Consider the following 115,343-nt stretch of genomic DNA (forward strand, 5'->3'; position numbering starts at 1 on the left):
TGGAAACGAAGAAGCCAAATTTGAAGAACACTTTGAGCAAAGTGTTCTTCATCGGGATGTCACTGGCAAACAGCCACGCCCCCATCTGAATTGTTCTGCTGTCTATGCATTTTCATTAGTCCTTTCAGGTTGATCAATAGCATCGGCAGTACAATCAGTGCGAAGGTGATGTTGGAAAGAGGAACGGCTAACCAAACACCATCAATGCCTAGGTATTTCGGCAAGATGAATAGGAATGGAAACTGTATCAACATGTTACCTACGGAGACAAACAGGGCTTGCCCGCTTTTACCGACGGCAACAAAGTAGATGGACGCCATAAATAAAAAGCCGTCTAAAAACAGTGCCATTAAGTGTAGGCGAATGCCATTTTTACTTGCTTCAAGTAATGCATCGTTGCCTGTGGTAAAGATGCTAATAAAGAGCTCAGGAACAATGTTAAACAGTATAACCAAAGCGATGCCGGATCCAACGGTAACAGAAAAAGCCAGTTTTACGGTTTCGATAATGCGCTTGTATTGCTTGGCGCCTAGGTAATAACTCACCGGTGGCTGCAAGCCGCTGACTAAGCCTTCAGCGAAGAAGTAGTAACAGCTCGCTAAGTAGCCAACAATCGCGAAAGCGGCTAATTGCGTGGTTTCTCCGTAGGCCATAAATTGCATATTATGGAACGCCATGACGAAGCTGAAGTAGATAAACATCACTAAGTTTGACGCACCCAATTGCACGATACGAATGGCGATGGTTTTATCAAGTTGCTTAATAGTCAGCTTGGTTTTGGCTTTTGCCGACGTAAAATAACGTAGACACAATACACAAGTCGCCAGTTGAGCTATTAGGGTGGCAATGGCTGCACCTTTTAACCCCATGTCAAGATGGCCTAAGAAAACATAGTCCAAGACAATGTTGGTCAAGGCGCCAACGATGATGAATACCGTCGCAAGATTTGGGCTGTCGTCATTTCGGACCAACATCGGCATGGCACTCGCACCAATCGAAATAAGCGCACCAAACGACATTACCTGCACATAACTCCAGCTCATTTCTAGGATGACGCCCGTCGCGCCTTGAATATTGAGCAAACTTTTACCAAAAGCAATAAACACGATAGTTGCCAATAAGCCAATCAAAATGATCACAAAAAGCGCCGTGACGAGTGTTGCTTGAGTGGCTGCGAGGTTTTTCTCGCCACGATATTTAGATAATACACTGCCGCCGCCCATACCCACAAGCAAGCCAAAACCCATGATTAAACCAAGCAATGGAATGGCCATGTTGATGCTTGCGAGTCCGTGTGCACCAACAAAGTGACCAACGAAGAAGCCATCAACAATCTGATATAGACCACTGACTAACATAGCGACTATGGAAGGAATGGCAAAACGCCAAAATGTGCTTGCCACGGATTGTGACGGTTGAACAGGTGTAGCGGCTTGCATAACTTAAATATCCAGAAAGTAAGAATGCAGGCATAATATATATAATTGAGATATAAGAAAGTTAGTTACCATCCGTTTATAGGATGGATTAAGCAATAATCTATGCCGCGAGAGTAACCATTTTATGAGCAAAGAAATGAATTGGACACTGGATCAGTTACTGGCTTTTGTTACCGCCGCAGAGTTGGGTTCTTTTTCGGCAGCAGCAAGGCAATTACAAAAGGCACAATCGCGTATCAGTAGTGCCATCGCCAATTTAGAATTGGATTTAGGGTTTGAGTTATTTGATCGCAGCTCTAAATTCCCCGCATTAACGCCTCTGGGTAAAGAAATGCTCCCCGAAGCGCGAGCCGTGCTTAATCAGTGCTTACGTCTAGACTCACGTGCTTTATCAGCAGCGAACAAAGAACCCATTTCATTACGCATCGCGCTAGATGAAGCCTTGCCATTGGAAACCATCCACTCTATTTTTTCTCAAGTTGGCGATTTATTTCCTAACACGCATTTAGTTATTACCAATGGGTCACAAGACGATATCGCCATAGCCATTGCTAATCAAAAAGCTGACATTGGTTTTATGATTAGCAACAGTGCTTTGCCACCAAAGTTAACTTTGCAGTCTTTGGGATATTTTAAAAAAATCCTGATTGTCGGTAAAAAGCACCCTCTTGCTAAAGAAAATATATTGAGTCTTGCGCAACTACAGCAATACCGTCAATTCGTACTATGCAATCGTTCAGGAGAAAACCGCGAAAATGCCCTAAGCCCAGATCATTGGGATTTAGACAGTTATTATCTGATTTGTGAATTGGTAACGCAGAATCAAGGTTGGGCCATCGTACCTGAGCATATTGCCAAGGCACATTGGTTTTTTGAGCAAATAAAAATCGCCAAAAGTGACTTTTTAACGAATCAATTAATTGAAATAGGTATAGTGAAACGACTCGACAGCCCAAGTAATAAATTGACAGATTGGATCACTGAACAGATGCGCCACTTAACGGATAATCACTCTATTTAGATAATAAAAGCTTTTCAGCCAAGGTGTCTGGCAGCCCCCAGCTGTAGATGAATTCTTTTGTTTGGTTGCCACAAGGTGTATGCCAATAAGAAGAGCCGATATTTTTAGCGCCAAGGGCTTCATAGAATCCAATGGCTTTGGCATTAGACTCTAAAACTTCTAAATATAAGTCTGTGTTTTTATAATGAGCCGTAGCCCAAGATGCCACAGCGGCGAGTAATTGACGGCCAGTACCTTTGCCTTTATTACCCGATTTTACATGTAGGTTATCGATGATAGTGCCGAAAGTTGGATGATTATCGCCAAACGCACAAATGAAGCCGCATATATGGTCATCTATCTCAGCGACTAACACCAACTGGTTGGTTAAAGGGTTGTTTAGTCGAGATGTCCATACTGCTTGCCTATCAGTAAATACAAATTTTTCAAGGTACTCTTCAGACAAGACATCACGGTAATTGTCACGCCAACTTTGGGCATGTAGGTTTGCAATACTGGACAGATCGTCTAAACACGCTTTTCGAATGATCATATTTTCATTCAGTTCCTATCAATCGTACTGATATTGATCACTAGAAAAACTCTCTTCCAAGAATAAACACGTCTTCTTTAATCTGTTCATTCTGAGCAATATTCGGCAGCAGTCCCCATTGATCAAATCCTTGGCGTTTGAAGAAGCCTTGGCTTTCGAGGTTGCTGGCATAGATGTAGGCAACGAGATGGGTGAAACCAAGTTCTGGTCGGTTCGTTTCTAGGTATTGAAATAACTGTGTGCCAATGCCTTTCCCCTGCCTGTTTGGTAATACATAGAAGCTGACCTCACAAGCAGTATCAAAAGCGGGTAAGCCATAAAAAGGTTCAACGGAGCACCAAGCAATCACATTGCCCTGTTCTTCTAGGACTAACATGGGATGGTTATCAGTGACGCTTTCTAGCCAGTCCATGACATCGATCAAACCAATATGATCTTGTCGATGGCCTGTGCTGGCAAAAAGGTCGCAGTGCTGAAAGATGTCTAATATCGCAGGGGCATCGTCTAATACCGCTAGACGAATTTCCCTGCTGTGACTAAGTGGCATTGCCGCGTTAGCCTTGTTCAAGCAAACGACGTAGGTCGATAATCGCGGTATTTGCACGTGCGATATAAGAAGCCATAACCAAGGAATGGTTCGCCAATACGCCGAAGCCACTGCCGTTTAAGATAAAGGGCGACCAGACATTGGCTTGGGTTGCTTCTAGTTCACGGATAATTTGACGCAAGCTAACCAGTGCGTTTTTGTCCTGTAAAGTGAAGATGAAATCTACTTCTACAGCACGCAACATGTGGATCAGTGCCCAGCTTGTGCCACGAGCTTCATAAAAAACATCATCTACTTTAGACCAAGGCGTACGCACGTAACGGGTATTTTCGTCTGATTCCAACTGTGGTTTGTCTTCTATTACACTTGCAGATAAACGCTGAGACAAGCTACCAAGACGAGTACTGACGTCTGATAACCAGTCCGAAAGGTTATCGGCACGAGCATAGAATTGGGCTTTGTTGTTTGATTGGCCAGCCAAACGATCAAGATACTCCATTAGCTCTTTATTACCACGACGATATTCGCTTTCACTAGATGGCAAGGCCCAGCTTTTGTTGTCGAAGTTGAATTGTGGCTCGGCTATTTTTAAGTTTACATCTTCTGTGGACTGGGACTGAGAGCGGCTAAACTCTTTACGGAACGCTCTAGCCAAATCGCGAGACTGAACCAACACACCAAATTCCCATGCTGGCATGTTGTCCATAAACACACCTGGCGGCAGTATGTCATTGCTAATAAAACCGCCTGGTTTGTCCAGTAATGTTTCCATGATGGTGTGCAGTGTGCTTGCTGTTGTGTAGCCAACAACGAGCTTTTTACTATTGTTTAAATAACCACGCTCGGTAGCCTTTTCTTTTGCTGTAGCAACGACATCAAATTGATCTGGTTCTCTACTCCAATACATACCTAAAAAGCTCAACAATACAGCAGCAATGAGCACAGCAGATATGGCGACTTTCCCCACACTCGAGAAATTAATACTTGGCTTTAAACCTTGTAACTTATTCGCTAACCACGACATTCTTGACCTACCTTAATCTTGTTGTAATTCGACCATGTAATCAGCACGATGATATGTCATCGCACGAACACGAAATTCGGGAACACGGCTATTAATGATTTGATAAATCAAACGTGCTTCTTTGTCATTTGGCCAGTAAATAGCGATGGGACGATCCGCTGTTGCCACTTCATCTATAATAGGCTGAATCTTTGCGATTATCTCTTCTTCACTCAAACTAAAAAGTGTTTCGGGCAATAAAAACTGTCCCTCTTTTAGAGCTTTCGGTTCTTTCGACTCTGGCTTTGTTTTTGAAATCTTAGCAGCCTGCTCTCGTTTCGCTTTCAAATCACTAACACGCGACGTCATTTCTATGATGGCAGGATCTTCTGGATTAACGGAGCGTGCAGAATCTAAATATTTTGCAGCCTTCTTATAATCACCGTTTCTAGCCGCTTGCCATGCCCATTGCGTATAAACATCCACAATGGCAGTAATGCCTTGAATTGCACGGAAATTACCAGGATCACGTCCTAGCGCAGCCTGAAAGTACAAGTTAGCATTGTCGTCTACTGGCGTTAAAAATCGCTCTGCAGCTAAAGCTATTTCGCCCTGTTCTATCAATCGCTGCGTCAATCGTTCAAAAGCCGTTGGGACTTTGGCAGCTTTAGGTTGCTGTGTTTTTATCGCCGTTGGCTTTTCAATATTGACTGATTTATTAACAGAAGCCTTAGCTACTACAGCTTGGGTGACTTCCACTTCTTGTAGTGGCTGGCTTTTCTCTGTTGACTTCACATTTTCCTGACAGCCTGTCAGGAAAACTACAACAATTAGAAAAGAAACTAGGTTTTTACTCAATTTGCCCCCTTGCGATTGGCAACTTAAAGGTGGATTGGTAGTCTACACCTTCTATCTAGCGTGATGAAATATGGATTTACAATTTACACAATACGCTCAATTTGATTGAAGATATTTATGCGCCTACTTGTTCTACTGTTTTTACTGATATTTCAAAGCGTTTCTCACGCCTTCACTTTCGGCCCCACATCAAGACTTGCAGAACCAGAATTTTTAACTGTAGACCAAGCTTTCCAACTATCCGTCTCGGCTCCTAAAGACGGAAAATTAATGGCAACATGGAAGATTCATGATGGCTACTATTTATATCAAGAACAATTCGCCTTGTCTGGTGATGCTGCAGATAAATTGCATTTTTCGCCTTTTCCTGCCGGCGAAATCAAACAAGATCCTTATTATGGTGAAGTAACGGTTTATCGCGAGCAATTAACTCTGCCCATTTATTACGACATCAAACTGACAGCAGGCACTAAAGTTAATGCCGTACTATCTTATCAAGGCTGTGCCGATAAAGGCTTATGTTACGCGCCACAAAAAATGCCGATTCAATTTACGGTTCCCGCACTATTATCATCAACAGAAAAACTGGCATCGACAGAAAAACATCTAACAGCATCTCAACCTGGAGCAGAAAACCCTCAACCTTCCAACACAATACTTGTACCTTCCGAAGCGCAATCAGTAAGTCAGTTGCTCAGCAATAACAATACTTGGGTAACTCTCATTGCTATCTTTAGCTTAGGGTTACTTTTATCACTAACGCCTTGCGTACTTCCTATGGTGCCTATTGTCAGTGCGATTGTCATTGGCACTCGTAATTCAAAATTAGGCGCATTTTATTACAGCTTTATTTATGTACTAGCCATGGCATTGACCTATGCGGCCATTGGTGGATTGGTCGGTGTTTTTGGTACCCAGCTCAATCTACAGGCCCAGCTACAAAACCCTATTTTATTAATTAGCAGTGCAATCATCTTTGTATTACTGGCCCTAGCAATGTTCGGTGTCTATGAAATAAGACTGCCAAGCTCATGGCAACAGCGCCTTCAAGTGTCGACCAAATCAACAAGTTCTACTTGGAAATCAACCGCGAGTATTTTTATCGCTGGGGTTTTATCTACGCTAATAGTCTCACCATGCGTCTCTGCACCACTTGCTGGTGCCTTACTATATATAAGCAGCCATGGTAATGCGTGGTATGGCGCGACGATGCTGTTTGTCATGGCGCTAGGCATGGGGGTTCCACTATTACTAGTCGGCCTTTTTGGGCCTAAAGTATTACCCAAAAGCGGAGAGTGGTTGCACGATATTAAGGTACTCATGGGCTTTGGTTTACTCGCTATGGCAGTCTGGATGATTACTCGTTGGTTACCAATGAACAGCCACTTGTATCTATGGAGCATTCTTGCATTGGCAATAAGCGGCTACTTCATTCATCGAGCTTATAAAGTAACCTCGCACCCTATTCGCTGGTTTTTTGCCTTAGCCTTTTTCCTTATCGGCAGTGTTGAGTTTATTGGCGGCGCAACAGGAAGCAGCAGTCCACTGCAACCCTTGAAAAAATTATCCTCACCCTCAACAACACTAGAGGAGAAAGTAATATTTGACGCCACAATTACGAACTTAGGCGAACTTGATGGAATTATAGCAAATCAAGACTCTCGCCCTATCATTTTAGATCTTTATGCAGATTGGTGTATCAGCTGCAAAATATTAGAAGACATGTTTGCTTCATCTGACGTGTTACCACTGCTCGATAAGGTTCAATTAGTTCGAGTTGATGTCACGGAAAATTCAGCGAAGAACCAAGCATTAATGCAGAAGTTCAACTTATTTGGGCCGCCATCACTGGTATTTTTAGATAGTAAAGGCGAAGAGCGTAAAGCATTAACTTTGATGGGCGAACCGACAAAATCCTTACTAATTGATCGCTTAAATCACGCTATCGACTAATAACTTTTATAAAAAAGCACGGCAGTTTACTTTTGACTAAAAATAAACCAGCAAGAACATTTTTCGGTTTTTTTAACGCAAAACTGGACAATATCCCGCTTTTTATCGATAATTTCGCGTTACAAGCTTTTACAATTCGTTTTTTTATAAAAGCCCTGTTTGTTGGATAACACAAGCAGTACACAGATTTTATAATAGTCAGTGGATAACATAACCACTGAAACACCAACACAGACAGAAGAGAGTATTTATGGACATTCGTAAAATCAAAAAGCTAATCGAACTTTTAGAAGAATCTAACGTCTATGAGATTGAAATCAAAGAAGGCGAAGAAGCTGTTCGTATTAGCCGTGGTGGTGCTCCAGTTCAAGCACCTATGATGGCCGCTCCAATGATGGCTGCACCTGCTGCTGCACCAGTTGCTTCTACTGCTGCACCTGAAGCACCAGCTGCTTTCGCCGGTCACTCTGTAAATTCTCCAATGGTCGGTACTTACTACAAGTCTTCTGCACCAGGTGCTAAGCCTTTCATCGAAGTAGGTCAAAAAGTTAACGCTGGCGATACTATCTGTATCGTTGAAGCAATGAAAATGATGAACCAAATTGAAGCAGATAAATCTGGTACAATTGGCGCTATCCTTGTTGAAGACGGCGAGCCAGTTGAATTTGACCAGCCTCTTATTACTATCATTTAATCCAACGCAAAGGTTTCATCATGCTCGATAAGGTATTGATTGCTAACCGAGGCGAAATCGCGCTACGTATTTTACGTGCGTGTAAAGAACTCGGTATCAAAACCGTTGCGGTTCACTCTAAGATTGACCGTGACTTGTTACATGTGCGCCTTGCAGACGAATCTATCTGCATAGGGCCAAATCCATCAGCTCAGAGTTATTTGAATATTCCAGCTATCATCAGTGCTGCAGAATTGACAGACACTTCAGCTATCCACCCAGGCTATGGATTCCTTGCTGAAAATGCGGATTTCGCAGAGCAAGTTGAGCGTTCTGGTTTTACCTTCATCGGTCCTAAGGCCGAAACGATTCGCCTAATGGGTGACAAAGTTTCCGCGATTAAGGCAATGAAAGCAGCTGGTGTTCCGACTGTTCCAGGTTCAAACGGCCCAGTACCTACAGATCCTGAAGAATGCATCCGTGTTGCTAATGAAATCGGCTTTCCGGTTATCGTTAAAGCAGCGGCAGGCGGTGGTGGCCGTGGTATGCGCGTTGTTCACAACGAGGGCAGCCTACTAAAATCTATCAGCATTACACAATCTGAAGCAGGTTCTTACTTCGGTGATAGCACGGTTTATATGGAAAAATTCCTACAAAACCCGCGTCACGTCGAAGTTCAAGTATTGGCTGATGGTCAAGGCAATGCCGTTCACCTATACGACCGTGATTGCTCTTTGCAACGTCGCCATCAAAAAGTGCTGGAAGAAGCGCCAGCACCGATGCTGAACGAAGAATCTCGCCAAGCTTGTTTAAAAGCGTGTGTTGATGCTTGTATCAAGATCAACTACCGTGGTGCGGGTACTTTCGAATTCCTATACGAAGACGGCAACTTCTACTTCATCGAGATGAACACGCGTGTGCAAGTAGAACATCCTGTTACAGAAATGGTAACTGGCGTAGATATCGTTAAAGAACAACTTCGTATTGCTAGCGGCTTGCCATTGTCTTTTAAACAAGAAGATATCAAGTTAAATGGCCACGCTGTTGAATCTCGAATCAACGCAGAAGACGCTAAAACCTTCATGCCTTGCCCAGGTAAAGTGGAATACTTCCACGCTCCAGGCGGTATGGGTGTTCGTGTTGACTCTCACTTATACAGTGGCTACACAGTACCACCTACGTATGATTCTATGATTGCTAAAATTATTTGTCATGCACCAGATCGTACTGCTGCACTAAAACGCCTTTCTGGCGCTCTAGATGAAACATTCATCGATGGTATTAAAACCAATATAGAGCTACAAAAAGACCTAGTAAATGATGCTAATTTCATTGCTGGTGGCGTTAATATCCATTATTTGGAGAAAAAACTCGGTCTATAAAGACTGCAGTTTTGCCCCTAGTGACTACATAAATCACTAGGGGCAATCATTTTCCTCTCGCCTCTCGCTCTAAGCTTCGCTATTCTATTCCTGTTTGTTTTACTGTTGGACTTCACTTTATGCCTTGGCTTCAAATACGTATCAATACCACGCCCGATCACGTCCCAGCTTTCGAAGATACTCTTCTTGACTGTGGCGCCATGGTTGTCACCTTTGAAGACGTCCATGACGATCCTGTATACGAACCAGACCTAAACACTACACCTCTATGGAAAAACACTAAGGTGACTGGCCTGTTTGAAGCAGACGCCGATATTGAACACATTCGTCCAGTAATTGAACATAAAGCCGAGTCCCTTGGTGAAACTGATATCGATATGAAAATAGAGATAGTCGAAGACAAAGATTGGGAAAGAGAATGGATGGACAACTACCATCCAATCCAATTTGGTGAACGTCTTTGGGTTTGCCCTAGCTGGCGTGAAGTACCAGATCCAAACGCAGTTACACTGATGCTAGATCCAGGCTTAGCATTTGGTACAGGCACTCACCCCACTACCGCATTGTGCCTACAATGGCTAGATAGCATTGATTGCAAAGATAAAACCATCATAGATTACGGTTGCGGCTCAGGTATTCTTGGCATTGCGGGCTTACTACTTGGTGCAAACAACATGGTTGGTATCGATATCGACCCACAAGCTGTGCAAGCAACAGAAGCTAACGCTGAACGCAACAAGATCGACCCAAGCCGCTTAGAAGTAAAACTGCCTCCGTACGAATCTGACCTACAAGCCGATATCGTAGTTGCAAATATTCTTGCAGGCCCTCTTGCTCACCTTGCGCCGACTATTTCCGCTCTGGTTAAAAATCAAGGTCAATTAGCCCTTTCTGGCATCCTTGCCAACCAGGCCCAGGAAGTGATTGAGGCGTATAAAGAGTGGTTTACAATTGACTCCATTACCGAAAAGGAAGAATGGATTCGTATTGTAGGTACTAAGCACGCATAATAGCCGTTTTACTCAGCACAGTTTTAGACAGGAAGATTACACCCTATGGCCAATAGCCTAATAACACGTTGCCCAAAATGTTCAACCGCATTTCGAGTAAGCGATGAAGTATTAAGCATGGCCAAGGGCAAAGTCAGATGCGGCCAATGCTTCCATATTTTTAATGCCAACGATGCGGCAAACAACAAGACTAATCCTGCCAATACAAGAGAACAGTCACTACAAGAAAACAATGATCCAGCAATAGAAACGGTCGCGCCCAAAAAACAAGCACAAGCTGATTTGACTCGCCAGCCGACAGATCAAAACAACATAGCTCAAAACACTATAGTTCAAAACAACACCCCTCCAAGCAATGAAGCTCACGCAAACTTAAAAGCATCTATTGATAATAGGCTCGCTCCTGCAGAAGAAATTGTTAATCCAGATTGGCTACACACGCTATTTGATGACGAGGACCTGCAACCACAGAGTGAAGATACAACAAGTTCAAAAATCAGCAGCATACTAGAAGAAGACGAAGCCTTCGAAGCAAACAATGCTTACCAAGAGTCCGTTCACAAACAAGAACAAGCCAAAAGAGCAGCTGCAGAAACAAAAAGACAAGATGAGCCAGCACCATGGGAGTTAGAGCTTGCTGAAGTAGAAGCCGCACTTAAGGCCACACCACAGCAACCCTTTACAGCAAATAAACCCGCAGCCAATCCAACAAAGCCAGCCGCGACTGAAGCCTCTGTAGCAGCCAATCCTGAGCCAGACTATATGGTTGCCCTGCATTCCTTAGCGCAAACTGCTGCGGAACAAACACGCCCATCCGACATAAAAAATCAACACACCATCCTTGAGCAACTATCCGCTCAACAAAGCTTAGCGCCATTAATGGGCGAGAGCGAATCATTCACAAGCAAGAAAAAAGGACACCCTTGGCTATGGTTTTTTGCTTCGTTATTAGGAATCGCCTTATTGACTGCACAAGTGGCTACGCATTTTTTTGAAGAAGGCAGTCGCTCCTCTAATTTTAGAGCCATCTACAAAACGATTTGCTCTTACTCTGGCTGTGCACTACCAAGATTCGAAGACATCAGCGCCATCACCATTCAACATGTTCGCATCCAAAGCCACCCGTCCATACCGAATACACTTTTAGTAAACGCCATTATCACCAACACCAGTGATTTCTCTCAGCCAATGCCAAAAATTGCCTTAGAGTTTTTTGACTTAAACGGTCTACCAGTGGCAGCAAGACTCTTTTCGCCAAACGATTATCTGCACAAAGACTTTCTCGATATCACCTATATGCCACCAAATACCCCGATCCACTTGGTCATTCCGATACAAGATCCAGGCGCTCGAGCGGTCACTCATCAGCTTAGAGCCTTCCCAACAGACACTCGCTCTTACTAGTTTTTCACTGTTTTAGTACTAAGGTTAAAAAAAGAACAAAAAATAGTCAGTTTTTAGCCTGTCAAGACTTCAAAAACAACGATTGCATAGGTATTATTCACGCCCGCTCGACGCTGTCGACGATCTTTAACATTCAATCCAGTATTCAGGAACATCATGGCATTTGCTATTGGCCCATATTGCGTTGACAAGCCCGTTATTCTTGCCCCTATGGCAGGCGTAACAGATTTGCCTTTTCGCCGCCTTTGCCATGACCAAGGTGCAGGCTTAGTAGTATCAGAAATGGTCACTTCTGATGTTCGCCTGTGGAACTCGACAAAAAGCCGCCATCGTTTAATTCACGACGCGGAAGTCTCGCCGAGATCCGTTCAAATTGCTGGCGGTGACCCTCAAATGATGGCTGAAGCCGCTCAACAAAATGTTGAGCTAGGCGCACAAATCATTGATATAAACATGGGTTGCCCCGCTAAAAAAGTATGCAATAAAGCGGCAGGCTCTGCATTACTTAAAGACGAAGCACTTGTTCGAGAAATACTGGAGTCTGTTGTAAATAGTGTTTCTGTTCCAGTCACTCTAAAAATCCGTACTGGATGGAGTCTTGATCAGAAAAACGGTCTTGCGATTGCGAAAATGGCAGAGGATATTGGCATTCAAGCATTAGCGATTCACGGACGAACACGGGAATGTAAATTCCAAGGACAAGTTGAATACGACACGATTGCAGAGATTAAGCATCATTTAAACATCCCTATTTTTGCTAATGGGGATATTAAAGACGCGCAATCCGCAAAATTCGTGAAAGATTACACCCAAGCGGATGGCATAATGATTGGTCGAGCCGCCCAAGGAAGACCGTGGATTTTTCGCGAAATAAACCACTATTTAGAAACAAACGAATTGTTAGCGCCTCCTTCTTTATCTGAGGTGAGACAGCTTGTTATCAACCATGTGAACGCCTTACACCAATTTTATGGTGATTATTTAGGCGTGCGTATTGCTCGCAAGCACGTTGGTTGGTACCTGCAGACGTTAGCGGATAAAACACAATTTCGCAGTCTGTTTAACCGTATTGATAATACGCAAGAACAGCTTGATAAATTGGAAGAGTTCTTTGTTTGCCAATAGGCAAACGAACCTTACACTTAATGTACTGAAAATCAAAAAAGAAGACCTAGATCACCCTTCTCAATGACGATCAACGTGCATTAATAAATGGTTAGCTTTAAAAATAGAAGGTCATTCTGTGGTAGAACAAACTCATACTCATACGTTTCAAGCCGCTTCTTCAGAGCAGTCACAAACCCTACGTGACAATGTTGAAAAAGCCCTACAAAACTATTTCGCTCATCTTGATGGGCAGCCAATAACAGACTTATATCAGTTAGTCTTAGCAGAGGTTGAGGCGCCTTTGCTGGAGTCTGTCATGAGCTACACAAAGGATAACCAAACAAAAGCATCCACCATCCTTGGTTTAAACCGAGGTACACTTCGCAAGAAGCTGAAGCAATACGGTATGCTATAAGCACAAAGAAAAAAGGGCGAATTCGCCCTTTTTTTCGTCTTACCTTCCCCTTGTTTATTTAGTGTTAAATTAATTGCGAGAACCATGATGGCAAATCAAAATACAGTAACTCCAATCAAACGAGCGTTAATCAGTGTTTCCGACAAAACAGGCATTGTCGAATTCGCACGCGAACTGACCGCTCAAGGTGTTGAAATTCTTTCAACTGGTGGTACTTACCGTCTTTTATTGGACAGCAACGTTAAAGCAACTGAAGTTTCTGACTACACAGGCTTTCCAGAAATGATGGATGGCCGCGTAAAAACTCTACACCCAAAAGTGCACGGTGGCATTCTTGGTCGTCGTGACATCGATGGCGCCATCATGAAAGAACACGGTATCGAAGAAATCGATATGGTGGTTGTAAACCTTTACCCATTCGAAGCGACCATCGAACGTCCTGATTGCGATTTACCAATGGCGATCGAAAATATCGACATCGGTGGACCAACTATGGTTCGCTCTGCAGCGAAAAACCATAAAGACGTTGCTATCGTAGTTTCCCCTTCTAACTACGAAGACATCTTGGCATCTATTAAAGCAGATGGTGGTTTGACTTTCGAACAGCGTTTCGACCTTGCTGTTAAAGCATTCGAACATACTTCTCACTACGATGGCGCTATTGCTAACTTCCTAGGTAAAAAAGTAGAAGGCGGCAGCGAAGACTTCGCTCGTACCTTCAACCTACAATTCCACAAAAAAGAAGAAATGCGCTACGGTGAGAATCCACACCAGAAAGCCGCTTTCTATGTTGAAGCAAATCCTAAAGAAGCGTCCATCAGCACTGCTAAACAAATCCAAGGTAAGGCACTGTCTTATAACAACATCGCAGACACCGATGCGGCTCTTGAGTGCGTAAAAAGCTTCGATAAACCAGCATGCGTTATCGTTAAACACGCTAACCCTTGTGGCGTAGCAACAGCAGCGTCCCAATTTGAAGCCTACGATCTTGCTTTCCAAACAGACCCAACGTCTGCATTTGGCGGCATCATTGCTTTTAACCAAGAGCTAGATGCTAAAACAGCTCAAGCGATTGTTGATCGTCAATTCGTTGAAGTTATCATTGCACCAAGCGTAAGCAAAGAAGCCGCCGATATCGTTGCTGCGAAGCAGAATGTTCGAGTACTTGAATGCGGACAATGGTCAAAAGACAAGCCAGCAGCACTAGATTACAAGCGTGTTAACGGCGGCTTATTGATTCAAGACCGTGACGATGGTGTGATTACTTTAGACGATCTTAAAATCGTCTCTAAACGCCAACCTAGCGAAGAAGAACTAAAAGACCTATTGTTTGCTTGGAAAGTGGCTAAATTTGTTAAATCCAATGCGATTGTTTATGCAAAAGCGGAACAAACTATTGGTGTAGGTGCAGGCCAGATGAGCCGTGTTTACAGCGCTAAAATCGCAGGTATTAAAGCAGCTGATGAGAACTTGGAAGTAGTTGGCTCTGTTATGGCATCTGATGCATTTTTCCCATTCCGTGATGGTATCGATGCTGCAGCACAAGCTGGTATTACGGCTGTTATCCAACCTGGCGGTTCTATGCGTGACGAAGAAGTCATCGCTGCTGCTGACGAAGCAGGCATGGCAATGGTCTTCACTGGCATGCGTCATTTCCGTCATTAAGAACGCGTCATTAAAAGCGCGTCATTGAGAGCACACCGCTAAGAAGCCGTATTGATGGAAATAACCATTAATACATCAAAACTTTTTAGTTAGTCGCCAGAGACCTAGGTCTCTGGCTAGCAATACGAAGGATTAGATAATGAAAGTTCTTATTATTGGTAACGGCGGACGTGAACATGCTCTAGCATGGAAAACCGCAGAATCTAGCCATGTCGAAAAAGTTTTCGTTGCTCCAGGCAACGCAGGCTCAGCAACAGAAAACAAAGTCGAAAACGTTAACATTGGTGTCACTGATATTGCAGATCTTGTTGCTTTTGCAAAAAAAGAAAACATCGACCTAACAATTGTTGGTCCAGAAGCGCCATTGGTTATTGGTGTAGTAGACGCGTTTGAAAAAGAAGGCCTAGCTATCTTCGGCCCAACGGCAGCAGCAGCACAATTAGAAGGCTCTAAAGCCTTCACTAAAGATTTCTTAGCTCGCCACAATATCCCAACTGCGGCTTACGGTAACTTCACTGAGATCGAACCTGCTATTGCTTACATCAAGCAGCACGGCGCTCCAATCGTTGTTAAAGCCGACGGCTTAGCAGCAGGCAAAGGCGTTATTTTGGCGCAAACAGAAGCCGAAGCTATTGAAGCTGTTGAAGACATGCTACAAGGCAACGCTTTTGGTGATGCAGGTAGTCGTGTTGTTATCGAAGAATTCTTGGTTGGCGAAGAAGCTAGCTTCATCTGCATGGTTGATGGCGAGACCGTTTTACCAATGGCGACAAGCCAAGACCACAAAGCACGTGATAATGGTGACAAAGGCCCTAACACTGGCGGCATGGGCGCTTACTCTCCAGCACCTGTTGTTACACCAGAAATCCATGATCGCATTATGAACGAAGTCATCATGCCAACGGTCAAAGGCATGAACGCTGAAGGTAATCGCTACCGCGGTTTCTTATACGCTGGCGTGATGATCGCACCAGATGGCACACCAAAAACGCTCGAATACAACTGCCGTTTTGGTGATCCAGAAACACAACCAATCATGATGCGCTTGCGTTCTGATTTGGCACAAATGTGTTTGGCTGCAATCAATGGCAAGCTAGATACAATCGAAGCTGATTGGGATCCTCGCGCAAGCTTAGGCGTGGTTCTTGCTGCTGGCGGCTACCCTGCAGATTACCCTAAAGGCGATGTAATTTCTGGTTTAGACACAGTACTTCCTGCAGGCCAGAAAGTATTTCAAGCTGGCACAACATTAAAAGATGGCCAGGTGGTTACCAATGGCGGCCGTGTTCTTTGTGCCGTTGCTCTTGGCGATACGGTTGCAGAAGCACAAGCGTCTGCTTACGATGTGGTTAAGACACTGTCTTGGGACAAAGTTTATTTCCGCACCGACATCGGCCATCGTGCAATTGCTCGTGAGCAAAAGTAATCTGCAGTCAACTTAAAGTGTAAATACGTTATTTATTAACAAAAAAGGCCTCAATTGAGGCCTTTTTCACATATTAAAATTGATCCAGACTTATGACTTATTTTTCAGCTGAGACTCTTTTTTGTCTAACCAAGCCTTAAACAAGCGCCCTACTTCCAGCACCAATAAACCAAAAATAATGCCAGCGACCCAATCTAAACCAAGCACAAAACCTAGCGCTGCAACCATTCCATAGCCGTACATTAGATTAGTTCGGGTTGTCGGTTTTGCTTGCCTAGCAAACCAAGTTACACCCAACAAGAGTATGCTAAACCAAACATAATACTCCACCAAAATTGGATATAGCATTTGATCCCCTATCTAGTTAATAATGATAGCCTTTATACAATATAATTAGGCTAGCGTTTTGCTTTATCGATTTATTTTACTGTTTTTACTTAGCATCTCCAACACCGCGTGGAGCACAAACACTATTGCCATCATTGATGATACGAATAGTACGTTCAATATTAGCAAAAGCGGCTCTTATTTTATCGATGAAGATCAAGCCCTCCCATTTAGCACTATTGCGTCTGACGAATATGCAAAGAGATTTCGTCCAATTAACCGTGAATACTTACAATTGGGATTGGTAAAAGGCAACATATGGATTCGCACCGATGTAGCAATACGAACTACCAACAGTACGCCTATTTTACTAGAAATAGATTCGCCTAGACTACAATATCTAGACATCTACCTACCTAATTTATACGAAAATCAGATCCAGGCAGAGCTCGGTGGTGCGCGCCCTTATAACAACAAAGAAATCAAAGCACCAAACTATATTTTTTCAATTCCAGCCAACTCGCCCCCCGTGTTCACCTTGTACATTAAGCTATCATCTCACTTACCAATTAATGCACAAATCGAGCTTAAAACCCTTTCTCAACTAAGCCAAGACACTCAAAAAAGCCTAACTTTCACCGGGGTTCTCATTGGCATATTGTTGGCTCTACTGGTTTGTAATGCCTTCTTTTTTGTCAAAACATCACACCCTATGTATTTAATCTACTGCATCTTGCTCATTGGCATAGCAGTTCTACATCTCGCACTTCACGATCAGATTTCTCAGCTGTTTCCAAACCAGATCAATATTCAAGAACGAATATACAATCTAGCCGCATTATCTTGTTTATGCGCCATTGTATTTTTCTCCCGTCTCTATCTTGATACCAAAGAACATCTGCCTAAATTAGACAAGCTATTAATTGCAGTCGGTTCTATTAACGCGTTATTTGCCATCATTTTCACTATTTCACCAGAAAAAATAAACATAGCGGCTCTTTCTTTCATAGTGGTTGGCACTCTTATTATATTAACCGTGCATGCTGTCATCGCCTTTATGAAAAATATACCGTTTTCTGGGTACTACCTGGTTGCTCGACTAACATTACTTTGCGGCCACTTTGCTTGGCTTATGTCAGCCTATGGCGTTATTCCAAGCGCGTTATTGTTTGAGTGGGGGTTAACCATCACTATAATCATCGAAGCAATGATTCATTTCACTGGTATGATTGCGCAAACAACGCCACTACTACAAAGGCATTCGAAAAAGAGCAAACAAGCTCAAACAGAAATAACAGACCTTTTATCCGACATTTCCAACAGGCTTCGCCGTCAAATCAATATTCTTGGAGGTACGCTCTCCCACCTTGAACAAGCTGCTACATCAAATGATACCAAGCTGTTTTTAACCAGCAGCCTGACTGCTAACAACAATCTAAAAAATCTGATTGAGCGAATTGACCTAATTAGTGATATTAAAGAACATACGCCACCAGATCAGCCGTACCCGCTATCACTTAATCAATTAATAGATAATGCTTACAATAACGTTCAACGCTTAGATCAAGATAACACGCAGATTGAGCTGAATACTTACAAGACAGATCAAGTTGAAATCTTACAGAATGCATCTATTTTGCAGCACCTTATAGAAAGCCTAGCGCAAGAATTCAAGCACTTCACAGATCAAATATTAACCATCAACATTACCCGCCATGAAATAAACAGAGAAGGTGTAACTTTACTAGAGCTCAGCTGCTTTCCGCTGCCGACACAAGTTCGCACTACTGCAACCAGTTTTGATCTTGGAATGCATTACATATCACTTCTCACCCAACACTTAGAAGGTGAGATACAAATATCTGAAAATGCTCGTATGCGAAGCGTTAACATCCAGCTCCCTATACGTGCGCACATACGCCCTTTAAATAACGATATCAGCCAACAACATCACTTTGACATCATATTATTTGGCCAAGAAGACAGCGACCTACAAAAAGCACTAACGATCTTGCAAAGTCATACCAATAAAATAGAGCACTTCACCACTCTAGAAAGTTTATTGGATTATTTAGAGCTGCCTGCAAAAAGAGAATCAGGCTCTGTTATTTTAGTATTTGATAACGGCGGGCACATTCCCCACATTACACAGCAAAGATTACTTCCTTTAATGCGCCATGAAGATCAGTGCTTACTCATCAGCAACAATGTTAAAATGTCGCTAGATTATGCAAAAAAGCTGGGATTTGATGAATTACTAGCCTGCTCTGAGTTAGAAAACCATCTAGAGCAAAGGATATCGCGCCTTATACAAAAAGGGGACAGACTAAAGAACACATCTTTGTCACGGATCAACCCTTTGCGCAAAACGCCTTGAAGCAAAACCACTAACCTTGAATAATACAAACGAAAGGAGATGATATGGACTGTTTATTTTGCAAGATAGTAAAGGGTGACATTCCGGCAAACATTTTATTTGAAGACGATGACGTTATTGCTTTTGAAGATATTATGCCTAAAGCACCAACCCATTTTCTTGTCATCCCGAAGCGTCACATTAGTACGCTGAATGACCTTACAGATGAAGATGCTCCAGTGGTTGGTAAACTACAAATTACCGCAGCGAAAATAGCAAAACAGAAAGGCATCAGCGACGCAGGCTATCGCGTTGTCATGAACTGCAACGAAATGGGTGGGCAAACCGTTTACCACATTCATATGCATGTATTGGGTGGCCGCGCGATGACATGGCCTCCAGGTTAACAAGAGGAAATATGATGATCTCTTTTCTAGATAAAGCCGTATTACAGTTTGACCGCGCTTTACAAACGCTTGTCCCTCACGCAGCGAAAGCAAATCGATCTTCCCCTGCTGATAAACTAGAAGAAGCAGAATTGGATCAAAGCGAGCGTAAGCATTCATCAGGCCTAATGCGTATTAACCATACTGGAGAGGTATGCGCACAAGCCCTTTACGCGGGCCAAGCTACTACCGCAAAACTAGCTACAGTTCGCCAAGAAATGGAGCATGCCGCAGACGAAGAAATAGATCATCTAGTCTGGTGCGAACAGCGTCTTTATGACCTAGGCAGCAAGCCGAGCATTTTGAACCCATTATTTTATGGTGCGTCATTTATGATAGGAGCTGGAGCTGGCCTTATTAGTGATAAATTAAGCTTAGGCTTTGTTGCAGCAACAGAAGATCAGGTTTGCATTCATCTTCAAAAACACATGGCGACCCTGCCAATACAAGATGCAAAAAGCAAAGCTGTATTAACGCAAATGCACATAGATGAAGCCAGACACAAAGCAATGGCGTTAGAAGCAGGCGGATACGAGTTTCCACAACCTATTATGGCCATCATGACCCAAGTATCCAAAGTCATGACCACAACTACTTACCGGATTTAATCATGAACAGAGATCTTCATTCTATTCGTCGTGACTACCAATTCGACGATCTTTTGGAAGAACAGGCTGGTAACAACCCACTTGCTTTATTTGACACTTGGCTCGAAAAGGCTATCGAATCTTGCCCCGATGATCCAACAGCAATGGTATTAAGCACTATTGGACTAGATGGTTGGCCTCATTCACGCGTGGTGCTATTAAAACAACGTAACGATGCTGGATTTTCATTTTTCACCAACTATGACAGTGAGAAAGGCCAGCAGCTCGCGCAAAACAATAAAGCTAGCATGACCTTCTTTTGGCCTGCGCTGTCTCGTCAAGTTCGTGTAGAGGGCATTATAGAGAAAGTATCCCGCAAGACTTCAGAGACGTATTTTGCAACTCGCCCACGCGGTAGCCAGCTAGCAGCAAGAACATCAAAACAAAGTACTGTAATTGCTAGCCGTGACGCACTGCAAAAAGCCTTTAACGCAGAAGAACAAGCTTTTAATGATTTAGAAGTACCTTGCCCAGAAAACTGGGGTGGCTATGTGCTAAAGCCTAGTTTCATTGAATTCTGGCAAGGACGACCAAGCCGACTTCATGATCGCATTTGCTACACACTCAAAGACAACGATTGGCTAAGAACACGCAAAGCGCCTTAATTATTAGACGCTACCAAAGAAGTATTAAAGTAAGTAGATAAGGATCAAAGCAGGAGGCGAAACGTTAAGCTTATTCGCTCCTCTTTGATTCGCTTTCTTACTGGTAAAGAATGCTGCCACAATACTTGCGTTGAAGCAGACATAACCAACCAGCTTGCGTCTTCTAATTCCACACTGTGTTTAATTTGATGATTCGCTTTAAGGCGAAATAGAAATGGCCGACTCGCTCCGAGGCTTAACATAGCAACGACTGGCGCAGGCCCTAATGATTTTTCATCATCGGCATGCCAGCCCATATATTCATCACCATCTTGGTACCAATTCAATAACACCGCATTAAAAGGCTGCTCTGCAAGGTGTTCTGCCTCTTCTTTGATAGGCAATAGCCAATCAGGCCAACCAGCACCATGATGATCTTTACCTGAATAGCGATAACAAATACCAAAATCCGCAATAAACGCAACTTTTCTTGGCACCGATATATCGCGGCCAAACATGAGCAAATTTTCTCTTTCCCACAGTAAATTCAACTTAAGCTGTGGCATAAGCTGCTGCAAGCTTGAGCTAGAAATTGAGTATCGGTATGATGGCCGAGCTTCCATTTAATTATTCACCTTGGACTTCAATGCAAACCTCTTCCGTTTTCGAACCCACCAAACGCAGTGCATTTTTAGACGTTTATCGCGGTACCGCCGTACTACTGATGATGATATTCCATTTCTGCTGGGATTTGCGGAATTTTGGCTTTATGGAGTTTTCCATTTACGACCCTTTTTGGGTCTATTTTCGCAGCCTAATTCTAACCTTGTTTCTATCTGCAATTGGCTGGTCAACCTATCTAGCATTAGAAAGGGCTAGCAGTCAGTCGTTTTGGAAACGTGATATAAAACTATTTATTTCCGCCGCGGCTATTTCTTTTGCTACTTACCTAGCAGTTCCTGAGCAGTGGATATATTTTGGCATTTTGCATTTTATATTTATCGCATCGTTAATCATTAGACCCATTGCGAAATGGCCAATTCTTTCAGCGTTATTCGGTGCCATAATTATAATCATCTATCACACAACTAAATGGCTACACTTCCCTAACGCCTTCTCGACCATCACTTCCTACATAGCTCTGCCACAAAGAACCTTGGATATCGTGTTTCCATTCCCATGGATTGGTGTTGTTTTAATTGGCCCTCTTCTTGGATACCTAAATTGGCATAAGTGCCCCATACCAAACAACCTAATAATACATATTTTGGCATTTATGGGACGTTATGCACTACCAATATACCTTACCCACCAAGTAATTTTATTTGTACTGGTTGCGGCGTTCAAAATGGTGCTTACCCTCATTTCTTGATCACTTTTCGTGCGTTCAGGCAGGTGAGTTTTTTTCAGCAAAAAATAGATAAAAATAGCCCTTATGGTATTGCCAATTGCTAACTTTACGCTTTTTCAGGCAAGTAAAGTAAGTGACCACTTAGCTATTATTCAATTATCATTTTAGAGTTTTTTTCAAGCCTTGATTTTCACCTAAATGAGCACTATTGTTCGCTACAGATTAACAACGAAACACTACATATAGTGTGTTAGCTAAAAAATACACACTACATAGAGTAAATATCCTTTTTTATATTGCGCTAATGGGAAGTCATTGAATGAGCACTCTCACAGTTACTAAACGTAACGGGACGACAGAAAACATCAACCTAGAAAAGATTCATAAAGTCATCGCATGGGCTGCCGAAGGGTTAGACAATGTTTCTGTTTCCCAAGTAGAGCTAAAAGCACGAATTCAGTTCTTTGAGGGTATTCGTACTACAGACATCCACGAAACACTTATTAAGTCTGCTGCAGATTTAATCTCCGAAAGCACTCCAGACTATCAATATCTAGCAGCTCGTTTAGCTATCTTTCACCTACGTAAAAAAGCCTTTGGTGATTTCGAGCCACCACACCTTTACAAACACGTAAAAAGTCTTGTTGAGCAAAAGCGTTATGATGCACAGTTGCTTGAAAAGTACACAGAAGAAGATTTTAACGAGCTAAATACATTCATTGACCACTCTCGTGATATGGATTTTTCGTATGCTGCGGTGAAACAGCTTGAAGGTAAGTACTTGGTACAAAACCGAGTAACTGGTGCAATATACGAAAGCCCTCAGTTTATCTACATACTTGTCGCTGCTTGTTTATTTGCTGAATACGACAAAAAAGAGCGTTTAAACTTAATCCGCCGCTTCTATGACGCAGTATCTAAATTCAAAATTTCATTACCAACACCTATTATGTCTGGTATTCGCACACCTACTCGTCAGTTCAGTAGCTGCGTATTGATTGAATGTGGTGACTCTTTAGATTCTATCAACGCCACATCAAGTGCTATCGTTAAATACGTTAGCCAGCGCGCTGGTATTGGTGTAAACGCCGGTGCAATTCGTGCTCTAGGTAGCCCTATCCGTGGTGGCGAAGCCTTCCACACAGGCTGTATTCCATTCTACAAACACTTCCAAACAGCGGTAAAAAGCTGTTCTCAAGGTGGTGTTCGTGGCGGCGCAGCTACCGTTTTCTACCCAATTTGGCACTTAGAAGTCGAAAGCCTATTGGTACTGAAAAACAACCGTGGTGTAGAAGAAAACCGTGTTCGTCATTTGGATTACGGCGTACAGTTTAACCGCCTGATGTACCAACGTTTGATTAAAGGCGGCAATATCACTTTGTTTAGCCCATCTGACGTACCAGGTCTATACGATGCTTTCTTTGCTGACCAAGAAGAATTTGATCGCTTGTATACTATGTATGAGCAAGATGTTTCTATCCGTAAACAAACGATTAAAGCAACGGAACTATTCACTCTATTTGCTTCTGAACGTGCAAGTACTGGTCGTATATATCTACAAAACGTGGATCACTGTAATACTCACAGCCCATTCGATCCTAAAGTTGCTCCAGTCAAGCAAAGTAACTTGTGTTTGGAAATCGCCCTTCCAACCAAGCCACTGAATAGCATTGATGACAAAGAAGGCGAAATTGCCCTTTGTACTTTGTCTGCATTCAACCTAGGTGCACTTGAAAGTCTAGATGAGCTAGAAGAGCTAGCAGAGCTTATTGTTCGCGCTTTAGACAGTTTGTTGGATTACCAAAATTACCCAATCCCAGCAGCACAACGTGCTACTGAATTGCGTCGTACTTTAGGTGTGGGCGTTATTAACTACGCGTACTACTTAGCGAAAAATGGCGTTAAATACTCTGACGGCAGTGCAAACGAACTAACTCACAAAACATTTGAAGCGATTCAGTATTTCCTACTAAAAGCTTCTAACAAGTTAGCGAAAGAGTTTGGTCCATGCTTGGCATTCAACGAAACGACTTACTCTAAAGGTATTTTGCCAATCGATTCCTACAAAAAAGAAATCGATAACATCGTTTCTAACGAATTGTTCTACGATTGGGAAACCTTGCGTACTGAGATCGTTACTCACGGTCTACGTAACTCAACACTAACTGCATTGATGCCATCTGAAACCTCTTCTCAGATCAGTAACGCGACTAACGGCATCGAGCCACCTCGTGGTTTCGTATCTGTTAAAGCAAGTAAAGACGGTATTTTGAAGCAAGTCGTACCTGAGTTTGAACGCCTAAAAGATAGCTATGAATTGTTGTGGACCATTCCATCAAATGATGGCTACCTACAATTAGTTGGCATCATGCAGAAATTTGTCGACCAAGCGATCTCTGCCAATACAAACTATGATCCACAGAAATTTGAATCTCAAAAAGTACCGATGAAGGTGATTTTGAAAGATCTACTTACCGCTTATAAACTTGGTGTGAAAACACTGTACTATCACAATACTCGTGATGGTGCTGATGATAAACAAGAAGACATGGATGATTGTGCTGGCGGTGCTTGCAAAATCTAACCTGTCAGCCATCGTACAAAGATCTTTTGCATGATCTGACAAGCAAAGCCTCATAACAATGAGGCTTTGCTACGTTTATCGCTTTAACGAAATACTAAAATCTATTAATAACTAAGGCATCTTCTCATTGAATGTGCCTTACGCTTTTGAGGAATACCCTGAGACATGAGTTACTCGACTTTCAACCGTAAGCACTTCGATAGTACAAAAGAACCTATGTTCTTTGGTGAAAATGTCAACGTTGCTCGCTATGATCAGCAAAAGCATCCTATCTTTGAAAAATTAATCGAAAAGCAATTATCTTTCTTTTGGCGCCCGGAAGAAGTCGACCTTTCTACAGATCGTAAAGATTTTCAAAGATTAGAAGAACACGAACAACATATCTTCTTGAGCAACCTAAAGTATCAAACCCTGCTCGACAGCGTGCAAGGCCGTTCGCCAAACGTTGCATTATTACCAATCGTTTCTCTACCTGAATTAGAAACTTGGATCGAAACTTGGTCATTCAGCGAAACCATTCACAGCCGCTCTTACACACATATTATTCGTAACATCGTTAATGATCCGACCAAAATTTTTGATGATATCGTGACGAACGAAGAAATCACTAAACGTGCTGATAGTGTTTCTAAATACTATGACCGTCTAATCGAAATGGTCAATTTGTATAACACCATGGGCATGGGAACCTTTGATGTTCCAGGCAAGGGCCCAATTGAAATTTCTATGCCTAAGCTTAAAAAGGCACTTTACCTAACAATTGCATCCGTCAACGTATTAGAAGCGATTCGTTTCTATGTGAGTTTTGCTTGTAGCTTCGCCTTTGCTGAACGCACGCTGATGGAAGGTAACGCTAAGATCATCAAATTAATCGCTCGTGATGAGGCTTTGCACTTAACAGGCACTCAACACATGCTGAACTTGATGGCTTCCGGTAAAGATGACCCAGAGATGGCCGTCATTGCTGCAGAATGCCAAGACGAAGTTCGCCAGATTTTCATTGAAGCAGCAGAGCAAGAAAAAGAATGGGCAACTTACCTATTCAAAGACGGCTCGATGATTGGCCTTAACGCTCAAATTCTAGGCCAGTATGTTGAATACATTACCAATGTACGTATGCAAGCCGTTGGATTTGAAACTTGCTTTACAACTAAGCATAACCCAATCCCTTGGATTAATGCTTGGTTGGTGAGTGACAATGTTCAAGTTGCCCCACAAGAGGCAGAAATCAGTTCTTACCTAGTGGGTCAAACTGACAATAGCTTAGATGATTCAGACTTCGATGACTTCGACCTCTAAACCAAAAGCACCCGAGAAAAAAGAACAAGTGCATCGTGTACTGCTAGGGAAAAAACAAATTCTCGTCACCGAAGATGAGCCCTTGCTAGTACAACTTGAGAGAGCTGGTATTCACGTTGAATACCAGTGTCGTGAAGGATATTGCTCTTCTTGCTCAATCAAGCTCTTGTGGGGAAATGTAATTTACCCATTTGAGCCCCTTGCATGGGTGCAAAGCGGTTATTTATTAGCATGCTGCGCTATTGTCAAAAGCGACATTGAAATCGCTTTTTTCGACTAATTTTTGTTTACTAATTACTGCCTAACGTAACGTACGGTAGCCCGCGTAAATTCGAGTTGTCGTCGTTACCCAACATATCACACCAAACAAATACGCCATGACGGCAAAGTAGTCAGGCAATAAACAAATCAATACCAGAAACACAATAGTTTCTGTACCCTCAGCCAATCCCCCTAAAAAATACAGAGATTTACGACCATACTCTAAACGTTCAATGTTTCGCTTCTCGGCCATAATGGCAAACGCTAAAAAACTACTGCCCGTGCCCATAAAAGAAAAAATCAAAAAGCTCGCCGCTAACGCATTGTCCACTGGATTCATCAAGGCAAAACCGAAAATCACCGCCGAATAAAAAATGAAATCTAAGGTGATATCTAAATACCCCCCCAAATCTGTGGGGCCTTGTATCCTAGCCACCGCGCCATCTAAGCCATCCATCACCCTGTTTATAATCACCAACACCAACGCTAAAGAGGTGTTTCCAAAGTACAAAGCTGACAATACCATCATGCCAATCAAAAAACCAAGCAAGGTAATCCAATTGGCTTTTACTCCTAACTTATCAATCACTAAAGCCGTTAAACGCAACGGGTGTTTGAGGGCTTTAATAAAAAATGTATCTAACATTCAAACAACTACCTTGATTCTATAGGGACGAAATATTCCAAGACTTGATACAATGTAAGCATACTAGTGTTAACTAATACCATTCATCTACTTAGCAGAATAATAAGGTTTTTATGATACACGCAAAACAATATGGCTCATCAGGCCCAAATCTTATTGTCATACACGGTTTATTTGGCAATGCTGACAACTGGCATTCAATTGCACAATCTTTAGCTGAGCACTTCACTGTTTACTGCATCGATCTTCCGAACCATGGTAAATCAGACAGCATGCCAGACGCCAGCTACCCAAAAATGGCAGAAGCGATACTTAACTGGGCTGAGCTCAATAAAATCGACTCTTTCTACCTACTCGGTCACTCTATGGGTGGGAAAGTCGCCATGCAAATGGCGGCAATGGCAACAGCGGGACAAATTGAAAAACTTATTGTCGTCGACATTGCTCCAGTCGATTACCAGCCTAGCCATACTCGGATCTTAGAAGGCTTAAAGGCGATTGATGAATCACTACCCTCTTCAAGAAAAGAAGCAGACGCGCTATTAAGTAAATACGAGTCAAACTTGGCCGTCAGACAATTCTTATTGAAAAACCTAGCAAGAAGCGAAGAAGGCTTCACACTAGAGCTCTCTGTGAACAATATAGCCGATAGCTATTCTACTATCCTGAAAAAACCAGTGATTAAAAGTGCGGTAAGTATTCCAACGCTATTTATCAAAGGTGAAAACTCAGACTATATCTTGGCAGAGTATCAGGAAGCTATTTTGGCATTCTTTCCAAACGCCAGCTTTAAGATAATATCTGGTGCTGGTCATTGGTTACATGCTGAAAAACCATTACCCTTTACCAGTCTAGTGAAACGCTTTCTACAGTAACCTCTAACACCCAGTTTCGGAGCAAAGACCATACTTATCTTTCAAGTAAGACGGAGACGGCAACACGACACCGTGTGATTTAATCAGATAGGGGTTAAAACTCACTCTCAGCTTATCGGGGTACACAGCGTCCAGCAGTACCCCTTTTGTTTGCCACATGCTGATATGATTAGCCAAAATATCTAGTTTCGTATCAGTATCAGAATAAATTGCAAACAATGAACCTGCTCGAACAAAAGCAAAAGAAGGTCCTATCATCACCCGTTGTTTATGAAATAGTAATTTCAGTATGTCCTGTGCTATACCATTTTTATATAGCTCAGTATCAACTAATGAAAAAACCACAGCTGAGCCATCTAAGACGAAATTAACCGACTTCAACACAGACAGTCGGTCCACCTCTGTTTTAATAAACTGAAACTCAAAGCCATGCTGCGCGGCCTGTTCCTGCATATTTTGCACATCGATCAAAAGATTATCACTATAAAGTACAGCCAGAGGTTTACGATCAAACCAAATAGCCTCAAGCAAGGCCAAGCGCTTATCCAAAGGCGCCCCAGAAAACACAGCACTATTAGGAAGCCCACACTGCGGCCGTGCTTTAAGATACTCTTCTTTACCAATAAAAATAGCCATAACAGCCCCTTCTGAGACCGATGAACACACCTGACGAAAGCTTTCAGAACCAATTGCAACCGTCACATCTTCGCTTTTCAAAAAAGAAGCGTTTTGTATAAACAAAGAACGACGCACTGGGATCAGTTGCGTATTGGCTGGCAATAATTTAGAAAGCTGGAATGCCAAAGAGCGTGCTGAACTCTCTTCTATATCATGGACAACATAAATAGCCGCAGACACATTTATGGATGTCAGCGACAAAATAATAAAAATAAAAATCCTTTTCACGTTTCTATTTATCCACATTAGAAAGTGATATTGGTGAAAACATAAGCAAACGTATTTTCCGTCAAATTATTATGTTTCGAAACAAGTGAGTTATCATCTAAACGCGTTTCCACACCAGCTCCCATTGTAGCCTTAGAGTACCCTCCGAAGGTCAATTCGTATGACAACCATGTATTAAGTAATTCATAATCTTTACCGCCTAACTCTTTTCCATACCAATAATAGCTTTGAATAGCCCAGCGATCTGTTAGAGGCAAGCTACCAAAGAAAGAGACCATAACAGGTGTTGTAGCCTTCAGAAGAGTAGCGTTGTCTGTTTGAGTATCTTGATAAGCATAGGTGAAACGAGTAATAGCACCAGAACGAAAGCGCCAATCAAATTCTAGTTCAATTCCATTGATATCAACATCTTCCGTTATGCCCTCTTCGACTTGAGCATCTCCAGTATAGGATGTGAATTTTTTCTGACTTAAGACCATGTCCTTAACTTCATCATGATAAAACTTTATATCAAACGATAAACCGCGACTCGGCCAATAATGATAATAGCCCACTTCATAAGAAGTAATTTTTTCCTCTTTTTCTCCATTCACCGCATACGAGGTTGGAGAGCTATCCCCATTAGCTAAAACATAATGCCACTTAAAATATTGATCTGATAAATCAGGAGTTCTTACCGCTTTGGATATATTAAATCGCATAGACTCTTGCTCGGATAACTTATAAGTCATACCGAATTTAGGCGATAAAAACGCCCCTCCCATTTGACTGCGCTCAAACATAGCCCCAGCATTTATTATCCAACTCTCGCTAGCTCTGTACTCTATGTTAGAAGAAAGGCGAAACACCTCATCACTCGCTTTTCCTGATAAATAATGCTCAGAATCCGCTTCATCCCAACGATAGCCCACAGCAGAAATCAAACGCAGTCTATTGGATGCTTCCCATGTGCTTTGTAGCTCAATATCTTGACGAGTTTCCAGTAGATCAACAATTGTGGACTCATACACTGGAACAGTACTAGAACCATCAAATAACGCGTTATAAAATCCAGAGCTGAGTATAGCTTCATGATATTCATTCAGATCAGATTGATCATAATAATACTGTATTTTCACCTCATGACTCGGTGATACTTGTTTGCTATAGCTTAACTTAATATGTTCACGATCAATCAAGCGCATTGGCTTATTAATATCATAAGAACCTTTGTCATATTCCACCGGATCAATCTTATCTTTAAGGCTATTGGCCCCCATATCTAGATTAAAGGTGCTGCTTGCAGTCTCCTTTTGAATAAGCACATTGCCCATTTGGGTTCGATGCCCATCATGACGTTCATATCCATCAGCATTTTTATCAAAGCCACTTACATTATTTGTAGAGGCCGATGCTCGATAGCTCCAATCACCATTTAAACCACTGTGCTGTCCATATAATCGATAATCACCATTCGACCCTGAATAAGCGCTAATACTGTCGCCCAACGTTTCTAAAGGAGATCTGGTAATAATATTCACCACAGCAAAAAACGAATTAATACCATAGCTTGCGGCATTCGGTCCTCGGTTAACTTCCACACGAGCGACGTCTTCAATACTTAATGGTAACGTTGCCCATTCAACTCGCGCCAACCCTACACTGTAAACAGAACGACCATTAACCAACACCTGAATACGGCGATATTGATCCAACTGAGTACCGTGATAAGAGGACTCTTTTTGGCTGGATGACTTATAAGGTGCAACTGAAAAGCCGGGTACAAACTGCAAAAGATCTTCCACATATTGCATATTAATACGTCGGATAAATTCACCGTCTAATACAGATAACGTAGAAGACACGTCGACTCTAGGCTGAGGCATTTTAGACGGCGTAACAACCACAGAAATATGATCGAAAAAGCCATCATACGAACCTAGATCAGAAAAATCTCCTCTAGCAGAAGACAAATCTTCCATTTCAGCCCAAGCATTGAAACTAAAAAACAGATAAAAACTAACGCACAAAAAACGAGTTATCATTGCTACTTCGACCTATAATCATCCGCTAAATAGGTTCCTAACATTCGGACTTCTTCAGAGAAAAAGCGCAACTCTTCTAATGCAGCCTGCATAGAGGAAGATTGAAAATGCGCTTCAACATCTACATAGAACTGGGTCGCGGTGAAGTTACCATTCACCATATAGCTTTCTAATTTCAACATGTTAATCCCTTGAGTAGCAAAACCACCCATCGCTTTATAAAGGGCTGCAGGGATATTTCGTACACGAAACATAAAAGAAGTAATATACGTTAAGCCATCTTCATAAATAGGCATTTTTTGCTGACGAGAAAAAACCAAAAAACGAGTTGTATTGCCTATAGTGTCGTTAAAAAAAGTTTTAAGCACATTTAGACCATACAATTCTGCAGCCAATTCAGATGAAATAACCGCTAATCCAGGCTCATCAAACTCAGCAATATGCTTAGCAGCACCTGCGGTGTCATACATGGCCTGACTTTTCGCACCTAACGCCTTAATATTAGCATCACATTGCGCCAACGCTTGAGGGTGACTGCCAATGCGGGTAACTTGATCTAATGTCATAGAATGACGAGCAATTAAACAATGATTTACTGGCTCAAAATGCTCTTTCACTACATACAGCTGGGTGCGTTTTAATTCTCGATAAATCTCTTCCACTCTACCAGCAGTAGAGTTTTCAACGGGGATCATGGCGTAATAAGCATCACCTCGCTCCACCATCTGCAAAGCATCAACAAAGGTCGCACAATGAATGCTGGTCCAATCAGGAAAGGTATGTTTGCAAGCAAGATGCGAATAGGCTCCAGGCTCGCCTTGATAAGCAACGACTTGCATTGCATCAAGAGTAAGATGTTGATCTGGCATAGTAGAATCGATTCTGTGATATATTTCCGCTACAGTAACAAATAGACGTTACTATTTACACAAAAATGACATAACGCGATAGTCATCCAATCATTCACTAGACAAGTGGCGCATGAAAAGAATCTTCATATTAATAGTAAAAGGCTATCAATTTTTAATTAGTCCGTTATTGGGTAATAACTGTCGCTTTTATCCTAGCTGTTCACATTATATGATCCAAGCTATTGAGCGTTTTGGAATTTTTAAGGGTATGTACCTTGGTTTGAAAAGATTATCTAAATGTCATCCATGGCACGAAGGTGGCATGGATCCGGTTCCCGGTTCATGCCACTGCAAGGACGAAAAAAATGGAAAAGATCAGGCTAAAAGAGAGAAAGAAAAGAATTAACTTTATACGGTAGTCATTTGTAGCTTCAAGTCACTAGCAACCAATACTGCTTGCGTCCTATTATTGATTTCCAGCTTACGAAAAATCGCCGTAATATGTGCCTTTACTGTTGCTTCAGAAATAGATAATTCATAAGCAATTTGTTTATTCAGCAGACCTTCATGCAGATAACACAAAACTTTATATTGCTGAGGTGTCAGTTCTGTTACTTTGTGCTGCATAGATAAATCTGGTTTAGGTTGATTGGCAACCTCTTGTCTAAGACCATCTGGGAGCCAAATATCACCCGCCAAAATGGCATGAATGGCCTGTACATAAGTGGCAGGCTCGCTAGTTTTGGGAATAAAGCCCAAAGCGCCAGCATCAATCACTTTAGCAACCATTGCACTGTCCTCACTGCCGGAAATAACCGCCACAGGCACATCAGGAAAGTCTTTACGAATTCGAATTAGCCCATACAAGTCACCACTACCAGGCATATTTAAATCTAGTAGCAGTAAATCAAGATCATTTACGTTCGCTAAACATTGTAATGTCGAATCTAAGTCATGTGATTCGACAATTACAATTCCCTCAATTTCTGCCCGTAGTGCACCACATAGCGCACTACGGAACAAAGGGTGATCATCCGCGATAACAAGTGAAATCACTGTGTATCCTTTTTAAATGTGTAAACGTTCACACATTTAAACGGTTTTCGATTAAATCATCAACCACACTTGGATCAGCTAATGTACTTGTATCACCAAGTTGATCATGTTCGTTCGCGGCAATCTTCCTTAAAATTCGACGCATAATTTTACCTGATCGCGTTTTCGGCAAACCTTTACTTGTCCATTGAATAAGGTCAGGCGTTGCAATAGGACCAATTTCTTGTCGAACAAATAGCTTTAATGACTTAGTCAATTCTTCATCTGGAATCACACCAGCAATCGCACTGACATAAACATAAATGCCTTGCCCTTTAATATCATGAGGGTACCCCACGATAGCGGCTTCAGCGACAGAAGGATGAGCTACTAATGCACTTTCGATTTCAGCGGTTCCCAAGCGGTGCCCTGAAACGTTCAATACATCATCCATACGCCCAGTAATCCAATAATGACCATCTGCATCGCGAGATGCGCCGTCACCAGTGAAGTACATACCGTCGAAAGTACTGAAGTAAGTTTGCTCGAAACGCTCATGATCGCCATAAACAGTTCGTGCCTGACCAGGCCAAGAATCCGTAATAACCAAACCACCTTCCACTAACACGCCCTGCTCTTCTTGTAAGACGCCTTGCGCGTCTACCAACGCAGGTTGCACACCATACAAAGGACCAGTACATGAACCAGGTTTTACATCACCTTGAACAATACGTGGCGTCATCATCATGCCACCAGTTTCAGTTTGCCACCACGTATCAACGATAGGGCAAGAGGAATTACCAATTTCACTGTAATACCAAGACCAGGCTTCTGGGTTGATAGGCTCACCCACACTGCCCAATACTCGTAAGGAATCTCGCTTACTTGAACGCGTCGCCTCATCACCTTTCGCCATCAAAGCACGAATGGCCGTTGGTGCAGTGTACAAAATGGTCACGTCAAATTTATCAACCACACGACCAATTCGACCTGAATCAGGATACGTTGGCACCCCTTCAAATAAGATGCTTGTTGCGCCATTAGCAAGCGGCCCGTAAACCATATAGCTATGGCCTGTGATCCAGCCCACATCAGCGGCACACCAATAAATATCATCTGGCTTAAGATCAAACACCAATTCATGAGTTAACGAGGCATATACTAAATATCCGCCTGTTGTGTGCACCACACCTTTTGGCTTACCGGTTGAACCAGAGGTATAAAGAATAAACAACGGGTCTTCCGCGTTCATACGTTCTGCTGGACATTCAGTACTTTCGTTTTCTACTTCAACCACCCAATCTAAATCACGGCCTTCAAACCAAGGCACGTCTTTTTCTGTGTAACGGTAGACAATAACATTTTCAACAGTTGGACAAGCATTGTTGTCCAACGCCATATCAACATTGTGCTTAAGAGGAATAGTGTTACCAGCACGACGACCTTCGTCTGCGGTAATAACAAGCTTTACTTCACAATCGTTTAAACGATCGGCGATAGCATGAGCTGAAAAACCACCGAAAATAACAGAGTGAATCGCACCAATTCGAGCACACGCCAACATGGCGTAGACGGCTTGCGGAATCATTGGCATGTAAATAGCAACGCGGTCGCCTTTTTTAACGCCCTGACGTTTTAACAGATTGGCTAAACGTCCAACCTCATCGTGTAATGTTTGGTAGGTAATTGCGACTTTTTCATCGCTTTCTTTATCACCTTCACAGTAGTAAGCGACTTTATTTGCAGATTTAGCTAAGTGACGATCAATGCAGTTATAAGCCACATTTAACTCACCATCTTCAAACCACTTAATGTTAACTTCGCCTCGTTTAAAAGAGGTGTTTTTAACTTTTGTATAAGGTTTAAACCAGTCTATACGCTTCCCTTCTCGACCCCAAAACTCATCTGGATTTTCAATCGATTCTTGATAGCGTTTTTCAAATTCTGCTTGACTAACATTGGCATTTTTTGCTGCCTCATTTGAGGTTGCGCTATATAATGACTTCATAACCCGCTCCATTGTTAAATTTGTTATTCGGATGCTGAACTACTATAACTCGCTAGAGGTTCCAATCTATTCCACTTTAGTCTTATTGCAAAAGCAAGCCTAAGCGAAACGCCCTGCTTTTACGAAGAATGGCAGGTGTATCTCTTGCTTTTTTGTCGGCTCCGACCAAGCCTCACGAATAATAGGTGAAGCATTTAATAAAAAGTCATCTCCCTGTTCTTGTATACGCAACTGAGATGCAGACCAAGTACGAATAAAATCCAGCGTTTGCGCCACAGACCAATGACAATTTAACTCAAATTTTGGGACGTCTATTAATTCAAAAGGAAACTTAATATCACGATATTGATTCCACAATAAACGGCTTTCTGCAGGCCAATAAGTTTCAAGATGAGGCAGCACAGACTCTGCTATCGCTTTATCCTCCGTCTCGCCTACCTGTAACCAGTTATATCCCCAGCAAATAAACATGCCACCAGGTTTTAATACTCGCTTTAATTCTTTCCAAAACGCGTCTAAATTAAACCAATGCAGTGCATGAGCAACACATACAACATCAAAATAATGGTCAGGATAGAGCGTCTTTTCAGCAGGAAAAACCTGATAATTCACCTTCCGGTGAGGTGTCGCAGCAGTTACTTGAGATTCACTAATATCAGACGCTTCTACGCGATCAAAGTACGCAGCAAGATCAACCGAAGCTTGGCCAGTACCGCACGCACAATCCCATACAACACTTGATGCAGGTACTTGTTGGGATAGCCAATAATAAAGCTCAGCCGGATACATAGGCCGAGTACGTGAATAGCTAGTAGAAGATTGTCCATCAAACGTACGCATAGAAACCTCTAAACCTAATGGTGTTTAACCTCAACTGCTTAATTTAAGGCTTCAAGCAATTCTAGTACTGTTGTCTCAGCCTATAATTTAGCTAGACAACACCCCATGTTGATGAAGCACGACACGTGCTTCATCAACCCCCTTGACTCGAAACGCTTTCATCCCTAGAGCATTGGCAGTATCAATATTGACCTGATTATCATCAATAAAAAGAATCTGCTCGGGAGCAACCTGTAAATTGCGAATAACATGCTGGTAAATAGCTTCATCCGGTTTTACGAAACCTACCATATGAGAAGCATAATAACTGTGAAATTTACCTGCCAGCGCCATTTCATCCATTAGTCGCGGCCAATGAGCGGCATTAGTATTGGATAAAATAGCACGATGATATTCAGGCTTCACCGCTTCAACCAACTCAAGTGCCCCCGCAAACAAGCCTCTTGGCCATGCTTTAAAAGACGCCTTGAATATTTCTTTATCTATATTACTGCCAACTTCTTTTAGTAATCTATCAGCAAATTGATCAAAAGTAATTTTCCCAGAGTCAAATGCAGCCACTGTCGGTGATCTTAGCCACTTCAACCAGACTGCAGACTCCTCACCTTGCGTATTCAACATAGCATGCATTTCAGAAATATCGCCTAAGTCGACTAAGACATTTCCCAAATCAAACAATACAACACGAATATTATGATCTTTCATTAATTTCTCACTTTGAACTCATCGGCAATATTTTGCTCATCACATAAACCCCTATGACATAAAATAGCATGTTAACAGCGGTTTTTACTCACTTACACCGTAAGCAATTTATTGCCGATACTGAAACGTCAACGATAAGCAATAAATAGCCCATATGTGTATAAAAAAAGAAAGGAAATACCAAGGATAAAATAAAAACCATATATATCAATGATATATATATTTGGCATGATAATCGCTATAGATTACGTAACCATCCCATCAATAGGAGAAAAATAATATGAAATTGGGCTTTGTTACTAAAACTATTCTTACTAGTGCAACCGCTGCTGCGATTGCTTTATCAGCATCCGGTGTATCTGCTGCAGATAACCGCAATTACATTTTAGCTACCGCATCGACAGGGGGAACTTATTACCCAGTTGGTGTAGCTATTGCCACTTTGAGCAAAGTAAAACTAGAACCTAAGTTTGGCCTATCAGTTTCTGCTATCAGCTCAGCTGGCTCAGGTGAAAACATCAAACTTCTACGTGAAAACCAAGCGCAATTCGCCATTCTACAAGGTCTTTACGGTGCATGGGCTTGGGACGGTGAAGGCCCATTTGCAAGCTCAGGCAAACAAACCGAGTTACGCTCTGTTTCTATGCTTTGGCAAAACGTAGAGCATTTTGTACTAAAAACAGACCTAACTAAAACCGGCACTATGTCGGATCTAAAAGCTCTTGAAGGAACAAATAATAAATTTTCCATCGGCACTAAAAACTCTGGAACCGAAGGTTCTGGCCGTCAGCAACTAAAAGGTCTAAATATTGACCCAGACAAATTTGCCCTTGCTTATATGGGCTACGGTGCAAGTGCCGACGCAATGCAAAATGGCAATATCGATGGCATGAACACTCCTGCAGGCGTTCCTGTCAGTGCGGTAACTAGACTTTATGCTTCAATGGGCGACAAGGTCAAAGTATTAGACTTTACTGACGAGCAAATTAAAGAAGCAAACGGTAACTACGAGTTGTGGACCCGCTACGTCATTCCAGCTAACACTTACCCAGGCCAAACAAAAGACATAAACACAGTTGCTCAGCCTAACTTCCTTGCAACACGCGCTGACTTATCAGAAGACGATGTCTATGAGCTAACCAAATCACTTTATGAAAACTTAGCGTATTTAAGTGCCATTCATAAAGCGACATCAGTGATGTCTCTTGAGAAAGCCATTGCAGGTCTTCCTGTTCCGCTACATCCAGGTGCCGCTCGTTACTACCGTGAACGCGGTATTAATATCCCAGCTCGCCTGATCGCAAAATAACATCATTCACTATTGTTCTAGCGCCGTACACTAGTGCGGCGCACCTTTTACGTCTTTGCTCAATCCGTTTTTTGCACACATAAAGGTAGCTTGTCTATGACTGCTTCATCGCAACCAACCGCACCTCAAGACATCAATCTTGAAGATTTTGAAACCAAACATCGCTCTGGCCCTTGGCTAAACCGTTTTGTATTTGCCCTTTCGGTTTTCTTGGCAGTTGCACACATTTACATCAACACAATAGCAACACTTCCAGAACTTTGGGTATCTGCTTTTCATTTTGCAGGCTTCGGTATTTTGTGTGCCTTACTGATACCAGCAAACCCTAAATGGCAAGACAGCAAAGTCGCTCTATTTTTTGATGGTGCTATTGTGCTCGCCCTTATAGGTATGGTGCTTTACATCATTTTCTTTGAAGACGCACTCTATGCTAGAGGCGTAACCTTCAACACCTCAGACTGGATAGTATCCAGCGTTGCTGTTTTACTATCTCTTGAACTGATTCGTCGCACCAGTGGCTGGTTCATTCCATTTCTAATTATCGTCGCTCTAACCTACGTTGTACTTTGGGGAAGCTGGCTTGGTGGCATGTTTAACTTCCCCGGACTTAGCCTTGAAACCCTTTTGTATCGCAGCTTTTTTAGTACCGATGGCATGTTTGGTTCTATCTCACGAATCTCATGGAGCTTTGTCTTCATGTTTATTTTATTCGGCGCCTTTTTAGTAAAATCCGGTGCAGGTGATTTTATTATTGATCTATCACGCTCGCTTGCTAGCAAAATGATAGGTGGCCCCGGTTTTGTGGCGGTATTAGGTTCTGGTTTGATGGGTTCTGTTTCTGGCTCTTCTGTGGCCAACACAGTATCGACTGGCGTCATCACCATTCCACTAATGCGCAGAGCTGGCTTTCCAGCACGTTTTGCTGCTGGCGTCGAAGCTGCAGCGTCTACCGGTGGACAATTGATGCCGCCAGTTATGGGTGCTGGAGCTTTTATTATGGCTTCTTATACACAAGTGTCTTATGTCACCATCATCAGCGTGGCAGCCATTCCGGCGTTATTGTATTTCCTTTCTGTTGGTTTCTTTGTTCGTGTCGAAGCAAAACGCAGTAAAGTAATTGCAACAGAAAGCGATGATGCGGTCGATATTTCACAAGTCCTCAAAGACGGCTGGCATCATATTGTACCACTTGGCGTTTTAGTCACCTTGTTGGTACAAGGCTTTACACCAACGTACGCTGCGGGGATCAGTATTTTGGCAGTTATTGCCGCATCCTTCCTTTCCAGCAAGCATAGAATGGGGCCGGCTGCGGTTATCGATGCGATGGCTCAAGGCGCGAAGAACATGTCTACCACTGCAGTTTTACTGGTAGGTATTGGCTTAGTGGTTAACGTAATTAGCACCACTGGCGTTGGTAATACTTTCTCTTTGTTAATAACCAATTGGGCTGGTGGTAGTCTGTTCTTTACCATTATTTTAGTTGCAATTGCGTCTTTGATTTTAGGTATGGGCTTGCCAGTAACGGCGTCTTACATCGTGTTAGGAACGCTATCGGCTCCAGCTCTATTTAATCTCATCGCAGAAAGCCAGCTATTGGATATGATGTCTTCTGGTAGTTTGCCTGAAGCCGCAAGTGCTGTTTTCATGCTGGTAGACCCTTCAGCTATTGCTTCTTTAGCGCAAGGCATGCCGATGGAGCAAGCACAAGCATTGTTGGCTCAAGTGCCTAACGATTTCAAAAGCATGTTGATGGATCAAGCCCTAGGTGCTCAGAGTGTCGCGATGATTTTGGTAACAGCACACATGATTATCTTTTGGCTTTCACAAGACAGTAACGTAACACCACCGGTATGTTTAACCGCTTTCGCTGCAGCTGCTATTGCTAAAACGCCGCCGATGCTAACGGGTCTGACTGCATGGAAACTAGCAAAAGGCTTATACATTGTCCCGCTATTAATGGCTTATACTCCATTAATTGGCGGTGATACCGAAACACTATTGCGTCTGTCTTTCTTTGCCATCTTTGGCATGTATGCCTTAGTTGGAGCTATGGAAGGTTACTTAGAAGATAAGCTGTCGATCTTTTCACGATTCATTGCTTTAGTCGCTTCTTTGATGATGTTATGGCCACATCTAGCGCTTTGGATTAATTGTATTGGCCTCGTGATTTTCTTGGTACTTTTCGTAATAGGCAATAAGTCTTATAAGAAAAGTATGTGAGTGATAATACATCACAATATTGAAATAATAGTTAATCTCTAACTGTAATAATAACTAAACGAAAAAGGCGTCTCTTCATAAGAAGAGACGCCTTTTTTATGTTTCATCAGTCTTTTTAAAATCGATATTTAATTTGCCGCGGCATCCAATTCGGACGCTGGTTCAGACTCTGATTCAACGTCTGTATTCTTAGCTGAATCTGCTGCCTGAGCACTCGCCATCATGGCTACCCAGCGCTTAACATTACTGGCATATTCTTTTTTATCACCTTTAGGTATGGATTGGGTGGTCGGAATATCCGTCGTCATTGGATTAACTGGGCGGCCTCTTATATGCAATTCATAATGTAAATGAGCGCCAGTTGTTCGGCCCGTATTACCAGACAAAGCAATTACTTGACCACGTTTAACCTTCTGGCCTTGTTTCACTAATATTTTACTTAAGTGTAGAAAACGCGAGCTGTAAGGACCCGTATAATCAACCACAACATACTTACCTGCATACTTATGCGTTGCGATTCGAGTAACAACACCATCACCTGTAGCAAGAACTTCTGTCCCTGAAGGAGTTGCTAAATCAACACCATTGTGTGGTGCTGGGCGACCCGTAATAGGATGTAATCGATTGGCATTAAAAGGTGAACTAATTCGATACTGCTTACGTGTTGGCCAACGTAATAAGGCAGGTGTTAAGCTGTTGCCATCGAGATCATAAAAACGTCCATCTGAATGTAAGAAAGCACTGTATTTCTGACCTCTTACCGTTATTTCCAGGGCTTCTAGTTGATTTCCCCCTACCTTCACACCACCAATATTGCCTTTTTTGACAATGACATTAAAGTCATCGCCTGCTCTAAGATCTTTGCGGAAATTCACTCGACCTTTCAGTAAATCGTTAATAATTAAAATGTTCGTATCCGACAAACCTACTTTTTTAGCTGATAGATAAAAATTTCCGCTTATTTTACTGTGCATAGCTTCTTGCGTGTAAGTGATGGGATTAACCTTTTCTTCGTAGCTAAAACCACCACCATCATGCTGCACATAGGATACACTTTTACTAATATCTATACGGCGAGTCATCCTAAGTAGGTCACCGTTTTCATCCAACTTAAACGTGAATTTATCATCCGGCATCAAAGGCTCAAGAACTAAAAATTCCTGGTCCGCTTCCAATACAGAATACAAGGATTCTCGAGATAACCCCAAGCGCGCAAATATGCGAGCCAAGGTATCACCAGGCTTGATGACGTATTCTATTGAAGGAATAGAGGCTGTAACCTTCTCTACATTTTGCAGAGGGTCGGTCGTAACCAGCGAATCGTAATTATTATCTTCATCAGTATTCGAACTGGCTTGTGGAGGCGCTATGCTTTTATTGTCACTGCTCTTAGCAGTATCACTCTTAGCAGTATCACTCTTAGTGGTACTAGGTAACGTGTAGTCTTTAGGATTATTTGTTGGTGATACAAGAGACTTATATACAAACAACAAAGCGATAAAAGCAACAAAAATGATAGATAACCAAGCTCGCGGGCCAGATAAAGCCCAACGCGAGAGGCGATTAATAAACTGCATAAATAAAAAACTCATTAAACAAAAAGTGGCTCACGGAGAACCTGGCTATGTGCTAACACCTAGGTCACACACGTTCTCGATATATGACAAAAACAGAACCACACTTTGTAGCATGTGCTTTTTCCTTGCCACTGTTGGAGTGCAAATAATCACAGTCCATACCCTTTTAACCTATAGTTTTACAAAACCAATACGGATGAGGGTTTTTGAAGCTTAATTTTTCGGGGTAGGATACGGCATTTTAGGATCTAAAGAAATACTTAGGCCTTTGAAACACGGTCGCATATCGCCTCTTTTTTAAACAAACAATATCTATTCAAAATTCATGTCGTTTTCATGCTCTTTCTTAGCGCAAAAGCATTGGACGCTCCTGTTCTCTCTCCGTACTATAAGTACATCTTCTTAATTAACTGATTTCAATATCATGCAACATTCGCCTATTTCTTTTATCAGCCACAGGTGCCAAAAATTTGGCCGCTGCGACGCTTTACAGGACAAGACTGCGCAGCAAGGCATTCAGCTAGAACAAGAACCATTAGAAGCGACAGAGCTCGTTGAAGAAATGCCATTAGCCATCAGTATCAACGATATTTCTTATGCCGTTATGATGGTCACACCAGTTAACTTAGAAGCCTTTGTTATCGGTTTTGCTCGCAGTGAAGGCATTATTGAACATATTAACGACATCCGAGACATTGCAGTCCAACTCACGCAGACTCCACCAGACATCGACTGCATTGCGATCAATTTAGAGCTTAGCCCACGCCGATTTGCTCAATTCAAAAAAAGAAGACAAACACATCTTGGCGCGACCGGTTGTGGTTTATGCGGAATAGAATCTTTAACTCAAGCCATTCCAATACTGCCAAAACTACAGCCTAGCCAAGCGATAAAAGAAGCCAGTTTAATCGCATTAAGGCCACGCTTAGGCGAATACCAAATCTTGGGTAACAAAACTGGGGCAGTTCATGCGGCCTTGCTAATATCCCCCGAAGGCGAACCCATTTTATGTATGGAAGACATAGGCAGACATAACGCCCTCGATAAGGTGATTGGCTATGCGCTCCAACAGAATATAAACTTGCATAATTACAGTGTTTTAATGTCGAGTCGTTGCAGCACTGAATTGATTCAGAAAGCCGTACGAGTCGGACTTTCTAGACTAATACACCTAGCGTCGCCAAGTACACTCGCAGTCAAATTAGCTCAACATTACGGATTAACATTAATTCATTTACCCAAGCAAGATGCGCCACGACTGTTCGCATCTTCAGCCAAGCCAGAAGGAACAGACGATGAGCAAAAAAAATGATTTTTACACGCCATACAAGGGACCGGCTGGCGGCTGGGGAGCACTACAAAGCACCACAAAACATTGGCTAAAAAGTGAAAATGCTGTCCGTAACATTAACACCTTATTAAAAACTAACCAGCCTCATGGTTTTGACTGCCCGGGCTGCGCTTGGGGTGAAAAACACGATCCAGCCAAGATTCGTTTCTGTGAAAATGGCGCTAAAGCGGTGAACTGGGAAGCGACGTCTCGAAAAGTAGATGCCGCTTTCATGGCGGAACACAGTGTGACTTGGCTAAACACACAAAGTGACTACTTCCTTGAATACCAAGGTCGACTCACAGAGCCAATGCGTTACAACCGCGAAACAGATCACTACGAAGCGATTTCTTGGGAACAAGCTTATAAACAAATCGCTAACACACTAAAAGAACAAACCAATCCAGATAATGTGGCCTTTTATACCTCTGGGCGAGCAAGCAACGAAGCGGCTTTCCTATACCAACTTCTTGCTCGTGCTTATGGCACAAATAACTTCCCAGACTGCTCAAACATGTGTCATGAAGCCAGCGGTTATGCACTGACCAGCAGCATTGGTATCGGCAAAGGCACGGTTGAAATTGACGATTTTGAACGCGCAGATGCCGTTTTGGTTTTTGGCCAAAATCCGGGGACAAACCATCCTCGTATGCTAGAAACCTTAAAAGAAGTAGTGCAACGTGGCGCCCAACTACTCATCTTCAATACACTGCGCGAGCGGGGTTTAGAACGTTTCCAAAACCCTCAAAGTCCAGTGGAAATGCTCACCAACGGTTCTAAACCAACCAATACCGGCTACTTTTGCCCTAAAATCGGCGGAGATATGGCGGTAGTGCGCGGCATGGTCAAAGTGCTTATCGATTTAGAAGAAAAAGCTCAGCAACAAGGCAAAGCCGTTTTTGATCACGACTTTATTAAAGAACACACTCAGGGTTTAGATGCCTACCTAGAGCAAGTTAAACAGACATCTTGGCAAGACATTATTGATCAATCAGGTCTAACAAAAGAAGAAATAACTCACGCAGCCAACGTCTATGCCGAAGCCAATAGCACCATTCTCACATGGGCAATGGGCATTACTCAGCACCATCATTCGGTGGCCATGATCCATGAAATGGTCAATTTGCTCGCGCTTAAAGGTAACATTGGCAGACCTGGCGCTGGCGCTTGCCCAGTTCGTGGTCACAGTAATGTACAAGGCGATAGAACCATGGGCATTAATGAGCGCCCTTCTCAGGCCTTTCTTGATGCATTGGAAAAACGCTTCAACTTCACGCCACCACAAGAACACGGTTTGGCTGTTGTTGATACCATTCGAGCCATGCGTGATGGAAAAGTCGGCGTGTTTATCGCCCTAGGCGGTAACTTCGCTGCAGCGACGCCAGATACACAAGCCACAGAGGACGCGTTAAAGCAATGTCAGCTCACAGTGCAAATAAGTACTAAGCTAAACCGCTCTCACCTTATTACTGGCACTGAGGCGATTATATTGCCTTGCCTTGGTCGTACCGACATAGACCATCAAGCGAAAGGTCAGCAAAAAGTCACTGTAGAAGACTCTTTCAGTATGATTCATGCTTCTGGTGGCGTATTAGAACCATTGAGTAAAGAACAAAAATCTGAGCCTGCCATCGTCGCAGGAATCGCAGCTGCGACTCTAGGCAATTTCCCAATTGATTGGAACGAAGTAGTCAGTGACTACGATCTTATTCGTGAACACATTGCCGCCGTTGTTCCGGGGTTTAATGACTTCAACCAGCGCATTTTACAAGATGGTGGTTTCTACCTAGGTAACAGCGCACGAGAAAGAAACTGGAAAACACCGGCCGGCAAAGCCATTTGCCATACTCATGTATTGCCTGAATCTATTCTGCCGAAGCGCGCCCAAGATTTGCTGTCAGACAAGACGCTCATCATGCAAACGCTGCGTTCTCATGACCAATACAACACCACGATTTATGGCATGAACGATAGATATCGTGGCATTAAAGGCGAACGCAAAGTGGTGTTTATCAACCCTGCGGATATACAACGTCTCGGCTTCGAAGAAGGTCAAAGCGTTACACTGCGTTCAATTTGGGATGATGGTGTGGAGCGAAAAGTTAGCGGTTTCAAGTTAGTTCCTTATAGTATTCCAGCAGGCAACATTGCCGCTTACTACCCAGAGACTAACCCATTAGTACCGCTAGACAGCCATGGTGAATTCAGCAATACACCAACCTCAAAAAGTATTGCTATAGAACTAGAAGCATACGAAGAAGAAAACAATGGCATCGCGGTTGCCGCCGTTTAACCTTCTCTTTAAATAATACGCTCTTTAATGTGGTAATTAAAAAGGTGCAGATATCGATGAGATATCCGCCCTTTTTTTTGCTCTTACTATTTATCAAAACGATCAAATGCTTATTAATGACGCCACATTACGGGGAAGAAAAGCACCAGCACAGTAAAGTATTCCAAACGCCCCAAGATCATCGCAAAACTCATCAACCAAGTACCTGTGTCGCTTAGTGGTGAAAAGTTACTGCCAAGCTCAGCAAAACCCGGTCCCAGCACGTTCAAGCAAGCAGCCGTGGCGCTCAAGGATGCCATAAAGCTCATGCCTGTCATCATCAGCAAAATCGTAAAGAACACGGTAACCATAGCAGCAAGACACATAAAGCCCATCACAGAATGACGAACATCTGCACTGATCGTTCGCCCCTGAAACTTCATCGCAAAGACACCATTTGGATGCACCAAACGCTTTAATTCCAAAGAAATAGATTTCAAAGAAATAATATTCCGAATCACTTTATTACCGCCCGCTGTAGATCCTGCACAGCCGCCAATATAACCAACAAAAATCAATACTATTGAGGTCACTGCAGGCCAAGCACCAAAGTCGGTTGCGGCAAATCCGGTGCTGGTAATAAACGAAATAACATGAAAGAACGACTGCGTAATAGATACCCAAAGCCCGTCTTCTGAACCTGTCTGGAAAAGAAACAAAGCCAATAATAACGCCACAAAAGTAATGATTTTAAGAAAGCCACGCGTCTCTTCGTCTTTCCAATACAGTCTAATGCTACGGGCAATATAAATACGATAATGCAAAGCAAAGTTGACCGCGCCTAGCACCATGAAAAGATTACAAATCCACAAGATTAACGGGCTTTTAAAATAGCCCATGCTGGCATCATGAGTTGAAAAACCGCCAGTGGATACCGTGGTAAAACTGTGGCCAATGGCATCAAACGCCGACATACCAGCAAAGTAGTAACTCAGTGCACACAAGCCGGTAATAGCCAAATACACCATCCATAAATAATGGGTTGTACTAGATACACGAGGAGAAAGCTTATCGTCTTTAATCGGCCCCGGCGTTTCCGCTTTTAACAAACGCATGCCACCGATGTTTAACATAGGAAGAATCGCCACCACAAAGATCACCACACCAAGACCGCCCATCCATTGCAAAAACTGGCGATACATCAAAAAGGTCGGCGGCATATCATCCAAACCAGACAACACAGTAGCGCCCGTAGTCGTCAAAGCACTAATGGATTCAAACACGCCATCGGTAAAGGAAATATGCGTAACCGATATGATAGGAATCGCACCCAATACACCAACAGCTAACCAAGTTAACGTGGCAAACAGCATGGCTTCACGAGTATTTACGGAGGGTAAAGGGTATTTTTTAAAGCCCAATAAAAGAACCAAAGATATGGTAAACGTAATCAAGGCTGGCGTCGCAAAAGCACGCCCAACATCATCTTTAAATAACATAAAGGACAATTCACCGAATACAAACTGCACCACACTCATCCATAAACACGGCATAGTCAGCAAACGCATAATCAACAATGGGCGAATCATGAGTCGTCACGACTCCTATAAACAATCTGCACGGTATAAAAACATCTTTTATAGAGGGAATATTTCAACAGAGCTATAGGACCGAGGCACGCTATTGATCCTGATGCACACTATAAGTCAATAAAGCTAAATTCAAAACTTTTCATTACCGCAAACAAACATTTTAAGAAAGCCTATTTCGCAAATAGTATGGACGAATTATGAAACCTGTGCTTTTATTAAATAAAATAACAATGAATAAAAGCGCCAACAAAAGGAACGATCTATGGAAAACATGCTACTCGTTGATTTTTTTCACCTTTCAGCTCTTGCCACCACAGTTTGCTGTTTTTTAGTTATCAGCGGCAAACGCGTCATTGAACTTTGCTCGCAAACCAATTCAAGCAAATAAAAAAACCGAGCCTAAGCTCGGTTAAAGTCACCAAATTCACAACAGACTGCCTAACTTAATGCTAGGCGGTCATATTATCTATACTCTAATACAATTCTAAAGTTTGCTTGTCATTTCAGGAAGCACATCAAAAAGGTCGCCGACCAAACCATAATCTGCAACTTGGAAAATAGGCGCGTCTTCGTCTTTGTTTACCGCCACAATCACTTTTGAATCCTTCATGCCAGCCAAATGCTGAATGGCGCCAGAAATACCAAACGCCATATACAAATCTGGCGCAACAATTTTACCCGTCTGCCCGACCTGAAGATCATTCGATACAAAACCCGCATCAACTGCTGCACGAGAAGCACCAACCGCTGCGCCTAGTTTATCAGCTAAGGCTTCAACCAGCGCAAAGTTATCGCCACTACCAACACCACGACCACCAGATACAATACGGCTAGCACTAGCAAGATCAGGTCGCGCCGACTCGGTAATGTCATCTGATTGCCAACTAGACAAATTACTATCAGCAATAAAATCTACCACTTCAACAACACAGGCTTGATCATTCTGTTGAGTACTTTTATCAAATGAAGATGCTCGCACTGTAATGACTTTTTTGTCGTCTAACAGGGTTACCGTCGCAATGGCATTACCGGCATAAATTGGACGTTTAAACTGATCTGTGCTCAATACAGCGGAAATATCAGACACTTGACCAACATCTAATAAAGCGGCCACTCTTGGCATAAAGTCTTTCGATTCAGAATTAGACGGCGCGACAATATGCGAATAACTCGCAGATAAATGCACGACTAAATCGCCCATTGGCTCAGCCAATGCGTATTCATAGGTATCAGCATTTGCGCAAAGGACCTTAGTGACGCCAGACAAACGAGCTGCTGCATCCGCGACCGATTCAATGTTTTTACCTGCCACCAGCACATGAATCTCATTACCAATGGCTTGAGCTGCTGTCAACGCAGATAAAGTAGAAGACGAAAGTACGCTTGAATTATGTTCTGCAATTAATAAAGTCGTCATTAGATCACCTTCGCTTCGTCTTTTAATTTACTGATCAATTCATCCACCGACGCCACTTTAATACCGGCACTACGAGTTGCAGGCGCTTCAACCTTATCTATTCGGCAATGCGCCTTTGATGTCACGCCTAAATCTACCAAAGATAGAGTCTCTAGTGGTTTACGCTTGGCTTTCATAATATCAGGCAATTTAGCGTAACGCGGTTCATTAAGGCGTAAATCTGTCGTAACTATCGCAGGCAATGTAAGTGCAATAGTACGTAAGCCGCCATCAATTTCACGAGTAACGAGTGCTTTATCACCGTCAATAACCAACTTAGAAGCAAAGGTTCCCTGTGGACGTTTTGTCAAAGCCGCCAACATTTGTCCCATTTGATTATTGTCTGAATCAATCGATTGCTTGCCAAGAATAACTAATCCAGGTTGCTCTTTTTCAACCACGGCAGCAAAGGCTTTGGCGACATTTAAAGGCTCAACGTCGCTTTCAGCTTCAACCAAGATGGCACGATCGGCACCTAACGCCATGGCGTTGCGAAGTTGCTCTTGGCTTTGTGTTGTTCCAACACTCATCACGATGACTTCTGACGCAACACCTGCTTCTTTAAGGCGAACCGCTTCTTCAACAGCGATTTCACAAAATGGGTTCATCGCCATTTTGACATTGGTTAAATCCACATTGCTTTGATCTGCTTTAACACGAACCTTGACGTTGTAATCAATGACTCGTTTAACACCCACTAAAATTTTCATTCTTTCACTGACCTTTCTGTTTAACCATGACTCAACATTTTGGCTCTGATGTCATCTGGGATTGGTTTGGCTTTAAGAACACCTTCTGCATTATGACAAGCCCAGACACGTTTTTCCGTGCATTCGACCGCTAAGTTACCATCATTAAAAAGCTGATGACGAATCCCAAAGCTAGCACGACCGACTTCAGTAATTTCGCTTTTGATAACCACCTTATCACCGAACTTAGAAGGCTTAAAAAACTGCGAGCGAGTATCGACCATTGGAAAGCCAACATCCTTTAACTCGTCTCGAATATGTCGAAGCGTATAACCCATCGCTTCAAACAAGGCGCCAGTTGATGCATCAAAGAATGCAAAATAACGCGGATAAAAAACAATATCGGCAGGGTCACAGTCGCCCCACTCGATTTGTAATTGACGCTCATTTTTAAACATGATGCTGCCTCTTTAAAATTATGGTTCTTCTTAAAGACTGATAACTAAGTCTGATAAGGGTTCTTGGTACAAAAGCTCAATTTGATCTTCTCGATGAGCTTGTACCGCACGCTGATTCAACGAACCTTTATCAGTAACTTCATGGGCATCAATACTGGGTGGAATCGCCTGCAACAGAATGCGTTGTACGACTGTTGAACTGCCCGTACTGTTATTCGAAAACTCAACCAACTTTTGTTTGAAAGCTTCACGAACTGCAAAATGTGCGATGATTTCTTCATTTGTCTCCATCAAATCATGAGGAAGAATCGCCTGACAATGAGCCCAATCGGGGAAAATTAACGCGCTAATATAACCACGGTTGGTGCCACACAAAACAACATCCTGTACAAATGGCGCAAACGCGCTGATGAACTTGGCACGCAATGTCCCAGCACTTACCCAAGTACCGCTATCTAGTTTAAAATCTTCCGACACACGGCCATCAAAACGGAAGCCGCGCTGTGGTTCGTTTTCATCAAGATAAGCGAAAGCATCGCCTAGACAGTAATAACCATCTTCATCAAACGCCTTTGCGGTCAACTCAGGTTGACGCCAATAACCTGGCATCACGGTTTCGGCTTTGACACGTGCTTCTAATTTGCCCTCGTTTGGAACAAGCTTGATAGACACACCCGGTGCTGGTACACCGATAACGCCTGAAGCGGATTCCTCAACCGAAGCAAATGTCGCTGACGGTGCAGTTTCAGTACAGCCTAAGCCGGTTACCATGGGGATTTTCTTGCCAGTATACTTAATCGCCAAGGCATCCAAATCGTCCCAAATATGCTGAGCCAAGCCTGCTGCGGCAAAAAATGTAAACTGCAAGCGTGAAAAAAACTTCTCAGCCAAATCATTATCGGCTTTTAAATTTTTCACTAATAACTCAAAGCCTTTTGGCACATTGAAATAAACAGTTGGAGAAACCTCAGCCAAATTCTTTAAGGTCTTAGCAAACAATTTTTCGGTTGGTTTGCCATCATCAAGATACAAACTACCGCCATTGTACAAAGCAATACCGATATTATGATTGCCGCCAAAGGTATGATTCCAAGGAAGCCAATCCACCATAATAGGCGGCTGATCTTTAAAGAACTGCATAACCTGATGAATCATCACTTGGTTGGCGCAAATCATTCGCTGAGTATTGATAACGCCTTTTGGCATACCCGTTGTGCCAGAAGTGAAAAGCACTTTAGCAATGGTATCGCCATTCACTTGAGCGTTCTTTTCATTTATCGAGTCAGATTCAGGAAAATCCCAAAATGACTGAAATGAGAGCGTTGGATTTTTAATTTTTTGCGGAGTAATGTCGCCTTTGATAACAGCAACTGGCGTATCCAGATCTTTGCAAACCGCTTGGATAGCATTTTCATAAGGTGCAAGTTCATCCACCACAATTAAACCAGGCGTCAATATATCGAAGATATGCTGTAACTTGCTGTAGTCTGTAGCAACCAAAGAGTACGCTGGAGACACAGGGGCATGGGCAATTCCCACATACATACCAGCCAGCGCCAACATCAAATGTTCTAGACTGTTGCCACATAGAAACACGATAGGACGCTCAACAGAAACTGGCTGAGTAATTAACCAAGATGCAATTTTACGCACTCGGGTTACTGCTTGTGCGTAGGTCACTTTTTGCCATTCACCTTGATCATCACGTTCTGCAACAAACATTTGATCAGGTGTTTTTGCCGCCCAATATTCAAGCTGATCTGTCCAACAACGTGCATACTCATCCAGCGCTTTTTGGCTATTGATGATTTGCACTCCGCCTTCGCGATTTTCAATGTGGATAGGATGCGCTACGACCTTAATAGGATGAAATTCACCGTTCATTTTTTGCTCCCACTCTCATCTTTTGCCCTTAAAAGGCACTTTGATTATTTTTATGGCTAGAGTTTTAGGGAGTGGTTTATAAACCACTGCCGAATTGTTATTGTTTTCTCGACTTCAGACCTAAACAGTCTGTTTAAAATTCGTACTCGCTGACACCCGCACCAGCGTTTTCAACGACCTTCAAAGCAGCCATCGCAGAAGGCAAACGATAAGCACCATAGAATGCTGCCAATGCTCTAAGATTCTGCATATAGGACTCGTCAGTGTTCTCTTGTACTTGCTGATAAGCCAACACATTTAATAACTGCCAAGTGCAACATAAGATGCCCATCGCTTCTAAAAAAGGCACCGACACAGCATGTAAAGACGTTGCATCGCTATTACTGGTATTCCCCTGAGAGTTAAGCAAGTGAGAGTCCAACAAAGATGTCACTTTAGTAACCACTTGCTGGGTTTCTTTTGCCATGGCAGCGAACACTTGATCAGATTCAAATGAGCTCGCCAACTGAGTAATATCTGCAAGTAACTCAGTCAAGGCTTTGCCCTGATCACCACGGACTTTTCTAAACATCAAGTCACGGGCTTGAATGCCGGTTGTGCCCTCATATATCGTCGTGATTCGAGCATCCCGCATGATTTGCGCAACACCAGTTTCCTCAACAAAGCCCATACCGCCAAAAACTTGAATCACCTGTCCCGCCATGACATTGACACGCTCTGTCGCAAAGGCTTTAAAAATCGGAGTAAGTAAAGCGACTCTGTCTTTTTTGATTTGATTGCTTTCCGTTTTATCAACAGCTGATTCAGTAGCATCAATTTGTGCTGCAATCTGATAACCCAATGCACGCAATGCAAAAGTTTCTGAACGCATTTCTAACAACATACGTTTCACATCAGCATGTTCAACAATGGCCACTTTTTCGCCTTGGCTATTTGTACCCTGAGTTCTTTCTTTGGCATATTCCAATGCCCGTTGATACCCCAACTCACCTAACGCTACACCTTGTAAACCACAACTTAAACGAGCTTCGTTCATCAGTACGAACATAGCCATTAAGCCTTGATTCAATTCGCCAACCAATTCACCGACACAGTCGTCTTGATCGCCATAACTAATGGAGCAAGTTGGGCTGCCATGAAGTCCCATTTTGTGCTCAATGCCAGTACAGTGAACATCGTTAAACTCACCCAAAGAGCCATCTTCAGAAACACGATATTTAGGTACGATAAAAAGCGAAATACCACGGCTACCCGTTGGCGCATCAGGCGTTCTCGCGAGCACCAAATGGGCAATATTATCGGTAAGATCATGATCACCATAGGTAATGTAAATCTTCTGGCCTTTGATTTTATAAGTGCCATCTTGTTGTGGAATAGCCTTAGTATTCAATGCGCCTAAATCAGAGCCAGCATTGGGTTCTGTCAACGCCATGGCGACGGTCCATTCACCGCTAACAATCTTTGGCAAATAGCGCTTTTGAATAGATTCGTTGGCAAAGGCCAATAAAATTTCAGAGCCACCTTGTGCCAAGGCATGAAACATCACAAAGGCCAAATTCGCCGACAACCACATTTCGTTCACAGGTTGAGCTATGTACTTTGGCAGACCTTGACCACCAAACTCCTCGGGCAACGCCAAGCCAATCCAGCCCGATTCAGCAAATTGCTGATACGCATCTTGCCATCCATCTGGTGTGATCACATTGCCGTCCTGAAAGCGGCAACCTTGCATATCACCAACTGAGTTCAGTGGTGCAAGCACTCCAGCAGCAAATTTCGCCGCTTCTTCCATCACAGCATTGGCAAGCTCTGGATCAAAACCATCCAATGATTCGAGAGCATCCAAGCCTTGTTGCTGATAAGCTTGCGCCACCAGCAACTGCATGTCTTTATAAGGCGCTTGATAAGTCATCATCGGCTCCGTATCACTTCGCGGCCATACGAATGGCGCCGTCAAGACGAATCACTTCGCCATTCAACATGCTGTTTTCGATGATATGTTGAGCCAAAGAAGCGTATTCATCAGGTTCACCAAGACGTGGCGGAAATGGTACAGATTCACCTAAAGACTTTTGTACTTCTTCTGGAAGCACATCCATCATTGGTGTTTTAAATAGACCCGGCGCGATAGTCATCACACGAATACCGAAGCGCGCTAGTTCACGGGCAATCGGTAACGTCATGGCGCAAACACCACCTTTGGAAGCCGCGTAGCCTGCTTGACCAATCTGACCATCAAATGCCGCTACAGATGCGGTATTAATAATCACGCCACGCTCTAAATTGGCTTCTTGTTCGTTGTGCTGCATTTTGTCTGCAACCAAACGAATCATGTTAAAAGTACCAATTAAATTAACCGATACCGCACGCTGAAATGATGCTAAACGATGTGGACCTTCACGGCCGACGATACGTTCTGCGCCTGGAATACCAGCGCAGTTCACCAAACCACTAATAGGACCAAACGCTTCTACGGCTTTATCGACCGCATTTTGTACCGATTCTTCGCTGACGATATCTGTCACGCAACCTTGTACACGTTCACCTAAAGAGGCTTTCACACGTGCTAAACCTTCTTCATTTACATCCGCTAGAGTGACTTTTGCCCCTAGACCATGTAAACGACGCGCAACCGCTTCACCAATACCAGAAGCAGAACCTGTAACCACAAAATGTTTGCCTTGAATTTGCATAAAATACACCTTTAATTTGCTTTGTTATTTTTAGAGCAACATCATTTACAAAAGAAAAATCTCTTACAGAAAAAAGCGCCTAGGATTTTTTACGATTCAAAAAAGCATCAATACGAGCTTTTACTTCGTCGCTGGTTTGCGTAATACCGCAGATCAATGACTCGGTGTACAAACCTTCTTGCGCAGACATATTGCTAATACGGCTAAGCCCTGTTGTCATTGCCCAGTTAGAATATTTAGAGTTTTTACCAATGCCTTCTGCGATCTCAAACGCCTTCGCCAACGCTTCACCATTACCAACAACATAATGTGCTAAACCAATACGCAAGCCTTCGTCAGATCTTACGTCTCGCCCTGTTAGCATCATTTCTGTCATACGGCTTGCTCCAATAACACTAGCCACGTTTACAGAAGCACCACCACCGACAAAAATGCCGTGCTTGCCTTCAGGTAAACGGTAAAAAGTATTTTCTTCGGTGACTCGAACATGAGCACAAATAGCCAACTCCAAACCACCACCAATAACCGCACCATGCATCGCTGCCACAACAGGAATACCAGAATCACGGATATGACCAAAGACGCGATGCCACATATTGGAATGCTTAACCACCTCGAAAGGCTCGCGGGCTTTATGCTCTTGCAAATCAAGGCCAGAGCAGAACTCAGGACCATTTCCGGAAAAAACAATGACATTTACGTCATCGGTTAAATTCAAAAAAACGTGTTCAATCTCAAGACATAAGCTGTCATTGATGGCATTTTTCTTTTCTGGGCGATTAAGCTGCAAATGCGCCACGCCATTCTCTACGGAATAATTAATAAATTGATAAGTCATCTTGGATTACCTTTAATCTTATAATTAGCGATCTGAAACCTTGATTACTACGGCCATTCCAGTGTCCCCAGCAGCACACCCAGTGAACAAACCATAACCGCCGCCGTTGATAACCAGCTCTTCAATCAACTCAATAATGGCGCGCATACCGGTTGGTCCTTGAGGATGCCCCCAAATCAAAGAACAGCCGTAGTTGTTCATTGTCATCACATCAATGCCCATGGCTTTTGCAAAGGCCACATCGTTAACCGCAAATGGATTGTGTGTTTTGATGGCTTTGACTTGTTTAATATCGATACCCGCAACCGCTAGCGCACGTTTCGCAGCTTCTATTGGTGCAGCTGGCATGAAAGCAAGATCATCACGTGCTTGACCAAAACCTAGTACTTCAATCTTGATTTCAGGACGAGAAGTAAGAGAAGCCACTTCTTCAGATCGGCAAAGAATCGCAGAAGCATTACCATCAGCAGGATGAGTTTGATTACCGAACGTAATTACTCCGCCTTCTTGAATCGGTTTAAGCTTCTGCAAACCTTCTAGTGTGGTTGGAAAAACTCCTTCATCACCCGTGATCACGGTCTCTTCTTTTTTGAAGTTAGCCGTTGGAACAGATAAAGGCAGCGTCATGTAACGCTTTTGAAAAGCTTGATCATCTTTTAATGCATCTTGGTACTGTTCGTAACGACGATAAGTGACTGTGTCTAATTCTTCACGAGTGATATCAAAACGCTTGGCAACGTTTTCACCAGTTTGCATCATCGAATGACCGCCAATACAATCGTTCATCATGTTGTAGGTCACTTGATCTTCTGAAGATCCAGCTGGGCCTTTCGCATTCGGGTAATAAATATGCGGACCATTTGAACAACGGTCTGCTGTCATCAAAAATGAGACATTCGCCATACCGCACACAATCTCTGATGCGGCAGCAAACAAACCACGCGCACTGGTCGCACATACCTGATTGACCGCATGACCCGCTGTATTCACAGCACCAATTTCATATAAAGGCCAAGGTGCGCCGTTAAAAGATTGATATTGGTTGATCGTCATGCCCAATACGCCAGAATCAAATACCAGCGGATCAATATTGCGTTTTGCCAATTCGGCTTTTGCCACATGAGCAGCAAACTTCATCGAGTGCAAATGCTGCAATGAACCTTGCCACTTGGTAAACGGAGTACTCCAATAAGCACCGTAAGGGATTTCTACATTCTTGATCGACATAAAATTTTCTCGCTTATTTATTCTTGTTGTTTTTACAGACCAGCCGCAGCCATCATGTCACCCAAACCGCCCCACTGCTCAGCAAAGATAGCTGCTGGCATGGTTTTAAGATCGTCAGCTATGATCGGACGAAACGCCATCACACTTAGTACATCTTTTTCTAAATCTAATCCCGGTGCAATTTCGGTTAATACCATGCCTTCTTGGCGCAGCTCTAACACGCAGCGTTCAGTTACAAACACCACTGGCTTATGGTTTTCTCGCGCTACAGCACCACTGAAAGTAATGTGATCAACGGCTTCGACAAATTTCTGCACATTGCCTTCTTCTAATACTTTCATCTTGCCGTTTTCAAAGCCTAGTTTGGCGCCATTCACTAAAGTGCCGCAGAACACGACTTTTTTAGCGCTCTGAGAAATATTGATAAAACCACCCGGCCCGACTACTTTTGGACCAAATTTACTAACGTTTAAATTGCCTTCTTTATCTGCTTGCGCCAGTCCCAAGAACGCAATATCCAAACCGCCACCGTCATAAAAATCGAACTGAGCTTCATGTTCAATAATGGCATCTGCGTTCCACGCAGCACCAAAATCACCACCAGATGCAGGAATACCGCCGTAAGTACCAAGTTCGGTCGTTAAGGTAAATAAATGAGAGACTTTTTCTTCCGCAGCGATGGCCGCTACGCCATCAGGCATACCAATACCAAGGTTCACCATAACGTTGGCTTTTAGTTCCATTGCAGCACGACGGGCAATCACTTTACGGTCGCTGAACGGCATTGGTGGTAAGGCATTTAGCGGCACTCGGGAATTACCCGCTAAACCTGGGTTGTAGATTGTTGTGATGGTTTGTTTGTGATCTTCGGCTGGGGCAACGGTGATGTAATCCACCAACACACCAGGAACTTTAACTTCTTTTGGATGAATAGAATGGCGTTCGGCAATGTATTTCACTTGCGCAATAACAATACCGCCACTGTTTTTAGCGGCTTGAGCCATAGGCAAAATTTCCGCCAACATGGCCTCTTCTTCTACTGATAAATTTCCGTCTTCGTCGGCAGTAGTCGCACGAATCACTACGACATCTAATGGGAATTTTTTATAAAGCAGCCATTCTTCATCTTCAATTTCAATGCGTTTAACCAGATCTTCTGTAGTTAAAGACGTAACTTTACCGCCGCTAATCAAAGGATCAACATAGGTTCCCATGCCAATTTTAGTAATCACACCTGGTTTATTTCCCGCAATTTGACGCCACATGGTGGTCAATACACCTTGTGGCAGTAAATAAGCTTCAATGGCATTATCCGTGATCATCTGCGCCATTTTGGGCGCTTGGCCTGTGTGACCAGAGATCAAACGTTTAACTAGATTTGGATGCGCCATGTGCGACATGCCAGCGTCTTTTCCATCACCACAACCGCAGTCATGAATAAGTGTTAACTGCTGCGGATGGCCTGTTTCTTTAAAACGTTGCTCAACCGCTTTGGCTACAGCTTCGGCAAAATAAGACATGCCCACTGTTGACCAAGCAACGTTGGCACCATCAGAAATCAAGTTAGCGGCTTGCGCTAGGGAAATAACCTTACTCATTTTTACCCTCACATCTCTTTTATTTATTTGGTTAATCGGGCTTTAGTTTGTCGACTTTATTTTGTCAGGAATAATTCTGTTGTACACCACAACTATTTTTTTTACAAACATTTTGTCTGGGTGTTACTTTTTTTGAATACCTTGGGTGAAAATTAAATAAATACAAATGTTGAAAACAACAACAATTTATGTGAAAAACAAACTATGGTTTAGAGGGTAACAAGAAAAGCGGCCAGATAACGACTATGGCTGACTGTGCTAAAAGCTCACTGAACGACTGAATGAATGAAAATAGCGCTATAAATAACAATAAAATCAAAGGTGAAAAAATGAAAAAAATCCAACTAGCAGGCTTGGCGTTAATGGCTGGCTCAATGATATCTATGAATTCATTAGCTGCGGAGCCAGAGTATAGCCTCAAGCTACATCACTTCCTTCCGCCGATGTCTATGGCTCATACCCAATTTCTTGAGCCTTGGGCTAAAAAAGTAGAAGTCGAGTCAAATGGTCGAATTAAAATAGATGTCTATCCTGCAATGCAGTTGGGCGGTAAAGCGCCACAATTGTTTGATCAAGTGAGAAAAGGCATTGTCGATATTTCTTGGACTGTGGCTGGCTACACTCCTGGCCGTTTTCCTAAAATGACGTCATTTGAACTGCCATTTATTCCAGGCACAGCCAAAGCTACCAGCATGGCATTGCAAGAATACGCAGAAACAGAAATGCAAGATGAACTAAAAGATGTGCATTTAATTGCAGCTCATACTCATGCTCCCGGATCTTTTCATTCTAGAGACAAAGCCATTAAAACATTAGAAGATATAGAAGGGCTAAAAGTACGAGCGCCAAACAAAGTCATGTCAGATGCATTTAAAACTATTGGTACAAACACAATATTTCTACCGGTGACTGAAATGCCAAGCGCACTATCAAAAGGCGTAATTGATGTCGCTGTATTACCATTCGAAGTCGTTCTACCAACAAAAATTTATGAGCTAGTTAAACACCACACCGAATTTAAAGGGGCTGGCTTATATGCCAACACCTTCATATTCTCTATGAACAAAGATATCTATGACAGTATGCCAGCAGATTTACAGAAGGTTATCGATGACAATTCAGGTATTACGTTAGCCGGACATATTGGTGATTTGTTTGATAATTATGAAGTTTTTGCTCGTAAATACGCAGTTGACCAAGGCAACAGCTTCGATTATATCGAAGGGGCTGAACACCAACGCTGGGAAAAGGCTATGGCTCCTGTGACAGAGCAGTGGCTTCAAGATATGAACAAGGATGGCTATGACGCTCAGCGCCTTTTAGACAAAACCAAATCTCTTATCAAAAAATATAATGACTTTTAAGCGATAGGTTTATTGCAATAAAAAAGCAACTACCGACATGAAGCGCTCTTTTCTAGAGCGCTTTTTAGCTTTTTTAAGAAGAATGTTTTTTTTGAATACCTTGAGTAAAAATTCTATAAACATGATTGTTGAAAAGCACAACAATTTATGTCACAAAGGATATAATTCTTAAGCATAAGCTAGAAAAGAAACAAAAATGACATTGTATTCAGCGATTATGGAAGGTTGTGAAATGTCATTAGAAATAGCAAAAAACACTTAATAACAAAAACCACTTAATAAAAAAAATAAAGGTGATAAAAAATGAAAAAGTTCAAACTACAAAGCTTGGCGTTAATTGCTGGCTCTATAATGTCAATCAATGCCATCGCTGCAGAGCCTGAATACACCTTCAAGCTTCACCATATGCTTCCTCCTGTGTCTAATGCACACACAAATATTCTTCAGCCCTGGGCGGATAAAGTAGAAGCTGAATCCAATGGCCGTATTAAAATTGATATCTACCCAGCCATGCAATTAGGTGGCAAGCCACCACAGCTTTTTGACCAAGTTCGTAAAGGCGTTGTCGATATCACTTGGACTGTAGGTGGCTATACCCCAGGACGATTCCCAAAAGCGACAGTATTTGAATTACCTTTTATTCCGCTAAACGCTCGCATTACGAGTATGGCATTACAAGAATATGCTGAAAAAGAAATGCAAGATGAATTAAAAGACGTTCATCTGCTTGCCATGCACACTCACTTCCCTGGCTCACTTCATTCTCGTGATAAAGACATCAAATCACTAGAAGACCTTAAAGGTCTAAAAGTTCGTGCGCCAAACAAAATGATGGCTGACATCTTCAGCCAACTAGGCGCTAATACTATTTTCATGCCAGTACCAAGCATGCCGAGCGCCCTCTCAAAAGGCGTTATTGATGTAACAACGCTGCCTTTCGAAGTGGTTAAACCGCTCAAAATTGAAGAATTAGCACCACATCACACTGTGTTTAAAGGTGATCACGGCTTTTATACCCAGTTCTTCATTTTCGCAATGAATAATGATTCGTACGCAAAGCTTCCAGATGATTTAAAAGCCGTAATAGATCGTAACTCTGGCGTTAATTTAGCGGGCTTCTTCGGTGATGCATACGATGCTTATGAAATTGGGGCTAATGGTGATGCAGTAAAACGCGGCAATACGTTCAACTCAATTGAGGGTGCTGAGTTTGATCGCTGGAAAGAGAAATTTGCTCCAATTACAGCTCAATGGCTGAAAGAAATGAATGCTGACGGTTACGATGGACAGCGTCTATTAGATGAAGCTAAAGATCTTATCAAGAAGTATGAAAACTTTTAAGCCATACCGCACGTAGGATAATTAAACATGATACGTTTTACTACCGACTTACAGCGCTCTCTCCTAGGGCGCATCTCGGACATATTTGCACTGACAGGTGGGTTTATCATGTTAGTGGTAGCGGCGGTTACCGTCGCTAGCATTATTGGTCGAACCACTATAGGTCAATCGATAGAAGGCGATTACGAAATTACAGAAATGGGCCTAGGTATGGCCATATTTCTTTTTCTCCCTGCTTGCTATATACGCAAAGGCCACGTCATTGTTGATTTGTTTACAGCCAACTGTAAACCAAGCACCCTGCTCACTTTAGAAGTGATTAGCGACATAGTGTTTACCGTTGTTTCTTTTACTTTTGCTTATCGTATGAGTTTGAGCGGCATGGAAGCAAAAGAATATTTAGAACAAAGTATGCTACTTGAACTCCCCACTTGGTGGACTTTTATTATTGGTGTCGTTGCAATGACACTGTGCGGCCTATGCGGTCTATATCGCTTGTTCGCTACGCTTCGTGGAGGTAATCATGAGTAATATCGAATTGGCTTTTTTGATGATGGCGGTGCTGCTGGTTTTAATGAGCATCCGCATTCCAATTGCGCTATCCATGTTAGTGTGTGGTGCTGTTGGTTACTCGATGATTGGCGGTTTTCCCGCTTTATTAGAATACCTAGGAACCACACCGGTTTCTAAATTTTCAAGTTATGATTTATCGGTCGTACCACTGTTCCTACTAATGGGCGAACTGGCTACCCGTTCTGGCATTACAGCTGAACTTTTTAGAACCTGTAATACTTGGATTGGACGTCAACGTGGCGGTATTGCTATGGCTGCGATTGCTGGTTGTGCAGCCTTTGGTGCCATTTGTGGATCATCATTAGCAACGGCATCAACCATGGGTAAAGTTGCCTTACCAGAAATGAAACGACTCAATTACTCTGGTAGCCTTGCTGCGGGTGCTCTGGCTGCGGGCGGAACACTGGGAATTTTGATTCCACCTTCGATGGTACTAATCATCTTTGCGGTACTTACCGAGCAAAATATTTCAAAAATGTTTATCGCTGCATTTATACCGGGTTTTTTAGCGGCAGGCGGTTACATTCTCGCCATTGCGATTTATGTGCGTCTATACCCTGAATCAGGTCCACGCGGTGAAAAAACCACCTTTGCGCAAAAGATAAAATCCACTAAAGACGTTTGGCACATTACAGGGATTTTTCTCATTGTGTTGGGCGGTATCTATCTAGGGATTTTCACGCCTACTGAGGCTGCATCTGTTGGTGTTATTTTGACAGCAATCCTAGCATTCACTCACGGAAAAATGCGCCTAGATGGTTTGCTAGTATGCTTGATGAAAACGGCCGTATCTTCTGCAATGATCTTTTTCATTGTATTGGGCGCGGATCTTTTTAGTGTCTTTATCGCTCTATCAAGATTACCAGACTTGGGTGTGGAGCTTATTCAAAACTCCGGGCTTTCGCCTTATACCATCTTAGTCGTCATGCTTTTAACCTATTTGGTTATGGGTTGTTTCTTGGACAGCTTAGCGATGATATTGCTAACAATTCCAATCTACTTCCCTATGATTATGGCAATGGATTTTGGCATTCCTCAGGCAGACTTAGGAATTTGGTTTGGCATACTCGCCTTGATCGTTGTTGAAGTGGGGTTAATTACTCCCCCGGTTGGTATGAACGTCTTTATTATCAAATCGTTTGACGACTCACTGAAACTAAAAGAATGTTTCAAAGGCGTGATTCCATTCTTGATTTCTGACTTTGTTAGGGTTGCTTTGTTAATCCTCTTCCCTGGAATCACTCTTGGATTAGTCCACCTAATAGGCTAGTACACATCAACAATAGCTGGAAACCAATCCAGCTATTGTTGTATAGAGAAGATTCTCAACAGTTTAGTGTTACACCAAATTAGTATTTTTATATTACAATGCTGGTTTATTTGATTAAAAATGAGACTTACATGGCAGACGATACAAAAAAAACAGACCAACCAGTAGACTTTGGAATACTAAATAACTTAGTTGGTTATCGCCTACGTCGAGCCCAAATGAACTTTTTCAGCAAATTTTCGGAAGTCTGTTCTGACCTTGGCATCAGCCCTGGTTTATTCGCTATTATTGCTATCGTGGAACGTAACCCAGGGTTAACTCAAACAGCGGTAGCTCAAGCCCTTGGCAATGACAGATCTGCCATGGTTGCAGCGGTCGATAAACTAGAAAAAATGGACATTCTTGAACGTCGACCAGCTATCAATGATCGTCGTTCATATGCTTTGTTTATGACTAAAAAAGGTGAGAAGTTTTTCTTAACTCTAAGCGAGCGCGTCATGGAGCATGAACAAATCATGGCTGCACGTTTAGAAGGCGACAATGAACTAGATTGGTTACTGAAGACACTAGACACCTTATCCCATGGCTAAGGTTATTCTTGAAATCTAAGTCGATGGGAAAGCTATCAGGTTTAAACACGACCTAATTGAAATACTGTTATAGATAAAAAAGCCTGATCATCACTTCATGATCAGGCTTTTTTTGTGTCACACGCAACAGATTACTTTAGCTGAGCAATGATAATAGCGAGCTCTTCTTCTAGCTCAACATGCAATTCAGTCGTGTTAATAGAAGCTAAACACGCTTCAATTTCTGCACTGCTCTCAGAAGTTTTTAATACATTTTCAAAAGCAAACAAGTGATTTGAAAGTTTCAATAATCCCATTGTCAATGCCGCACCTTTAAAAGTATGAAGGTACTCGCGTGTTTTCACTTTGTCTTTCTCGTTCACGCCTTCTTTTATCTTTTCTAATAAATCGTTTGCCTCAAGAGTAAAGCCTTCAACGACGCTTTTATAAAGATCAACACTGCCACCAAAGCGACTCAAGATAGACTCTATGTCTTCGTATTCATTAGACTCTGTCGCTGATTCAATAGGCTCTGGTGACGTGCTCAGACCTTCCTTATGTTCATTGTGCTTGTGCGAACTTGCCTGATGTTCACTTTCCTGATGCTTAATAACAGTGTACTTAAGGATACAGGCAACCATTTGGTCGATGTCTAATGGCTTACCAATGTGGTCATTCATACCGGCATTAAAACAAGCCTGACGATCGACTTCCGATACATTAGCAGTCATGGCAATAATAGGAAGTGTGGTAAATCTCGCATCTTTACGAATTTGTTTGGTCGCTTCCAAACCATCCACATCAGGCATTTGCATATCCATCAGTACCAAATCGAACATTTCTTCTTTTCGATTCAATACCATAGCAACGCCTTCTAATCCGCTTTCCGCAACCATTACACTAGCGCCTTCAGCAATCAATAATTCTGTCGCTACCTGCCGATTAAAAACATTGTCTTCGACTAACAGCAACGATACGCCAGTTAAGCGCCCTTCTTCACGACTATTACTGTGAACTATCTCTATGGGCGTTCTTACATCTGAGAGAGATTGATAAACAGCTTCTGATAATTTACTTAAGGTGACAGGCTTCAATAAATAGCCAGAGACAGACTCAAGTTCGCTTTCAGATTGATCGCTCATCATGCTGGTTAATAAGATTATTTTTGGATGACTTTCAGATGAAGAAGTTACCGCGTTAATGCTTTCGATACTTTTTTGTCCGCTGAAATCAGATGTTTTTGTGTCTAATAAAACAACATCATAAGGCTTGCCCTGTTTGATAGCCTCGTGAACTAATTTGCTAGCATATTCAAGTGATTCGGCTTTTTCACTCATCCAGCCCAGACTAAATGCCATACGAGCAAAAATGACTTGCGTCGCAACATTCGTATCAACAATTAAGATGCGTAGTGATTTTGACGATGTTTGATTAGGTATTTTATCAATCTGAATATCAGCAATGGGCAAATCAATCGTAAAGTAAAAACGGCTACCTTCACCAAGAACACTGTCTACCTGTAAGGAGCCTCCCATTAACTCCACAAAACGACGACAGATAACCAAACCTAAGCCTGAACCACCGAAGCGTCGCGCCGTAGAAGACTCCCCTTGAGAAAACACATCAAAAATAGAGTCTATTTGATCTTTCGCAATACCAATACCGGTATCTTTTACAGATACAGACAAACGTGACATTCTTGAATCAGTAGATAGCTGCTTGATTTCCAAAACCACACTACCTTCTAAGGTAAATTTCACTGCGTTGCTCACTAGATTAATCAATATTTGCAGCAGGCGTAATTTATCGCCAATAAGATAAGCGGGAATGTCTTTATCAATATCAAAAATCAGCTCAACATCTTTTTCTAACGAACTTCCAGACAAGACAGTAGATAGTTCACATAATAATTCTTCGACTTCAAATGGCGCCTTCTCTAACACTAGCTTTCCAGCATCGACTTTAGAGAAATCTAAAATATCATTAATCAAACTCAATAATGATTTCGCTGATATCTGCGCTTTTGACACATAGTCATTTTGTTGATGAGTCAAAGTCGTACGTTTGACTAAATGGAGCATGCCGAGAATTGCATTCATCGGTGTACGGATTTCATGGCTCATGTTAGCAAGAAAATTGGACTTGGCCGCGCTAGCAGCATCCGCTTCATCTTTGGCTTTTCGTAGCCGATCTTCTAACTCTCGCTCTTGGGTAATATCACGGTTAATGCCTGTTACTTTCGTCATCTTGCCTTCGGCATTTTTGTGCAAAGACGCTCTGGCAAATATAAAACGGACGCTATCATCTGGCAACACGATTCGGAACACTAAATTGTATTCATTAATTCCCTCTACAGCCTCTTTTAAAGCATTTTCGGCCATGTCTCTATCATCAGGATGAACTCGGTTATACCAATGTGCGTATTTAATCCCTTCTTGTTTTTGAGATTTAGAAAGATGGTATATTTCAAACATTAAATCACTCCACTCAAGAGTGTCGTTTTCTATATCCCAAGTCCAAATCCCAAGCTCGGCAACTTCGGCGGCCAATAACAACTGATCTCTGGTAGAAATTAACTCACGCTGGGTTGTCTTTTGCTCGGAAATATCCATCGCGATACCAAGAAAACCAATCACTTCATCATCGCTACTTTTCATTGGTGTGATCACCAAGGAGACGGGACGAGCAATGCCATTTTTAGCAATATAAGTCCATTCTTGACTATCGTAGTTCTCGCGTAATGCTTTAAAGATTAAGACTTCCAAATTATCAGTAACATGCGTTCCCGTTGCTTTAAATATATCAGCACGCTGCTGCTCTATCTCAGATTGTAAGTGAAACCCCACTGGTGTTCTCTGGCCGACTACTTCCTCAGTGGTATAGCCCAGCATTCTCTGTGCACCATGATTAAATAGCGTAATGATGCCCTTCGTATCAGTTGCAATGATTGAAACTTCTGACGACGCATTGACCACATCATTCAAGAGTAAGTTCAGATCAAGTAGTTCAGCGGTTCGCTCCTTAACTTGATGTTCTAAATTAGTATTCAACTCTCGGATTTTAGCTTCTGCCTTTTTACGCTCTGATATATCTCGAATACTTTGAGATACACCAATAATTCCATAGTCATCATTAAAAATAGGAGAAAATGTTAAAGAAACGGGAACTTCAGTACCTGCTTTAGTCGTTCTTCGAGTCTCTATCGATATCGACTCCTTTTTATCTTTGACACTAGAAAATATGCTTTTGTCTTCGTCTTGAAGTGAGTTTGGTACTAGCAGATCAAGTACTTTTTGCCCAACAACCTCCTCCTTTGTGTAACCGAAAATTGACTCAGCACCTTTATTCCAGCTAACAATAACGCCATCTAGATTTTTACTAATAATGCCATCGGCTGAGCTTTCTACTAACGCAGTAATTCTTGACTGATGGGCCATCACTTCGCGCTGACGAACCATACTGACCCGAATTACCACTACCAAAATAGTACTCAATAAACTGATGGACAAACCAATTACTAAAAATACAAATGGATCTGGAAGATGCAAGTCAGCAATAAAGGCAGGCGAAACATACAATCTACTTTGCCAATGACGACCATAAACTTGAGATGTTTCAACTTGCTCATGACTATCGTTTTTTATTTCACCACTATTATAAAAAAGAATCTGGTCATCTAAATCCGTAATATCAAAAATCTCATAATGGAATTTAGTTGGGTCATAATTTAAGCCGGCCAGCACATCTTCCATTATCAAAGGCGCATAACTCCAACCAAAACCTTTTTCTATTCTCTCTGCCTGAGTTACTGGAGTACTACCACCACGGTAAATCGGCATTAAGATTAAAAAAGATTGCTGTGGTTTTCCTGAGGCTTGTACCAAGGTAATTGGGCCGGTTAGGCGGACTTTACCTGAGTATAAAGAGGAAGTCGCGGCTTCCCGTCGATTTTTCTCAGAAGCAATATCCAACCCAACAGCCTGACGATTGCGCTCCACAGGTTCAATATATTGAATGACATAATGCTCGTTGAAATTAGGATTAAGCATTTTTATAGAAAAGTACGGCCAACCATCTTGACGAGCCTTTGAGGTGAAAACATCTACATCTGATTGTGGGACTCGGCGAATAAAACCAAAACCGCGAGCGCCCGCGAATTCATTATCAACGTCTCTCGATCGGCTATATTGTTCAAAAATATCGCGTGTTATCGTATTTTCACCAGCCGTAAGTACAGCACCGCGCGCACCGCGAAGTCCATACTGGTAGAGCTCTATTCTTGAAGCAACTTCCTGCTTTAAGTTAACGGATGTATCGTAAGCAGCCTGCTTAATTCTTTCTTCGTTTGAGTGCTGAACGTTATAAGTAATGACGCAAGTTATCAGCGTGCCAGTCAGCAAAGTAACCATCACCCAGCGGTTATAGATATTTTCAAATGATATCCAATTCACATTTGCCTCCTGGCAAGGATCTTATTCAGCATGGACACCTAAAAAAGGCGTAATGAAGCCAACCAAATTAATTTTTAAGTGTAGATGAATTAATAACTTATAACTTAATAATGTGCGATAAAAACTAGCTAAGATTACAAAATCTTACGCTCTTTAAATAAGGTAAACTTTCCTTTATAAGCAAAAACCCATTGCCATAAATCAACACATTAACTATAAAAAGCACATCATCAGCCTTTTTTAAGTTATAACTGGCATAACCTTTTCTAACAAAACGACAGGATTACGTTTTATGAAAGTCGCTGTTTTCTCCTGCAAGCCTTACGACAAAAGAACTCTTTCTACCTTCGCCGACGTGACAGACTTATCCATGACCTACTTTGAAAGTCGTCTAAGCAAGGAAACTATCAGCTTAGTAAAAGGTTTTGATGCCGTCTCTTGTTTCGTCAACGACGATGTTAATGCCGAAGTCATTCAGTGTTTAAAGCAACAAGGCGTCAAAACCATCGCCTTGCGCTGCGCAGGATTCAATAACGTCGATCTCGATGCTGCAAAAAAACAAGGCATCAAGGTATTTCACGTTCCAGATTACAGCCCAACCTCTGTCGCCGAACACGCTGTTGCCCTCATCATGACGTTAAACCGCAAAACACACCGAGCTTATCACCGAGTCAAAGAAGGCAACTTTGCATTAGAAGGATTAATGGGCTTTAACTTAGAAGGAAAAACCGTCGGCTGCATTGGCACAGGACGTATTGGCGCAGCATTTTGTCGCATCATGAAAGGCTTCGGCTGCCATGTTTTATGTTATGACTTATACCCGTCGCAAGAACTCATCGATCAAGGCTGCCAATACATTCCACTCGATGAAATCTACCAAAAAAGTGACATCATCAGCCTGCATTGCCCTTTGAACCCTTCGACTCATCACCTGATCAACAAAGACAGCCTAGCTAAAATGAAAGACGGCGTGATGATCATCAACACCAGCCGCGGCGCATTGGTTCATGCGCAAGAAGCCATCGACGCGCTTTACAGTGGAAAAATCGGCTATTTAGGTTTAGATGTCTACGAACAAGAAAACAAAATCTTCTTCGAAGACATGTCATCTCACATTATCCAAGACAGCGTCTTTCAACTTATGCTCACCTTCCCTAACGTCGTTGTTACAGGACACCAAGGCTACTTCACCATAGAAGCACTTAACCATATTGCCGCCACAACAATCGACAACTTATTGCATCACCAAAGTGACAGTAGCGGTACAAGGCAATTGGCGTAAATACTGTCTCTCGACTAATACACCTGCTTAGTTATAACGGCTGTTATCGTCAGCTAAACAAGTGAAAGTATAGTATTTTGATAGTACGACCTTTATTATTAGTGACAAGAATAAAAGACCGTTGAGAGACCAAAAAATAATGTCAAAAGCCGATGAAAAAAGACTGCTATCAAAAATAGCCACACTGTATTATCAGGATGGTTTAAAGCAAGCTGACATAGCAAAAGCATTACGACTATCGCAATCTCAAGTATCTAGAGCAGTTACTCGATGCCTCAAAGAAGGCATAGTAAAAATCAGTGTTATTCAACCACCTTCTGTTTTTATTGGTTTAGAATCCCAAATTCAACAGCGTTTCAACGTCTCTAACGTAATTGTCGTCGACATTGAAGATAACCCCAGTGATACACAGATCAAACGTGTGATAGGTTCTTCAGCCGCCCATTATTTAGATACTTCATTACGAGACGGTGATCTAATTGGTATCTCTTCTTGGAGTGATACTATTCGCTCTATGGTCGACCACTTACACTCAACCAAAGCAAAAGCAAAAGGCGTTATTCAAGTGTTAGGTGGTGTCGGTCACAATGGAAATATTCAGGCAACCATACTAACGCAAAACATGGCGGATATTCTGTCCTGTGATGCCTTTATGCTGCCAGCACAAAGTATTGAGCATTCTCTAGAAGACAAAAATAAACTGCTTAGCACAGACGAAGTATCAGAAGTAGTGGAAATGTTTAATAAAGTAAACCTTGCCATTGTCGGCATCGGCATGCTGGAACCATCGAATCTACTACGAAATTCTGGCAACTACTACGATACAAAGATATTAAAAGAACTGGCTAGCAAAGGTGCCGTCGGCGACATTTGTCTACATTACTACGACAAAGAAGGTAAACCGGTTATTAAGCTTGAAGATGACCCAGTAATTGGTATGTCGCTAGAACAACTTGAATCATGTGAACTCGTCGTTGCCCTAGCTGGCGGCCTAGATAAAGTAGAAGCTATAAAAGGCGCATTATCTGGAAATTATATTGATGTGTTGATCACAGACAGAGTGACTGCAGAAGCGATTTTGAACAATTAACCTAAGCGACATTTTTTAACCGCCCACGCCCACGCCCATCCATGATAGCGGTTTTGCCAGTAATAATTTAAAAAGGAATAAAACAAAACCCCAGCAAAACGCTGGGGTTATCAATACGAATACGCTCTTACCGTCCTTCAGGTCTTTCCACTAGACTTAGGGTCAAGTCACCTAATTTGTGCACCTCAAAATTATTAGCTTTGTATTCGTCGTAATCAAATGCTTCCATCTCATCCACAGCAATTTTATGATATTCATAAAAGTCTGGCCACCATTCATGGTCATCACCAAATTTTGTGTTCAAGAACGCATCAACGGCTGCCTTACCCATTTCTGGCGCGACATACCAAGCTCCCAGAGACAACACGTTAACATCGTTACCAATCACGCAACGACGAGCAGCAGGAACACTTTCTACTACGCCACAACGAACACCTGGACACTTAGCCGCGGCCAAATGAACACCCATACCAGTTCCACAGAAAATAATCGCACGTTCGAACTCTTTTTCAGTAATCTTTGAGCCTGCGCGTAAACCAATGCGATGAAACATTTCCACATCTGGATCATCAGGGTCTTTCACACCAATATCTGTCACTTCCCAACCTTTGCTTTCCAAATACTTAACGATAACTTCTTTAAGCGGAAAACCAGCCCAATCAGCAGCAACTAAAATCTTTTTGTCTTTTATTAGTTTCATTTTTATTCTCCAAAGGACACTCTAAAGTGATAACAAATTTAGGCGGTTGCTTCTTGCTTTATTATTTTCATTTAATAAACCTCTATGTTTAAATTTTTAAAATCATTTTACTAATGTCTTAACCAATAAATTAAGATGCTAATTTTTGAGAGCTAATGGCCGCTTTGTATTGCAATTTATTCTGCATTTGATCAATGATGACAGCGATAATAATCACAAGCCCTTTTATGACCATCTGCCAAAATTCACTGACGCCCATCATGACCAAACCATCAGCCAATATACCAATAACAAAGGCCCCTATTAACGTTCCCATTATGGTGCCGCGGCCACCCGCCAGAGACGTACCGCCCAATACAACGGCCGCAATAGCGTTCATTTCAAACGCCGTCCCTGTCGCTGGATGACTAGCAACCAACTGAGAAGTCACCACAATACCAGCAACAGCAGCACACAAACCAGCAATGGTATACACCCAAATTTTAACATTATTCACTTTTATGCCCGACAGTTCAGCAGCACGTTCGTTATCACCAATCGCATACACATGACGGCCAAAAGGCAATTTTTTAGCAATATATGCGATGATGGCGGCCATAATAAACATCAACCAAATTGCGATAGGCAGACCAAGAAGATACCCCGCACCAATAGCATCAAATCCTGTATTACCCAATTCAGGATTACCCTGAAGCCCAGGGAAGGTTTCACCACCAGAAAGCAACATCGCCGCCCCGCGGATAATATACATAGTCCCTAAAGTACAAATAAATGGCGCGACTTTATATCGAGTAATAATCAGTCCATTCAATGCGCCTATTAGCCCACCAATAACAATCACAATAGGTACGACAACCCAAACACTAGGAAAAATAGCAATACCTAATGGTTCGATAATTAAACCGTTAGAAATAAGATAACCAGCAACCATTCCGCAAAAACCTAATGTCGCACCAATCGATAAATCGATCCCAGCCGTAATAATGACAAAAGTAATTCCTAAGGCGAGAAAAGCATTAATCGAAATATGCTTAATCATAATAATTAAGCTAGTAGGCGCTAAAAAACCATCTACGGTTAAAGAGAAAAAGCCTAAAATGATAAACAGCGCAATAAAGGTTCGCATCTTTAAAATAAGTAACGCAATATTACTGGTGTCGTAAAAAGTACTTTTATTATTCATTTTTAAAATCCTTGGGCACTGGCAAAAACCAAACTTGATTCATCTGCTTCATCTCTCAATACATTTGCGGTTATTTTCCCGTTGGACATAACCAGTATGCGATCAGAAACCGCCATAATTTCTTTTAGATCCGAAGTGGAAAATAAAATACCGATCCCTTGCTCTGACAGCTTCACCATCATTTCAAATACATCGCCCTTTGCGCCAACATCAATGCCCCGCGTTGGTTCATCTAGTAAAAGCACAGTGGGTTCTGTTAGCAAAGATCGGCCAATAACAACCTTTTGTTGATTGCCACCACTCAATGCTTGTATCTCAACCATAGGAGATGACACCTTGATAGAAAGCTCTCTAATGGCATAGCTGACTGATTTTCTTTCTTCTAGCTCATTAATCGCGAAACGCTTTAATCGCTTCCATAAACTGGACATAGACAAGTTATTTGAAACCGAACTAATAGGAAAAATACCAGACTGTTTTCGATCTTCAGGAACCAAACCAATCCCCATTTTTATCCGTTCTGAGGTGGGTGTTTTTGCATTGATATTTTGATTGTTCAAAGAAAAAATGCCGGAGTAATCTGCTTTACCAACTAGACACTCAAACAACTCGGTTCTTCCGGCTCCCATCAAGCCATAAATACCAACAATCTCACCTGCTCTTAATGAAAATGAAACCTCATCAACCAAACGAGATTCAGCGTCATTAATCTGAGTAATGCCTTTTGCTTCTAGCACCACATCACCAAAAGTTCGACCGGGCTTTAAGAAGTTACTCACAGGATCGCTACCCAACATTTCCCGTACAATCCACGCCACATCAATCTCGTTAACCAAAGCGGAAGACTGAAATTTACCGTCTCTCAAAATAGTGATGTATTGACCTATTTCCATCAGCTCTTCTAAGCGATGAGAAATATAGACAATCGACACGCCCTGACTGGTCAGATCATTAATGACATCAAATAAAATCTTCACTTCTTTTTTACTTAACGCAGAAGTAGGCTCATCTAATATCAAAATATCAACATTGGTAATCAGAGATTTGGCAATTTCGACTAACTGCTTTTGACCCACTTTTAAATTGCCCACCAATTCATTCGGATCAATGTCTTGTTTTAATCGTGCCATGACCTCTTTGGCGGTCTGATTTTGACTCTTGGTATCTATCGGCGACAGACCTGTTTGTTTTTCGCGCCCCAAGAAAAGATTTTCAGCAACAGAAAGGTTCTCAGACAAATTTAATTCTTGATGAACCATGCCAATACCATGCTGTGCAGCAAATCTAGGGCTAGTAATATTGATGGCCTCTCCTTTCAAATAGAGTTGCCCTTCTGAAGGTTGCTGAACACCAGAAATAATTTTCATCAGAGTCGACTTGCCAGCGCCATTTTCACCAATAATGACATTTACGGCGCCTTTATAGACCTTATAAGTGACCTGGTCTAACGCTTTGGTACCAGGAAATATCATGGAAATATTTTCTGCTTTTAAGATGACATTCTCATCAGCGATTTCATCAACTACCGACATTACAACCCCCCCTCTTTAATCTCTAAAGGAACAGCATAAGTAATCTTATTGTTGTTAATCGTCACAGCAGCAAGCACATTGACTGTTTTTCCAGCCCAACTTGCATCAGGTTGAATAACTTGGCTGATAGACTTTTTATTTAAGGCTTTCGATAATTGAGCAAATTGAATTTGGTTTTTAAATTTATCAAAAGAAATAATAGAAGCAGAATCCCGAATGGAATTGCCTTTAATAATAGAGCCTATTTGTAGCTCAATGTCGTAATCACCACTTTTTATGATCAGAGATTTTTTAATAACTGACTCATCTAAACGGCTAACAACCCCCTGAAATCTTACAAAAGACACTAAACTGGTATCTTTTTTAATGCTTGATAACTCGACAGCATTATCTCGTGCATCTTTCTTAACTAAAGGCCAAAGCTTTTCAGATATTGCCTCCGGCGTCATGTTTTTGAGCAACCCAGCCTCGGCAGCAGACATAGGAATAATAGGTTTACCATTTTCATCTAAATCAACAACGTGACAACCCGCTAAACTAATAGTCATAGCGCTCAAAAATAATATTTTAAATACAGCATTTTTAAACATTTTCTACATCCTTTGGCACTTATAATTTCCAAACGAAGAGGAAATAAAGCCAAAACTTGGCTTTATTTCCGAGTGGTCATTACTTCAATGCAAAAGTATCTAATTGATTAGCATTAGACTCGTCGATTAGCACACAATCCATAAGCTGCTTCTCTTCTAAGCCTGTAGAACCTGTTTTAATGTATTTATCTGCTTGAACAACCGCCATTTGAGCTTGTTCCCAAGCTGGCTGCAATACAGTGGCTTTTATGTTCGCCCCCGCCAAAATAGAGTCACGAACGTAGTCGCTTCCATCAAAGCCAACAACAATAACATCACTGCGGCCAGCGGCTTTTAAAGCAGCTTCGGCACCCAATGCCATAGTATCGTTCCCTGAAATTACCCCTTTAATATCAGGATGTGCTTGTAGAATTGACTCCATACGAGTGAACGCTTCTGTTTGACTCCAGTTTGCCGTTTGCTGAGCCACCATTTTAAGGCCAGTGTAGTCATCAATCACATCATGATAACCCTGAGAGCGAACTCGGGCATTGGTGTCAGACTCACGACCCAATAATTCAACATAGGAGCCTTCCGCGCCCATTAGCTCAACAAATTTCTCAGCACCTAACTGCGCACCTTGATAATTGTTCGAAACAATCTGCGAAACAGCAACGCCCGTTTTATTGATTTCTCGGTCAATAAGAAACGCTGGCACACCAGCCGCTTTGGCTTTTTCAAGCGCGCCAATAGTGACGTCAGCTCCAGCATTATCAAGGATAATAGCTTTTGCTTTTCTTGCTATCGCCGTCGAAATTAACTGGTCTTGCTTATTAGCGTCATCATCATGGGACACAACAAGCGTCGTATAACCTAACGCTTCCGCTTTGGCTTTAGCGCCCATCGCTTCAGATTTAAAGAACGGATTATCATGAGAAGGCGTGATGATAGCGATCAACCCACTTGCTGAGGCAACCCCAGAGAAGGCAACAGATAAACCAAACAAAGCAGAGATAAGGATTTTCTTATTCATATTATTACCCTTTTTGAATATTTATTCAAACTTAGTTATTTATTCAATTACAGTGTAATAAACACCTCAGTAGATGTCTACATCACCAATGAAATAAATTAAATTGAAGCATTATTTATTTAAAAAAGACAAAGATGAAAATAAAAAATTAATAAAATCAAATAGATATGACGGATCAGCCATTACATCAATGATTCATATTTAATGCTTTTCATCTAACAAAGTATTAAGCCGACAATCTAGATTTCTTAACCGCCAATGCCCAACCCTGATAGCGATTTTGCCAGTAGTCATATTTGTCTTTTCTAGGCGTAAATAAATGACTGCGACTTTCTAAGTGGGTGAGTTCTTCCTCGTTCTTCCACCAACCAATGGCCAACCCGGCAAGATACCCTGCTCCTACAGCAGAGACTTCCGCTACTTCCCCCCGACGAATAGTAACGCCCAACAAGTCCGCTTGAGCTTGCATCAACCAATCGTTGAGCGTCGGACCACCATCTACAGACAAATATTCAATCTTTTCTGGCAGCTCTTCCGCTATAAGATTAAACACATCCGCCACTTGAAAAAGCACCGATTCAAACGCAGCGCGAGCAATATCCGCTCGCTCAGTCGCACTTTTCAAGCCACAAAACACACCTGTCGCCTCCAAATCCCAATAAGGAGCGCCAAGCCCTGACAAAGCCGGCACAAAAAATACCGAATGATCGACATCAGCTTGCGCGGCCAACTGACACATCGTCTCCATATCTTCAACACCCAACATACGTCGAGCCCAATCGATTGCCGATCCCGTATGGGTAATATTGCCTTCTAAACCATAAAACAATGCCGAATCATCCCAAGCAATGGTCGTACTGATTTCATTCCGTATCTTAGGCAGTGTCGGCATCGCCGCCATTACTGAACTGCCTGTCCCATAAGTTGCCTTAACCACTCCGGTTTGATAGCCGCCATGACCGTATAAAGCAGCGTGAGAATCGCCAATTTGCGACGCAATCGGAATACCATGCGAAAGCACACCAAATTCATGAGTCAAACCCACCACATGGGAAGAAGGCACAACGACAGGCAAAGCCGCCGCTGCAATGCCTAAACGTTCTAAAATAGTCTCGTCCCAAACTTGCTTCTCAATATTATAAAGCTGTGTTCGAGAAGCATTAGACGCATCCGTCACAAACACATTATTGGCGGTCATATTCCAAACCATCCAAGAATTCATTGTGCCTATGCAAATTTCTCCTCTCTCAGCTCGGCCATGACCATCTGGGATCTGCTGAAGAGCCATGGACACTTTCGTAGCAGGAAACATAGGATCGAGGATCAAGCCAGTTGCCTGCTGAACATATTGACTAAAAACGTCGTCCTTTCGCAGTACTTCGCAAAGCGATTCAGAACGACGGCATTGCCAGCTCATAACTTGAGTTAAAGGCTTACCGCTACTTCTTTCCCAAAGCACAACAGATTCTCGCTGATTACTGATCGCCACCGCCTCAATCACCACTTCATCGGCAACAGAGTTCACTGCCAAGGCAATAGAGGCTTTCATTTTTTCAATGATCTCAATAGGGTCTTGTTCCACTAGACCCGCTGACGGATGACTAATCGACAAAGCAACAGAACCTTTACCAATAACCGCTCCGCGCTTATTCAAAAGCAGCGACTTCACATTTGTCGTACCTTCATCTATCGCTAAAATTACATTACGCATTCGATGTCTCGCTTTGCACTATTTTTCACTAACCAATTGTTGGCAAACAGCAACAATACCCATGCTATCGATAGAAAGCATTTTACGAGTATAGGGACGATCTCCTGCGGCCGCATAAGCACCATCGCCGACACCAAGACGTACCAACTTAGCTACAATGCCCTGCTCTGCCATGATTTCTGCAATCACACTTCCCAGCCCACCATTAATATTGTGCTCTTCCATACTAATAATGTGTTTCGTCCCGCCAAGCATCTGACCCAAAGTACTTTTATTAAGAGGACGAATAGAGGACACATTGACCACGGAAGCTTCTATTCCTTGCTCTTTCAATGCGTCCGATGCAGCGACAGCTTCGTGAACCACAGACCCTAACGCACAGATAACCACGTCTTTACCGCTACGAAGTAAAGATGGCTCCCCTGCAATAAACCGATAATGTTCATCATGCAATTCTGGCAAAGCTTTGCCGTCCATACGAATATACACAGGGCCTTTTTCAGCAATGGCGTATTCAATGATTTGCTTGCATTCAATAGGACAACCCGGTGCAAAAATCTTAATATTGCCAAACCCACGCATGACGCTAATGTCATCAATAGAATGATGCGTACTGGCCAATGGCCCATAGCTTGCGCCAGAGTTAAGACCAAATAACTTCACATTGGTATTGTTGTAACAAATATCGACTTTGACTTGTTCATTAGACCGTGAAATTAAAAAAGGCGCGGCGTTACATGTCACAGCGACCTTCCCCGCGAGCGCTAAACCTGCCGCTGTACCAACCATCGCTTGCTCTGCAATTCCCACATTCACCAGACGATCAGGAAACGCCTCCACAAAAGGTTTTATTTTGGCAGTGGAAGTTGAATCAGCAACAACAGGTACAAGATCTACGCCGTTGTTTACCGCTTCTATAAAGCACTGCACCATGATATTGGCAAAATGTTCACTGTTAGACATCGCTTAGCTCCTTCAATGCAAGTTCTACTTCTTCACCTTTTGGCACTCTATGATGCCACTCAGGACGGCCAGCAATAAAAGAAACCCCAGCGCCTTTCGTAGTATTGGCAATCACCACATTGGGTTTACCTTCAGCTTTAAGGCCTTCCAATGTCTCCACCACGGAAGCAACATTATTGCCATCACATTGAGTGACAGTAAAACCAAACGCCTGCCATTTTTTATCTAGCGGGTCGGTTTTCATAATAGATTCGGTTGAACCTGCCAACTGCAGTTTATTTTTATCATTAATTACAATAAGGTTATCCAGCTTATAATGGGCAGCTACTAACGCGGCTTCCCAGTTACTGCCTTCGGCTAACTCACCATCTCCCGTTAATACATACACCTTTCTCGGGCTAGCATCACGTTTCGCCGCCAAAGCCAATCCAACAGCAACAGGCAAACCATGACCTAAAGCGCCAGTATTTAACTCCACTCCTGGTGTTTTCTGACGCACAGGATGACCAGGCAAATGAGAGTCGTTATATTGATACGTCGGCAGCCATGCTTCAGGAAAATAACCCGCCTCAGCCAAACAACAGTAATAACCACCGACAGCATGGCCTTTGGATTGGATATAAATATCTCGCGTATCATCTGCCAACCGATCAGGAGCGCAATTCAATATACGAAAATACAACGCAGTGATAATTTCCACCTGCGAAAGATCCGCACCAGTATGACCACCTGCTGGACTATCAGCATTGAGCCTTATTATTTTTCTTCTAATCGCTCGAGACTTATTTTCAAGCTCTTCAATGCCAAGCTGGAAAGGATTCATACATCCTCCTAATGAATATTTATTTGAATTTATTTTCAGTTATGAATATTTATTCAGGATAGACAAAAAAAACTAACCCGAATTAGCCTATACTTTTCCGCCTATTAGTAGGCAAACATTACAGGATGAATATTTATTCATAAAAGGATCTTTATCCTGACCTTTTATTTTAGTCTTGTCAATACAGATCACCTTAAAGCTAAAATCCTTTCTTACTGATCAACAAACCATCATCCTCATCAGGTATAATTCTGTATTATGTAAAGCAGATATAAGGAATGGCAGCGTATGAACCTCAATAAACCAACTCAAGAAAGACTGATCAGCATCGTCCGTAGAGCAGGCCAAGAGATCGTCATGCCAAGCTTTCGCCAACTTAGTGCCACAGACGTAGAAACCAAAAGCAGTCTAACGGACCTTGTCACCATTGCCGACAAAGCCAGCGAAGCCTTCATTACCGATGAAATTCAGCAAGCGTTTCCTAATTGGGAAATCGTCGGCGAAGAAGCGGTAGCCGAAGATCCATCGACTACTGATAAAATTGGTACAGCAGATACTTGCGTAATCATCGACCCAATCGATGGCACATGGAACTACGCACATGGCTTATCAGATTTCGGCATCATACTTGCCGTGGTAGTGAAAGGCGTAACGCGTTTTGGCTTGCTTTATGATCCCGTCAACGACGACTGGATTTATGCCAACCTAGGCGAAGGCGCATTTTTCCAACGCACCGCCATGAATGAAAAAGGCAAGAATCAAACTCCCGCTCAAGCGCCACTGGCCTTGCACATCACTGCAGAACCAGATCTAGATAAACTCGCTGGCATCATGTCGGTTAACTCTTATACCGGTCAGAGAAAACAAGACTTCGCACTAAAAGGCTCTCGCTTTGTACGCATCAACAACCTACCCTCTTGCCCAGCTTATCGACAAATCGCCCTAGGTCACTTTAACTTCAGTTTGACTTACAAAATGCTTCCTTGGGATCACGCCGCTGGCGTACTGGTTCACACCCAAGCTGGCGGTATCTGCCGAACACTAGACGGTCAAGAATACAGCCCAACCATGCTAGACGGCGAAATGCTCGCTGCTCAATCAGAAGATCAATGGCAAGCGTTGGCGGAACACTTTAGGAAATAGGCTGAACGAAAACTCTATTCGAATCGTTACTTTTATTATCACCAAGGATGCTTAGCAAAGTAGCTGTCTAGATGATCGATTAAAGCGCGAACATTGGGTGATAAATGCTTTCGAGACGAATAAAGCGCGTAGATAATCAGGTCTTTGGGTTTCCATTCAGGCAAGACATGGCACAAACTGCCGTCGTTGATGTAGCGATTCGCTAAATAAGTGGGTTGCAGACAAACACCCATTCCATTCAATGTCGCATGCAAAAGCGCCGTTGCTTCATTGATACTTAAACGACAATCCAAAGAGACCGATTCGAATTGGTTATGCTGGGATAGATGCCAGATATGACGTTCTAAGTTTTTGTAACCCAAGCAATCGTGGTTTATTAAGTCTTGTGGATGCTGAATGTCACCTATCGTTTGGCGAGATTTTTCAAGGTAAGCCGGAGACGCTACCAAGACAGATTCACAAACAGCAATGGGTTTACCGATTAAAGAAGGATCTGGATTAGAGGCGATTCGTATGGCAAGGTCGATGCTTTTTTCGGTTAAATCTGCGGTGCTGTCTTCTAAATCAATATCGATATGAACTTTAGGATGTTGATCCATGAAGTCCTGAATGGCAGGCATGAGTTGAGAAAAACCAAACGACATGCTGGACGTGATTCGTACTAAGCCAGACAACTCCTCGCTGGTATTCACCAAAGATATAAAATTATCGGCTTGCTCCAACCAAAGCTCGACGTCTTTTAAGCAGGCTTCACCAGCGCTAGTCAGTGATATTTTTCGTGTTGTGCGATGCAACAAACGAATCTTCAACCAGTCTTCCATTGCTTCTATATACCGCGTCACCATTGGTCGTGACATATTCAAACGATCTGCGGTGCGAGAAAAGCTCCGCGATTGGGCAACATCGATAAAAACTTTAGCGGCTATCACTCTGTCCATAATTCTACTCACCCACTTGCACGATATAAGAAACAATCATGCTCATTTTTGTGTATTTTTCCGAGCACGTCAATTCTCTATTATGGCCACATGAATTAAACAATCACTCTTTGGAGAGAAACATGAAAAAATTGATTACATTGGCGGCTTCTGCACTTATCGCTCATTCTGCTTTTGCTGCAGACACTAAACCATTAACTCTAGATATATATAATGCAGCGCCTGGCAGCTTTGGTGTTACGTCTACTTTGGTTTATGGCGAAACAGAAGCCATGGTTGTTGATGCTGGTTTTACTAAAGCCGATGCTCTTCGCATTGCTGCAAAAGTATTGGATGCCAATAAAGAGCTAAAAACTATTTTTATTAGCCAAGCGGACCCTGATTATTACTTCGGTGCCGAGACTCTGCACGCTATTTTCCCTAAAGCCGACATTATTACGACTCCTGCGGTAAAAGCTGCAATTGAACAGAAATTGGCTGGTAAATTGGCTTTTTGGGGACCTCAAATGGGTGCAAACGCACCAGTTAATCCTATCGTTCCTACGGCTTACACTCAGTCTACTTTGACTGTTGATGGTCAGACTATTGAGATTCGTGGTACTGAAGGTATTTTGGCAAGCCGCCCTTACCTTTGGATTCCTGCAAACAAAGCCATTTTGGGTAACGTAGCGGTATTCGGAAATATGCATTTATGGATGGCGGATGCGCAGTCTGATGAGACTCAAGCTGCTTGGAAAGCACAGTTACAAGAAATGCTTGCGCTTAAACCGACAACAGTTGTTCCTGGTCACATGACTCAAGGTACCGAGTTGACTGCAGATAACATTACCTTCTCTCTTAACTACATCACAGATTTCCAAAAGGCGAAGAAAAACAGCAAGGACAGCGCTGAATTGATTAAGACAATGTCAGCAAAATATCCAGATGCTCAAGGTGCGTTGAACCTAAACATCGCTGCGAAAGTCCATAAAGGTGAAATGAAATGGTAAAAATTCATTACTTCTTCGATCCAATGTGTGGTTGGTGCTATGGCGCAACAGCCTTAGTCGAAATACTGGCAGAAATGTCTGAGTTTGAAATCATTTATCACCCTGGTGGCATGATTCCGAAACGAGCAATTGATCCGTCTTTTAAACAGCATATTTTGCAAGCTGACAGTCAAATAGCCACTATGACGAAAGCACACTTTGGTGATGCTTATAAAGCGAGAGTTGCTGGCGCTGGCGATTTTATCGTGGATTCGTATTCCACAACTCGCGCCTTTCTTGTTGGTCAAGACATGGGGATCGAAGCACACAAGATGCTAGCAGCGATTCAAAAAGCACATTACCAAGATGGTAAGCATTTAGATGAGTTGAATGTTTTAGCGGATCTAGCTGTTTCTATGGGATTAGACAAAACCACATGGAACGAAAAAATGGCTGACTCGGAAGCGAATATGATGAACCAAGTGGAGGAAAGTCATCAACTCATGGGGCAAATGCAAGTTAGCGGCTACCCTACTTTTATCATAGAAAAAGATGATCGTTTAATGCGTCTGCCACACAGTAATTATTATGGCAAAGCTGAAGAATGGAAAAACTATTTAGCGGGATTGGTTTAATCACTCGCATTAAATATCCCCTGTTATGAATAACAGGGGATATTTATTAGTGGTAAATTCTCACACCACAAAGCAGTACTAATTCAGCGTTAAGCAATCGTTGCTCTTGCACGAACATGCTTGTCTTCTAGTTCTGTTTTATCGGTTTTTAGAACATCTAGGTTAAACTCAACGTCTAAATATTCTTCATTAAAACCGTGGCTATTATCATTTAATGTCGTTGCCTCTACGACCAATTCGTCACGAGTCGCAAAAGCGAAATCGTCATAAGTGTATTCATCACCCGCTAAGTTGATCTGCGTAGTTAGATGCTTAAAGCCTGGTTTAGAAACAAAGTAATGAATATGAGCAGGACGATTACCATGACGGCCAAGCTGACGAAGAACCTTCATTGTAGAGCCATCTGGTGGGCAGCCGTAGCCGTTTGGCACAATACTACGAGCGCGGTAGCAACCTTGTTCATCCGTTACAATTCTACGACGTAGATTGAATTCACTTTGTGTAGGATCAAAATAAGAGTAACCACCTTTAGAATCTGCATGCCAAATATCGACAATCGCACCTGCAACTGGATTACCATCTTCATCCAATACTTTGCCGTGAAGCCACATACCCTGCCCCGGCGTTTGGCCATCGTCCATGCGTGCTTCACCATCAGATATTGGCGCATTCTCTACGTATAGAGGACCTTCAATAGTACGCGGTGTTCCACCGGCTAAACCTGCCGCTTCGTCTTTAGCGTCTTCACGAATATCTAGGTAGTGATCAAAACCTAAACCAGGAGCAAGCAAAACCGCTTCTTTATTGGTGCCTAGCTCATTTAGGTAATTCACGCCATGCCAAAATTCATCAGGGGTAATATCTAGGTCTTCAATCATCTTATAGATGTCTGACATTAAACGAAAAATGATTTCTTTCGTGCGAGGACTACCTTGGTTATTTTCCAAGCCAGCCACTTTTTTCAATAGGGTTTGTACTGCTTCTGTTTGAATTGTTTTAACAGTCATTTTAATCTCTCCGCTTTTGGGTGCCATAACAGCACTTTTATTAAATTTATTTTTATTTTAAAAAGTTAGAGCTACTTTATAGACGATGGATGCTGACATAAGGCTGTCACTTCCATCGTCATAAATGGGTACAAAGGCAAGCCAGTAAGGATTTCATGCAAGTGAGCATTATCTTTCACGTCAAAGATACTCACATTTGAATACTGTCCCACTACGCGCCACAAATGCACCCAAATCCCAGCTTCTTGTAATTCTTGTGAATATTTTTTTTCCTTCAACTTAATGGCATCTGCCTCTGCCACCGGAAAGTCTTTAGGAATATTCACCGTCATTTCAACTTTAAAAAGCATGTTCATTTCCTCGTTATTGTTTACGTTGGTGCTGTGTTATTTACGTCGATAAAGCGCAAGCTTTACCTCGTCAATTTCGATTCCTAACCCTGGTAACTGTGGAACATCCACGCCGTTATCATGATAACGAAGCGGCTGTTTAATGATGTCGTCTTGTAGAAGAAGAGGACCAAACATTTCACTACCCCAATGCAATTTAGGTAACGTAGACCAAGCATGAATAGACGCTGCGGTGCCGATAGAACCTTCTAATAAAGTACCACCATATAACCCCATACCAGATGCAGAGGAAACGGTAGCGGCATAAAGCGCCTCAATCGGTCCACCTGCTTTGGCAATTTTTAAGGCGATGCCACCATTAAAACCACGTTGAGCAAGCTGGAAAACGTCTGAAGCATCGGCGACACCTTCATCCGCTAGGATAGGAATCGTAAATTTTTGCGATAGACGAACCAAGGCATCCCACTCTTTTGCTGGGGTTGGTTGCTCAACTAAATCCACACCTGCTTCTTGAAGTGCGGCCATGCCTTTTGTTGCTGTTGATTCGTCCCACGCTTGGTTCACGTCAACTCGCACACTCGCGCTATTGCCCAATGCCGCTTTAATGGCGGCCACATGAGCAACGTCTTCATTAACATGTCGAGAACCAATTTTAAGTTTGAAGTCACAATGTCGACCGCTGGCAATAAGTGCTTTCGCTTCGGCAATGTCTTTATCAGTATCACCAGACGCCAATACCCAAAGGCAAGGAATATGTTGGTGAATAGCACCACCCAACAAGGTGGAGACAGAAACGCCTAAATGCTTGCCTTGCAAATCTAATAACGCGGTTTGCAGAGCGGATTTAGCAATCACATTGCCTCGTACGGACATGCTTAAACGTTGAACAAGCAGCTTTATGCTGTGAAGCGGCTGACCGATAAGCAAAGGGGCAAGGTAGGTATCAATGTTCATTTTAATGCTTTCAGGGCTTTCAGGACCATAGGCCAAACCGCCAATTGTAGTACCCTCTCCCAAGCCTTCACGACCTTGATCATCTTTGATGCGAATAATCACCATGGTTTGTACGGCCATAGACGTCATTGATAATTTATGAGGGCGAATGGTGGGAATATCCACAAGCATTGTTTCAATATGGGTAATTTTCGATGTCATGCTAAGGTGCTTCCGTTTATTGTTTTTTTCTACACTAGACCCACTCTAAACAGAGGACAAATATCAATTTAGTTCCTAGCGATACCTTAAAGGTATTGATTTATTATTCTATTTAATCTTTGCTATATGCAAGGAACACAAAGTATGAAAAACATAACAACATTTTTTCATCATAAATAACTCAGTTTTATTATGATTCTTTGAAGAAGATATCCTTTTGGTTACTCACAATACCTTGGAGGTATGATGGAGTTAAGACATCTACGTTATTTCTGCGCTGTTGCCGAGGAGAAAAACCTAACTCGTGCTGCTGAAAAGCTCTTTATTGCTCAACCGCCATTAACAAGACAGATAAAGCAGTTGGAAGAAGATGTTGGTGCGCAACTTTTCGATCGTCACTCTAGAGGATTAACACTGACACCTGCGGGAAAATATTTTTGGGAGCAAGCAAAGCAGATGCTGGCTAAAGCCGATATGGTTATCGAAAATACCCGCCGAATAGCTGAAGAGCAAAAAGCTGTATTCAGTATTGGGTTTGTGCCTTCGGTATTTTATGGTCAATTGCCATCGCTGGTTAGGGATTTACGCCAACAAACCAACGCCAATATTTTGCTGCACGATTTAAAAACAGGCGAACAAATCGAGGCATTAAAAACAGGGAAAATTGATATTGGTTTTGGTCGTTTAACAATTCCCGACGAACAAGTGGAACAAACTATCTTATTCCAAGAACCCTTATTAGTTGCATTACATGTCGGGCATCCGCTTCTTAAAAAAGGTGAACCGACTCTGGAAGAACTAGCGAAGATGCCGATGATCTTGTATCCGGCAGGCCAAGCTGCTACTCCTACCTTCGCGGATATTTGCACTTCATTGTTTACCAGTCGAGGAATGACAACAAATGTAACTCAACAAGTAAATGACTTACAAACGGCGTTGGGCTTAGTCGCTTCTGAAATGGGGTTTGCTCTGGTGTCCGAACAAGTAAGGCATTTTGGACGAGATGATGTAGTGTTTATTCCTTTGCAGGATAAATCCATCACCTGTCCGGTTATTTTTAGTCGTAGAAAAGAACCTATGGATTCCATTACAGCGCTGGCCGTTAAGATCCTCAAAAATCTGGTTGAGAATCATCAAAGCAGTTTATAACTATTAATGAATGCCAAGATTATTTGGTGTGCAAACGAATTTGTTCTGCTACTTCCCGCAGCACAGGTAAGTATTCTTCTATCAAAGTTTGGTGGCTTACTCGCGATGCATTAGTGCTGAGATTAATCGCCCCAAGCAAGGATCCATCAAAAGTGAACGCTGGAACAGCCAACGAACGTAGACCAAGATCTAGCTCCTGATCAACTATGCAGAAATTCTGTTCAGCGACTTGTACAAGCATCTGCTCAAAGGCAGGCTTATCGACAATACTATGCTGAGTGAACTCCTCAAGAAAAACATTTTTGAGCCATTCTTTTTGTTCTTCTGATGGCAACTTAGCAACCAGCATACGACCCATAGAAGTATAAGCAGCAGGCAATCGTGTCCCAGCACTTAAGGCTATCGACATCAAGCGATGGGCTGCTGGCGAACGAACCACATACATGATGTCTTGTTGATCCAGCACGGCAAGAGACGAAGATTCACCAAGCTGTGCGGTGATGTCATGCAGATAATGCTCAACCACATTGAGATGATCATTACTGGCATTATAGGCATAGCTGAGCGCCAATACTTTAGGCGTTAACGTAAACTGTCGCCCTTCCCGCTTAATGTATCCAAGCGCATGCAGGGTTAACAAAAAACGTCGAGCTTTTGCTCTGTCCATTCCTGTTTGCTCAGCCACTTCAGACAGCGTCATTTCCTTATGCTGTGGATCAAATGCCATTATGACATCCAGTCCTGACGCCAATGCACCTACATAATCTCTATGATCCGGTGACAGCTTTTCCTCATTCATACCCAGTTTACTCATTGCCATTAATAACCTCGCCATTATTTATGATTCGTTACAGGCTAGCTAGAGGGAAGAGACTTTTCATCGCATTTTTTATCTAAATCCAGATAAAAAAGACAAATACAAAATTTTGGCTTGACCATTAATCCTAGATTGATCTATCTTGTTCGTATTGCAAACTTAAATTCGTATAACGAACAGGATACATTATGACGAAGTTTATGACACTTAAAGACGCTGTCGCTACTTATGTAAAAGATGGTGACTCCATTGCACTTGAAGGCTTTACACATCTAATCCCTTTCGCCGCAGGGCACGAAATCATCCGTCAAAAGCGACGTAATTTGTCCCTAATTCGTATGACACCAGATCTTATCTATGACCAATTAGTAGGCGCAGGTTGTGTTCGAAAATTAACTTTTTCTTGGGGCGGAAACCCTGGTGTTGGCTCGCTTCATCGGGTTCGTGATGCCATAGAAAATGATTACCCTTGCGCACTAGAAACGGTTGAACACAGCCATGCTGCTATGGCGAATGCTTATGAAGCTGGTGCGGCTGGTCTCCCATTGGCGGTTTTTCGCGGTTACGTGGGCAGTGAGTTGCCACTCGTCAACAAAGAGATTGCCTCCATAATTTGCCCTTTTACTGGCGAACAGTTAGCGGCCATTCCAGCCATTAAACCTGATGTGGGTATTATTCATGCCCAAAAAGCAGATCGCGCAGGCAATGTGCTTATCGAAGGAATTATTGGCGTTCAAAAAGAAGTCGTATTGTCAGCCAAACGCAGCATTGTCACAGTAGAAGAAATTGTCGATAACTTGGAAGTCACACCAAACGCTTGCGTCTTACCAGCATGGACAATTGACGCTATTGCAGTTGCACCAGAAGGCGCGAAACCTTCTTATACGCTTGGCTATTACGACCGAGACAACAACTATTACAAACAATGGGACAACATCAGTCGCGACAGAGACAGCTTCAACCAATGGTTAGAATCCCATGTGTTTGGCCAAGGAGATGTTTAATATGACAACACATAACGATACGACTCAATATACTTCTGCTGAAATGATGACCATCACAGCAGCACGCGCCTTGACTAATAATATGACCTGCTTTGTGGGGATTGGTTTACCTAGCGAAGCCGCTAACGTAGCGCGTCTGACTCATGCTCCTGATGTTACCTTGATCTACGAATCCGGCACCTTGCAAACCAAACCTGAAGTGTTGCCTTTGTCCATTGGCGATGGTGAACTGTGCGAATCCGCTCTCACCACCGTATCTGTACCTGAAATGTTCCGTTATTGGCTACAAGGTGGCCACATCGATGTTGGCTTTTTAGGGACAGCACAGATCGACCGTTTTGCGAATTTGAATACCACGGTTATTGCAGCTAATCATCCTGAAGGCGGAAAAAACGGCGCTCACAGTTATGCAAATCCAAGAGTCCGTTTACCGGGTGGTGGCGGTGCGCCGGAAATTTCTACTAACGCCAAAGAAGTTTTTATTACGGTTAAGCACTCAAAACGTACTTTTGTAAAAGACGTGGACTTCATCACCACTATTGGTTTTGGCCGTGATGGCAAAGGCAGAGATAATTTACCAAATATCGGTCGTGGCCCAAGCGTGGTTATTACGGATTTATGTATTTTAAAACCTGACCCAGCGACCAAAGAGCTGATTGTCACCAGCTTGCATCCTGGCACAACAAAAGAAGACGTCATTGAAGCGACTGGCTGGGAAATTAAATTTGCCAACTCTCTTGAGACCACCCCAGTACCAAGCGAAAAAGAACTGCACGTATTACGCGAATTAAAAGCACGAACTGAAAAAGCACACAGTGCTCAGGAGGCAATATGAGCACTGTTTACATCTGTCACCCTAGACGCTCAGCCGTTGGCCGTTATGCAGGCTCCCTTGCGGCCGTTCGCCCAGACGACATGTTAGCTCAAGTCATTCAAGCGGTGCTAAGTGATGCACCAGATCTTGATCCAGCGGCCATTGACGATGCTATTTTTGGTTGTGCCAATCAATCAGGTGAAGACAATCGTAACGTGGCGCGCATGGCTACGCTACTTTCTGGCATGCCCTATAGCGTGTCTGCCACAACGATGAACCGTTTATGCGGATCAGGTATGGATGCGGTCGGTACCGCATTTCGAGCCATTCAAGCCGGTGAAGCTGAATTAATATTAGCTGGCGGCGTTGAATCCATGTCTCGTGCTCCATTCGTTATGGGCAAACCAAGCGCAGCGTTTGATAGACAGCAAACATTAGAAGACACCACTATGGGCTGGCGTTTTATTAATCCAGTCTTAAAGTCATTGTATGGCACTGAATCCATGCCAGAAACGGCGGAAAACATTGCTGAGCGCTACAAAATAACGCGCCAACAACAAGATTTATTCGCTTTGCGTTCTCAACAAAAAGCCAAAGCGGCACAAGATGAAGGCCGCTTTGCTGAAGAGATAACCCCTATTACAATTAAGCCAAAACGTGGCAATCCAATTATCGTCGATCAAGACGAGCATTTACGCCCTGATACCACTTTGGAAGATTTAGCAAAACTGAGAGCACCGTTTAGAGACAATGGCTCAGTAACGGCGGGCAATGCATCCGGTATAAACGACGGTGCCGCTGCAATGTTGATTGCCAGTAAAGCAGCGGTCGAAAGCCACAAGCTTGAACCTTTAGCGAAAATTATTGGTATGGCAACCGCTGGTGTGGAACCAACAGTGATGGGCATGGGACCCGTTCCCGCAGTGCAAAAATTGCTAAAACGTACCGGCCTTACTCTCGCCGACATGGATGTGATCGAATTAAATGAAGCCTTTGCGGTACAAGGGTTAGCCTGTATACAAGAATTGGGGCTTTCACCAGAAGATGAACGCATTAACCCAAATGGCGGCGCGATTGCCCTTGGACATCCATTAGGTATGTCAGGCGCTCGTCTATTACAATCCGCCGCTATGCAGTTAAAACGCACAGGCGGACGCTATGCTATTTGCACCATGTGTATTGGCGTCGGACAAGGCATTGCCATGCTAATCGAACGGAGCGACATTTAATGAAGAACCTATTTTTTACACTTGAAGGCGATAGCAGCAAACCCGCTATCGTGCTTGGTCATCCTTTGGGAATGAACAGCCGAGTTTGGGATGGTATTGTTCCAGAGTTATTGAAACAGTTTCGCGTTATTCGCTGGGATCTTCCTGGACACGGACTAAGCCCTGCCCTTGATTCAAATTCTTCACCATTAACAGTGAATGCTTTGGTTGATCCATTAATTGAAAAATGCGATGAACTTGGTATTAAGCAGTTTCACTATGTGGGTACATCTATTGGCGGCATGATTGGTCAACAATTAGTGACTCAATATCCTGAGCGTTTATTGAGTGCGACCTTAACCAATACTGGGGCAAAAATTGGCAGTAAAGATGCGTGGCTAACCCGCCAACAGGACGTTATGGCATTGGGGTTGAAGAGTATGGCTGCAACCTTAGTACTACGTTGGTTTAGTGAGCACAGCGTGCAAAATAAACCTGCTTTGGCAAGCTACTGGCAAGAACAGCTCGCCAACGTCGATGACTTCAGCTACGGCGCACTCTGTGCTTGGCTTGGTAATATGGATCTCACCGATACATTGGGGCCAAGTTCACTACCGATACAATTGATCTGTGGTGAAAAAGACGTCGCAACGACGCCAGAGCTGATGGGAACTCTCGCTTCGTTGTTACAAGTCGACAAGCTAGAAGTTATCAATCAGATTGGTCATGTTCCATCAGTGGAATCGCCAGATCAACTCACCAGTCTACTTAAAAACTTTATCTCTCAGTAACCTACTCTGCGTGATCCATGCTTCAGCTTAAGAGCGTTAGGATAATGCTCTTAAGCTAATAAATGATCACCACTATAAGCTTTTACGGCTGCTGTGCACGCCAATAAAGTGTTAAAAATAGACTCAAAATGCTCATTTATAACTCGTTAAGAAACTAAAAACATTGACTAAAAATTAGGCGTTGCTAGCTCTACAAAGTTCACCTAATATAAACAAACTAATAATAATTACAAAAATGGTCGTCAACTATGTTTACTAATGCCCTAAGCAATGCCGTTATTTTTAATCAGGCTCATCCGCTAGAAGTATCAGATTACATAAACAGCCACATTGGACATCATACTTTGCTGTCTGAGTCTGTTAAGGATTCAGACGAATTCTGCTCCCAGCTAAAACATCGAGATTTTGCCGAATTAGGATTATCTTCAATCCATTATGGTAACGAAGTTAAAATTCACTGTGCTGATTTAAATGACATTTACCACTTTCAAGTCGTCACTCATGGTCAATGTTGCTGGCAATTTGAAGAAGAGTCTTTATTGCTAAAGCCAGGCCAAGCTTTGATGATGAACCCACACGAAAAAATGGATATTTCCTATTCTGCAGATTGTGAAAAAATCATTGTCAAAGTTCCACAAGCCTTTATTAGAGATTTGTGTCTGGAGCAAAACAGGGTTATTTCAAGCTCTGGAATTTTATTTGAAAGGAAGGTTATTGAATTAGATAAGTCTTTGGGATTTCTTAGCTTGATGGGAGCTATTTTGCACGAAGCAAATGACGCTGAACTCGATTTATTGCAAATGCAATTACCTTATCGCGACCTACTTATTCGCAAGCTATTTCAACAATTCGACAATAATACCCCTGCCCTCTTAGACTCAGACTTGAACGATCGCAATTTCAATGCATTACTCAAACATATTGAAGAAAATATCAAAGAGGATATTGATGTAGAAGAGTTAGCAAATGTGGCCCATATCAGTATCAGAAAAGTCTACAACCTATTCGCCAAGCACTACCACATCACTCCAAAAGTCTTCATCAAGCAATCTAAGCTTAAACACTTAAGAAAAGAAATTATCATGAATAGTGACATACGTAACGTCACTGAAATTGCGCTGGATTATGGTTTTTCCCACCTTGGACGCTTTTCGTCTGATTACCGAAAAATGTTCGCAGAGTTGCCTTCGGAAACACTAAAGCGTCGATAAATAAAATCCGTGGATAAGGAAGGGATTTCCTATTCCATGGTCAAAAAACAAGACTTAAAAAGAAGCCGCACCACATATTTCTTCAGTCACTTTATTCGCGTACTCTTTGACCAATCTTGGGTATAAGCTATTTACTTTAGTGCAACAGTCATTAGCCATTCCCATTAGGCTGATAACAGAAGATACATTGCCATTGATGTCATAAATACCACTACCAATTACATTGATATCCGGTAGGAAATCGCCAGAAAATGTACAAAGATTACTTTCTTTGATTGCATCTAAATGCTCATTAAAGGCTTCTTGATTCAGCGGCTTTCCCTGAAAGCGAGGTTTTGCAGGTAAATCTGAATAAAAGTCTTCTACCAGTTTTAATCGTCTAGCCAAAGGCAGATTGGCTAGAAAAATACGCCCAGAAACAGAAAAAAACGGTGAGAGTTCAGTGCCTAATCTCACATTCACTGCAATTTGCTGACTCGCATCTAACCATTTAATAACCAATGGCGCGTAACCATTCCAAATAGTCACAGATACTGTTTTATCCGTTTCCTCAGATAAACGCTCCACGGCTTCCAACGCTTGCTTGATTGGATCTATTTTTTTAATTGATGCTATGCCTAAGGTCAAACTGGCCTTTCCCAAAGCATATTGACTGCCATTTATTTGAGTGATGTATTCCATTCTTAATAGACTAACAAGATACTTATGCAAGCGGCTTGGTGAGTGAGACAGCTGATCGGATAAGCTTTTTAAAGTTGGAGGCTTAGGAGATTGAGCAATAATATTTAGAATTCTTAAACCAATTTCCAAAGAACCAATTCCTTGACGCGTACTATCTTGTTTCATTTCCGTTGTCTCAGACATCCGATATACACCTATAAAAACATAAAAGCAGTACTGTCATGACAAAGAAGCGTGTAAACGCCTGGCTCTAAGAGCCAGAATTCCGTTAATTAGATTGCAGTTAATAGAACAAACTACAGCGCGTTCCTTGTCATGCGTAACTTAAACACATCAGTATAGTCATATTGTCTGACTGACAGAAGACGGATAAAGCCATTACACGCCTAAATAACCTTCAACTTGGGCTAAGTTAGATTGTAGTTGCTCTACGTCAAGGTTCATTACGACTTTCCCCTTCACAAGTACCACATGACGATCACAAAGCTTTTGTAAAACTTGAATGTTCTTGTCGACAATAATGGTCGATATACCGCTTTCTTTTATCGTGCGGATCACTTCCCAAATTTCTTTGCGAATGAGTGGCGCAAGCCCTTCTGTTGCTTCATCTAAAATCAACAATTCTGGGTTGGTCACTAGAGCTCGGCCTATCGCTAACATTTGCTGCTCACCACCAGATAATTGTGTGCCTAAATTTGAAAGTCGTTCTTTTAGACGTGGAAACGTATCAAGTACGCGATCATAGTCCCAAGTTTTTTCGCCTTGGTTATTCGCGCGAGCTGCCACCTGCAAGTGCTCTTTAACCGTTAAGTTATGAAACATTCCTCGACCTTCTGGGACATAAGCAATGTCTCGTTTCATCCGCTGCCAAGTGGCTAAATTGGTAATGTTCTCACCCTTAAACGAAACCGTGCCACTTCTAGGTGTCACTAGCCCCAAAATAGACTTCAAGGTGGTGGTTTTTCCCATGCCATTTCGCCCCATCAAACTAAGGGCTTGGCCTGAATCTAACGAAAAGCTAACGCCGTGTAACACATGACTTTCACCATACAAACTATGAAGACTTTTTACTTCTAATAGATTACTCATCAATACACCTCATCACCTTGCCCAAGATAGGCTTCTTTTACACGCGGATCATCTCTTACTTCATCCACACTTCCTGTCACCAAATGCTGCCCGTCAACCATCACAGTCAATTGATCCGATAACTCAAAAATGGCATCCATATCGTGCTCAACTAAAACAATGCAATACTCTTTTTTTAGACGACTAAGTAAATCGATAATTAACTGTGACTCTTCATGCCCCATACCAGCCATCGGTTCATCAAGCAATAAAACCTCTGGCGAAGTTGCTAATACCATGGCGATCTCAAGCTGCCTTTGCTCACCATAGCTTATCTGTGAGGCGATATGATCGCGTCGCTGTCCAAGCCCTACTTTTTCCAAAGCTTGCGTGGCAATCTCGTCGAGCATTTTCTGGGAATATCGTGAACGAAAGAAATTAAAGCTGCCGCCCATCAAGCGCTGTACAGCCACGCAACAATTTTCCAGACACGTAGAATTGCTATAAATATTGGTTTTTTGAAAGCTTCGTCCAATGCCACGACGAGCAAATTCATAAGGCTTTATCGAACTAATCGATTCTCCTCGATGAAGGATCTTGCCACTTGTCGGTTTATAATGACCACATAGCATATTCAATAGCGTGCTTTTTCCTGCGCCATTTGGGCCCACGATACCGTGTAGCTGGTTATCATGAAACGCTAAAGACAGATCATCTAAAGCCTTCAATCCACCCCAGTATTTACATAAACCTTCTGTTTCTAGAATGACATTATTTTCCATCACGTTTCTCCAAAAGATCTTCTAAGAAGCCAGCAATCCCCTTCTTAAATACCATCACCATCAAAATAATCAGCCCTCCCATAAAGAGCAGCCAATGTTCGGTTAAATGCTCTAATGAATAATGCAAACCTTCATATACCAACGTTCCTAAAATCGCCCCATAGATACTGCCCATTCCACCTAAAATCGACATAACAAGTGCGGTACCCGAGGTTGTCCAAGACAACATCGAAGGGTTTACAAAGCCGTACTGTAAAGTAAATAAATACCCAGCGTAGGCACCCAACGCTGACGCAACAACATAACTAACTAAACGGTAGATAAAAATGTTGTAACCTAGCGCCACAGTGCGTCCAGGATTCTCATGAATTGCATCCACAAGACGACCAAATCGAGAACGAATTAGAACTTTAAAAAAGAGCAAAGTATTAAACAAAGAAAACAAACAGAGGTAATAAAAGTGTGTTGGATTATCCAGATCAAATAAGCTTAATCCAAATATGCTGGTCTCAGGCTTAACATAAACAAAGACGCCATCAGTACCACCAAAATCAATGGAGTCAGAAAAGTAATAAAAAGTCATTTGCGCAAACGCGAGGGTAATCATAATCATATAAATGCCATTGGTGCGTAACACTAAAAAACCAATAACAAAGGCGACCGTGGCAGAAATCGCACAAATATAAAAAGTATATATCCAAAAATTAACCGCTTCGTACTCAGGCGCGATCATCACAAAAATATAGCCACCTAAGCCATAAAACATAGCGTGACCCAATGTAATCAATCCACACTTGCCAACAAGATAATCTAGTGACATGACAAATATTGATAAAATCATGATGGTCGTTAGCTTATTAACGTAATACTCATTTTGCTCAAGAAACATCGGCATTAACAAAGCTAAAGGAAAAAATATCCATACAAACAGCCGCTCGGCCCGTTTATTTAACAACATAACCACACCTCCAAATTAAGAAGAAAACAAACCTTGAGGCTTTAATAAAAGAATGAAGGCCATGAAAATATAAATCATCATGCTAGAAAGTTCGGGGACTAAAACTGATGCAAACGTATCCACCAGTCCTACCATCAGCGCACCAATGAATGCGCCTTTAATCGATCCCATTCCGCCAATAACTACCACCACAAAACAGGTGATCAAGATATGCTCGCCCATACCAGGAACAATAGAGCTAATCGGTGCCGCCACCACACCCGCAACAGCAGACAACATCACCCCAATCGCAAAGACAATGGTATAAAGTCGGCTAATATCTATTCCTAAACATTCGACCATTTCGCGATTAGATTCACCTGCGCGAATTAACATCCCTAAGCGTGTTTTACTGATTACGTAATACATAACACCCGCAACAACGACACAGAACACAGCGACGAAAATGCGATAAACCGGATACTCAATAATTCCAGCAAGAGGAATAGAGGCAGACAATGCTTGCGGCACATCTACGCCTAACGGATCATTGCCCCACAACAAACCCTGCAGCGCGTTAAAGACAAAAATCATGCCTATGGTGAGTAAAACCTGATCAAGATGATTACGGCGATATAACTGACGAATCAGTGTCCGTTCGACTAGAAAGCCGATTAATAAAGCAATAACGGCTGAAATCACCGCACTAAAAGCAAAGCTGCCCGTTTGCTGAACAAAATACCAAGCAAGATAGGCTCCCACCATAAACATAGAGCCATGGGCCAAATTCAAAATACCCATGACGCCAAACACTAATGTGAGACCAGAAGCGATCAAAAAGAGTAACAGCCCATACTGAAGACCATTGATCAGCTGCACGATAAAAAGTGTGCTATCCATTAGAAAACCTACGACGTTAAGAAGAAAAAATTCGCTTCTTTAGATAACTATCAAAATGCAATCTAAAGAAGCGCAAACAACCAGAGAAACTTACATTGAACAACCGCGGGCCGGATCTTCAAGAGCAGAGGCTGCTAGTTTCACTACTTGGTTTTCACCATTTTCAACACGACGAAGATAAATATTTTGAATTGGATTATGGGCTTTAGAGAAAGTGAAGTCACCGCGAGGGCTTTTCACCTTAGTGTTTTCTAGGGCGTGGATCAGCGCTTTCTGATCACTGATATCACCATTAAGTGCTTTTACTGCACTGGCAATCATCAGACCTGTATCGTAACCCTGCACAGCGTATAAGTCAGACGGCTTACCGAACTTGTCGGCATAAGCACGTCGGAATGTTTGATTTTCTTCATTTTTAAGAGGGTCTGCATAATGAAGCGTAGTAAGTATGCCTTCAGCTGAATCACCTTGAGCCTCAAGCGTTCCCTCCGTTAAGAAACCAGCACCAAGCAACGGAATTTTTCCTTTCAACCCCATCGCATCATAGTCTTTAACAAACTTCACCGCTCCGCCACCTGCAAAAAACACAAAGACAGCATCTGGTTGAATAGACCCGATTTCAGATAAATAAGATTGAAATTCAGTTTTAGGGAAAGGGACCAGCATTTTTTTAACTATCTCGCCTCCACCTGACGTAAAGGACTCTTCAAATGCATCAAGACTTTCTTGGCCAAAACCGTAGTTCCAACTTAAAGTAACAACTTTTTTGAAGCCTTGTTCTAAAGCGACTTTGCCCATCGGATAAGAAGGCTGCCAAGCGGAAAAAGAAGTACGGAAAATATTAGGCGCACACAATGGTCCTGTTGCTGCATTTACCCCAGCATTCGGAATAATCATAATCGTATCTTTATCTTTCAATACTTTGATCATCCCCATCGCAACGCCTGAATGCACCGGACCAATAATAAAATCGGCATGAGATTTATTTAACAAGGAATTCGCTATTTCAGGAGCTCGGGAAGGTTTTGCCTCCGTATCCATTTCAATGAATTCAATTTTACGCCCCTGCAGATCCGCAGCGTGTTCTTGTAAAGCCATTTTCAGTCCATTTCTAGTAGCTTCACCTAAACCACCATAGACGCCACTAAAGGGCAACATGACGCCCACTTTAATAGGATCCTGCTCGGCAGCAACCAGAGTGGTGCTGAGACTTACCAGTGACATTCCCAATAAAGCAGTATTCAGAATCTTATTTTTATTTTTCATTCTAGGCCTCTACATAGCATTTATTAATAAACGTTATCGATTAAAGAGAAGGCCAAGCAATAACAATAGCCAATAGATGCAGAACTATGTCCAAAAAATGCAACTAGACAAAACTTCACATTTATTAAATGTGGAAATTTATATTACAAAGCATTGCGATTTGATTAACGACTGAGCTAAGGTAAAAAAAAATAAAAACGACCTTATCGAGAATATCTATGACTAAAATTAACGTCCTTACTCCTGTACTTTGTGTTGTGCTTTGCTTCTTTTTGGGTATCAATTTGGCCACAAATGAAGCGTCATCTTTGCTGATGCAAATGACATTTGGATTAGCCATCATTTTAATTTTTTTATCTATTTACCCATTAAAATCAAACATTCAATCACGATCTCGAAATCCACCGGACGACTTAAGAGCAATGACTACAGCCTTATCCAATGGTGATTTCACAGTAAAAATTGATAAAAAAAAGCTCACCGACAACAGCATTTCGGCGTCGATCAGTGCATTCTCTGATCGTCTAAAAAATACCTTAGTGTATCTCTCTGAAGGAACGGTCAATGTGTCTATATCCGCACAGTTACTGCAAAAGAACTCAGAAAATCTAGTTCACAATATTGATAATGTAGGCGACCAATTAACTACCTCAGCGGCCGCAAGTGAGGAACTGTCGGCCACCGCTTTAGATGTCGCACAAATCTGTAATATTGCTACCCAAAATGCAACGCAGGCCATGAAAGTGGCAGGTGAAGGACAAGAAACTATTCAGAAAAACCTCATGTCTATTAATAAAATTTCCGACATTGTTAACCTCTGTGCAGCCACTATGAATAAGCTTGGTAAACGCAATGATGAGATTAATCAGATCGTAGAATTAATCAAAGGCATTGCTTCACAGACCAATTTATTAGCACTTAATGCAGCCATAGAGGCAGCAAGAGCTGGCGAACATGGACGGGGCTTTGCTGTTGTCTCTGACGAGGTTCGTAAGCTCGCCACAGAAACAGCGAATGCGACAGAACAAATAAGCCAAACAGTGGGCGCAATGCAATCTGAACTACAAAATGCATTAACAAACATGTCCGCAAGTGAACAAGCTACTCAGCAAGCAAAACAGGAAGCGACTTTTTCAGAGCAAGCGTTAAAAAACATTGTTGAACAAATAGAGCGAGTAGCAAAAGAGGTACAAAACATTAACCATACAACGACCGAACAAAAAAATACCGCCGTCGGGCTTTCTGAAACTTTGCAGCACATTGTTTCAGCAATGGACGAAAGTCGTAAAGATGTACATTCAAACCTCAGTGCGGTTACCAAGCTTTCTAATTTCTCTAAACTTGCCAAAGCAACTATTGGCGAATTCCGCCTTTTCCATCCACAAGATGCTGAAAACTTACTTAACAAAGCCTATGAGCACATAGAAAAACACGGGGAAGAAAAAGCCTTCTGTGATTTTGCTGATCCTAATGGTGGCTTCATTTATGGAGAACTATTTATCGTTGCTATTACCTTTAGTGGCGAAGTATTAGCATACGGAGCAAACCCAGAATTAGTAGGTAAAAACCTTTATAATGCCAAAGATGCTGACGGCCGATTAATGGTACAAGACATGATAAAGGTTGCAAAATCAAAGGACACAAAGTCCTACCAGTTTCGATTTGTAAATCCACAAACAGACCAAGTTGCTAGTAAACTTCTCTATATTACAAAGTTAAGAAATAACGCTTTTATGGGCTGTGGTGTCTATTTAAATCATTAATTTGATGGACAAAATACCACCTTTATCTAACTAACGTTTACTCCTACCGCCCTCATATGACTATCTGGCTGCTTTCCACTTCCAATGAAAGCAGCTTTTTTAGATCTTAGCTATTCCCCCTACTTCTATCGATAACATCAGAAAAGTCCTTCTTATCTAAGTGTTTTTTTGCAGATAAAGGATAAAGAAAAACACAAGCTGGATAGTGACTAATAGTCTCAAAGCCTAATCTGTTTATAAATCAGGAGGGCATTACAATGCATAACGAACTCATTACAAAAATAAAAAGTATGATGGAAGTCGATACGGACAAAGGTCTTTATCGAGCTCGTCGAGATATGTTTACCGATCCAGAACTGTTTGACCTTGAAATGAAACACATTTTTGAAGGCAACTGGATCTATCTGGCTCATGAAAGCCAAATCCCTAATAAGAATGATTTTTTCACCGGTTATATGGGCCGCCAACCCATTTTTATTACTCGCAACAAAGACGACGAACTAAATTGTTTTATTAATGCTTGTAGCCACAGAGGCGCAATGCTTTGCCGTACGAAAAAAGGTAACAAGTCAGTGATGACCTGCCCCTTCCATGGCTGGAGCTTTAACAACTCAGGCAAGCTTATTAAGGTAAAAGACGCCACAGACGCTGGCTATCCTTCTTCCTTTAACTGTGATGGCTCGCATAATCTTAAGAAAGTTGCTCGTTTTGAATCCTATCGAGGCTTCTTATTTGGCAGTATCAATCCTGATGTTAAACCACTTACAGAACATCTAGGCGAAGCGGCAAAAATAATAGATATGATTGTCGACCAATCCCCCCAAGGTTTAGAGGTGCTAAGAGGCTCTTCCACTTATGTTTATGATGGCAACTGGAAAGTTCAAGCCGAGAATGGTGCCGATGGTTATCATGTATCTTCCGTGCATTGGAACTATGTCGCAACGACTGCACGCCGCAAATTAGGTGCTGTTGCCGATGAAACCAAAGCCATGGACGCGAGCACTTGGAACAAACAACAAGGCGGCTTCTATGCTTTTGAACATGGTCATATTTTATTATGGATGCGCTGGCCTAACCCAGAAGATCGTCCATTAGCAGAACGTCGCGCTGAGCTAGAAAAAGACTTTGGTGTAGAGCGTGCCGACTGGATGATCTCTAACCTACGTAATTTATGCTTATACCCTAATGTCTTTTTGATGGATCAATTCAGCTCTCAAATTCGTGTCTTCCGTCCTATCTCCGTCAACAAAACCGAAGTGACTATCTATTGCATTGCACCTAAAGGTGAAAGTGATGTAGCTCGTGCTCAACGTATTCGCCAATACGAAGATTTCTTTAACGCTTCAGGCATGGCAACACCAGACGATTTAGAAGAGTTTCGTTCTTGCCAAGAAGGCTTTCTTGGTACTGATCTTCCTTGGAATGATCTTTCTCGTGGCGCTGAACACTGGGTGCAAGGCCCAGATGAAGCCGCTCAAAAGATACATTTAACCCCTCTTTTAAGTGGTAGGAAATCTGAAGATGAGGGTCTATTCAAAGTCCAGCATCAATATTGGGTAGACGTGATGACAAACGCCCTTCAAAAAGATAAAGAGCAGCAATAAGGAGCACACCATGACAATTCAATATGATGAAGTACGTAATTTCTTGTATGCCGAAGCTCGCTGTCTTGATGACAAAAAATGGGATGACTGGCTGACCTATTATCACCCTGATGTGGATTATTGGATGCCAAGTTGGGATGACGATGGTGAGCTTGTTACCGACCCGCACAGAGAAGTTTCTCTAATGTACTACGCCCACAAAGGTGGTCTAGAAGATCGTGTTTTTCGGATCAAAACCGAACGTTCCAGTGCATCAAGCCTACCTGAAGCCAGAACCAGTCACATGATCAGCAATATTGAGATCATGCAAAACTCGGAAGAAAGTACAGCGGTTCGCTATAACTGGAGCACAAACAGCTACAGATACAAAACAGTAGACACTTACTTTGGTACCACTTTTGTCACCTTAGTCAAAAATGCCGAAGGTCAAATACAAATCAAGCGTAAGAAAATCATCTTGGTAAATGATTATATCCACCACGTGATTGATGTTTACCACGTTTAATTATGTTGTGTACTTCAAGTTAATTTCAGCCAACTACATTTTTTCTTTTTAGATAAAAAATAATAAAAAGCCGCCCCATAAAGGGGCTCAAGGTGATTTCTATGTATAAAATCGCACTGAATTTTGAAGACGGTGTCACCCGTTTTGTGCAAACACTTCCGGGAGAAACGGTTGCTGACGCAGCTTATCGCTCTGGCTTAAACATTCCGATGGATTGCCGCGATGGTGCTTGTGGTACCTGCAAATGCAAATCTGAGTCAGGTCAATTTGAAATGGAAGGCTATATAGAAGACGCCTTATCAGATGAAGAAGCAGAAGCAGGAATGGTATTAACTTGCTGCATGCGATTAGAATCCGATTGCGCTATTTCGGTTCCGGCCTCTTCCGAAGTTTGTGTCCGCAGCCAACAAGAAGATGTCAAAGGCACGATTTCCGATATTAACCGCCTATCGGATTCAACCCTCAGCTTTAGCATTGCGGGCGATCAAGTGAAGTCGATGAACTTCTTACCCGGCCAATATGTCAATGTCCATGTGCCAGGAACAGACCTAAAACGCGCCTATTCTTTTAGCTCTCTAGTTCAAGAAAGCAATGACTCTGCATCCTTTCTAATACGTGTGGTGCCAAACGGCCTCATGAGCACGTTTATGACAGAAACAGCAAAGGTAGGTGACAATATCACCTTGAGTGGTCCATTTGGCAGCTTCTATTTACGTGATATCAAACGCCCAATTTTAATGTTAGCTGGAGGCACCGGATTAGCCCCTTTTCTTGCCATGCTAGAAAGAATTAAAGCCATAGGAACAAACCAACCAGTTCATCTCATCTATGGCGTTACCCATGATGCGGATTTAGTAGAGATAGAAAAGCTAGAAGCCCTGACTGCAACAATAGAACAGGTCACTTTTAGCACATGTGTCGCTTCAGAAGAAAGTAACTGGCCACAAAAAGGCTATGTGACTCAACATATTACGCCGTCTCATTTGAATGATGGCGATCTGGATATCTATCTATGTGGACCGCCGCCTATGGTAGAAGCAGTGAGTCAATTCATGAAAGAAAAAAACATCACACCTGTTAATTTTTACTATGAAAAATTCGCCGCTAGCAGCCATTAAGGAAGAACAAAATGAGAGCACTACGTTTCGAAAATAAGGTGGCAGTTATTACTGGATCGGCACAAAGTATTGGTCGCCAAGTAGCGCTGCAAATGGCAAAGGAACATGCCACGTTAGTATTACTTGATCGATCAGAGCTAGTTTATGACGTAGCTGAAGAGGCTAAAGCTGCAGGCGCAAAAGATGTGTTAGTCATCATCGCTGATTTAGAGAAATTTACAGACAGTCACAACGCCATGGCCTCAGCTGTAGAGAAATTCGGCCGCATTGATATTTTGATCAACAATGTGGGTGGCACTATTTGGGCAAAACCGTTTGAGCACTATAAAGAAGCGCAAATTGAAGCAGAAATACGACGTTCACTCTTCCCTACTTTATGGTGTTGTCATGCAGTACTAGACACTATGCAAAAACAAAAATTTGGCAACATAGTCAATGTGTCTTCAATCGCTACTCGCAGTATAAACCGAGTTCCCTACGCTGCAGCTAAGGGAGGCGTTAATGCCATGACGGCCTCTTTAGCATTTGAAAATGCTAAATATGGTATTCGCGTTAACGCAGTGGCCCCAGGCGGTACAGACGTTGGTGAGCGAAAAATACCACGCAACCAAGAGGTTATGACAGAACAGGAAAAAGCTTGGTATCAAGAAATTGTCGACCAAACTATCGATTCATCTTTAATGCATCGTTATAGCTCAACCGAAGAGCAAGCCGATGTTATTTTATTCTTCGCGAGTGACGAATCGTCCTACCTCACAGGCACGCTTCTTCCCGTTGGCGGTGGTGATTTAGGTTAGTTCATCACAACCAGTCATATTTCTGCTGGCTGGTTGTGACTCATTGTAAATTTATCCCTAACACAAACTTTGTAAGGTAATAAAAATGACAACTCGTAAAGCTATTGTACCTAAAGGCATGGAATTCGTTCGTGATGAAATCGGCTATGCTCCAGGCGTCTTAGTCGGTAGTACTCTTTATATTGCGGGTCAAATCGGACGCAATTCAGAGCGACAACTCGTTGAAGACAAACGCCAACAATTCATTCAATGCTTTGAAAATATGAAAGCAGTATTAAACACAGCAAAAATGAGTTTTAACGATGTTGTCGAAGTCACCAGCTACCACACTGACATGAGGGATCTTCCGCTCTATATGGAAGTTCGTAATCTTTATTTTGGTGATTGTCTACCTGCTTGGACAGCTATTGGGGCGGCATCTCTGTGCGGTATTCCTGGGTATTTCCTAGAAGTTAAGGCCATAGCTGTAAAAGGGTAACCGAAACAATAGGCTTTAGAAGTCCTGTGAAGGAGACGATAGGATGCTAAAAGATTTACACCTTTCAACTATCACTGCTGGATTGGTTGCTGTGCTTGTATCTTACTCAGGTCCACTGGCGATTTTTTTCCAAGCAGCTAACAGCGCTAATATTTCACCAGAGATGATGACATCATGGGTTTTCGCCATATCGATTGGCGCTGCGATCAGTAGTATTGCCCTTAGCATCTATTTTCGAGTACCGATTATTACTGCTTGGTCTGCACCGGGTACCGCTTTACTTGTGACCCTGTTTCCAAACCTTAGTTTAAATGAAGCTATTGGAGCGTATATAACGGCTGCCATTATTATCTTTTTCATTGGCATAAGTGGATGGTTTGACAAAGTCATCCATTGGATTCCGAAGAGCGTCGCAGCTGCTATGATGGCGGGAATTCTATTCAACTTTGGTATTTCTGCCTTTCAGTCGTTCAACAGTATTCCAATTTTGACGGTTTCGATGCTCATTGGTTTTGTTGTTTTTAAAGCCATCAGTAAAACCTATTATTTAATGTTATTAGTTTCCCTAGGTAGCTTTTTATCTATTACGGTTTTACATGCTGATTTCAGCCATTTTACATGGCAATTGGCATCACCTATTTGGATATCACCACAGTGGAGCTGGTCATCAACTTTAAGCCTAGCGCTTCCCCTCGTTATTGTTAGTCTTACAGGTCAGTTCTTACCGGGTTTTACTATTTTAAAAACATTTAATTATCAAGTGCCTACTCGCCCAGTTATCAGTGTACTTGGGCTAGTCTCCATTCCTATCGCTTTTTTTGGAGGTATAACCACTGTTATAGCTGCGATTACTGCGCCTATTTGCACCAGTCCAGATGCCCATCCAGATCCAAATAAACGCTACATAGCAGGTATTTTTAATGGTGTATTTTATTTAATTGGTGGTATTTTCGCAGGTAGCATTGTTCTATTTTTCACCACTTTCCCTGCACAAATGATTGCTATTATCGCAGGGTTGGCTCTTCTCGGAGCCATATTTAATAGCCTTACTCTTGCTTTAGAGGATAAGTCTAATATTGATGCAGCTGCTATTACGTTTATGACAACTGCCTCTGGTATTCAGCTATTCGGTATAGGATCAGCCTTTTGGGGCGTGGTACTAGGTACGGGAGCCTATGGGCTACTAATAGGTCTAAGGAAGTTCAAAAAAAATAAATAAAAACAATGAGGTAAACTATGACAACCACTACAGAATTCTTACCTGCTCCGTTATGGAATGAAGCACTTTTTACTGGTGAATGGAGCCGCCCTGCAAAAGCATTAAGCTCAGTCGTTGAACCCGCCACAGGAAAATCTCTCGGCCATATAGCCATGGCTGATGAAGTTTTAATCCAACAAGCCTGCCAAGAAGCTCGACAAGCGCAAAGAAAATGGGCAGACCTACATTATGATGAACGCGCGAGCATCTTGCGAAAAGCCATTAGTATCGCAGAGCAACATTCAGATGAAATCGTAGACTGGTTAATAAAAGAAAGCGGCTCAATAGGACCTAAAGCTCAAGCTGAACTGGGTTTTACCATCAAGTCTCTAATTGAAAGTGCTGGTCTACCATCTCAAAGCCACGGGCAAGTTCTCCCATCTAGCGCTGGCCGACTTAGTATTGCAAGAAGAAAGCCCCTAGGCGTAGTTGGTGTTATCTCTCCCTTTAATTTCCCACTGTATTTGGCTATGCGTGCTGTCGCTCCAGCCATTGCCTTGGGTAATAGTGTCGTATTAAAGCCTGATCCTCGCACCGCTATTTCAGGTGGATTTGTGATTGCACGTATTTTTGAATTAGCAGGTTTACCTAAAGGAGTTCTATCTGTTCTTCCTGGTGATGGCGCTGCAGGTGCCGCATTAGTGGCTGATCCTAATGTAGCAATGATTCAATTTACCGGTTCAACTCCCGCCGGTCGTAAAGTTGGCGAAGCAGCTGGCAAACACCTTAAAAAAGTCTCATTGGAACTAGGTGGTAAAAACTCACTCATTATTCTTGATGATGCTGATTTAGATATTGCATTAGCCAATGCCACATGGGGGGTTTATTTACACCAAGGGCAAATTTGCATGTCTACCGGTCGAGTCTTGGTACAGCGCAAAATTTACGACAGGTTCAAAGCTATGATGATTGAAAAAGCGAAAAACCTACCTGCAGGAAATCCTGCCACGGAGCAAGTTGCATTGGGTCCATTAATCAATGAACAGCAACGGGACCATGCCGCGAATCTTGTTAAAGCAGCCGTCAAAGCAGGAGCAACATTGGAAGTTGGAGGAAACTACAATGGTTTATTTTTTGAGGCCACGGTCCTTAGCGATGTAAAACAAGATAACCCTGCTTTTATTGAAGAAGTATTTGGGCCTGTGGCAATTTTAGTCCCTTTCGATACTGACGCAGAAGCAATAGAACTGGCTAATGATACTGAATTTGGCTTGTCTGCAGCCATTATTTCGCGAGATGTTGGCAGAGCATTAGCACTAGGTGAGCGTTTACAAACAGGGCTATTACACATAAATGATCAAACAGTAAACGATGAAATTATTAACCCATTTGGTGGTGTTGGCGCATCTGGTAATGGAACCAGTATTGGTGGTCCTGCGAACTGGGAAGAATTTACGCAATGGCAATGGCTAACGTTAAAAGGCGAAGCGCCACAATACCCCCTTTAATGAGTAACAATTAGAGTCATCAACAACCATTAGAATTATCAATAATAAAAAAGGAAGCTTAATATGACTGATACACAATTCACTCAAATAACCGCCGCCGTCACTCGCTCAAAAGGTGCGCCTTTTACTATAGAAAAAGCGCAAATCAGAGCACCTAAGGCAGATGAAGTACTTGTTAAAATCGTTGCTACGGGCATGTGTCATACGGACATGATTGTACGCGATCAGTATTACCCAGTACCTTTACCTGCAATTCTTGGTCATGAAGGATCAGGTGTTGTAGAAGCAGTAGGACCTTTAGTAAAAAACATCGCTGTTGGAGATCACGTTGTTTTGACTTACGGCTATTGTTCGCAATGTAATTCCTGTCATACAGGTCATGAATCTTATTGCCAAGAGTTCTACCCAAGAAACTTCGGTGGTGGCGACATGGAAGGAAAATCGGCTATTCAAGATGCCAAAGGCGAACCATTACATGATCACTTCTTCGCCCAATCCTCTTTTTCTACCTACGCATTAAGCCTTGAAAGCAATACCATAAAGGTCTCAAAAAAAGCACCTCTTGAGTTACTTGGGCCACTGGGTTGCGGTATTCAAACGGGTGCAGGAGCGGTAATTAATTCGCTAAAAGTCAGCCCCGGTAGCAGTTTCGTCACTTTTGGAGCTGGTGCTGTTGGTTTGTCGGCAGTACTCGCCGCTCAAGTTGCTGGCGCAACGACCATCATCGCAGTAGATGTCGTTCCTTCTAGATTAGAGCTTGCGAAAGAACTTGGAGCGACTCATGTCATCAACAGTAAAGAAGAAAATGCTGTCGAACGAGTAAAAGAAATCACAGGAAATGGTGCCAAATTTGCGCTTGAGTCTACCGGCATACCTGCTGTACTACGTCAAGGCATCGACGCCCTTGGGTCTCTGGGTACAATAGGCGTTGTTGGCGCACCTGCATTAGGAACAGACGCCAGCTTTGACGTGAATGACCTACTGCTTAATGGTAAATCCATTCGTGGTGTTGTAGAAGGTGACTCCACAACAAAAATATTCATCCCGCAATTAGTGGAACTCTATCTACAAGGCCGATTTGCCTTCGATAAGCTAGTTAAATTTTATGCTTTTGAAGACATCAATCAGGCTGCAGAAGACAGCGAAAAAGGGATTACATTAAAACCCATTATTCGCATTTCTGACCACGTTTAATGGCAAATATCTAAAGGCCATAAAAAGTATCCTTGTGATTGGCAAGGATACTTTTATTATCTATCAATTCAAACAAGGACAACTAAGTTTTAGAGATAGCCTCTACAGCAATAAAATCAAACATAATTAAATTTGCCATGAAAACGTTAGTGTTCCATAACGCGTAAATTTATCCATTTCCCTGTCATTCTTATCACCATCAATACTAAATGGTGAATTAATAGCAAAAGCCAAAGCCATATCACCCCAAGAGTAAGTCAAGCCAGTGGTAAACGAATTACTGTTGTGGTTATAGTCTATAGATCGACTATTGCGGAAGGTATTACCATCGGTAAATATTTGATTAAATGTATAACCTACTTCAACTCCTGCAAAAACAAACCAACCTTCGTTAACAGCAATTGGGTTAGATGTTCTAGATTCCGCTAATAATACTGTGGCATAAGAATCATCAAGGTTCTGTCCATAACGCAACATAATCCCAGTATTTACTCCACTTCGTAAGGTACCAATACTCGCATTTGCGCCAGACAAAACATCAGTTCTACCATTATCCGCTACCCATGCTCGCCAAGTTCGTCCTCTGGATAACTCAAACACAACCTCGTTTTTTAATTGTGTATCCCAGCCCCTTGGGGTTTTAGCACTAATGACTCGATGCACTGCTTTTTGTGTTTGCTCACCCATTGCAATAGGACCAACAACACCTAAAGTCGTGCTGACTCTATCTGCATAATTTGGAGTCACGGAAATATAAGTATTCGTAAAACTTAATAGAGCGGAATAAGGGAAAGTTCCTTCAGCTGGGACCTTTTCTTCAATATCATATGGCGTAGTTAACGTTTGGCCTGCACTATAGATATTAACTGACGTTTTAACGTTTTCATTAGGCATACTCCACAATAATGGCTTAACCCAAAAAACAGGTTGCTGAATGGATTGAGCATCGTCACTAATCTCGAAGAATGAGACATATATACCATTGGTATAACCGTTGTCTTCATTGACAAAAAAGTCGTTGTCTAGTGTTGCAGACATCCAGTTAACATCAGCATAAGCTGGCAGCATAAAAATCCAACAAAAGCCTATAAAACATTTCCGTAATCTTATAAGCCCTTTTTGATTATTAGAAACTGCACCGCACTGCCCGCCCATTACTCACCTGCTTTGTTAGTATAAAAAAGGGAAATTATAAAGAGATCTTGGTGCAAAAACTGCATTAGATTACATCTATAACAATTTAATCATAAAAGAACAATTGGTGAGGAAACCCTTATGAATACGATTCTTTTGTGCACTTTTACAAGCCATCAAAAAATAGGAGATGTGAAAGTACAAAAACCTCTGTCGGGCATTTCCAGACAGAGGTTTCTATATAGAATGCCAAATAGGAAAAATGGCAGACGAACTTAGGAACTTAGCTAAGTGATATCTCTTAAAAAATCAAAAAACCTAGTGAAATAATCACTCCAGAACCGATCAAGGCCATCAAGCAATAACCCATTACGTCTTTTGCACCAAGCCCAGCAATTGCTAATGCTGGCAATGCCCAGAATGGTTGAATCATGTTTGTCCATGCATCACCCCAAGCAATCGCCATGGCAGTTTTCGCGGCATCAACACCCAATGCAGCGCCCGCTGGCATCATGATTGGCGCTTGTACCGCCCACTGACCACCACCGGAAGGAACAAAAAAGTTAACAATACCTGCACTCAAGAAAGTGAACAGCGGAAAAGTCGTTTCATTAGAGATAGACACAAACGCCTGAGAAATCACACCAGCTAATGATGCACCAGAATCACCCGTTGCTGTCATCATCCCCATGATCCCAGCATAGAATGGAAATTGCAGCAAAATACCAGAACAGTTACGCGCACCTTGAGAAACCGAGCTCAACAAACTCTTTGGTGTTCCATGTAGTAAAACAGCCGAAAACAAGAAGGTAAAGTTAACGACGTTTAAGTTCAGTGCAAAACCATTATTCACAAAGTAATAAATAATATAAGCAAAGCCCATTACACCTAGAAGCAATGACAAAACACGGCTATTTTCAAGACGTTCTGCCGGACTCATATCAGCTTTATTTGGGGTATCGACGACCTGCTCTTTTAATAATTCAGCGTCAATAGTAACCGTGTCTTGTGGTGCGGGATGCATCAAACGATTCAATAATGGAATCGTGATAAACATAACCGCCAAAATAGTTAGGTTCATCGTTGAGAAAATAGTCTCAGAAGTTGGAATAGGACCGGTCACCGCGCCATTGGTGACTTTCGAAATATTCGCCCCACCAGCAATAGACAATGGAATAGAGCCAGACAACCCGCCATGCCAAAACAAAAAACCGCTGTAAGCAGAAGCAATCAATAAACGGTAATCAACCCCCTTTACACGAGCAGCAATTTCTTTAGCAAAGATAGCACCTACTACTAAGCCAAAACCCCAGTTAACCCAGCATGCCATCGCACTGATAACGGTCACCAAGATAATCGCTTGCCCTGGTGTTTTCGCAACACCAGCCAACATGGCTAGCTTGCGCTTAAACGCTGGTGCACTGGCCATAGCATGTCCCGTCACAACCACCATTGCCATCTGCATAGAGAAGCTAAGCAAGTTCCAAAACCCACCTGCCCACGCGTTTACCACTTGCATTGGTCCCTGCTCGGTACTAGGCATAACCAATAAAAACACGGCGAAAGTTAAAACGATGGCAAAAATGAAAGGATCAGGAAGATAGCGCTGCAACAGAGTAACGAAGAATTGGCTTACTTTTTGTAAACCTGTTTGTTTTTGTTCGAGAGTATTCATCAGTTTTATCCTGTTTTTTATATTTTTTATTGGACGAAAAAAGCAAAAAACAGAAAGAGAGACTAACTAGGAGTCCCCTTTCTGCATCACTTATTACGTTTATTAATTAGATTTTTTGTGCCAATTTCCTTAGCGAGAAACCAACAAAGCAACGCCCATCCCGCCACCAATACACAAGGTCGCCAGTCCTTTTTTAAGGTCTTGGCGCTGCATTTCGTGAAGCAATGTAACCAGAATTCGACAGCCCGAAGCACCAATCGGATGGCCCAAGGCCACCGCGCCACCGTTCACGTTCACCTTACTAGCATCCAAATCAAGCTCTTTGTTGACACACAAAGCTTGTACCGCAAAAGCTTCGTTGGCTTCAATTAGATCCAAGTCAGATACTTGCCAATTAGCTTTCTTCAGCACTTTTTGAGTCGCGGCAATAGGACCTGTTCCCATGATTTCAGGATCAACACCCGCGCCATTCGCGGCTTCAATAACAGCAAGAATCGGCAAACCTAAACGCTTAGCTTCTACATCAGATGTCACTATCACCATGGCAGCACCATCGTTCAAGGTAGACGCATTACCTGCGGTGACTGTGCCGTCTTTAGCAAACGCAGCACGCAGTTTGCCAAGAGATTCAGCGGTAGTATCAGGACGAATTTGTTCATCGGCATCGACAATAACAGGCTCGCCTTTACGCTGAGGAATGGAGATAGGCAGAATCTCTTCAACAAATCGACCCGCAGCCTGTGCTTGAGCAGCTTTTTGCTGGGAGTTTGCGGCGAAAGCGTCTTGCTCTTGGCGGCTAATATCCCAACGATTAGCAATATTTTCAGCCGTTTGTCCCATATGATAATCGTTAAACGCATCCCACAAACCATCGGTCACCATGGAATCCAACAGTTCCCAGTTGCCCATTTTTTTACCAGAGCGACTGTTTGGTAACACATGTGCCGCTTGACTCATGCTTTCTTGACCACCTGCAACGACCATGCTGGCATCACCGTTCAACACAGCTTGCGCCGCTAATTGCACAGCTTTTAAGCCAGAACCGCAGACTTTATTAATCGTCATAGCGGATACATGTTTTGGTAAGCCTGCATGAATAGCTGTTTGACGAGCAGGGTTTTGACCGCAGCCTGCAGCCAGTACTTGGCCTAAAATTACTTCTTCAATGTGATCTTTCAAAATAGGTTGTTTGGCTAACATGCCAGACAAGAGTTGAGTGCCTAATTGCACCGCACTCAACGAAGATAAAGCGCCATTAAAAGCACCAATAGGTGTTCTTGCAGCAGCAACGATAACGGCTTTCATAAAAAGCTCCTGTAGTTATTATTCGTTATTGATCTGATGATTTATCACTTATAGAGAGACAAACGTCATTTCAGGAACATGATCCGGCACGATGAGTTTGCCTTGAGTTTTTTCGATAATTTCTTCCACTGAAACACCCGGTGCTCTTTCTTTCAACACAAAAGCGCCATTTTCAATTTCCAGCCAAGCTAAATCTGTTAAAACTTTTTTGATACAACCTTTGCCAGTAAGAGGCAAAGAACAATTAGACAGCAGCTTTGATTCGCCATCTTTGGAAGCATGAGTCATGGTGACAATAATATTTTCTGCGCCAGCGACCAAATCCATCGCGCCGCCCATGCCTTTGATCAGTTTATTGGGAATCATCCACGAGGCAATATTGCCGTTCACATCCACTTCGAATGCACCCAACACGGTCAAATCTACATGACCACCACGAATCATGGCAAAGGATTCAGCAGAGGAAAAAATCGACGCGCCTTTCACTGTGGTCACAGTTTGTTTACCCGCGTTGATCATGTCCGCATCAATGGTTTCTTCGGTAGGAAACTCGCCCATACCAAGTAAACCATTTTCAGATTGCAGCATGACGGCCATATTTTTGGGGACATAATTGGCAACTAAGGTAGGAATACCGATACCAAGGTTGACGTAAAAACCGTCTTGTAATTCTTGGGCAACACGTTGCGCCATTTGCTCTCTAGTAAGTGACATAAGAAACCTCTTTTTTATTCTATTATTCTGCTGTCTTAACGGTTCTTTTTTCGATGCGTTTTTCAAATGTACCGAGTACGACTCGATCCACATAAATACCGGGCGTATGGATGTGAGCAGGGTCTAATTCGCCAATCTCGACGATTTCTTCTACTTCTACAACGGTAATTTTGCCAGCGGTTGCGGCCAAAGGATTGAAGTTCTGTGCGGTATGACGATAGATAACATTACCGTAACGGTCTGCTTTCCATCCTTTAACTATGGCGAAGTCACCGATTATGGCTTCTTCCAAAAGATATTCACGACCATTAAATTCTTTGGTTTCTTTGCCCTCTGCGACAGGTGTACCGACGCCAGTGGCGGTGTAAAAAGCTGGAATACCCGCGCCACCAGCGCGCATTTTTTCCGCCAGGGTACCTTGTGGAGTGAGTTCTACTTCTAGCTCACCATTCAATAATTGCTTTTCGAACAAGGCATTTTCGCCAACATAAGATGACACCATTTTGCGGACTTGCTTGTCTTCCAGCAAAATGCCCAAGCCAAAACCATCCACACCGCAGTTATTCGACACAACGGTTAAACCTTTTGTGCCTTTGCGCTTGATTTCAGCGATCAGGTTTTCTGGGATACCACACAGGCCAAAACCGCCCGCAAGCACCGTCATATCATCTTCTAGCCCGATCATGGCTTCTTCATAAGAAGCGACGACTTTGTCAAAACCGGCCATATAAATTCTCCTGTCTTATTATTTTTAGATAGCTTTTAACTTCCAACCAGTTTGACCCAAGGCGATAAATTAATTAAATTTGTTTTTTCTATTTATTAATAAGTTTTACAAATATATATTTAACGACGAAAACTCAATAAAAAGACTTTTAGAGTAAGTATTGGCAAACACAGTAATTGTGCAAAGGTATCTATGAATATTAAACAAGTAAAAGCCTTCCTCGCTGTCGCTCAGTCAATGAGTTTTGCCAGCGCAGCCACACAGTTGCATTTGTCACAGCCTGCACTGAGTCTGTCGATTAAAAGCCTAGAAGATAATTTAGGTGGGAAATTACTGACTCGCACCACGCGCCATATTGCCTTAACTCCAGAAGGCGAGGCCTTGATGCCAATCGCCAGACGGTTATTGGCGCAATGGGAAAACGCAGAAGACGAAATGAAACAACGCTTTGCGTTACAGCTTGGCAAAATCACCATTGCTTCCATGCCATCCTTTGCTGCTTCGTTGCTGCCAAAAGCCATTCGTAATTACCATGCCTCGTACCCGAATATTCAGGTAGCTATCGACGATGTATTATCCGATGTGGTAGTAGAAATGGTACGTAACAACCAAGTAGAACTGGGGATTTCCTTCGAGCCAAGTAACCTTGTGGATTTGTCTTTCCATCCACTTTATGAAGACAGGTTTATCGCGATCTTGCCAAAAAATCACCCACTGGAAGGACAAGACACGATTTGTTGGCGGGCACTTTTAGAATACGATTTCATCACCTTGCAACGCCCTTCCAGCGTTCGCGCCATGATAGAAAGCACACTCCATGAGGCTGGCATCGAACTCAATGTGGCGTTTGATGCTCATCAACTTGCTACGGTAGGACGCATGGTCAGCGAAGGCATGGGCGTGGCTGTTGTTCCAGCACTGTGCCGACAACAAGCAATGGAACAAGGCGCAATCTGCCGACCAGTGATAGAACCCGAAATTCGCAGACGAGTTGGCGTTATCTGCCAACCCAGATCCAACCTATCCATCGCCGCAGCGGCCATGCTAGATGTGCTAATTAATACTTATGCTTGATAATCGCAATAGTGGACAAAATAAGGAACGATGAGAATCTTTTGCATTTAAGTCGTTTTCAGCATGCTTTTATGTCGCTGAAAGGACTATTCTTTTTGCGACTGGTGACAAAATAACCAGTCGTGCACACAACAAAAACAACAGCAAAAAGGATGTCCATATGCATAATCACGCAAACCGAGGCGTTATTTATCAAGGTAATGGCACAGTCAAAGTCGAAGCCATCCCTTTTCCTGAACTCGCTATTGGCAAACGCCGTTGCGATCATGGAGTTATTCTCAAAGTCGTCACAACCAACATTTGTGGCAGCGATCAACACATGGTGCGTGGTCGAACGACAGCTGAAAAAGGCTTAGTGCTTGGTCATGAAATCACTGGCGAAGTTATCGAATGTGGTCGCGATGTCGAATTTATCAAGGTTGGAGACTTAGTTTCCGTACCTTTTAACATTGCCTGCGGCCGTTGCCGTAACTGTAAAGAAGGCAAAACCGGTATTTGTCTAAATGTTAACCCTGCTCGCCCCGGTGCGGCTTATGGTTATGTAGACATGGGCGGTTGGGTTGGCGGACAAGCCGACTATGTTATGGTGCCTTACGCCGATTTCAATTTGCTTAAATTCCCTAATGCCGATCAAGCTCGCGAGAAAATCCAAAGCCTCACGCTACTTTCTGATATTTTCCCAACAGGTTTCCATGGTTGCGTCACCGCTGGCGTAGGTCCAGGTTCTACGGTTTATATCGCTGGTGCCGGTCCTGTCGGTTTGGCGGCGGCGGCGTCAGCGCATTTGCTTGGTGCAGCCTGCGTTATTGTCGGCGATATGATTGAAGATCGACTAAATCAAGCGCGTTCTTTTGGCTGTGAAACGATCGATCTAAAACAAGACGGCGATATTCAAGACAAAATCGAAGCTATTCTTGGTGATCGCGAAGTGGATGCTTTTGTGGATTGTGTGGGTTTTGAAGCCCATGCTTGTGGTTGTGATCACCATCAAGAATCCCCTGCTGTCGTATTGAACTCGGCCATGCAAATGACTCGCGCTGGCGGACAAATTGGTATTCCGGGCTTGTATGTCACAGAAGATCCAGGTGCAGTTGATAGCGCAGCTCAGCAAGGTAGTTTGAGTATGCGTTTTGGTCTAGGTTGGGCGAAATCTCATTCACTTCATACTGGCCAATGCCCAGTAATGAAATACCATCGCGCACTGATGCAAGCTATCTTGTTTGATAAAATTGACATTGCAAAAGCGGTTAACGTACAAATGATTTCACTTGATCAAGCACCACAAGGTTATGCAGATTTCGATGGCGGCGCAGCGAAGAAATTCGTTATCGATCCTCACAAAATGGTGAGTTGATAAACCCGCAAACTGAATAACTAGACTAAAAAAGCCTTGTCCCGCTAACGCATAAAATGACGTTAATAGGACAAGGCCTTTTTATTTATCTTGAGGCCTTTGTACGAAGTCACGAGCGAAGCCAAGACGAGGCAAAAATAGACGAAAAAGCGGAGTTTATGGGTTATAAATGAGCATTTTGAGTCTATTTTTAACAAAGTATTGGCAAGCGCAGTAGTCGTGCAAAAGTCTCATCTTACTTTTTTGATGGAAAATATTGCTTCTTAAAAACGGATAATACTTTCGGAAGATGATCTGGTAAATCTTCGGCAATAAGCCCTGCTCCAACTTCATTTCCCACTTCGCCATGCATCCAAACAGCTGAAGCAGCGGCATCAAATGGCGACATGCCTTGAGCAAGCAGCCCCAAAATAAACCCAGCCAATACGTCCCCTGAACCACCCGTAGCAAGATCCGCAGGCGCGTTTGAATTGATAATCGCTCGGCCATCAGGAGAGGCGATCACGGTATCCGCACCTTTTAATACCACGACCGCACCACTTTGTTTGGCGGCAAGTCGAGCACGCGTTAATTTGTCGTCTGCAAGGTTGTTAT

103 protein-coding genes (1 of these 103 running past the window's edge) are annotated in these 115,343 nt (G+C 42.5%); 51 read left to right on the forward strand and 52 right to left on the reverse strand.

The genetic code is table 11. From position 1 onward, the window contains the following. Window positions 1–59: 59 nt before the first annotated feature. Window positions 60–1,439, reverse strand: coding sequence for an MATE family efflux transporter (locus CCS02_RS08000; protein ID WP_100636298.1), 1,380 nt, complete (start codon window positions 1,437–1,439; stop codon window positions 60–62). 124 nt (window positions 1,440–1,563) lie between these two features. Between CCS02_RS08000 and CCS02_RS08005 the strand changes: the two genes are divergently transcribed. Next, window positions 1,564–2,460 carry a LysR family transcriptional regulator gene (locus CCS02_RS08005; protein WP_198515347.1) on the forward strand — a complete coding sequence of 299 codons (897 nt, stop codon included), beginning with the start codon at window positions 1,564–1,566 and terminating at the stop codon, window positions 2,458–2,460. Here CCS02_RS08005 and CCS02_RS08010 read toward each other — a convergent pair. From CCS02_RS08010 to CCS02_RS08025, 4 genes are read right to left on the reverse strand one after another with little or no spacing between them, the layout of a single operon-like run. Beyond that, on the reverse strand, window positions 2,453–2,992 hold the full coding sequence (locus CCS02_RS08010; protein ID WP_100636300.1) for a GNAT family N-acetyltransferase: 540 nt from the start codon (window positions 2,990–2,992) through the stop codon (window positions 2,453–2,455). The two genes, CCS02_RS08005 and CCS02_RS08010, sit on opposite strands and share 8 nt — an antisense overlap. A gap of 40 nt (window positions 2,993–3,032) precedes the next feature. Further along, window positions 3,033–3,539 (reverse strand): GNAT family N-acetyltransferase, encoded by a 507-nt coding sequence (locus CCS02_RS08015; RefSeq protein WP_100187489.1) that lies wholly within the window; start codon window positions 3,537–3,539, stop codon window positions 3,033–3,035. Window positions 3,540–3,546: 7 nt separating this feature from the next. Further along, window positions 3,547–4,563: a DUF2333 family protein gene (locus CCS02_RS08020; RefSeq protein ID WP_100636301.1), complete on the reverse strand. Its 1,017-nt coding sequence runs from the start codon at window positions 4,561–4,563 to the stop codon at window positions 3,547–3,549. A 12-nt stretch (window positions 4,564–4,575) separates the two neighbouring features. Further along, window positions 4,576–5,400 (reverse strand): tetratricopeptide repeat protein, encoded by an 825-nt coding sequence (locus tag CCS02_RS08025; RefSeq protein WP_100187490.1) that lies wholly within the window; start codon window positions 5,398–5,400, stop codon window positions 4,576–4,578. Between the two features lie 117 nt (window positions 5,401–5,517). Here CCS02_RS08025 and dsbD point away from each other — a divergent pair, with 117 nt between their 5' ends. The 9 genes from dsbD (at window position 5,518) to purD (ending at window position 16,435) form a co-directional block, all read left to right on the forward strand. After that, window positions 5,518–7,353: a protein-disulfide reductase DsbD gene (gene dsbD, locus CCS02_RS08030; RefSeq protein WP_100636302.1), complete on the forward strand. Its 1,836-nt coding sequence runs from the start codon at window positions 5,518–5,520 to the stop codon at window positions 7,351–7,353. A gap of 250 nt (window positions 7,354–7,603) precedes the next feature. After that, window positions 7,604–8,047, forward strand: coding sequence for an acetyl-CoA carboxylase biotin carboxyl carrier protein (accB, locus tag CCS02_RS08035; RefSeq protein WP_100187492.1), 444 nt, complete (start codon window positions 7,604–7,606; stop codon window positions 8,045–8,047). Between the two features lie 20 nt (window positions 8,048–8,067). Next, window positions 8,068–9,408, forward strand: a complete 1,341-nt coding sequence (gene accC, locus CCS02_RS08040) for an acetyl-CoA carboxylase biotin carboxylase subunit (RefSeq protein ID WP_072838158.1) — start codon at window positions 8,068–8,070, stop codon at window positions 9,406–9,408. Between the two features lie 119 nt (window positions 9,409–9,527). Continuing rightward, the gene (prmA, locus tag CCS02_RS08045; RefSeq protein WP_072838159.1) at window positions 9,528–10,418 is read left to right on the forward strand and encodes a 50S ribosomal protein L11 methyltransferase; all 891 of its coding nucleotides are present in this window, start codon (window positions 9,528–9,530) and stop codon (window positions 10,416–10,418) included. Between the two features lie 45 nt (window positions 10,419–10,463). Further along, window positions 10,464–11,822 (forward strand): zinc-ribbon and DUF3426 domain-containing protein, encoded by a 1,359-nt coding sequence (locus CCS02_RS08050; RefSeq protein WP_100187493.1) that lies wholly within the window; start codon window positions 10,464–10,466, stop codon window positions 11,820–11,822. Between the two features lie 156 nt (window positions 11,823–11,978). After that, complete coding sequence (gene dusB / locus CCS02_RS08055; protein ID WP_100636303.1) at window positions 11,979–12,947, forward strand: tRNA dihydrouridine synthase DusB; 969 nt, start codon at window positions 11,979–11,981, stop codon at window positions 12,945–12,947. 118 nt (window positions 12,948–13,065) lie between these two features. Then, complete coding sequence (fis, locus tag CCS02_RS08060; protein ID WP_012070668.1) at window positions 13,066–13,344, forward strand: DNA-binding transcriptional regulator Fis; 279 nt, start codon at window positions 13,066–13,068, stop codon at window positions 13,342–13,344. An 87-nt stretch (window positions 13,345–13,431) separates the two neighbouring features. Next, the gene (gene purH, locus CCS02_RS08065; protein ID WP_072838410.1) at window positions 13,432–15,009 is read left to right on the forward strand and encodes a bifunctional phosphoribosylaminoimidazolecarboxamide formyltransferase/IMP cyclohydrolase; all 1,578 of its coding nucleotides are present in this window, start codon (window positions 13,432–13,434) and stop codon (window positions 15,007–15,009) included. A gap of 139 nt (window positions 15,010–15,148) precedes the next feature. Then, the gene (purD, locus tag CCS02_RS08070) at window positions 15,149–16,435 is read left to right on the forward strand and encodes a phosphoribosylamine--glycine ligase (protein ID WP_072838162.1); all 1,287 of its coding nucleotides are present in this window, start codon (window positions 15,149–15,151) and stop codon (window positions 16,433–16,435) included. Window positions 16,436–16,525: 90 nt separating this feature from the next. On the opposite strand, the gene CCS02_RS08075 is transcribed toward purD, so the two are convergent. Then, window positions 16,526–16,783 (reverse strand): hypothetical protein, encoded by a 258-nt coding sequence (locus CCS02_RS08075; protein ID WP_100636304.1) that lies wholly within the window; start codon window positions 16,781–16,783, stop codon window positions 16,526–16,528. Window positions 16,784–16,841: 58 nt separating this feature from the next. Between CCS02_RS08075 and CCS02_RS08080 the strand changes: the two genes are divergently transcribed. From CCS02_RS08080 to pdxH, 4 genes are read left to right on the forward strand one after another with little or no spacing between them, the layout of a single operon-like run. Continuing rightward, complete coding sequence (locus CCS02_RS08080) at window positions 16,842–19,139, forward strand: sensor histidine kinase (protein ID WP_100636305.1); 2,298 nt, start codon at window positions 16,842–16,844, stop codon at window positions 19,137–19,139. A 44-nt stretch (window positions 19,140–19,183) separates the two neighbouring features. Beyond that, window positions 19,184–19,525, forward strand: a complete 342-nt coding sequence (locus CCS02_RS08085; RefSeq protein ID WP_072838165.1) for a histidine triad nucleotide-binding protein — start codon at window positions 19,184–19,186, stop codon at window positions 19,523–19,525. Between the two features lie 14 nt (window positions 19,526–19,539). After that, complete coding sequence (gene coq7, locus CCS02_RS08090) at window positions 19,540–20,172, forward strand: 2-polyprenyl-3-methyl-6-methoxy-1,4-benzoquinone monooxygenase (protein WP_100636402.1); 633 nt, start codon at window positions 19,540–19,542, stop codon at window positions 20,170–20,172. A gap of 2 nt (window positions 20,173–20,174) precedes the next feature. Further along, a complete protein-coding gene (gene pdxH, locus CCS02_RS08095) occupies window positions 20,175–20,816 on the forward strand; it encodes a pyridoxamine 5'-phosphate oxidase (RefSeq protein WP_100636306.1) in 642 nt (213 codons plus the stop codon). Window positions 20,817–20,860: 44 nt separating this feature from the next. On the opposite strand, the gene CCS02_RS08100 is transcribed toward pdxH, so the two are convergent. Continuing rightward, entirely contained in the window at window positions 20,861–21,418 is a 558-nt protein-coding gene (locus CCS02_RS08100) for an alpha-ketoglutarate-dependent dioxygenase AlkB family protein (protein ID WP_072838167.1), read from the reverse strand. On the opposite strand from CCS02_RS08100, the gene CCS02_RS08105 reads away from it, so the two are divergent. The 4 genes from CCS02_RS08105 (at window position 21,400) to yfaE (ending at window position 26,309) form a co-directional block, all read left to right on the forward strand. Next, window positions 21,400–22,167, forward strand: a complete 768-nt coding sequence (locus CCS02_RS08105; RefSeq protein ID WP_232728844.1) for a heparan-alpha-glucosaminide N-acetyltransferase — start codon at window positions 21,400–21,402, stop codon at window positions 22,165–22,167. The two genes, CCS02_RS08100 and CCS02_RS08105, sit on opposite strands and share 19 nt — an antisense overlap. Before the next feature lie 298 nt (window positions 22,168–22,465). Continuing rightward, window positions 22,466–24,730 carry a class 1a ribonucleoside-diphosphate reductase subunit alpha gene (gene nrdA, locus CCS02_RS08110; protein ID WP_072838168.1) on the forward strand — a complete coding sequence of 755 codons (2,265 nt, stop codon included), beginning with the start codon at window positions 22,466–22,468 and terminating at the stop codon, window positions 24,728–24,730. A 165-nt stretch (window positions 24,731–24,895) separates the two neighbouring features. Further along, window positions 24,896–26,029, forward strand: a complete 1,134-nt coding sequence (gene nrdB / locus CCS02_RS08115; RefSeq protein WP_072838169.1) for a class Ia ribonucleoside-diphosphate reductase subunit beta — start codon at window positions 24,896–24,898, stop codon at window positions 26,027–26,029. Further along, entirely contained in the window at window positions 26,013–26,309 is a 297-nt protein-coding gene (gene yfaE / locus CCS02_RS08120) for a class I ribonucleotide reductase maintenance protein YfaE (RefSeq protein WP_072838170.1), read from the forward strand. The genes nrdB and yfaE overlap by 17 nt, the downstream gene beginning before the upstream one ends. A gap of 21 nt (window positions 26,310–26,330) precedes the next feature. On the opposite strand, the gene CCS02_RS08125 is transcribed toward yfaE, so the two are convergent. Further along, window positions 26,331–26,936, reverse strand: coding sequence for a CDP-alcohol phosphatidyltransferase family protein (locus tag CCS02_RS08125; protein WP_100636308.1), 606 nt, complete (start codon window positions 26,934–26,936; stop codon window positions 26,331–26,333). 113 nt (window positions 26,937–27,049) lie between these two features. Here CCS02_RS08125 and CCS02_RS08130 point away from each other — a divergent pair, with 113 nt between their 5' ends. Continuing rightward, window positions 27,050–27,811, forward strand: a complete 762-nt coding sequence (locus CCS02_RS08130) for an alpha/beta fold hydrolase (protein ID WP_100636309.1) — start codon at window positions 27,050–27,052, stop codon at window positions 27,809–27,811. Between the two features lie 3 nt (window positions 27,812–27,814). On the opposite strand, the gene CCS02_RS08135 is transcribed toward CCS02_RS08130, so the two are convergent. The 3 genes from CCS02_RS08135 to CCS02_RS08145 form a co-directional block, all read right to left on the reverse strand. After that, complete coding sequence (locus CCS02_RS08135) at window positions 27,815–28,669, reverse strand: hypothetical protein (RefSeq protein ID WP_232728845.1); 855 nt, start codon at window positions 28,667–28,669, stop codon at window positions 27,815–27,817. 65 nt (window positions 28,670–28,734) lie between these two features. Next, a complete protein-coding gene (locus CCS02_RS08140) occupies window positions 28,735–30,741 on the reverse strand; it encodes a TonB-dependent receptor plug domain-containing protein (RefSeq protein WP_100636310.1) in 2,007 nt (668 codons plus the stop codon). 2 nt (window positions 30,742–30,743) lie between these two features. Further along, the gene (locus tag CCS02_RS08145; protein ID WP_072838174.1) at window positions 30,744–31,610 is read right to left on the reverse strand and encodes a prephenate dehydratase; all 867 of its coding nucleotides are present in this window, start codon (window positions 31,608–31,610) and stop codon (window positions 30,744–30,746) included. A gap of 112 nt (window positions 31,611–31,722) precedes the next feature. Here CCS02_RS08145 and yidD point away from each other — a divergent pair, with 112 nt between their 5' ends. Beyond that, a complete protein-coding gene (gene yidD / locus CCS02_RS08150; RefSeq protein ID WP_100187504.1) occupies window positions 31,723–31,998 on the forward strand; it encodes a membrane protein insertion efficiency factor YidD in 276 nt (91 codons plus the stop codon). A gap of 2 nt (window positions 31,999–32,000) precedes the next feature. Here the strand turns inward: yidD and CCS02_RS08155 are convergent, their stop codons facing one another. The 4 genes from CCS02_RS08155 to CCS02_RS08170 all read right to left on the reverse strand — a co-directional run bounded on the left by CCS02_RS08155 (window position 32,001) and on the right by CCS02_RS08170 (window position 36,180). Continuing rightward, complete coding sequence (locus CCS02_RS08155; RefSeq protein ID WP_072838176.1) at window positions 32,001–32,648, reverse strand: LuxR C-terminal-related transcriptional regulator; 648 nt, start codon at window positions 32,646–32,648, stop codon at window positions 32,001–32,003. 28 nt (window positions 32,649–32,676) lie between these two features. Beyond that, window positions 32,677–34,635: an acetate--CoA ligase gene (gene acs, locus CCS02_RS08160; protein ID WP_100636311.1), complete on the reverse strand. Its 1,959-nt coding sequence runs from the start codon at window positions 34,633–34,635 to the stop codon at window positions 32,677–32,679. A gap of 99 nt (window positions 34,636–34,734) precedes the next feature. Continuing rightward, window positions 34,735–35,475: a class I SAM-dependent methyltransferase gene (locus CCS02_RS08165; RefSeq protein ID WP_072838178.1), complete on the reverse strand. Its 741-nt coding sequence runs from the start codon at window positions 35,473–35,475 to the stop codon at window positions 34,735–34,737. 87 nt (window positions 35,476–35,562) lie between these two features. Then, window positions 35,563–36,180 carry an HAD family hydrolase gene (locus CCS02_RS08170; RefSeq protein ID WP_100187506.1) on the reverse strand — a complete coding sequence of 206 codons (618 nt, stop codon included), beginning with the start codon at window positions 36,178–36,180 and terminating at the stop codon, window positions 35,563–35,565. 280 nt (window positions 36,181–36,460) lie between these two features. Between CCS02_RS08170 and CCS02_RS08175 the strand changes: the two genes are divergently transcribed. Both CCS02_RS08175 and CCS02_RS08180 read left to right on the forward strand, forming a co-directional pair. Continuing rightward, window positions 36,461–37,489 (forward strand): TAXI family TRAP transporter solute-binding subunit, encoded by a 1,029-nt coding sequence (locus CCS02_RS08175; RefSeq protein ID WP_072838180.1) that lies wholly within the window; start codon window positions 36,461–36,463, stop codon window positions 37,487–37,489. Between the two features lie 96 nt (window positions 37,490–37,585). Further along, a complete protein-coding gene (locus CCS02_RS08180) occupies window positions 37,586–39,709 on the forward strand; it encodes a TRAP transporter permease (protein ID WP_072838181.1) in 2,124 nt (707 codons plus the stop codon). Window positions 39,710–39,837: 128 nt separating this feature from the next. Here CCS02_RS08180 and CCS02_RS08185 read toward each other — a convergent pair whose 3' ends face one another. After that, window positions 39,838–41,286 carry a peptidoglycan DD-metalloendopeptidase family protein gene (locus tag CCS02_RS08185; protein WP_232728846.1) on the reverse strand — a complete coding sequence of 483 codons (1,449 nt, stop codon included), beginning with the start codon at window positions 41,284–41,286 and terminating at the stop codon, window positions 39,838–39,840. A 424-nt stretch (window positions 41,287–41,710) separates the two neighbouring features. On the opposite strand from CCS02_RS08185, the gene fdhD reads away from it, so the two are divergent. Next, a complete protein-coding gene (fdhD, locus tag CCS02_RS08190; RefSeq protein ID WP_100636313.1) occupies window positions 41,711–42,598 on the forward strand; it encodes a formate dehydrogenase accessory sulfurtransferase FdhD in 888 nt (295 codons plus the stop codon). Continuing rightward, window positions 42,582–44,909 (forward strand): FdhF/YdeP family oxidoreductase, encoded by a 2,328-nt coding sequence (locus CCS02_RS08195; RefSeq protein ID WP_100636314.1) that lies wholly within the window; start codon window positions 42,582–42,584, stop codon window positions 44,907–44,909. The genes fdhD and CCS02_RS08195 overlap by 17 nt, the downstream gene beginning before the upstream one ends. A gap of 113 nt (window positions 44,910–45,022) precedes the next feature. Here the strand turns inward: CCS02_RS08195 and CCS02_RS08200 are convergent, their stop codons facing one another. The 10 genes from CCS02_RS08200 to CCS02_RS08245 all read right to left on the reverse strand — a co-directional run bounded on the left by CCS02_RS08200 (window position 45,023) and on the right by CCS02_RS08245 (window position 57,323). After that, window positions 45,023–46,477: a TrkH family potassium uptake protein gene (locus CCS02_RS08200; protein ID WP_072838185.1), complete on the reverse strand. Its 1,455-nt coding sequence runs from the start codon at window positions 46,475–46,477 to the stop codon at window positions 45,023–45,025. A 487-nt stretch (window positions 46,478–46,964) separates the two neighbouring features. Next, entirely contained in the window at window positions 46,965–47,897 is a 933-nt protein-coding gene (locus CCS02_RS08205; RefSeq protein WP_100187511.1) for an electron transfer flavoprotein subunit alpha/FixB family protein, read from the reverse strand. Beyond that, complete coding sequence (locus tag CCS02_RS08210; RefSeq protein ID WP_100187512.1) at window positions 47,897–48,646, reverse strand: electron transfer flavoprotein subunit beta/FixA family protein; 750 nt, start codon at window positions 48,644–48,646, stop codon at window positions 47,897–47,899. The genes CCS02_RS08205 and CCS02_RS08210 overlap by 1 nt, the downstream gene beginning before the upstream one ends. A gap of 20 nt (window positions 48,647–48,666) precedes the next feature. Continuing rightward, entirely contained in the window at window positions 48,667–49,083 is a 417-nt protein-coding gene (locus tag CCS02_RS08215) for an acyl-CoA thioesterase (protein WP_072838188.1), read from the reverse strand. A 30-nt stretch (window positions 49,084–49,113) separates the two neighbouring features. Further along, entirely contained in the window at window positions 49,114–50,967 is a 1,854-nt protein-coding gene (locus CCS02_RS08220; RefSeq protein ID WP_072838189.1) for a feruloyl-CoA synthase, read from the reverse strand. A gap of 133 nt (window positions 50,968–51,100) precedes the next feature. After that, on the reverse strand, window positions 51,101–52,924 hold the full coding sequence (locus CCS02_RS08225) for an acyl-CoA dehydrogenase (RefSeq protein ID WP_157807980.1): 1,824 nt from the start codon (window positions 52,922–52,924) through the stop codon (window positions 51,101–51,103). Next, the gene (locus CCS02_RS08230; RefSeq protein ID WP_100187515.1) at window positions 52,893–53,660 is read right to left on the reverse strand and encodes a 3-hydroxyacyl-CoA dehydrogenase; all 768 of its coding nucleotides are present in this window, start codon (window positions 53,658–53,660) and stop codon (window positions 52,893–52,895) included. The genes CCS02_RS08225 and CCS02_RS08230 overlap by 32 nt, the downstream gene beginning before the upstream one ends. Window positions 53,661–53,739: 79 nt before the next feature. After that, a complete protein-coding gene (locus CCS02_RS08235; RefSeq protein WP_072838192.1) occupies window positions 53,740–54,498 on the reverse strand; it encodes a crotonase/enoyl-CoA hydratase family protein in 759 nt (252 codons plus the stop codon). A 24-nt stretch (window positions 54,499–54,522) separates the two neighbouring features. Continuing rightward, window positions 54,523–55,725 (reverse strand): thiolase family protein, encoded by a 1,203-nt coding sequence (locus CCS02_RS08240; RefSeq protein ID WP_100636316.1) that lies wholly within the window; start codon window positions 55,723–55,725, stop codon window positions 54,523–54,525. 32 nt (window positions 55,726–55,757) lie between these two features. Then, entirely contained in the window at window positions 55,758–57,323 is a 1,566-nt protein-coding gene (locus CCS02_RS08245; protein ID WP_100636317.1) for an acyl CoA:acetate/3-ketoacid CoA transferase, read from the reverse strand. Between the two features lie 329 nt (window positions 57,324–57,652). On the opposite strand from CCS02_RS08245, the gene CCS02_RS08250 reads away from it, so the two are divergent. The 5 genes from CCS02_RS08250 to CCS02_RS08270 all read left to right on the forward strand — a co-directional run bounded on the left by CCS02_RS08250 (window position 57,653) and on the right by CCS02_RS08270 (window position 62,461). Continuing rightward, window positions 57,653–58,687 (forward strand): TRAP transporter substrate-binding protein, encoded by a 1,035-nt coding sequence (locus CCS02_RS08250; protein ID WP_100636403.1) that lies wholly within the window; start codon window positions 57,653–57,655, stop codon window positions 58,685–58,687. 303 nt (window positions 58,688–58,990) lie between these two features. Further along, window positions 58,991–60,028 carry a TRAP transporter substrate-binding protein gene (locus tag CCS02_RS08255; RefSeq protein WP_072838195.1) on the forward strand — a complete coding sequence of 346 codons (1,038 nt, stop codon included), beginning with the start codon at window positions 58,991–58,993 and terminating at the stop codon, window positions 60,026–60,028. 27 nt (window positions 60,029–60,055) lie between these two features. Next, entirely contained in the window at window positions 60,056–60,559 is a 504-nt protein-coding gene (locus CCS02_RS08260; RefSeq protein WP_072838196.1) for a TRAP transporter small permease, read from the forward strand. Continuing rightward, window positions 60,552–61,871 (forward strand): TRAP transporter large permease, encoded by a 1,320-nt coding sequence (locus CCS02_RS08265; protein WP_072838197.1) that lies wholly within the window; start codon window positions 60,552–60,554, stop codon window positions 61,869–61,871. The genes CCS02_RS08260 and CCS02_RS08265 overlap by 8 nt, the downstream gene beginning before the upstream one ends. 131 nt (window positions 61,872–62,002) lie before the next feature. Continuing rightward, window positions 62,003–62,461, forward strand: coding sequence for a MarR family winged helix-turn-helix transcriptional regulator (locus CCS02_RS08270; protein ID WP_072838198.1), 459 nt, complete (start codon window positions 62,003–62,005; stop codon window positions 62,459–62,461). Between the two features lie 131 nt (window positions 62,462–62,592). Here the strand turns inward: CCS02_RS08270 and CCS02_RS08275 are convergent, their stop codons facing one another. Further along, window positions 62,593–66,891 carry a CHASE domain-containing protein gene (locus tag CCS02_RS08275; protein WP_100636318.1) on the reverse strand — a complete coding sequence of 1,433 codons (4,299 nt, stop codon included), beginning with the start codon at window positions 66,889–66,891 and terminating at the stop codon, window positions 62,593–62,595. A 292-nt stretch (window positions 66,892–67,183) separates the two neighbouring features. Here CCS02_RS08275 and CCS02_RS08280 point away from each other — a divergent pair, with 292 nt between their 5' ends. Both CCS02_RS08280 and CCS02_RS08285 read left to right on the forward strand, forming a co-directional pair. Next, complete coding sequence (locus CCS02_RS08280) at window positions 67,184–68,173, forward strand: 2-hydroxyacid dehydrogenase (protein WP_100636319.1); 990 nt, start codon at window positions 67,184–67,186, stop codon at window positions 68,171–68,173. Between the two features lie 139 nt (window positions 68,174–68,312). Further along, complete coding sequence (locus CCS02_RS08285) at window positions 68,313–69,263, forward strand: sugar-binding transcriptional regulator (RefSeq protein ID WP_100636320.1); 951 nt, start codon at window positions 68,313–68,315, stop codon at window positions 69,261–69,263. A 127-nt stretch (window positions 69,264–69,390) separates the two neighbouring features. Here the strand turns inward: CCS02_RS08285 and CCS02_RS08290 are convergent, their stop codons facing one another. The 8 genes from CCS02_RS08290 to CCS02_RS08325 all read right to left on the reverse strand — a co-directional run bounded on the left by CCS02_RS08290 (window position 69,391) and on the right by CCS02_RS08325 (window position 77,777). Further along, on the reverse strand, window positions 69,391–69,963 hold the full coding sequence (locus CCS02_RS08290; RefSeq protein ID WP_100187521.1) for an RpiB/LacA/LacB family sugar-phosphate isomerase: 573 nt from the start codon (window positions 69,961–69,963) through the stop codon (window positions 69,391–69,393). A 130-nt stretch (window positions 69,964–70,093) separates the two neighbouring features. Further along, window positions 70,094–71,146: an ABC transporter permease gene (locus tag CCS02_RS08295; protein ID WP_100187522.1), complete on the reverse strand. Its 1,053-nt coding sequence runs from the start codon at window positions 71,144–71,146 to the stop codon at window positions 70,094–70,096. A gap of 2 nt (window positions 71,147–71,148) precedes the next feature. After that, window positions 71,149–72,678 carry a sugar ABC transporter ATP-binding protein gene (locus CCS02_RS08300; RefSeq protein WP_100187523.1) on the reverse strand — a complete coding sequence of 510 codons (1,530 nt, stop codon included), beginning with the start codon at window positions 72,676–72,678 and terminating at the stop codon, window positions 71,149–71,151. After that, a complete protein-coding gene (locus CCS02_RS08305) occupies window positions 72,678–73,268 on the reverse strand; it encodes a DUF2291 family protein (RefSeq protein ID WP_100187524.1) in 591 nt (196 codons plus the stop codon). Before CCS02_RS08305 ends, CCS02_RS08300 begins: the two co-directional genes overlap by 1 nt. 79 nt (window positions 73,269–73,347) lie before the next feature. Continuing rightward, the gene (locus CCS02_RS08310) at window positions 73,348–74,280 is read right to left on the reverse strand and encodes a D-ribose ABC transporter substrate-binding protein (RefSeq protein ID WP_100187525.1); all 933 of its coding nucleotides are present in this window, start codon (window positions 74,278–74,280) and stop codon (window positions 73,348–73,350) included. A 226-nt stretch (window positions 74,281–74,506) separates the two neighbouring features. Beyond that, window positions 74,507–75,991 carry an FGGY family carbohydrate kinase gene (locus CCS02_RS08315; RefSeq protein ID WP_100636321.1) on the reverse strand — a complete coding sequence of 495 codons (1,485 nt, stop codon included), beginning with the start codon at window positions 75,989–75,991 and terminating at the stop codon, window positions 74,507–74,509. An 18-nt stretch (window positions 75,992–76,009) separates the two neighbouring features. Next, window positions 76,010–76,954 carry a transketolase family protein gene (locus tag CCS02_RS08320; protein WP_100187527.1) on the reverse strand — a complete coding sequence of 315 codons (945 nt, stop codon included), beginning with the start codon at window positions 76,952–76,954 and terminating at the stop codon, window positions 76,010–76,012. Continuing rightward, window positions 76,947–77,777, reverse strand: coding sequence for a transketolase (locus CCS02_RS08325; RefSeq protein ID WP_100187528.1), 831 nt, complete (start codon window positions 77,775–77,777; stop codon window positions 76,947–76,949). Before CCS02_RS08325 ends, CCS02_RS08320 begins: the two co-directional genes overlap by 8 nt. Before the next feature lie 288 nt (window positions 77,778–78,065). Here CCS02_RS08325 and CCS02_RS08330 point away from each other — a divergent pair, with 288 nt between their 5' ends. Beyond that, window positions 78,066–78,920: an inositol monophosphatase family protein gene (locus tag CCS02_RS08330; protein ID WP_100636322.1), complete on the forward strand. Its 855-nt coding sequence runs from the start codon at window positions 78,066–78,068 to the stop codon at window positions 78,918–78,920. A gap of 38 nt (window positions 78,921–78,958) precedes the next feature. Here CCS02_RS08330 and CCS02_RS08335 read toward each other — a convergent pair whose 3' ends face one another. Continuing rightward, window positions 78,959–79,858 (reverse strand): LysR family transcriptional regulator, encoded by a 900-nt coding sequence (locus tag CCS02_RS08335; RefSeq protein ID WP_100636323.1) that lies wholly within the window; start codon window positions 79,856–79,858, stop codon window positions 78,959–78,961. 122 nt (window positions 79,859–79,980) lie between these two features. On the opposite strand from CCS02_RS08335, the gene CCS02_RS08340 reads away from it, so the two are divergent. Together CCS02_RS08340 and CCS02_RS08345 are read left to right on the forward strand one after the other, a co-directional pair. Then, window positions 79,981–80,847: an MBL fold metallo-hydrolase gene (locus tag CCS02_RS08340; RefSeq protein WP_100636324.1), complete on the forward strand. Its 867-nt coding sequence runs from the start codon at window positions 79,981–79,983 to the stop codon at window positions 80,845–80,847. Beyond that, window positions 80,841–81,461, forward strand: coding sequence for a DsbA family protein (locus CCS02_RS08345; RefSeq protein ID WP_100636325.1), 621 nt, complete (start codon window positions 80,841–80,843; stop codon window positions 81,459–81,461). The genes CCS02_RS08340 and CCS02_RS08345 overlap by 7 nt, the downstream gene beginning before the upstream one ends. An 89-nt stretch (window positions 81,462–81,550) precedes the next feature. Here CCS02_RS08345 and catA read toward each other — a convergent pair whose 3' ends face one another. From catA to CCS02_RS08360, 3 genes are all read right to left on the reverse strand, one after another. Further along, window positions 81,551–82,468, reverse strand: a complete 918-nt coding sequence (catA, locus tag CCS02_RS08350; RefSeq protein WP_100636404.1) for a catechol 1,2-dioxygenase — start codon at window positions 82,466–82,468, stop codon at window positions 81,551–81,553. Window positions 82,469–82,539: 71 nt separating this feature from the next. Then, window positions 82,540–82,818, reverse strand: coding sequence for a muconolactone Delta-isomerase (gene catC / locus CCS02_RS08355; RefSeq protein WP_100636326.1), 279 nt, complete (start codon window positions 82,816–82,818; stop codon window positions 82,540–82,542). Window positions 82,819–82,854: 36 nt separating this feature from the next. Next, window positions 82,855–83,973, reverse strand: a complete 1,119-nt coding sequence (locus CCS02_RS08360) for a muconate/chloromuconate family cycloisomerase (RefSeq protein ID WP_100636327.1) — start codon at window positions 83,971–83,973, stop codon at window positions 82,855–82,857. A gap of 246 nt (window positions 83,974–84,219) precedes the next feature. On the opposite strand from CCS02_RS08360, the gene CCS02_RS08365 reads away from it, so the two are divergent. Then, the gene (locus CCS02_RS08365) at window positions 84,220–85,122 is read left to right on the forward strand and encodes a LysR family transcriptional regulator (protein ID WP_100187535.1); all 903 of its coding nucleotides are present in this window, start codon (window positions 84,220–84,222) and stop codon (window positions 85,120–85,122) included. 19 nt (window positions 85,123–85,141) lie between these two features. Here CCS02_RS08365 and CCS02_RS08370 read toward each other — a convergent pair whose 3' ends face one another. Further along, the gene (locus tag CCS02_RS08370; RefSeq protein ID WP_100636328.1) at window positions 85,142–85,942 is read right to left on the reverse strand and encodes an IclR family transcriptional regulator domain-containing protein; all 801 of its coding nucleotides are present in this window, start codon (window positions 85,940–85,942) and stop codon (window positions 85,142–85,144) included. Between the two features lie 185 nt (window positions 85,943–86,127). On the opposite strand from CCS02_RS08370, the gene CCS02_RS08375 reads away from it, so the two are divergent. From CCS02_RS08375 to CCS02_RS08395, 5 genes are all read left to right on the forward strand, one after another. Next, window positions 86,128–86,943, forward strand: a complete 816-nt coding sequence (locus tag CCS02_RS08375) for a CoA transferase subunit A (RefSeq protein WP_012070728.1) — start codon at window positions 86,128–86,130, stop codon at window positions 86,941–86,943. A gap of 1 nt (window position 86,944) precedes the next feature. Continuing rightward, window positions 86,945–87,778: a CoA-transferase subunit beta gene (locus CCS02_RS08380; RefSeq protein ID WP_100636329.1), complete on the forward strand. Its 834-nt coding sequence runs from the start codon at window positions 86,945–86,947 to the stop codon at window positions 87,776–87,778. Then, a complete protein-coding gene (pcaF, locus tag CCS02_RS08385; protein ID WP_100187538.1) occupies window positions 87,775–88,986 on the forward strand; it encodes a 3-oxoadipyl-CoA thiolase in 1,212 nt (403 codons plus the stop codon). Before CCS02_RS08380 ends, pcaF begins: the two co-directional genes overlap by 4 nt. Continuing rightward, window positions 88,986–89,756 carry an alpha/beta fold hydrolase gene (locus CCS02_RS08390; protein ID WP_100636330.1) on the forward strand — a complete coding sequence of 257 codons (771 nt, stop codon included), beginning with the start codon at window positions 88,986–88,988 and terminating at the stop codon, window positions 89,754–89,756. The genes pcaF and CCS02_RS08390 overlap by 1 nt, the downstream gene beginning before the upstream one ends. Window positions 89,757–90,004: 248 nt before the next feature. Beyond that, window positions 90,005–90,967, forward strand: a complete 963-nt coding sequence (locus tag CCS02_RS08395) for an AraC family transcriptional regulator (protein WP_072838221.1) — start codon at window positions 90,005–90,007, stop codon at window positions 90,965–90,967. 54 nt (window positions 90,968–91,021) lie between these two features. Here the strand turns inward: CCS02_RS08395 and CCS02_RS08400 are convergent, their stop codons facing one another. From CCS02_RS08400 to CCS02_RS08425, 6 genes are all read right to left on the reverse strand, one after another. After that, window positions 91,022–91,831: an IclR family transcriptional regulator gene (locus tag CCS02_RS08400; RefSeq protein ID WP_072838222.1), complete on the reverse strand. Its 810-nt coding sequence runs from the start codon at window positions 91,829–91,831 to the stop codon at window positions 91,022–91,024. Window positions 91,832–92,026: 195 nt separating this feature from the next. Further along, window positions 92,027–92,737 (reverse strand): ABC transporter ATP-binding protein, encoded by a 711-nt coding sequence (locus CCS02_RS08405; RefSeq protein WP_100636331.1) that lies wholly within the window; start codon window positions 92,735–92,737, stop codon window positions 92,027–92,029. Then, entirely contained in the window at window positions 92,737–93,498 is a 762-nt protein-coding gene (locus CCS02_RS08410; RefSeq protein WP_100187542.1) for an ABC transporter ATP-binding protein, read from the reverse strand. Before CCS02_RS08410 ends, CCS02_RS08405 begins: the two co-directional genes overlap by 1 nt. Continuing rightward, a complete protein-coding gene (locus CCS02_RS08415) occupies window positions 93,488–94,456 on the reverse strand; it encodes a branched-chain amino acid ABC transporter permease (RefSeq protein WP_072838225.1) in 969 nt (322 codons plus the stop codon). Before CCS02_RS08415 ends, CCS02_RS08410 begins: the two co-directional genes overlap by 11 nt. Before the next feature lie 15 nt (window positions 94,457–94,471). Beyond that, window positions 94,472–95,335, reverse strand: coding sequence for a branched-chain amino acid ABC transporter permease (locus CCS02_RS08420; protein ID WP_072838226.1), 864 nt, complete (start codon window positions 95,333–95,335; stop codon window positions 94,472–94,474). A gap of 90 nt (window positions 95,336–95,425) precedes the next feature. Next, entirely contained in the window at window positions 95,426–96,601 is a 1,176-nt protein-coding gene (locus CCS02_RS08425) for an ABC transporter substrate-binding protein (protein ID WP_100636332.1), read from the reverse strand. A gap of 218 nt (window positions 96,602–96,819) precedes the next feature. Here CCS02_RS08425 and CCS02_RS08430 point away from each other — a divergent pair, with 218 nt between their 5' ends. From CCS02_RS08430 to CCS02_RS08470, 9 genes are all read left to right on the forward strand, one after another. Continuing rightward, complete coding sequence (locus CCS02_RS08430; protein ID WP_100636333.1) at window positions 96,820–98,364, forward strand: methyl-accepting chemotaxis protein; 1,545 nt, start codon at window positions 96,820–96,822, stop codon at window positions 98,362–98,364. Between the two features lie 257 nt (window positions 98,365–98,621). Further along, window positions 98,622–99,968 carry a benzoate 1,2-dioxygenase large subunit gene (gene benA, locus CCS02_RS08435; RefSeq protein ID WP_100636334.1) on the forward strand — a complete coding sequence of 449 codons (1,347 nt, stop codon included), beginning with the start codon at window positions 98,622–98,624 and terminating at the stop codon, window positions 99,966–99,968. 10 nt (window positions 99,969–99,978) lie between these two features. Then, window positions 99,979–100,473: a benzoate 1,2-dioxygenase small subunit gene (benB, locus tag CCS02_RS08440; RefSeq protein ID WP_100187548.1), complete on the forward strand. Its 495-nt coding sequence runs from the start codon at window positions 99,979–99,981 to the stop codon at window positions 100,471–100,473. Window positions 100,474–100,574: 101 nt separating this feature from the next. Further along, a complete protein-coding gene (gene benC / locus CCS02_RS08445; RefSeq protein WP_100636335.1) occupies window positions 100,575–101,591 on the forward strand; it encodes a benzoate 1,2-dioxygenase electron transfer component BenC in 1,017 nt (338 codons plus the stop codon). Window positions 101,592–101,602: 11 nt separating this feature from the next. Next, entirely contained in the window at window positions 101,603–102,388 is a 786-nt protein-coding gene (locus tag CCS02_RS08450) for a 1,6-dihydroxycyclohexa-2,4-diene-1-carboxylate dehydrogenase (RefSeq protein WP_100636336.1), read from the forward strand. A gap of 85 nt (window positions 102,389–102,473) precedes the next feature. Then, complete coding sequence (locus tag CCS02_RS08455) at window positions 102,474–102,866, forward strand: RidA family protein (RefSeq protein ID WP_072838233.1); 393 nt, start codon at window positions 102,474–102,476, stop codon at window positions 102,864–102,866. A 43-nt stretch (window positions 102,867–102,909) separates the two neighbouring features. Then, complete coding sequence (locus tag CCS02_RS08460) at window positions 102,910–104,085, forward strand: benzoate/H(+) symporter BenE family transporter (protein WP_100636337.1); 1,176 nt, start codon at window positions 102,910–102,912, stop codon at window positions 104,083–104,085. Window positions 104,086–104,102: 17 nt separating this feature from the next. After that, window positions 104,103–105,572, forward strand: a complete 1,470-nt coding sequence (locus CCS02_RS08465) for a benzaldehyde dehydrogenase (protein ID WP_100636338.1) — start codon at window positions 104,103–104,105, stop codon at window positions 105,570–105,572. A gap of 63 nt (window positions 105,573–105,635) precedes the next feature. Continuing rightward, window positions 105,636–106,766, forward strand: coding sequence for an NAD(P)-dependent alcohol dehydrogenase (locus CCS02_RS08470; RefSeq protein WP_072838236.1), 1,131 nt, complete (start codon window positions 105,636–105,638; stop codon window positions 106,764–106,766). A gap of 126 nt (window positions 106,767–106,892) precedes the next feature. On the opposite strand, the gene CCS02_RS08475 is transcribed toward CCS02_RS08470, so the two are convergent. From CCS02_RS08475 to CCS02_RS08495, 5 genes are all read right to left on the reverse strand, one after another. Next, window positions 106,893–107,834 carry a lipid A deacylase LpxR family protein gene (locus tag CCS02_RS08475; RefSeq protein ID WP_232728847.1) on the reverse strand — a complete coding sequence of 314 codons (942 nt, stop codon included), beginning with the start codon at window positions 107,832–107,834 and terminating at the stop codon, window positions 106,893–106,895. Between the two features lie 367 nt (window positions 107,835–108,201). Beyond that, complete coding sequence (locus CCS02_RS08480; protein ID WP_100636340.1) at window positions 108,202–109,575, reverse strand: short-chain fatty acid transporter; 1,374 nt, start codon at window positions 109,573–109,575, stop codon at window positions 108,202–108,204. A gap of 129 nt (window positions 109,576–109,704) precedes the next feature. Continuing rightward, window positions 109,705–110,880, reverse strand: a complete 1,176-nt coding sequence (locus CCS02_RS08485; protein ID WP_100636341.1) for an acetyl-CoA C-acetyltransferase — start codon at window positions 110,878–110,880, stop codon at window positions 109,705–109,707. A 48-nt stretch (window positions 110,881–110,928) separates the two neighbouring features. After that, window positions 110,929–111,594 (reverse strand): CoA transferase subunit B, encoded by a 666-nt coding sequence (locus tag CCS02_RS08490; RefSeq protein WP_100187557.1) that lies wholly within the window; start codon window positions 111,592–111,594, stop codon window positions 110,929–110,931. A gap of 22 nt (window positions 111,595–111,616) precedes the next feature. Then, window positions 111,617–112,321, reverse strand: a complete 705-nt coding sequence (locus CCS02_RS08495) for a CoA transferase subunit A (RefSeq protein ID WP_072838241.1) — start codon at window positions 112,319–112,321, stop codon at window positions 111,617–111,619. A 192-nt stretch (window positions 112,322–112,513) separates the two neighbouring features. Between CCS02_RS08495 and CCS02_RS08500 the strand changes: the two genes are divergently transcribed. Both CCS02_RS08500 and fdhA read left to right on the forward strand, forming a co-directional pair. Further along, window positions 112,514–113,395, forward strand: coding sequence for a LysR family transcriptional regulator (locus CCS02_RS08500; RefSeq protein WP_100636342.1), 882 nt, complete (start codon window positions 112,514–112,516; stop codon window positions 113,393–113,395). Between the two features lie 160 nt (window positions 113,396–113,555). Then, window positions 113,556–114,749 (forward strand): formaldehyde dehydrogenase, glutathione-independent, encoded by a 1,194-nt coding sequence (fdhA, locus tag CCS02_RS08505; protein WP_072838248.1) that lies wholly within the window; start codon window positions 113,556–113,558, stop codon window positions 114,747–114,749. Between the two features lie 235 nt (window positions 114,750–114,984). Here the strand turns inward: fdhA and CCS02_RS08510 are convergent, their stop codons facing one another. Continuing rightward, on the reverse strand, window positions 114,985–115,343 hold the final stretch of the coding sequence (locus CCS02_RS08510) for an NAD(P)H-hydrate dehydratase (RefSeq protein ID WP_100636343.1). It continues 1,192 nt past the right edge of the window; 359 of the gene's 1,551 nt are visible here — the last part of the coding sequence; its start codon lies off the right edge, out of view — the gene reads right to left on this strand; it ends in the stop codon at window positions 114,985–114,987.

Source organism: Marinomonas sp. ef1, from assembly GCF_002806845.1.
Lineage (GTDB): Bacteria > Pseudomonadota > Gammaproteobacteria > Pseudomonadales > Marinomonadaceae > Marinomonas > Marinomonas polaris.

Excerpts from the sequence above, each read along its gene's own strand:
- CCS02_RS08000 (WP_100636298.1), bottom strand. The coding sequence starts at position 1,439 with ATGCAAGCCGCTACACCTGTTCAACCGTCACAATCCGTGGCAAGCACA.
- CCS02_RS08005 (WP_198515347.1), top strand. The coding sequence starts at position 1,564 with ATGAGCAAAGAAATGAATTGGACACTGGATCAGTTACTGGCTTTTGTT.
- CCS02_RS08010 (WP_100636300.1), bottom strand. The coding sequence starts at position 2,992 with ATGATCATTCGAAAAGCGTGTTTAGACGATCTGTCCAGTATTGCAAAC.
- CCS02_RS08015 (WP_100187489.1), bottom strand. The coding sequence starts at position 3,539 with ATGCCACTTAGTCACAGCAGGGAAATTCGTCTAGCGGTATTAGACGAT.
- CCS02_RS08020 (WP_100636301.1), bottom strand. The coding sequence starts at position 4,563 with ATGTCGTGGTTAGCGAATAAGTTACAAGGTTTAAAGCCAAGTATTAAT.
- dsbD (WP_100636302.1), top strand. The coding sequence starts at position 5,518 with ATGCGCCTACTTGTTCTACTGTTTTTACTGATATTTCAAAGCGTTTCT.
- accB (WP_100187492.1), top strand. The coding sequence starts at position 7,604 with ATGGACATTCGTAAAATCAAAAAGCTAATCGAACTTTTAGAAGAATCT.
- accC (WP_072838158.1), top strand. The coding sequence starts at position 8,068 with ATGCTCGATAAGGTATTGATTGCTAACCGAGGCGAAATCGCGCTACGT.
- prmA (WP_072838159.1), top strand. The coding sequence starts at position 9,528 with ATGCCTTGGCTTCAAATACGTATCAATACCACGCCCGATCACGTCCCA.
- CCS02_RS08050 (WP_100187493.1), top strand. The coding sequence starts at position 10,464 with ATGGCCAATAGCCTAATAACACGTTGCCCAAAATGTTCAACCGCATTT.
- dusB (WP_100636303.1), top strand. The coding sequence starts at position 11,979 with ATGGCATTTGCTATTGGCCCATATTGCGTTGACAAGCCCGTTATTCTT.
- purH (WP_072838410.1), top strand. The coding sequence starts at position 13,432 with ATGGCAAATCAAAATACAGTAACTCCAATCAAACGAGCGTTAATCAGT.
- purD (WP_072838162.1), top strand. The coding sequence starts at position 15,149 with ATGAAAGTTCTTATTATTGGTAACGGCGGACGTGAACATGCTCTAGCA.
- CCS02_RS08075 (WP_100636304.1), bottom strand. The coding sequence starts at position 16,783 with ATGCTATATCCAATTTTGGTGGAGTATTATGTTTGGTTTAGCATACTC.
- CCS02_RS08085 (WP_072838165.1), top strand. The coding sequence starts at position 19,184 with ATGGACTGTTTATTTTGCAAGATAGTAAAGGGTGACATTCCGGCAAAC.
- coq7 (WP_100636402.1), top strand. The coding sequence starts at position 19,540 with ATGATCTCTTTTCTAGATAAAGCCGTATTACAGTTTGACCGCGCTTTA.
- pdxH (WP_100636306.1), top strand. The coding sequence starts at position 20,175 with ATGAACAGAGATCTTCATTCTATTCGTCGTGACTACCAATTCGACGAT.
- CCS02_RS08105 (WP_232728844.1), top strand. The coding sequence starts at position 21,400 with ATGATGGCCGAGCTTCCATTTAATTATTCACCTTGGACTTCAATGCAA.
- CCS02_RS08100 (WP_072838167.1), bottom strand. The coding sequence starts at position 21,418 with ATGGAAGCTCGGCCATCATACCGATACTCAATTTCTAGCTCAAGCTTG.
- nrdA (WP_072838168.1), top strand. The coding sequence starts at position 22,466 with ATGAGCACTCTCACAGTTACTAAACGTAACGGGACGACAGAAAACATC.
- nrdB (WP_072838169.1), top strand. The coding sequence starts at position 24,896 with ATGAGTTACTCGACTTTCAACCGTAAGCACTTCGATAGTACAAAAGAA.
- yfaE (WP_072838170.1), top strand. The coding sequence starts at position 26,013 with ATGACTTCGACCTCTAAACCAAAAGCACCCGAGAAAAAAGAACAAGTG.
- CCS02_RS08125 (WP_100636308.1), bottom strand. The coding sequence starts at position 26,936 with ATGTTAGATACATTTTTTATTAAAGCCCTCAAACACCCGTTGCGTTTA.
- CCS02_RS08130 (WP_100636309.1), top strand. The coding sequence starts at position 27,050 with ATGATACACGCAAAACAATATGGCTCATCAGGCCCAAATCTTATTGTC.
- CCS02_RS08140 (WP_100636310.1), bottom strand. The coding sequence starts at position 30,741 with ATGATAACTCGTTTTTTGTGCGTTAGTTTTTATCTGTTTTTTAGTTTC.
- CCS02_RS08145 (WP_072838174.1), bottom strand. The coding sequence starts at position 31,610 with ATGCCAGATCAACATCTTACTCTTGATGCAATGCAAGTCGTTGCTTAT.
- yidD (WP_100187504.1), top strand. The coding sequence starts at position 31,723 with ATGAAAAGAATCTTCATATTAATAGTAAAAGGCTATCAATTTTTAATT.
- acs (WP_100636311.1), bottom strand. The coding sequence starts at position 34,635 with ATGAAGTCATTATATAGCGCAACCTCAAATGAGGCAGCAAAAAATGCC.
- CCS02_RS08165 (WP_072838178.1), bottom strand. The coding sequence starts at position 35,475 with ATGCGTACGTTTGATGGACAATCTTCTACTAGCTATTCACGTACTCGG.
- CCS02_RS08170 (WP_100187506.1), bottom strand. The coding sequence starts at position 36,180 with ATGAAAGATCATAATATTCGTGTTGTATTGTTTGATTTGGGAAATGTC.
- CCS02_RS08175 (WP_072838180.1), top strand. The coding sequence starts at position 36,461 with ATGAAATTGGGCTTTGTTACTAAAACTATTCTTACTAGTGCAACCGCT.
- CCS02_RS08180 (WP_072838181.1), top strand. The coding sequence starts at position 37,586 with ATGACTGCTTCATCGCAACCAACCGCACCTCAAGACATCAATCTTGAA.
- CCS02_RS08185 (WP_232728846.1), bottom strand. The coding sequence starts at position 41,286 with ATGCAGTTTATTAATCGCCTCTCGCGTTGGGCTTTATCTGGCCCGCGA.
- fdhD (WP_100636313.1), top strand. The coding sequence starts at position 41,711 with ATGCAACATTCGCCTATTTCTTTTATCAGCCACAGGTGCCAAAAATTT.
- CCS02_RS08195 (WP_100636314.1), top strand. The coding sequence starts at position 42,582 with ATGAGCAAAAAAAATGATTTTTACACGCCATACAAGGGACCGGCTGGC.
- CCS02_RS08200 (WP_072838185.1), bottom strand. The coding sequence starts at position 46,477 with ATGATTCGCCCATTGTTGATTATGCGTTTGCTGACTATGCCGTGTTTA.
- CCS02_RS08205 (WP_100187511.1), bottom strand. The coding sequence starts at position 47,897 with ATGACGACTTTATTAATTGCAGAACATAATTCAAGCGTACTTTCGTCT.
- CCS02_RS08210 (WP_100187512.1), bottom strand. The coding sequence starts at position 48,646 with ATGAAAATTTTAGTGGGTGTTAAACGAGTCATTGATTACAACGTCAAG.
- CCS02_RS08215 (WP_072838188.1), bottom strand. The coding sequence starts at position 49,083 with ATGTTTAAAAATGAGCGTCAATTACAAATCGAGTGGGGCGACTGTGAC.
- CCS02_RS08220 (WP_072838189.1), bottom strand. The coding sequence starts at position 50,967 with ATGAACGGTGAATTTCATCCTATTAAGGTCGTAGCGCATCCTATCCAC.
- CCS02_RS08230 (WP_100187515.1), bottom strand. The coding sequence starts at position 53,660 with ATGCAAATTCAAGGCAAACATTTTGTGGTTACAGGTTCTGCTTCTGGT.
- CCS02_RS08235 (WP_072838192.1), bottom strand. The coding sequence starts at position 54,498 with ATGACTTATCAATTTATTAATTATTCCGTAGAGAATGGCGTGGCGCAT.
- CCS02_RS08240 (WP_100636316.1), bottom strand. The coding sequence starts at position 55,725 with ATGTCGATCAAGAATGTAGAAATCCCTTACGGTGCTTATTGGAGTACT.
- CCS02_RS08245 (WP_100636317.1), bottom strand. The coding sequence starts at position 57,323 with ATGAGTAAGGTTATTTCCCTAGCGCAAGCCGCTAACTTGATTTCTGAT.
- CCS02_RS08250 (WP_100636403.1), top strand. The coding sequence starts at position 57,653 with ATGAAAAAAATCCAACTAGCAGGCTTGGCGTTAATGGCTGGCTCAATG.
- CCS02_RS08255 (WP_072838195.1), top strand. The coding sequence starts at position 58,991 with ATGAAAAAGTTCAAACTACAAAGCTTGGCGTTAATTGCTGGCTCTATA.
- CCS02_RS08260 (WP_072838196.1), top strand. The coding sequence starts at position 60,056 with ATGATACGTTTTACTACCGACTTACAGCGCTCTCTCCTAGGGCGCATC.
- CCS02_RS08265 (WP_072838197.1), top strand. The coding sequence starts at position 60,552 with ATGAGTAATATCGAATTGGCTTTTTTGATGATGGCGGTGCTGCTGGTT.
- CCS02_RS08270 (WP_072838198.1), top strand. The coding sequence starts at position 62,003 with ATGGCAGACGATACAAAAAAAACAGACCAACCAGTAGACTTTGGAATA.
- CCS02_RS08280 (WP_100636319.1), top strand. The coding sequence starts at position 67,184 with ATGAAAGTCGCTGTTTTCTCCTGCAAGCCTTACGACAAAAGAACTCTT.
- CCS02_RS08285 (WP_100636320.1), top strand. The coding sequence starts at position 68,313 with ATGTCAAAAGCCGATGAAAAAAGACTGCTATCAAAAATAGCCACACTG.
- CCS02_RS08290 (WP_100187521.1), bottom strand. The coding sequence starts at position 69,963 with ATGAAACTAATAAAAGACAAAAAGATTTTAGTTGCTGCTGATTGGGCT.
- CCS02_RS08295 (WP_100187522.1), bottom strand. The coding sequence starts at position 71,146 with ATGAATAATAAAAGTACTTTTTACGACACCAGTAATATTGCGTTACTT.
- CCS02_RS08300 (WP_100187523.1), bottom strand. The coding sequence starts at position 72,678 with ATGTCGGTAGTTGATGAAATCGCTGATGAGAATGTCATCTTAAAAGCA.
- CCS02_RS08305 (WP_100187524.1), bottom strand. The coding sequence starts at position 73,268 with ATGTTTAAAAATGCTGTATTTAAAATATTATTTTTGAGCGCTATGACT.
- CCS02_RS08310 (WP_100187525.1), bottom strand. The coding sequence starts at position 74,280 with ATGAATAAGAAAATCCTTATCTCTGCTTTGTTTGGTTTATCTGTTGCC.
- CCS02_RS08315 (WP_100636321.1), bottom strand. The coding sequence starts at position 75,991 with ATGCGTAATGTAATTTTAGCGATAGATGAAGGTACGACAAATGTGAAG.
- CCS02_RS08320 (WP_100187527.1), bottom strand. The coding sequence starts at position 76,954 with ATGTCTAACAGTGAACATTTTGCCAATATCATGGTGCAGTGCTTTATA.
- CCS02_RS08325 (WP_100187528.1), bottom strand. The coding sequence starts at position 77,777 with ATGAATCCTTTCCAGCTTGGCATTGAAGAGCTTGAAAATAAGTCTCGA.
- CCS02_RS08330 (WP_100636322.1), top strand. The coding sequence starts at position 78,066 with ATGAACCTCAATAAACCAACTCAAGAAAGACTGATCAGCATCGTCCGT.
- CCS02_RS08335 (WP_100636323.1), bottom strand. The coding sequence starts at position 79,858 with ATGGACAGAGTGATAGCCGCTAAAGTTTTTATCGATGTTGCCCAATCG.
- CCS02_RS08340 (WP_100636324.1), top strand. The coding sequence starts at position 79,981 with ATGAAAAAATTGATTACATTGGCGGCTTCTGCACTTATCGCTCATTCT.
- CCS02_RS08345 (WP_100636325.1), top strand. The coding sequence starts at position 80,841 with ATGGTAAAAATTCATTACTTCTTCGATCCAATGTGTGGTTGGTGCTAT.
- catA (WP_100636404.1), bottom strand. The coding sequence starts at position 82,468 with ATGACTGTTAAAACAATTCAAACAGAAGCAGTACAAACCCTATTGAAA.
- catC (WP_100636326.1), bottom strand. The coding sequence starts at position 82,818 with ATGCTTTTTAAAGTTGAAATGACGGTGAATATTCCTAAAGACTTTCCG.
- CCS02_RS08360 (WP_100636327.1), bottom strand. The coding sequence starts at position 83,973 with ATGACATCGAAAATTACCCATATTGAAACAATGCTTGTGGATATTCCC.
- CCS02_RS08365 (WP_100187535.1), top strand. The coding sequence starts at position 84,220 with ATGGAGTTAAGACATCTACGTTATTTCTGCGCTGTTGCCGAGGAGAAA.
- CCS02_RS08370 (WP_100636328.1), bottom strand. The coding sequence starts at position 85,942 with ATGGCAATGAGTAAACTGGGTATGAATGAGGAAAAGCTGTCACCGGAT.
- CCS02_RS08375 (WP_012070728.1), top strand. The coding sequence starts at position 86,128 with ATGACGAAGTTTATGACACTTAAAGACGCTGTCGCTACTTATGTAAAA.
- CCS02_RS08380 (WP_100636329.1), top strand. The coding sequence starts at position 86,945 with ATGACAACACATAACGATACGACTCAATATACTTCTGCTGAAATGATG.
- pcaF (WP_100187538.1), top strand. The coding sequence starts at position 87,775 with ATGAGCACTGTTTACATCTGTCACCCTAGACGCTCAGCCGTTGGCCGT.
- CCS02_RS08390 (WP_100636330.1), top strand. The coding sequence starts at position 88,986 with ATGAAGAACCTATTTTTTACACTTGAAGGCGATAGCAGCAAACCCGCT.
- CCS02_RS08395 (WP_072838221.1), top strand. The coding sequence starts at position 90,005 with ATGTTTACTAATGCCCTAAGCAATGCCGTTATTTTTAATCAGGCTCAT.
- CCS02_RS08400 (WP_072838222.1), bottom strand. The coding sequence starts at position 91,831 with ATGTCTGAGACAACGGAAATGAAACAAGATAGTACGCGTCAAGGAATT.
- CCS02_RS08405 (WP_100636331.1), bottom strand. The coding sequence starts at position 92,737 with ATGAGTAATCTATTAGAAGTAAAAAGTCTTCATAGTTTGTATGGTGAA.
- CCS02_RS08410 (WP_100187542.1), bottom strand. The coding sequence starts at position 93,498 with ATGGAAAATAATGTCATTCTAGAAACAGAAGGTTTATGTAAATACTGG.
- CCS02_RS08415 (WP_072838225.1), bottom strand. The coding sequence starts at position 94,456 with ATGTTGTTAAATAAACGGGCCGAGCGGCTGTTTGTATGGATATTTTTT.
- CCS02_RS08420 (WP_072838226.1), bottom strand. The coding sequence starts at position 95,335 with ATGGATAGCACACTTTTTATCGTGCAGCTGATCAATGGTCTTCAGTAT.
- CCS02_RS08425 (WP_100636332.1), bottom strand. The coding sequence starts at position 96,601 with ATGAAAAATAAAAATAAGATTCTGAATACTGCTTTATTGGGAATGTCA.
- CCS02_RS08430 (WP_100636333.1), top strand. The coding sequence starts at position 96,820 with ATGACTAAAATTAACGTCCTTACTCCTGTACTTTGTGTTGTGCTTTGC.
- benA (WP_100636334.1), top strand. The coding sequence starts at position 98,622 with ATGCATAACGAACTCATTACAAAAATAAAAAGTATGATGGAAGTCGAT.
- benB (WP_100187548.1), top strand. The coding sequence starts at position 99,979 with ATGACAATTCAATATGATGAAGTACGTAATTTCTTGTATGCCGAAGCT.
- benC (WP_100636335.1), top strand. The coding sequence starts at position 100,575 with ATGTATAAAATCGCACTGAATTTTGAAGACGGTGTCACCCGTTTTGTG.
- CCS02_RS08450 (WP_100636336.1), top strand. The coding sequence starts at position 101,603 with ATGAGAGCACTACGTTTCGAAAATAAGGTGGCAGTTATTACTGGATCG.
- CCS02_RS08455 (WP_072838233.1), top strand. The coding sequence starts at position 102,474 with ATGACAACTCGTAAAGCTATTGTACCTAAAGGCATGGAATTCGTTCGT.
- CCS02_RS08460 (WP_100636337.1), top strand. The coding sequence starts at position 102,910 with ATGCTAAAAGATTTACACCTTTCAACTATCACTGCTGGATTGGTTGCT.
- CCS02_RS08465 (WP_100636338.1), top strand. The coding sequence starts at position 104,103 with ATGACAACCACTACAGAATTCTTACCTGCTCCGTTATGGAATGAAGCA.
- CCS02_RS08470 (WP_072838236.1), top strand. The coding sequence starts at position 105,636 with ATGACTGATACACAATTCACTCAAATAACCGCCGCCGTCACTCGCTCA.
- CCS02_RS08475 (WP_232728847.1), bottom strand. The coding sequence starts at position 107,834 with ATGCTGCCAGCTTATGCTGATGTTAACTGGATGTCTGCAACACTAGAC.
- CCS02_RS08480 (WP_100636340.1), bottom strand. The coding sequence starts at position 109,575 with ATGAATACTCTCGAACAAAAACAAACAGGTTTACAAAAAGTAAGCCAA.
- CCS02_RS08485 (WP_100636341.1), bottom strand. The coding sequence starts at position 110,880 with ATGAAAGCCGTTATCGTTGCTGCTGCAAGAACACCTATTGGTGCTTTT.
- CCS02_RS08490 (WP_100187557.1), bottom strand. The coding sequence starts at position 111,594 with ATGTCACTTACTAGAGAGCAAATGGCGCAACGTGTTGCCCAAGAATTA.
- CCS02_RS08495 (WP_072838241.1), bottom strand. The coding sequence starts at position 112,321 with ATGGCCGGTTTTGACAAAGTCGTCGCTTCTTATGAAGAAGCCATGATC.
- CCS02_RS08500 (WP_100636342.1), top strand. The coding sequence starts at position 112,514 with ATGAATATTAAACAAGTAAAAGCCTTCCTCGCTGTCGCTCAGTCAATG.
- fdhA (WP_072838248.1), top strand. The coding sequence starts at position 113,556 with ATGCATAATCACGCAAACCGAGGCGTTATTTATCAAGGTAATGGCACA.